This window comes from Hyphomicrobium zavarzinii ATCC 27496, assembly GCF_000383415.1.
GTDB classification, from domain to species: Bacteria; Pseudomonadota; Alphaproteobacteria; order Rhizobiales; family Hyphomicrobiaceae; genus Hyphomicrobium_C; species Hyphomicrobium_C zavarzinii.
Genome location: NZ_KB911262.1, coordinates 1 through 113,701, shown reverse-complemented (window position 1 = coordinate 113,701; position 113,701 = coordinate 1). Strand labels below are relative to the sequence as shown.

The 113,701-nt window shown below is 60.8% G+C and carries 115 protein-coding genes and 4 pseudogenes (1 of these 119 cut by a window edge); 74 read left to right on the top strand and 45 right to left on the bottom strand.

Annotated features, from left to right (window positions below; translation table 11 throughout):
• The 3 genes from F812_RS0119200 to metB all read right to left on the bottom strand — a co-directional run.
• Positions 1–545: the 5' portion of a glutaminase gene (locus F812_RS0119200; RefSeq protein WP_020087604.1), read on the bottom strand. The gene continues 412 nt to the left of window position 1, outside the view; the window shows 545 of its 957 coding nt (coding positions 1–545); it begins with the start codon at positions 543–545; its stop codon lies off the left edge, out of view.
• Between the two features lie 25 nt (positions 546–570).
• Positions 571–990, bottom strand: coding sequence for a nucleoside diphosphate kinase regulator (rnk, locus tag F812_RS0119195; protein ID WP_020087603.1), 420 nt, complete (start codon positions 988–990; stop codon positions 571–573).
• Positions 991–1,663: 673 nt separating this feature from the next.
• Complete coding sequence (gene metB, locus F812_RS0119185; protein ID WP_026868274.1) at positions 1,664–2,851, bottom strand: cystathionine gamma-synthase; 1,188 nt, start codon at positions 2,849–2,851, stop codon at positions 1,664–1,666.
• A gap of 114 nt (positions 2,852–2,965) precedes the next feature.
• On the opposite strand from metB, the gene F812_RS0119180 reads away from it, so the two are divergent.
• Together F812_RS0119180 and F812_RS0119175 are read left to right on the top strand one after the other, a co-directional pair.
• A complete protein-coding gene (locus F812_RS0119180) occupies positions 2,966–3,421 on the top strand; it encodes a MarR family winged helix-turn-helix transcriptional regulator (protein ID WP_020087600.1) in 456 nt (151 codons plus the stop codon).
• A 70-nt stretch (positions 3,422–3,491) separates the two neighbouring features.
• A complete protein-coding gene (locus F812_RS0119175; protein ID WP_020087599.1) occupies positions 3,492–4,412 on the top strand; it encodes a ketopantoate reductase family protein in 921 nt (306 codons plus the stop codon).
• A gap of 61 nt (positions 4,413–4,473) precedes the next feature.
• Here F812_RS0119175 and F812_RS0119170 read toward each other — a convergent pair whose 3' ends face one another.
• Positions 4,474–4,929, bottom strand: a complete 456-nt coding sequence (locus F812_RS0119170) for an SRPBCC family protein (RefSeq protein WP_020087598.1) — start codon at positions 4,927–4,929, stop codon at positions 4,474–4,476.
• A gap of 318 nt (positions 4,930–5,247) precedes the next feature.
• Positions 5,248–5,589 (bottom strand): carboxymuconolactone decarboxylase family protein, encoded by a 342-nt coding sequence (locus F812_RS0119165; RefSeq protein WP_020087597.1) that lies wholly within the window; start codon positions 5,587–5,589, stop codon positions 5,248–5,250.
• A gap of 354 nt (positions 5,590–5,943) precedes the next feature.
• Here F812_RS0119165 and F812_RS0119160 point away from each other — a divergent pair, with 354 nt between their 5' ends.
• Positions 5,944–6,975, top strand: a complete 1,032-nt coding sequence (locus F812_RS0119160) for a flagellar motor switch protein FliG (protein ID WP_156827551.1) — start codon at positions 5,944–5,946, stop codon at positions 6,973–6,975.
• A gap of 35 nt (positions 6,976–7,010) precedes the next feature.
• On the opposite strand, the gene F812_RS25750 is transcribed toward F812_RS0119160, so the two are convergent.
• Positions 7,011–8,123 carry a GGDEF domain-containing protein gene (locus F812_RS25750; RefSeq protein ID WP_020087595.1) on the bottom strand — a complete coding sequence of 371 codons (1,113 nt, stop codon included), beginning with the start codon at positions 8,121–8,123 and terminating at the stop codon, positions 7,011–7,013.
• A gap of 197 nt (positions 8,124–8,320) precedes the next feature.
• Here F812_RS25750 and F812_RS0119150 point away from each other — a divergent pair, with 197 nt between their 5' ends.
• Together F812_RS0119150 and F812_RS0119145 are read left to right on the top strand one after the other, a co-directional pair.
• On the top strand, positions 8,321–9,634 hold the full coding sequence (locus tag F812_RS0119150) for a sensor histidine kinase (protein ID WP_020087594.1): 1,314 nt from the start codon (positions 8,321–8,323) through the stop codon (positions 9,632–9,634).
• On the top strand, positions 9,624–10,313 hold the full coding sequence (locus F812_RS0119145; protein WP_020087593.1) for a response regulator transcription factor: 690 nt from the start codon (positions 9,624–9,626) through the stop codon (positions 10,311–10,313). Before F812_RS0119150 ends, F812_RS0119145 begins: the two co-directional genes overlap by 11 nt.
• Before the next feature lie 81 nt (positions 10,314–10,394).
• Here F812_RS0119145 and F812_RS27315 read toward each other — a convergent pair.
• From F812_RS27315 to F812_RS0119125, 5 genes and pseudogenes are all read right to left on the bottom strand, one after another.
• A pseudogene (locus F812_RS27315) lies at positions 10,395–11,939 on the bottom strand (autotransporter family protein); the annotation flags it as partial.
• 288 nt (positions 11,940–12,227) lie between these two features.
• Positions 12,228–13,289: pseudogene (locus F812_RS27310) on the bottom strand (hypothetical protein); the annotation flags it as partial.
• Between the two features lie 421 nt (positions 13,290–13,710).
• Complete coding sequence (locus F812_RS26680; protein ID WP_020087591.1) at positions 13,711–13,851, bottom strand: hypothetical protein; 141 nt, start codon at positions 13,849–13,851, stop codon at positions 13,711–13,713.
• Between the two features lie 157 nt (positions 13,852–14,008).
• Positions 14,009–15,631 carry a trimethylamine N-oxide permease gene (locus F812_RS0119130; RefSeq protein WP_020087590.1) on the bottom strand — a complete coding sequence of 541 codons (1,623 nt, stop codon included), beginning with the start codon at positions 15,629–15,631 and terminating at the stop codon, positions 14,009–14,011.
• Between the two features lie 121 nt (positions 15,632–15,752).
• Positions 15,753–16,826 carry a LysR family transcriptional regulator gene (locus F812_RS0119125; protein WP_020087589.1) on the bottom strand — a complete coding sequence of 358 codons (1,074 nt, stop codon included), beginning with the start codon at positions 16,824–16,826 and terminating at the stop codon, positions 15,753–15,755.
• A 343-nt stretch (positions 16,827–17,169) separates the two neighbouring features.
• Between F812_RS0119125 and F812_RS24715 the strand changes: the two genes are divergently transcribed.
• Together F812_RS24715 and F812_RS0119115 are read left to right on the top strand one after the other, a co-directional pair.
• Positions 17,170–18,297 carry an agmatinase family protein gene (locus F812_RS24715; protein WP_020087588.1) on the top strand — a complete coding sequence of 376 codons (1,128 nt, stop codon included), beginning with the start codon at positions 17,170–17,172 and terminating at the stop codon, positions 18,295–18,297.
• An 8-nt stretch (positions 18,298–18,305) separates the two neighbouring features.
• A complete protein-coding gene (locus F812_RS0119115) occupies positions 18,306–18,905 on the top strand; it encodes a HupE/UreJ family protein (protein WP_026868271.1) in 600 nt (199 codons plus the stop codon).
• Positions 18,906–19,372: 467 nt separating this feature from the next.
• On the opposite strand, the gene F812_RS27225 is transcribed toward F812_RS0119115, so the two are convergent.
• Positions 19,373–19,579 carry a helix-turn-helix domain-containing protein gene (locus tag F812_RS27225; RefSeq protein WP_020087586.1) on the bottom strand — a complete coding sequence of 69 codons (207 nt, stop codon included), beginning with the start codon at positions 19,577–19,579 and terminating at the stop codon, positions 19,373–19,375.
• Between the two features lie 312 nt (positions 19,580–19,891).
• On the opposite strand from F812_RS27225, the gene F812_RS26675 reads away from it, so the two are divergent.
• From F812_RS26675 to F812_RS0119010, 14 genes are all read left to right on the top strand, one after another.
• Positions 19,892–20,398, top strand: coding sequence for a hypothetical protein (locus tag F812_RS26675; RefSeq protein ID WP_156827550.1), 507 nt, complete (start codon positions 19,892–19,894; stop codon positions 20,396–20,398).
• Positions 20,399–20,666: 268 nt separating this feature from the next.
• On the top strand, positions 20,667–21,101 hold the full coding sequence (locus F812_RS0119090; protein ID WP_156827549.1) for a hypothetical protein: 435 nt from the start codon (positions 20,667–20,669) through the stop codon (positions 21,099–21,101).
• Positions 21,102–21,152: 51 nt separating this feature from the next.
• Entirely contained in the window at positions 21,153–21,869 is a 717-nt protein-coding gene (locus tag F812_RS0119085; protein WP_020087581.1) for a fimbrial biogenesis chaperone, read from the top strand.
• A gap of 33 nt (positions 21,870–21,902) precedes the next feature.
• Positions 21,903–24,443 (top strand): hypothetical protein, encoded by a 2,541-nt coding sequence (locus tag F812_RS25745; RefSeq protein WP_156827548.1) that lies wholly within the window; start codon positions 21,903–21,905, stop codon positions 24,441–24,443.
• Positions 24,440–25,336 (top strand): hypothetical protein, encoded by an 897-nt coding sequence (locus F812_RS0119060; protein WP_156827547.1) that lies wholly within the window; start codon positions 24,440–24,442, stop codon positions 25,334–25,336. The genes F812_RS25745 and F812_RS0119060 overlap by 4 nt, the downstream gene beginning before the upstream one ends.
• A 105-nt stretch (positions 25,337–25,441) precedes the next feature.
• A complete protein-coding gene (locus F812_RS0119055) occupies positions 25,442–25,855 on the top strand; it encodes a DUF6878 family protein (RefSeq protein ID WP_020087578.1) in 414 nt (137 codons plus the stop codon).
• A 237-nt stretch (positions 25,856–26,092) separates the two neighbouring features.
• Positions 26,093–26,299 (top strand): helix-turn-helix domain-containing protein, encoded by a 207-nt coding sequence (locus F812_RS27180; protein ID WP_020665392.1) that lies wholly within the window; start codon positions 26,093–26,095, stop codon positions 26,297–26,299.
• A 114-nt stretch (positions 26,300–26,413) separates the two neighbouring features.
• The gene (locus tag F812_RS26670) at positions 26,414–26,593 is read left to right on the top strand and encodes a hypothetical protein (protein ID WP_156827546.1); all 180 of its coding nucleotides are present in this window, start codon (positions 26,414–26,416) and stop codon (positions 26,591–26,593) included.
• A 20-nt stretch (positions 26,594–26,613) separates the two neighbouring features.
• On the top strand, positions 26,614–27,021 hold the full coding sequence (locus tag F812_RS0119035) for a hypothetical protein (protein WP_020087574.1): 408 nt from the start codon (positions 26,614–26,616) through the stop codon (positions 27,019–27,021).
• Positions 27,022–27,043: 22 nt separating this feature from the next.
• Complete coding sequence (locus F812_RS0119030; protein WP_020087573.1) at positions 27,044–27,247, top strand: hypothetical protein; 204 nt, start codon at positions 27,044–27,046, stop codon at positions 27,245–27,247.
• An 80-nt stretch (positions 27,248–27,327) separates the two neighbouring features.
• Positions 27,328–27,933, top strand: coding sequence for a hypothetical protein (locus F812_RS0119025; RefSeq protein WP_156827545.1), 606 nt, complete (start codon positions 27,328–27,330; stop codon positions 27,931–27,933).
• Positions 27,930–28,202 carry a hypothetical protein gene (locus F812_RS0119020; protein WP_156827544.1) on the top strand — a complete coding sequence of 91 codons (273 nt, stop codon included), beginning with the start codon at positions 27,930–27,932 and terminating at the stop codon, positions 28,200–28,202. Before F812_RS0119025 ends, F812_RS0119020 begins: the two co-directional genes overlap by 4 nt.
• Positions 28,203–28,451: 249 nt before the next feature.
• On the top strand, positions 28,452–28,649 hold the full coding sequence (locus F812_RS0119015; RefSeq protein WP_020087570.1) for a hypothetical protein: 198 nt from the start codon (positions 28,452–28,454) through the stop codon (positions 28,647–28,649).
• A gap of 74 nt (positions 28,650–28,723) precedes the next feature.
• A complete protein-coding gene (locus tag F812_RS0119010; protein ID WP_020087569.1) occupies positions 28,724–29,122 on the top strand; it encodes a hypothetical protein in 399 nt (132 codons plus the stop codon).
• A 73-nt stretch (positions 29,123–29,195) separates the two neighbouring features.
• Here F812_RS0119010 and F812_RS0119005 read toward each other — a convergent pair whose 3' ends face one another.
• The gene (locus F812_RS0119005) at positions 29,196–30,095 is read right to left on the bottom strand and encodes a hypothetical protein (protein ID WP_020087568.1); all 900 of its coding nucleotides are present in this window, start codon (positions 30,093–30,095) and stop codon (positions 29,196–29,198) included.
• Positions 30,096–30,292: 197 nt separating this feature from the next.
• Between F812_RS0119005 and F812_RS0119000 the strand changes: the two genes are divergently transcribed.
• From F812_RS0119000 to F812_RS0118965, 8 genes are all read left to right on the top strand, one after another.
• Positions 30,293–30,610 carry a hypothetical protein gene (locus F812_RS0119000; RefSeq protein ID WP_020087567.1) on the top strand — a complete coding sequence of 106 codons (318 nt, stop codon included), beginning with the start codon at positions 30,293–30,295 and terminating at the stop codon, positions 30,608–30,610.
• 489 nt (positions 30,611–31,099) lie between these two features.
• Positions 31,100–31,561: a MobC family plasmid mobilization relaxosome protein gene (locus F812_RS0118995; protein ID WP_198011239.1), complete on the top strand. Its 462-nt coding sequence runs from the start codon at positions 31,100–31,102 to the stop codon at positions 31,559–31,561.
• Positions 31,558–33,366, top strand: coding sequence for a relaxase/mobilization nuclease domain-containing protein (locus F812_RS0118990; protein ID WP_020087565.1), 1,809 nt, complete (start codon positions 31,558–31,560; stop codon positions 33,364–33,366). Before F812_RS0118995 ends, F812_RS0118990 begins: the two co-directional genes overlap by 4 nt.
• Positions 33,367–33,510: 144 nt before the next feature.
• On the top strand, positions 33,511–34,485 hold the full coding sequence (locus F812_RS0118985) for a hypothetical protein (protein WP_020087564.1): 975 nt from the start codon (positions 33,511–33,513) through the stop codon (positions 34,483–34,485).
• A gap of 13 nt (positions 34,486–34,498) precedes the next feature.
• Positions 34,499–35,452, top strand: a complete 954-nt coding sequence (locus tag F812_RS0118980) for a hypothetical protein (RefSeq protein WP_156827543.1) — start codon at positions 34,499–34,501, stop codon at positions 35,450–35,452.
• Between the two features lies 1 nt (position 35,453).
• The gene (locus tag F812_RS0118975; protein ID WP_020087562.1) at positions 35,454–36,302 is read left to right on the top strand and encodes a vWA domain-containing protein; all 849 of its coding nucleotides are present in this window, start codon (positions 35,454–35,456) and stop codon (positions 36,300–36,302) included.
• Positions 36,302–37,153, top strand: a complete 852-nt coding sequence (locus tag F812_RS24695; protein WP_083929262.1) for a protein phosphatase 2C domain-containing protein — start codon at positions 36,302–36,304, stop codon at positions 37,151–37,153. Before F812_RS0118975 ends, F812_RS24695 begins: the two co-directional genes overlap by 1 nt.
• Positions 37,083–39,209: a type IV secretory system conjugative DNA transfer family protein gene (locus tag F812_RS0118965; RefSeq protein ID WP_020087560.1), complete on the top strand. Its 2,127-nt coding sequence runs from the start codon at positions 37,083–37,085 to the stop codon at positions 39,207–39,209. Before F812_RS24695 ends, F812_RS0118965 begins: the two co-directional genes overlap by 71 nt.
• Here F812_RS0118965 and F812_RS26190 read toward each other — a convergent pair.
• The 3 genes from F812_RS26190 to F812_RS26665 are packed head-to-tail and all read right to left on the bottom strand — an operon-like array spanning position 39,142 to position 40,224.
• Positions 39,142–39,504, bottom strand: coding sequence for a hypothetical protein (locus F812_RS26190; protein ID WP_083929261.1), 363 nt, complete (start codon positions 39,502–39,504; stop codon positions 39,142–39,144). The two genes, F812_RS0118965 and F812_RS26190, sit on opposite strands and share 68 nt — an antisense overlap.
• Positions 39,501–39,770, bottom strand: a complete 270-nt coding sequence (locus F812_RS0118960) for a primase-like DNA-binding domain-containing protein (protein ID WP_020087559.1) — start codon at positions 39,768–39,770, stop codon at positions 39,501–39,503. The genes F812_RS26190 and F812_RS0118960 overlap by 4 nt, the downstream gene beginning before the upstream one ends.
• Entirely contained in the window at positions 39,760–40,224 is a 465-nt protein-coding gene (locus F812_RS26665) for a hypothetical protein (RefSeq protein ID WP_156827542.1), read from the bottom strand. The genes F812_RS0118960 and F812_RS26665 overlap by 11 nt, the downstream gene beginning before the upstream one ends.
• A 673-nt stretch (positions 40,225–40,897) precedes the next feature.
• Between F812_RS26665 and F812_RS0118950 the strand changes: the two genes are divergently transcribed.
• The 3 genes from F812_RS0118950 (at position 40,898) to F812_RS0118940 (ending at position 42,540) form a co-directional block, all read left to right on the top strand.
• Positions 40,898–41,542, top strand: a complete 645-nt coding sequence (locus F812_RS0118950; protein ID WP_020087557.1) for a hypothetical protein — start codon at positions 40,898–40,900, stop codon at positions 41,540–41,542.
• 63 nt (positions 41,543–41,605) lie between these two features.
• Entirely contained in the window at positions 41,606–42,172 is a 567-nt protein-coding gene (locus tag F812_RS0118945) for a hypothetical protein (RefSeq protein WP_020087556.1), read from the top strand.
• Between the two features lie 2 nt (positions 42,173–42,174).
• Entirely contained in the window at positions 42,175–42,540 is a 366-nt protein-coding gene (locus tag F812_RS0118940; RefSeq protein WP_156827541.1) for a hypothetical protein, read from the top strand.
• A gap of 160 nt (positions 42,541–42,700) precedes the next feature.
• Here F812_RS0118940 and F812_RS0118935 read toward each other — a convergent pair whose 3' ends face one another.
• The gene (locus F812_RS0118935; RefSeq protein WP_020087554.1) at positions 42,701–43,054 is read right to left on the bottom strand and encodes a hypothetical protein; all 354 of its coding nucleotides are present in this window, start codon (positions 43,052–43,054) and stop codon (positions 42,701–42,703) included.
• Between the two features lie 247 nt (positions 43,055–43,301).
• Here F812_RS0118935 and F812_RS0118930 point away from each other — a divergent pair, with 247 nt between their 5' ends.
• On the top strand, positions 43,302–45,092 hold the full coding sequence (locus F812_RS0118930) for a DUF262 domain-containing protein (protein WP_083929260.1): 1,791 nt from the start codon (positions 43,302–43,304) through the stop codon (positions 45,090–45,092).
• A gap of 300 nt (positions 45,093–45,392) precedes the next feature.
• On the opposite strand, the gene F812_RS0118925 is transcribed toward F812_RS0118930, so the two are convergent.
• A complete protein-coding gene (locus tag F812_RS0118925; RefSeq protein WP_020087552.1) occupies positions 45,393–46,205 on the bottom strand; it encodes a sulfite exporter TauE/SafE family protein in 813 nt (270 codons plus the stop codon).
• Between the two features lie 17 nt (positions 46,206–46,222).
• On the opposite strand from F812_RS0118925, the gene F812_RS0118920 reads away from it, so the two are divergent.
• The 5 genes from F812_RS0118920 (at position 46,223) to F812_RS0118900 (ending at position 48,838) form a co-directional block, all read left to right on the top strand.
• Complete coding sequence (locus tag F812_RS0118920; RefSeq protein ID WP_245257713.1) at positions 46,223–46,609, top strand: winged helix-turn-helix domain-containing protein; 387 nt, start codon at positions 46,223–46,225, stop codon at positions 46,607–46,609.
• Positions 46,610–47,006: 397 nt separating this feature from the next.
• A complete protein-coding gene (locus F812_RS0118915) occupies positions 47,007–47,519 on the top strand; it encodes a DUF7007 domain-containing protein (protein ID WP_156827540.1) in 513 nt (170 codons plus the stop codon).
• Between the two features lie 79 nt (positions 47,520–47,598).
• Positions 47,599–48,054: a hypothetical protein gene (locus F812_RS25740; RefSeq protein WP_020087549.1), complete on the top strand. Its 456-nt coding sequence runs from the start codon at positions 47,599–47,601 to the stop codon at positions 48,052–48,054.
• Positions 48,051–48,431 carry a hypothetical protein gene (locus F812_RS0118905; protein WP_020087548.1) on the top strand — a complete coding sequence of 127 codons (381 nt, stop codon included), beginning with the start codon at positions 48,051–48,053 and terminating at the stop codon, positions 48,429–48,431. The genes F812_RS25740 and F812_RS0118905 overlap by 4 nt, the downstream gene beginning before the upstream one ends.
• Before the next feature lie 20 nt (positions 48,432–48,451).
• Entirely contained in the window at positions 48,452–48,838 is a 387-nt protein-coding gene (locus F812_RS0118900) for a hypothetical protein (protein ID WP_020087547.1), read from the top strand.
• A gap of 41 nt (positions 48,839–48,879) precedes the next feature.
• On the opposite strand, the gene F812_RS0118895 is transcribed toward F812_RS0118900, so the two are convergent.
• Entirely contained in the window at positions 48,880–49,068 is a 189-nt protein-coding gene (locus F812_RS0118895) for a hypothetical protein (RefSeq protein WP_156827539.1), read from the bottom strand.
• A 199-nt stretch (positions 49,069–49,267) separates the two neighbouring features.
• Here F812_RS0118895 and F812_RS0118890 point away from each other — a divergent pair, with 199 nt between their 5' ends.
• The 13 genes and pseudogenes from F812_RS0118890 (at position 49,268) to F812_RS0118830 (ending at position 63,943) form a co-directional block, all read left to right on the top strand.
• Positions 49,268–53,596, top strand: a complete 4,329-nt coding sequence (locus F812_RS0118890; protein ID WP_020087545.1) for a strawberry notch-like NTP hydrolase domain-containing protein — start codon at positions 49,268–49,270, stop codon at positions 53,594–53,596.
• Between the two features lie 11 nt (positions 53,597–53,607).
• Complete coding sequence (locus F812_RS24685) at positions 53,608–54,636, top strand: DUF7146 domain-containing protein (protein WP_020087544.1); 1,029 nt, start codon at positions 53,608–53,610, stop codon at positions 54,634–54,636.
• A 19-nt stretch (positions 54,637–54,655) separates the two neighbouring features.
• Positions 54,656–55,366, top strand: coding sequence for a hypothetical protein (locus F812_RS0118880; protein ID WP_020087543.1), 711 nt, complete (start codon positions 54,656–54,658; stop codon positions 55,364–55,366).
• A 280-nt stretch (positions 55,367–55,646) separates the two neighbouring features.
• A pseudogene (locus F812_RS27305) lies at positions 55,647–56,108 on the top strand (DUF6790 family protein).
• A 148-nt stretch (positions 56,109–56,256) separates the two neighbouring features.
• Positions 56,257–57,270: a tyrosine-type recombinase/integrase gene (locus F812_RS0118870; protein ID WP_020087541.1), complete on the top strand. Its 1,014-nt coding sequence runs from the start codon at positions 56,257–56,259 to the stop codon at positions 57,268–57,270.
• 409 nt (positions 57,271–57,679) lie between these two features.
• Positions 57,680–58,990 (top strand): hypothetical protein, encoded by a 1,311-nt coding sequence (locus tag F812_RS0118860; RefSeq protein ID WP_020087539.1) that lies wholly within the window; start codon positions 57,680–57,682, stop codon positions 58,988–58,990.
• Positions 58,991–59,060: 70 nt separating this feature from the next.
• Positions 59,061–59,615 (top strand): hypothetical protein, encoded by a 555-nt coding sequence (locus F812_RS26660; RefSeq protein WP_156827538.1) that lies wholly within the window; start codon positions 59,061–59,063, stop codon positions 59,613–59,615.
• Between the two features lie 182 nt (positions 59,616–59,797).
• On the top strand, positions 59,798–60,106 hold the full coding sequence (locus tag F812_RS26185; RefSeq protein WP_198011238.1) for an HNH endonuclease: 309 nt from the start codon (positions 59,798–59,800) through the stop codon (positions 60,104–60,106).
• Between the two features lie 131 nt (positions 60,107–60,237).
• A complete protein-coding gene (locus tag F812_RS0118850) occupies positions 60,238–60,783 on the top strand; it encodes a helix-turn-helix transcriptional regulator (RefSeq protein WP_020087538.1) in 546 nt (181 codons plus the stop codon).
• Between the two features lie 250 nt (positions 60,784–61,033).
• Positions 61,034–61,429 (top strand): helix-turn-helix transcriptional regulator, encoded by a 396-nt coding sequence (locus F812_RS26850; RefSeq protein WP_198011237.1) that lies wholly within the window; start codon positions 61,034–61,036, stop codon positions 61,427–61,429.
• Entirely contained in the window at positions 61,426–62,184 is a 759-nt protein-coding gene (locus F812_RS0118840; RefSeq protein WP_020087536.1) for a putative nucleotide-diphospho-sugar transferase, read from the top strand. Before F812_RS26850 ends, F812_RS0118840 begins: the two co-directional genes overlap by 4 nt.
• A gap of 104 nt (positions 62,185–62,288) precedes the next feature.
• On the top strand, positions 62,289–63,029 hold the full coding sequence (locus F812_RS0118835) for a glycosyltransferase family 25 protein (protein WP_020087535.1): 741 nt from the start codon (positions 62,289–62,291) through the stop codon (positions 63,027–63,029).
• Positions 63,030–63,205: 176 nt separating this feature from the next.
• Positions 63,206–63,943 (top strand): hypothetical protein, encoded by a 738-nt coding sequence (locus F812_RS0118830; RefSeq protein WP_020087534.1) that lies wholly within the window; start codon positions 63,206–63,208, stop codon positions 63,941–63,943.
• 1,094 nt (positions 63,944–65,037) lie between these two features.
• Here F812_RS0118830 and F812_RS0118815 read toward each other — a convergent pair.
• Positions 65,038–66,240 carry an ATP-binding protein gene (locus F812_RS0118815; protein ID WP_020087531.1) on the bottom strand — a complete coding sequence of 401 codons (1,203 nt, stop codon included), beginning with the start codon at positions 66,238–66,240 and terminating at the stop codon, positions 65,038–65,040.
• Positions 66,241–66,780: 540 nt separating this feature from the next.
• On the opposite strand from F812_RS0118815, the gene F812_RS0118810 reads away from it, so the two are divergent.
• From F812_RS0118810 to F812_RS26180, 3 genes and pseudogenes are all read left to right on the top strand, one after another.
• Positions 66,781–67,500, top strand: coding sequence for a hypothetical protein (locus F812_RS0118810; protein WP_156827535.1), 720 nt, complete (start codon positions 66,781–66,783; stop codon positions 67,498–67,500).
• A 213-nt stretch (positions 67,501–67,713) separates the two neighbouring features.
• The gene (locus F812_RS0118805) at positions 67,714–68,043 is read left to right on the top strand and encodes a hypothetical protein (RefSeq protein WP_020087529.1); all 330 of its coding nucleotides are present in this window, start codon (positions 67,714–67,716) and stop codon (positions 68,041–68,043) included.
• Positions 68,044–68,114: 71 nt separating this feature from the next.
• Positions 68,115–68,549 (top strand): annotated as a pseudogene (locus F812_RS26180) (PIN domain-containing protein); the annotation flags it as partial.
• 752 nt (positions 68,550–69,301) lie between these two features.
• On the opposite strand, the gene F812_RS26655 reads toward F812_RS26180, so the two are convergent.
• Positions 69,302–69,790 (bottom strand): hypothetical protein, encoded by a 489-nt coding sequence (locus F812_RS26655; RefSeq protein WP_156827533.1) that lies wholly within the window; start codon positions 69,788–69,790, stop codon positions 69,302–69,304.
• 84 nt (positions 69,791–69,874) lie between these two features.
• Between F812_RS26655 and F812_RS0118790 the strand changes: the two genes are divergently transcribed.
• The 4 genes from F812_RS0118790 to F812_RS0118775 all read left to right on the top strand — a co-directional run bounded on the left by F812_RS0118790 (position 69,875) and on the right by F812_RS0118775 (position 72,489).
• Entirely contained in the window at positions 69,875–70,546 is a 672-nt protein-coding gene (locus F812_RS0118790; RefSeq protein WP_020087525.1) for a hypothetical protein, read from the top strand.
• A gap of 31 nt (positions 70,547–70,577) precedes the next feature.
• The gene (locus tag F812_RS0118785) at positions 70,578–71,006 is read left to right on the top strand and encodes a 3'-5' exonuclease family protein (RefSeq protein ID WP_020087524.1); all 429 of its coding nucleotides are present in this window, start codon (positions 70,578–70,580) and stop codon (positions 71,004–71,006) included.
• Between the two features lie 152 nt (positions 71,007–71,158).
• A complete protein-coding gene (locus tag F812_RS0118780; RefSeq protein WP_020087523.1) occupies positions 71,159–71,638 on the top strand; it encodes a ComF family protein in 480 nt (159 codons plus the stop codon).
• Positions 71,635–72,489, top strand: a complete 855-nt coding sequence (locus tag F812_RS0118775) for an addiction module antidote protein (protein WP_020087522.1) — start codon at positions 71,635–71,637, stop codon at positions 72,487–72,489. The genes F812_RS0118780 and F812_RS0118775 overlap by 4 nt, the downstream gene beginning before the upstream one ends.
• A 58-nt stretch (positions 72,490–72,547) precedes the next feature.
• On the opposite strand, the gene F812_RS0118770 is transcribed toward F812_RS0118775, so the two are convergent.
• Positions 72,548–72,958: a DnaA N-terminal domain-containing protein gene (locus tag F812_RS0118770; RefSeq protein WP_156827532.1), complete on the bottom strand. Its 411-nt coding sequence runs from the start codon at positions 72,956–72,958 to the stop codon at positions 72,548–72,550.
• Between the two features lie 686 nt (positions 72,959–73,644).
• On the opposite strand from F812_RS0118770, the gene F812_RS0118760 reads away from it, so the two are divergent.
• Positions 73,645–74,943, top strand: a complete 1,299-nt coding sequence (locus F812_RS0118760; protein ID WP_020087519.1) for a type IV secretory system conjugative DNA transfer family protein — start codon at positions 73,645–73,647, stop codon at positions 74,941–74,943.
• Positions 74,944–75,011: 68 nt separating this feature from the next.
• Here F812_RS0118760 and F812_RS24665 read toward each other — a convergent pair whose 3' ends face one another.
• Both F812_RS24665 and F812_RS26175 read right to left on the bottom strand, forming a co-directional pair.
• Positions 75,012–75,380, bottom strand: coding sequence for an H-NS histone family protein (locus F812_RS24665; RefSeq protein WP_020087518.1), 369 nt, complete (start codon positions 75,378–75,380; stop codon positions 75,012–75,014).
• Positions 75,381–75,569: 189 nt separating this feature from the next.
• On the bottom strand, positions 75,570–76,262 hold the full coding sequence (locus F812_RS26175; RefSeq protein WP_083929258.1) for an SOS response-associated peptidase: 693 nt from the start codon (positions 76,260–76,262) through the stop codon (positions 75,570–75,572).
• 419 nt (positions 76,263–76,681) lie between these two features.
• Here F812_RS26175 and F812_RS27175 point away from each other — a divergent pair, with 419 nt between their 5' ends.
• Positions 76,682–77,185: an NnrS family protein gene (locus F812_RS27175; RefSeq protein WP_051113881.1), complete on the top strand. Its 504-nt coding sequence runs from the start codon at positions 76,682–76,684 to the stop codon at positions 77,183–77,185.
• Complete coding sequence (locus tag F812_RS27170; RefSeq protein ID WP_280647624.1) at positions 77,182–77,883, top strand: NnrS family protein; 702 nt, start codon at positions 77,182–77,184, stop codon at positions 77,881–77,883. Before F812_RS27175 ends, F812_RS27170 begins: the two co-directional genes overlap by 4 nt.
• Positions 77,884–77,901: 18 nt before the next feature.
• On the opposite strand, the gene F812_RS0118740 is transcribed toward F812_RS27170, so the two are convergent.
• From F812_RS0118740 to F812_RS26650, 3 genes are all read right to left on the bottom strand, one after another.
• Complete coding sequence (locus F812_RS0118740; protein ID WP_020087516.1) at positions 77,902–78,600, bottom strand: anaerobic ribonucleoside-triphosphate reductase activating protein; 699 nt, start codon at positions 78,598–78,600, stop codon at positions 77,902–77,904.
• 1 nt (position 78,601) lies between these two features.
• Positions 78,602–80,611 carry a ribonucleoside triphosphate reductase gene (locus F812_RS0118735; protein WP_020087515.1) on the bottom strand — a complete coding sequence of 670 codons (2,010 nt, stop codon included), beginning with the start codon at positions 80,609–80,611 and terminating at the stop codon, positions 78,602–78,604.
• Positions 80,612–81,052: 441 nt separating this feature from the next.
• Positions 81,053–81,475 (bottom strand): hypothetical protein, encoded by a 423-nt coding sequence (locus F812_RS26650; protein WP_156827530.1) that lies wholly within the window; start codon positions 81,473–81,475, stop codon positions 81,053–81,055.
• A gap of 165 nt (positions 81,476–81,640) precedes the next feature.
• On the opposite strand from F812_RS26650, the gene F812_RS0118730 reads away from it, so the two are divergent.
• Positions 81,641–82,492, top strand: coding sequence for a hypothetical protein (locus F812_RS0118730; protein ID WP_020087514.1), 852 nt, complete (start codon positions 81,641–81,643; stop codon positions 82,490–82,492).
• A gap of 116 nt (positions 82,493–82,608) precedes the next feature.
• Here the strand turns inward: F812_RS0118730 and F812_RS0118725 are convergent, their stop codons facing one another.
• Genes F812_RS0118725 through F812_RS27160 form a run of 9 tightly spaced genes read right to left on the bottom strand, consistent with a single transcriptional unit; the run spans position 82,609 to position 94,379 of the window.
• Positions 82,609–83,094 carry a hypothetical protein gene (locus tag F812_RS0118725; protein WP_020087513.1) on the bottom strand — a complete coding sequence of 162 codons (486 nt, stop codon included), beginning with the start codon at positions 83,092–83,094 and terminating at the stop codon, positions 82,609–82,611.
• 27 nt (positions 83,095–83,121) lie between these two features.
• Positions 83,122–84,144 carry a methyl-accepting chemotaxis protein gene (locus F812_RS0118720; RefSeq protein WP_210162342.1) on the bottom strand — a complete coding sequence of 341 codons (1,023 nt, stop codon included), beginning with the start codon at positions 84,142–84,144 and terminating at the stop codon, positions 83,122–83,124.
• Between the two features lie 40 nt (positions 84,145–84,184).
• Positions 84,185–84,733 (bottom strand): PAS domain-containing protein, encoded by a 549-nt coding sequence (locus tag F812_RS0118715; RefSeq protein ID WP_020087511.1) that lies wholly within the window; start codon positions 84,731–84,733, stop codon positions 84,185–84,187.
• Positions 84,733–85,455, bottom strand: coding sequence for a respiratory nitrate reductase subunit gamma (gene narI, locus F812_RS0118710; RefSeq protein ID WP_020087510.1), 723 nt, complete (start codon positions 85,453–85,455; stop codon positions 84,733–84,735). The genes F812_RS0118715 and narI overlap by 1 nt, the downstream gene beginning before the upstream one ends.
• Positions 85,448–86,110, bottom strand: coding sequence for a nitrate reductase molybdenum cofactor assembly chaperone (gene narJ / locus F812_RS24650; RefSeq protein ID WP_020087509.1), 663 nt, complete (start codon positions 86,108–86,110; stop codon positions 85,448–85,450). Before narJ ends, narI begins: the two co-directional genes overlap by 8 nt.
• The gene (gene narH, locus F812_RS0118700) at positions 86,110–87,717 is read right to left on the bottom strand and encodes a nitrate reductase subunit beta (protein WP_020087508.1); all 1,608 of its coding nucleotides are present in this window, start codon (positions 87,715–87,717) and stop codon (positions 86,110–86,112) included. The genes narJ and narH overlap by 1 nt, the downstream gene beginning before the upstream one ends.
• Complete coding sequence (locus F812_RS0118695; protein WP_020087507.1) at positions 87,714–91,448, bottom strand: nitrate reductase subunit alpha; 3,735 nt, start codon at positions 91,446–91,448, stop codon at positions 87,714–87,716. The genes narH and F812_RS0118695 overlap by 4 nt, the downstream gene beginning before the upstream one ends.
• Positions 91,449–91,458: 10 nt before the next feature.
• Complete coding sequence (locus tag F812_RS27165; RefSeq protein WP_020087506.1) at positions 91,459–93,072, bottom strand: MFS transporter; 1,614 nt, start codon at positions 93,070–93,072, stop codon at positions 91,459–91,461.
• Positions 93,072–94,379: an MFS transporter gene (locus tag F812_RS27160; protein ID WP_083929257.1), complete on the bottom strand. Its 1,308-nt coding sequence runs from the start codon at positions 94,377–94,379 to the stop codon at positions 93,072–93,074. The genes F812_RS27165 and F812_RS27160 overlap by 1 nt, the downstream gene beginning before the upstream one ends.
• A gap of 34 nt (positions 94,380–94,413) precedes the next feature.
• Between F812_RS27160 and F812_RS0118680 the strand changes: the two genes are divergently transcribed.
• Positions 94,414–95,229, top strand: coding sequence for a HesA/MoeB/ThiF family protein (locus F812_RS0118680; RefSeq protein ID WP_198011236.1), 816 nt, complete (start codon positions 94,414–94,416; stop codon positions 95,227–95,229).
• Position 95,230: 1 nt separating this feature from the next.
• Here F812_RS0118680 and F812_RS0118675 read toward each other — a convergent pair whose 3' ends face one another.
• From F812_RS0118675 to F812_RS24635, 6 genes are read right to left on the bottom strand one after another with little or no spacing between them, the layout of a single operon-like run.
• On the bottom strand, positions 95,231–95,518 hold the full coding sequence (locus F812_RS0118675; protein WP_020087503.1) for a hypothetical protein: 288 nt from the start codon (positions 95,516–95,518) through the stop codon (positions 95,231–95,233).
• Complete coding sequence (mobA, locus tag F812_RS0118670; RefSeq protein WP_020087502.1) at positions 95,515–96,093, bottom strand: molybdenum cofactor guanylyltransferase; 579 nt, start codon at positions 96,091–96,093, stop codon at positions 95,515–95,517. Before mobA ends, F812_RS0118675 begins: the two co-directional genes overlap by 4 nt.
• Positions 96,090–96,563, bottom strand: coding sequence for a molybdenum cofactor biosynthesis protein MoaE (locus F812_RS24640; RefSeq protein WP_020087501.1), 474 nt, complete (start codon positions 96,561–96,563; stop codon positions 96,090–96,092). The genes mobA and F812_RS24640 overlap by 4 nt, the downstream gene beginning before the upstream one ends.
• 2 nt (positions 96,564–96,565) lie before the next feature.
• Positions 96,566–96,805, bottom strand: a complete 240-nt coding sequence (locus F812_RS0118660; protein WP_020087500.1) for a MoaD/ThiS family protein — start codon at positions 96,803–96,805, stop codon at positions 96,566–96,568.
• Positions 96,793–98,019, bottom strand: coding sequence for a molybdopterin molybdotransferase MoeA (locus F812_RS0118655; protein WP_040498886.1), 1,227 nt, complete (start codon positions 98,017–98,019; stop codon positions 96,793–96,795). Before F812_RS0118655 ends, F812_RS0118660 begins: the two co-directional genes overlap by 13 nt.
• A 2-nt stretch (positions 98,020–98,021) precedes the next feature.
• Positions 98,022–98,570: a MogA/MoaB family molybdenum cofactor biosynthesis protein gene (locus tag F812_RS24635; protein ID WP_198011235.1), complete on the bottom strand. Its 549-nt coding sequence runs from the start codon at positions 98,568–98,570 to the stop codon at positions 98,022–98,024.
• Between F812_RS24635 and hemN the strand changes: the two genes are divergently transcribed.
• Positions 98,540–100,048 carry an oxygen-independent coproporphyrinogen III oxidase gene (gene hemN / locus F812_RS0118645; protein ID WP_198011234.1) on the top strand — a complete coding sequence of 503 codons (1,509 nt, stop codon included), beginning with the start codon at positions 98,540–98,542 and terminating at the stop codon, positions 100,046–100,048. The genes F812_RS24635 and hemN overlap by 31 nt on opposite strands.
• Here hemN and F812_RS24630 read toward each other — a convergent pair.
• The gene (locus F812_RS24630; RefSeq protein ID WP_020087495.1) at positions 100,043–100,810 is read right to left on the bottom strand and encodes a Crp/Fnr family transcriptional regulator; all 768 of its coding nucleotides are present in this window, start codon (positions 100,808–100,810) and stop codon (positions 100,043–100,045) included. The genes hemN and F812_RS24630 overlap by 6 nt on opposite strands.
• Positions 100,811–100,986: 176 nt before the next feature.
• The gene (locus F812_RS0118635) at positions 100,987–101,667 is read right to left on the bottom strand and encodes a hypothetical protein (protein ID WP_020087494.1); all 681 of its coding nucleotides are present in this window, start codon (positions 101,665–101,667) and stop codon (positions 100,987–100,989) included.
• A 293-nt stretch (positions 101,668–101,960) separates the two neighbouring features.
• On the opposite strand from F812_RS0118635, the gene F812_RS24625 reads away from it, so the two are divergent.
• The 7 genes from F812_RS24625 to F812_RS0118600 all read left to right on the top strand — a co-directional run bounded on the left by F812_RS24625 (position 101,961) and on the right by F812_RS0118600 (position 109,677).
• On the top strand, positions 101,961–102,734 hold the full coding sequence (locus F812_RS24625; RefSeq protein ID WP_020087493.1) for an ArdC family protein: 774 nt from the start codon (positions 101,961–101,963) through the stop codon (positions 102,732–102,734).
• A gap of 167 nt (positions 102,735–102,901) precedes the next feature.
• Positions 102,902–104,335, top strand: coding sequence for a tyrosine-type recombinase/integrase (locus F812_RS0118625; protein WP_020083913.1), 1,434 nt, complete (start codon positions 102,902–102,904; stop codon positions 104,333–104,335).
• Entirely contained in the window at positions 104,332–106,134 is a 1,803-nt protein-coding gene (locus F812_RS0118620; RefSeq protein ID WP_020083912.1) for a hypothetical protein, read from the top strand. Before F812_RS0118625 ends, F812_RS0118620 begins: the two co-directional genes overlap by 4 nt.
• On the top strand, positions 106,131–108,290 hold the full coding sequence (locus tag F812_RS0118615; RefSeq protein ID WP_020083911.1) for a hypothetical protein: 2,160 nt from the start codon (positions 106,131–106,133) through the stop codon (positions 108,288–108,290). Before F812_RS0118620 ends, F812_RS0118615 begins: the two co-directional genes overlap by 4 nt.
• 112 nt (positions 108,291–108,402) lie before the next feature.
• Positions 108,403–108,963, top strand: a complete 561-nt coding sequence (locus tag F812_RS0118610; RefSeq protein ID WP_020083910.1) for a Spy/CpxP family protein refolding chaperone — start codon at positions 108,403–108,405, stop codon at positions 108,961–108,963.
• Positions 108,964–109,094: 131 nt separating this feature from the next.
• Entirely contained in the window at positions 109,095–109,286 is a 192-nt protein-coding gene (locus tag F812_RS26845) for an SHOCT domain-containing protein (protein ID WP_198011110.1), read from the top strand.
• Positions 109,287–109,290: 4 nt separating this feature from the next.
• Positions 109,291–109,677, top strand: a complete 387-nt coding sequence (locus tag F812_RS0118600) for a DUF302 domain-containing protein (RefSeq protein WP_020083908.1) — start codon at positions 109,291–109,293, stop codon at positions 109,675–109,677.
• Positions 109,678–109,688: 11 nt separating this feature from the next.
• On the opposite strand, the gene F812_RS0118595 is transcribed toward F812_RS0118600, so the two are convergent.
• The gene (locus F812_RS0118595) at positions 109,689–110,099 is read right to left on the bottom strand and encodes a MerR family transcriptional regulator (protein WP_020083907.1); all 411 of its coding nucleotides are present in this window, start codon (positions 110,097–110,099) and stop codon (positions 109,689–109,691) included.
• A gap of 83 nt (positions 110,100–110,182) precedes the next feature.
• Here F812_RS0118595 and F812_RS24620 point away from each other — a divergent pair, with 83 nt between their 5' ends.
• From F812_RS24620 to F812_RS0118580, 3 genes are read left to right on the top strand one after another with little or no spacing between them, the layout of a single operon-like run.
• Positions 110,183–112,615, top strand: a complete 2,433-nt coding sequence (locus F812_RS24620) for a heavy metal translocating P-type ATPase (protein WP_083929010.1) — start codon at positions 110,183–110,185, stop codon at positions 112,613–112,615.
• Positions 112,612–113,130, top strand: coding sequence for a signal peptidase II (gene lspA, locus F812_RS0118585; RefSeq protein WP_020083905.1), 519 nt, complete (start codon positions 112,612–112,614; stop codon positions 113,128–113,130). The genes F812_RS24620 and lspA overlap by 4 nt, the downstream gene beginning before the upstream one ends.
• A gap of 44 nt (positions 113,131–113,174) precedes the next feature.
• On the top strand, positions 113,175–113,624 hold the full coding sequence (locus F812_RS0118580; protein ID WP_040497730.1) for a DUF411 domain-containing protein: 450 nt from the start codon (positions 113,175–113,177) through the stop codon (positions 113,622–113,624).
• Positions 113,625–113,701 lie beyond the last annotated feature (77 nt).

Sequence of the window (113,701 nt, the reverse complement as noted above, 5' to 3'; positions counted from 1 at the left end):
AAGCTCGCCAGCGCCGCATTGCGAAAGCCGTGCGCCTTCTCGGACTCCGCCACGCTCGGATCGATGGCGATCGTCTCGTCGTCGGCCAGCGAGCGCACGAAACGCACCATCTCGCCGATCGCCTCCTTCGGCTGATGTCCGGCGAGAAGCACATCGGTTACGACAATGGCGCCCGCGTTGATGAACGGATTTCGGGGAAGTCCGCGCTCATGCTCGAGTTGCACAATCGAGTTGAACGCGGTGCCGGAGGGCTCGCGGCCGACGCGCTTCCAAAGCGCATCGCCCACCTTGCCGAGGGCGAGCGTCAGCGCGAAGACCTTCGAAATGCTCTGAACCGAGAACGGCTCGTCCGCATCTCCCGCGCTGAGAACCCGCCCGTCCACCGTCGCCACCGCGATGCCGAACTTCGAAGGATCGACTTTGGCAAGCTCCGGAATGTAGTCGGCAAGGCTCCCCTGCCCAACCAGCGGCGCGAGGTCGGCACGCACAGCCTGGATGCATTGAAGAATCGCATCGCTTTCTGAGCTGGCTGCCGACGCGCACATTGAGCTTATCTGTCTCGACCGCCGGTCAACCCGCAGGCAGCGGCGCCGTGACGGCGATCACCCGCAGCTTGTGGGGCCGTCCATCCACGCCCCGCAGCATGATGGCCTGGCCGGGAGACAGTCCGATGAGCGCCGTGCCGATGGGCGTCAGCACGGAAATCTTGCCCTCGTCGATGTTGGCCTCTCCGGGGAACACGAGCTCGCCCTCGCGCCGCTCGCCCCCGTCGATCTCGAACGCCACGCGTGCGTTCATGCGCACCACCGTGTCCGGCACGGCCGCATCCGGCACAACCTCGGCCCGTTCCATCTCGGCGAGAAGCACGCGCGCGACATATTGCGAGCGGCCGGTCAGCATGGCAGACGTCGCGAGCGTGGTCAGCCGGTGCTCCTCACGTTCGCCGACGACGATCCTGGGCAGCGCATCAGTAGGCGGATGATAGACCATGTGAAAACCTCTGGTATCTGCGTCTCGCCCCGGTCGCTTCGGCCTGGAAGCGGGTTCAGGAGCGGATCAATGGGCTGGAGCAGAATCCACCTGACGCGCAAACTCTCATGCGCGAACGCGCGGACAGCGCTCCGAGTTTCTGATGAGACCTGCGCCCGGCAAGGACGCGGCCGTTAAGGTGCAGGAAGTTTTAAGGGTCTGTACGCCCCCGGCTCGGGGACTCAACAAGGCACGCCAAGCCGGGGCTAGAAGCCCGCGACTTCGGTTCCCTCACGGGGGAGCTTCAGGTGAAAGGCGGCCGGTGTAATCATGCCTAAAGAATGGGCAGAGCCGCTCGTTCTGTCAATGGGCGGAACGAACGGACGAGCGCCAACGAGGCACGACGCCCGCCCCAAACGCGAACAATGTTCAAAAGAACTGCCAGTCCAAAGAGACACGTGTGCCCGCCCCCAACCGAAGGCACTCTAATCAGCGGCCTCGTATATCGTATGACAGCTCACCACAGACGGGCGACCCCGAAGTGGACCGCAAGGAAGCCTGCTACCAGGATCACGTGGACGATGGCCGCATGAATCGGATCAATCCGAGGAGCGTCGGGTTTGCGATCGGTGTTCGTTTTCAACATATCCTGCTCCAGTTTCGTTTTACTGCCACGAAGGACACCGGCCGGGCCTTAGCGCACAGCGCGTCGCGACAAAGGCGCGGGGCGGGCCGCCGTAAGAGCAAACTCCAGATCCTCGATCAGATCGCGCGGCGCCTCGAGCCCGACCGACAGACGCAAAAGGCCGTCTGTAATTCCGGCCGCACGGCGCGCGTTGGCATCCATGCCCGCATGGGTCATCGTCGCGGGATGCGCGACCAGGCTCTCCACGCCGCCGAGCGACTCTGCCAGCGTGAACACCCGCACCGACTCCACGAAACGGCGGACGGCTTCCACCCCGCCCGACAGCTCGAAGCTCAGCATCGCGCCGAACCCGGACTGCTGCTGCTTCGCGAGCGCATGTCCCTCATGTGAGGGCAACCCCGGATAATGCACGCGCGCAACCGTCGGGCAGCTCTCCAGGTACTTGGCAATCTCGAGCGCCGTCGCCTGCTGCTCCTTGACGCGCGGGAACAGCGTCCGCACGCCACGAAGCGTCAGGTAGGAATCGAATGCCGAGCCCGTGACACCGACGACATTGGCCCACGCGGCCAGTGTCTCGGCGTCCGTCTTGTCCGCACAAACGACGGCGCCGCCCACCACGTCCGAATGGCCGTTGAGATACTTGGTTGTCGAATGAATGACGTAGTGCGCGCCGAGAAGAAGGGGCCTCTGCAGGGCAGGAGACAGGAAGGTGTTGTCCACGGCCACCTTCGCCCCAACTTCTCGGGCGCGTCGTGTGATGGCTCGAATGTCCACCACACGCATCAGGGGATTGCTGGGCGTCTCGATCAGCACCATCGTAGGAGAAGCGGAAAACGCCTCATCGAGCTGCTTGGCATCGCCCTGATCCACGAACATCACATCGAAATGCTTGAGGTCGCGCCGCGCCGAAAGGAGCCGGTGCGTGCCCCCATAGCAATCGTGCGGTGCGATCAGCAGGTCGTACGACTTGAGCTGGCTGAATGTGAGATCGACCGCCGCCATGCCCGAAGACACCACCACGGCCCCTTGCCCGCCCTCCAGCTCCGCCAGGGTTTCGGCAAGCAGGGATCGCGTCGGATTGGAGGTTCGCGAATAATCGTGCGCGCGGGCCCGCTCGAAGCCCGCAAAACTGTAGGTGGTGGAGAGGTGAATGGGCGGCGTTACCGCGCCAAACGCGGTATCCGCCGCGATGCCCTTCCTCGCGGCCACTGTTCTTGGATCGTTTCGTTTGGTCATACCAGCCCGCCCCGGAGCGTGACACCGCAAGAGGAAACCGCCATACCGTCCCGCACCGGACGTTGCACGTGACGCCGATTTTATATCGTGTTACGATATAATCAAGAGAGACCCATGACGAAAGCCACTCCTCCTCGCAAGTTTCCCAAGAAGAGTTACGAGGCCCTCGCCGACTTCCGGTACGCGCTGAGATGCTTCCTGGCCTTCAGCGAGCAAGCGGCGGGCGAAGCCGGCTTGACACCCCAGCAGTATCAGGCGCTGCTGGCCATCAAAGGCGCGGGCGACCGCAAGGCTCTCGGCATCGGCGACATCGCCGAGCGGCTCCTGATCCGCCATCACACCGCCGTCGAGCTGGTGAACCGGCTCGAGAAAAACGGCTTTGTGACCAGGACCAAGGACAAGGAGGATGCCCGGCGCGTCACCGTCGCGCTGTCCCTAAAGGCCGAGCACACCATGGATGGCCTTGCGGCGGCGCATCTCCAGGAGTTGAAAGGGATACGGCCTGTTCTGGAGCAGCTTCTCGACCAGTTCGATCCTCCGAAGCCGGATTCGAAAAAAGGCCGCTTATGACTGGGAGGCGCAAAAGGCGTCGCGCGGCAGCGCTTCGCCGCGATAAGGCCCCTGAAACAAGGATAGAGTTATGCGTGTCCTGATCCTCGGCGCCGGCGCAGTGGGCGGCTACATCGGGGCGAGACTGAAAACGGCGGGAGCCGACGTCGCCTTTATCGCGCGCCCCGAGCGGCTCGCGAGCCTCACCGCGAGCGGACTGGTCATCAAGAGCCCGCTTGGCGACTTCGCAGCTCCGGTGAGGGCCGCAGCCGGTCCGCCGGCCGGCTTCGCCGCGAACGTGGCCATCATCGCCTGCAAAGCCCCGGCACTCGCGGGCGCCATCGAGACCATCGGACCCGGCATCGGACCGGACACGCGCGTTCTACCGTTTTTCAACGGCGTCGCGCATCTCGAGACCCTGCACCGCAGCTTCCCTCACACCCCCATGCTTGGAGGCATCGCCCACGGCGCGCTCACGTTGCGATCCGATGGCGTCATCGAGCACCTGACGCCCTTCTTCTCGGCGATCGTCGGGCCCACCTCGAAAGCGCCCGATCCCGTCGCCGGGGAGATCGTCGCGCTGCTGAGCGCAGGCGGCACAGACGCGCGCCTGAGCCCCGACATCCACCAGGAGATGTGGAACAAGTTCGTGTTCCTCGCCACGCTCGCCGGAATGACGTGTCTGATGCGCGCGAGTATCGGCACGATCGTATCGACCAACGACGGGCGGGATCTGATCTTGCAGCTCCTGACGGAGAACCTCTCGGTCGCCCGCGCAGAGCGCTATGCTCCTGACGAGACCGCGATGGCTTCTTACAGGCAGTCTCTGACGGAGCCCGGATCGACCTTCACCTCCTCGATGCTGCGCGACGTGCTGAGCGGACGCCGCACGGAGGCGGATCACATACTCGGAGACATGCTGCGCCGCGCACGACGGTACGGCTTGGAAACGCCGGTACTGAAAACCGCCTACGCGCATCTCCAATGCCACGAGGCAACCATAGCGCGCTAGCGCTCGACAGCCCCGCTACAATGGCCTCCCACGAGACGAAAGCCCCAATCGCGAACGAGCCCTATTCCGGGATATCCGGCTCGACGAGCTTCGCAAGCTGCATGAGCGATTGCTGCCAGCCGAGATAGCAGGCTTCCGGCGGAATGACGCTGGGAATGCCCGACTGCTCGATGTTGATGTCGGTCCCGACCGAAACGGCTTTCAGCCTCACGGTCACAGACATGAGGCCAGGGAGGTTCGGATCGTCGAAGCGGTCGGTGTAGCGGATGAGATCATGGGGCACGAGTTCGAGATACTCCCCGCCGAACGAATGGCTCTTGTCCGTCGTGAAGTTTTTGAAAGACATCTGGAACGTGCCGCCCACCTTCGCATCCATATGATGCACGTTGCAGGTGAAGCCGTAGGGAGGCAGCCACTTGGCCATCGCGTCGGCATCGAGGAAAGCCCGGTAGACCTTTTCGGGCTTGGCCGCCAGAACGCGGTGCAGGCGAACGGTAGTCTCCGGCTTGCTGGACATGAGTGTCTCCCTGGATCTTGTCGACGAGCGGGCAGCCCGGCATGAAGTCGGCTCCCTGTGATCAAGACGTTCGACACACCCGGTACCCGACACGCGATCGAGATGCCTATCTCTCATCTTCGGCGGCAATGCGAAACCGCGCATCCAGCCCGGCAACCAACGGGCAGAAGAGAGCAACTGCAATAAATATCAATAAATTATGCCCCCCGGACGGGAGCAACTTTCGGCTGAGCGGCATACAGTGCCGCTCAGCCATCTCCTGCAATGAGCGAAAAGCCAAAAAATTGAAGTCGAGACCTTCGCTTTCCGTCCGCGCCTTTAGGCTACGGAATCGACAGCGTCGAGGGCACGGGCGGAATAGACGAGCGCGGCACCTGCGTTCATCGCGATAGCGACGCCGAGCGCCTCGGCGATCTCCTCTTTCGTCGCGCCGCTTTCGACGGCCTTCTGCGAATGCACCGAGATGCATCCATCGCATCTTGTGGTGACCGCGACGGCAAGAGAAATCAGCTGCCGTGTTTTTTCATCGAGATGACCGGTTTTCGCACCAGCGCCGCTTGCCATGAGATAGCCGCCCACCGAATCCGGCGACAACTTCCCGAGCTCTCCGATACGTCCCAACAGGGTTTGGCGGAACCCTTTCCAATCCATCAGCGACATGAGCCACTCCTTTTTTGCCGAGCTACCGGCCGGTGTCTACCTACTACATGGTAGGCATGTCAAGTACACGCGCTGGCTGTCGTCGCGCGCCTCCGCACGCGACGCCACGACTGGCTTGAACAGGTAAGTACCTTCGGCGCTAAAAGATTTCGGCAGCTGAGCTTTCACCCATCGGGCTTCACACGCGAAAAACCGAAACAAGTGCAGCCGCCGGGGGCAATAAGTCTAGGCCGGTAGGTTGATGAGGCCGACCTGCAAATAGGGATAGGTCAACTTGGTAGTGCGCCGCTAATATTCAACGCGACGTCGATTCGTGGTCTGACGAGATAATCTGCGCAATTCAGGAGCGGACTCTTGCGTCAACCAGACGAGGACCAATCTCTCCAGCAGATGCCGGGAACCTCCAAGGCGGCAGCAATTCTGCTTGCGCTCAACAAGGAGCTGGCGGGACGCGTTCTCAAGTTTTTTGACGAAGAAGAAGTGAAGATCGTCGCGCAGGCCGTGAACGATCTGGGATCTGTGTCACGCCAGACGCTCGACAAGCTGATCGAAGACTTCGCCAGCGACATCAAAAGCGGCGTCGACTTCGGCTCCAACACGAGAAAGATCCAGGCCCTTTTGGAAGGCGTGCTGAGCCCAGAGCAGATCGAGGCTCTTTTGGCACAGACCGGAACAAGGTCCACCAACGCCGTCTGGCAGCAACTCGCCAAAATGCCCGATGCGGCGGTCGGGCAGTATCTGATGAAGGAGCATCCGCAGATCATCGCCCTCGTTCTGTCGCGGGCCGAGCCGCAGACCTCAGCGAACCTGCTCACGCTCCTTCCCAAGCCGCTCGCGAACGACGTCGTCGGGCGCATGTTGAGCTTGAGGCCCGTGCTGGAGCGGCCGATGGTTCTGCTCGAAATCTCGTTTGTGCAGGATGTGCTTCTGAACCGGCGCCGCGATTCCGATCTGTCGCCGCACACGCGTCTCGCCGAGGTCATCAACAAGATGGACCGAAAGCTGATGGACGATTGCCTGGCCGCCATCGGCGCTTACAACGAAAAGGACGCGGATCTGATCAGGCAGCAGCTCTTCACCTTCGATGATCTCGACAGGCTCACCGAGCTGTCGCTGGTGACCGTCTTCGATTCAATTCAGCCGGATGTCATCATCAAGGCTCTGTTCGGCATTCCCAAGCCGTTGCTGTCGAAGATCCTCGAAGCCATTCCCGGCCGCGCGAGACGCGCCATCGAAGCCGAGCTGGAAGGCGGCGCGACCCCGAAACCGAAAGAAGTTCACAAGGCACAGCGCGCCATTGCGGATGTCGCTCTCCAGTTGCTGGAGAGAGGCGCGATCGAAATGCAGAGCGACGACGGCGAGCAGCAACAGGAAGAGCTCATCTAGCGGCGACGCCGTCTTCTCGGCGCGGCGGGCTGAGATCAAGCCGTGCTGTGATCGGAATAATCGGCAACGCGGTCCCGTCCGCGCGCCTTGGCTTCGTAGAGCTTCGCGTCGGCCCTTTGGACAAACATCTCCACGTCGTCTCCCGGACGGTGCTCCACCACTCCGAATGACGCGGTGACCCGACCAACCTTCTCGTGGGTTTTACGGATCGAGAACTGCTTGGCGCCGAACTGGCGTCGAATACGTTCAGCAATCGCGGTCGCCGCCCGCTGGTCCGTACCGGGGAGGATGATGACGAACTCCTCGCCGCCGTACCGCGCGACACTGTCCGTCTCCTGCACGCTCGATGCGATGATGCGTGTAAGCGCCTTGATGATCTCGTCGCCGACGGAATGGCCGAACGTGTCGTTGACGCGCTTGAAGTGGTCGATGTCGCACATGATCAACGACAGCGGCGTCCTGCGCGCATTGCTCTCGCCAACCGCCCTCTCTATCTCTTCGTCGAAGAGCCGGCGGTTGCCCATGCCTGTCAGCGGATCCTTGAGCGTCGCCTCCTCGGCCGCGCGAAGGTTTGCTTCGAGAGACGAGATTTCACGCGCGCAGGCATCGAGCTTGTTCTTGTCGTCCGAGCTGGCACGCCGCATGCGCTGGTTTTCTGCAACGAGAAGGCTGACGATGACGCGAACCTGCTCAGCCTCGGGTAGCCGCCCCAGGCGCACCTGCGCATCGGCGAGAGCCCGCGCGTAAGCCTCCCGGCTTGCGATGTCTCCGCGCATGACGGCGAGCGCATTGGAAAGCTCGCGCCCCAGCGTCTTGCTGACGGACGCAACCCGATCGGCATCGATCCGCGGCTTCCGCGAAACGAGCGGCATGACGAGCCGGCCGAGCATCACCACGCCACTGCCTCCGGCGACGGCGAGCATGGAGAGGGCGAGAATTCCGATCGGATTGTAGCGCGTCTCGGTCACGGCGCCGCCGCGCTCCAACACCGTGCGCAGAGTAAACACGTGCGCAAGATCGGAGCTCCAGAACACAGAGAGTGCCGCCAGAGAGACGCCGCCGATCAGGGCGGCAGCGAGCGCGATCCCATGTCGGGCCGGCAACGAATGAAGGAACGAAATCATGGGAGCATAAAAGGCAAGGCGCATGTACGAATATCGTCCGCCCCTACCTGATTCCGGCTCTGGCCTCACGAGAATAGTCGAATAAATACAATAGGAGGCAAAACTTATCGAAGTATAACCGGAAACATGCCGCCAATTTATACTTTGTCTGATGGATTCTGACTAAAACTGACGCCAAAGCATCTTGTCACCACGGACGAAGCGCTTAAGCATCCACGCGCATGCTTGATGCCAAAACCATCTTCCTGGTCTCGGTCCTTTCGGACGCCCTGTTCTGTCTGTGCGGCCTGCTGCTTTGGCGCACGCAGCGGCAGGTGCCGGGCATGTTTCCACTGGCGATGGCCTTTGCAGCGAGAGGGAGCGGCCTGCTCCTGTTGGTTGCTACACCGGCGCTCACTCCATTCATTGGCATCTGGTTCGGAAATTTGTTCGCCGCGCTCAGCGTCGTCCTCATTCTCGAGGGGTTTGCGCGCTTCCTCAGCCAGCCTGCGCCGCGCCGCATTCAAGCGTTCGCGTTAGCCGTTGTCGGCATCGGCTGGCCCATCATGCTCTGGCTGCGGCCGGAGGATGTCACGCTGCGCATGTCGGTTTTGGCCGTTATGGGAGCCATATGCTACGCCCGCTGCGCGCTAATGTTCCTGCACGATCGCGGCCTGCCACCCTCCTTGCGTCGCGTGGTCGTCGCGTGGTGGTTTATCCTTGCGGGCACCTGCGCGATCTGCTCGGGCGTGGTCTGGCTCGTCTCTCCCAAAGGCCTTTTCGATCCCAACCCGTTCGTGGGCGTCTATTTGCTTCTCCACCTCCTGTCGTTCCTCGTCAAAGGGGTGCTGACCGCCATTCTGGTGGGCGTGCGTCTGCGCACGGAGCTGCTGGCACGCATCGAGGACGAGCGCGCCCAGCTTCTGATGCTGAGCCATGAGCTGCGCACGCCGCTTGCGATTGTCTCGCGCTCGAGCGAGCTCCTCGAAGAAGGAAAGGCGACCGCGAGCCCGGCCGATGCACGGCGCGTGACGCAGATCCGCTCTGCGGCAGCGCGAATGAGCGTGCTCGTCGGAGAGTTTCTCGCCCACGCCCGGCAGGACGCGATGGAAGAGCGGATAGAACGCTTCGACCTCGCTCAGGAGATCAGATCGCTTGCGAACTCACCTCGCCTCGTGCTTGACCTGCCCAAGCACCTCCCTATGACCGGAGACCGGAAGATGATGGGCGTCATCTTCTCCAACATCACCGACAACGCACTGAAGTATTCCCCCCCTCACAGCCTGGTCGACGTTTCGCTGCGAGACCACGAAGGACAAGTCCACATGATCGTAAAGGACCGCGGAGTCGGCCTCGGCTCCGAGGAGGAACGCGTGCGGCTTGGCGAGAAGTTCTTCCGCGCCTCCAACACACACGGAACGGCGGGCATGGGTCTCGGGCTCTACACCGTCCGCAAGCTCGCCGCGCGCCATGGCGGAAACGTCGCGCTGGTGCCGCGCGAAGGCGGTGGAACGATTGTCACGGTCACAGTTCTTGGAACACCCCATGCAGCATGACGGCCATGTCCTGGTGGTCGAGGATGAACCGGCCCTCCGGATCGATCTCGTCGACTATCTTCTCGCGCGGGGCTTCCGGGTGGATCAGGCTGCCACCTGCCGCGACAGCCTTGCCCTGCTTGAGCGCTCGAAGCCGGACCTCATTCTGCTCGATCTCGCATTGCCGGACGGCAGTGGCCTCGCCGTAGCAGCCGCGGCGCGCCAGCGCTACGACCTGGCAGTCGGCATCATCATGCTCACGGCCTTCGGCGACGAAGCTCACCGTCTGGCGGGGCGAGGCGTCGGAGCGGACATCTATCTCGTCAAGGATACGTCGCTCCGCGAGATCGAAGCGTGCTGCCGCAATTTGCTGCGCAGGCTCCAGCCGTCTCCGTCGGCGAATGCTACATCCCCGCCCACGGCCTGGCATCTGGATGACATGCTCTGGCAGCTCCTGACGCCCGACGGCAGCGTCGTGCCGCTGACGGCTACGGAAGTGGCCTTCCTCAAGCCGCTCATGGCGGCCCCCCACATCGCTCAGAAGCGCGCGGATCTGAGCCCGGGCGGCGAGCCCAGAAACCTCGACGCCGTCGTGCTGCGCTTGAGACGCAAGATCGAGGCGGTGAGCAGTCACCCGCCGCCTTTCAAGGCCGTGTATGGCTCCGGATACGTTTTCACCGGAGCCCCGCCTCAGTCTTGAGGTGAGCGCGCCCTGCTCGAGGAAATCTGCCGAAGGCAGCCGCTGACCAATAGACACCGCGCTTATCTGCGCCAACCGCGATCAGAATTGCAGGTTGAGACCAACACTGCCCTTGAGGTCGTAGCTGTTGCCCAAATCACTGAAGGGGCTATTGGCGGAAACCTCACTGTAGAGAGTGAGGTCGGAGGCCCAGTTTACGCTCGCGCCCAGACCGACCTCACCCCAGAGCCGCTCGTCGGCCCGGTCGATTGGCGTTCCCGAGACGACGGCCCGCGTGCCGTCGAGCCATTCATAGTTGAGATTGACGAGCCCGTAGATGTGGCTGCGGCCGTTCTCCCATACGCTCTGATGATCGAGCGAGACACCCCATCGGGTCTTCAGGCTGTCGCCCCGGCCCGTTGACACGCGGGCGCCGGATGGATCGACGAAACGATCAAAGTGGACATTGGAATAGGCGGTTTGAACCTGCGGGGTGATGCTGACCTTCCCCCCGATGTGCATCCGCTTGCCGGCCTCGATGCTGAAAGCCTCGCCGTCGCCGTCATTGTCCTCCGCGAGCATGCCGATGATGTTGGACGCGACGTCGCTGTTGAAATAGCTGATCTGCGCCTGACCATCGACATAGAAGCCCTCGACGCCGTACCAGGTCAGCGTTGCCCCGACGCCGTAGCCCTCTGTCTTTAGCGCGCCGTCACCGAAAATCGAGCGAACCCCGCTGTTCGCCTCGCCGTAGTGGACGGTGACGCCCGCGACCAGCCGCTCGCCCTTGGCGGTGTCTGCCATCACCCAATCCGCGCCCAGCTGTGTCTTCCAGCTGTCGGTGTGCTGATCGGAGCCAGTCGTCGAAACATCGGCGCTGGCGCGCGTGCGTATGCCCTCCGTCCGTCCCCACATTCCCCTCGCTCCTGGATTGGCACGGTCCGCCCAGCTTTGGTTGCCGACACGCTGTTGCAGCGTCGGCAACGCGTTGAGCGACTGCAGATTGGCAGCGTAGGATTCGTAGATCGGCACGCCGGACTGATAGAGCGGCGGCGGAGCAGGATCATCCGTCTCGAACAATGCGGATCGCAGGTACCAGTCTCCGTCCGCGGGATCCGAGACACTTCCCTGATAGAGCCGATAGGCGTATGCGCCGGCAACAACGGCCTGCTCGCCATGAAAGATGTAATCGCCATCCAGTACGAAGCTACCGTTGGACGCGCCGGTCACTTCGACGATCCTGATCCCTTCCACTGTCTGTCCACCGAGGCCACCTCGGTTTATGACATCGACCTGGGTCGTGCCCGAGGTTGCACCGTTGACCAGGAGGCGGCTGGTTTGCGAGCTGTCGTCCCCGAGAACCGTCTCGATTTCGAGGCGGCCTCCGGTGGCGGAATAGTTGCCCTGGACGGTGAGCGTACCCATGGCGTTTCCGTAGCCGGGCGCAACGATTCCGCGATTGGTCGTGGTGCCGACCTGGCCCGTCCCCACGAGCCGTCCGGCTGGTTCCACGTCCATCGTGCCGCCAAGCACGCCGTTCACGGCCAACGTCCCTGCCGACACCGTCGCTGCTCCGACAAAACCGGAGCTATCGCCGCTCAGGGTCAGGTGCCCGAGGCCCAGCTTGTTGAAGCTCGAGCTACCCGAAAAATCGGTGCCGATTTCGATGTCGTAAGTGTTGCTATCAATCCATGCGCCTTCGGCGCCCACTGTTAGCGCTGCAAAGCCATCTAGGAAATTTGCTTCGTTTCGATTTGCGCGCAGGATGCCGCCGTTGAAGTCGAGATCAGCAGTGGCCCCGAGGCCCCGTATCACCGAGCCGGCCTCCAGCACGCCGCGTCCGGTTGCGTCGCCATTGAGATGGAGCGTGCCGTTGCCCGTGGCATCAATAGCGATATGAACATTGGAATCAGCCCTCGCGAAGCCGCCTTTCTCGATGGTCATCGTGCCCGTGCCGCCGCGGCCGACTTCGATGCGGTCTGTCGCCGTCAAGCTCGAGACATCCCCATTGCTGCTCGAAAGAGTGATCGCGCCCGTACCGCCAGCGGCGAAGCCGATATAGACGGATGCAGCGCCACCGCCCGCACCACTCGTGCTCACCGAGGCGCCGTCCTCGACGTTGAGCGTGCCGTCGCCCGAGAACCCCACATAGATGTTGTTGAGAGCATTCCAGGTCGAGGCAGCGCCGTTGACGTCGCGTCCCGTGACGGTGACTGCGCCCTCGCTACCGCCGCTGAAGCCGATGAGGCCTTGCCCACTGCTCACCAACCCGCCGTTCTGAATGGAGAGCGTGTTGTTTGTGCCATCGTAGGCGATAATTAGTTGGTTGGTAACGTTCCAGGTCGAAGCAGTGCCGGCGGCGTCGTGGCCCATGACGACAACAGCGCCCGAACCGGAAATGCTATTGCCAATCGAAGCCAATGCACTGTTCACCAAACCACCGTTCTCGATAGTCAGCGATGCAGAGCCCCCATCTCCCACCAGAAGTTGGCCAGCGTTGTTCCAGATCGAGTTGGGACCTGCCACGTAGACGTAACCGTGGCTGCCAGCCCCACCTCCGATATAGCCGTCGTTGTTGTTGACATGGCCCCCGTCTTCGATACGGAGCACGCCTATGCCATCCTGGCCGGCTACGAGGTCACCAGTGTTGGTCCACGTAGATGCATTGCCGCTGCCGTCCTGGCCGGAAACAGTGACGGTCCCCTCATCCAAGGCGCCGACGCCGATGAACCCCGTGTCGTTGCTGACGGTGCCGCCATCCTGGATGTCGAGAACGCCACCACCAGGATTCGAATTGCCGACTTCAAGGTCGCTGCCAACCACCCAATGCGGTAACGACACGACGCCGCCGGGGGTTACGCCGGCGCCGGTGACGGACTGCGCGCGCGCCGGCCGCGTGTCGGCAGCCGTAAAAGCGAAAGCGACAACCGCCGCCGTCAGTTTCAAGGATCGTCGGTAGCTGACGAGGTTAGTACAGCCCTCTGCCCCAAGTTTCATAAACTGGCGTTCCCTTCAGCAAGCTCACGTCTGTCGGGAAAGAGCGCTCGTCCAACTGGCTCCACTACACGGGTCCGATGCGCGTCCGACAAAGTCTGAGCCCCCCCGACTCGAACCTTCCCTGTCAGGGCAACCCTTGCGGATCATGATTAAATTTCGGTTTGTAAACGTCTCAACATTCTCCCACCGAGCCCTTCAGCACGGCCAGGCTGGAGGCGTCTCGAGCCTCCTTTCCAGTTGAGCAACATCCCCATTTCTGGGGTGATGCTCGCGGAAAGGACGTCTCCAGGCCAACGGTGATGTCCAGGATCCGGAAGGTGCGATCACTGAGTAAAATCGGGTGTAGTCGCGGCCGGGTTGCGATCTGGACACGCAGGTCGGCTACAGGCGACTTTGGTTCGCGGAAATCGCGCCGCGTGATCTAGAAGATGCTGGCCTCGATGCGTGCCTTCAATTTGGACTGCTGCGCTTTCGACAATGGCCCCACCGCACAGGCGCGGACCAGCATCCCGCGCAGAAGGACTTCAGGGATGCACTCCACGATTTGCTTGAGGGAGGGCATTGCAGATCTCCTCTCTTCTGCCTTTGACGCGCCGTGCCGATCCGGCGGGAAAGGGAACACTTCGACCCGAAGGTCGAAGTGTTCAGTGAAATCCGCAGTGCACATTGCTACGGACGGGGAGTGAGTGAGGCGTGTGACCGCCTTCAATGCCGGTTTGTTACTGGTAGGTCGCCAAGAGGTGGCCGACGTAGATCGTCAGCGCGCCTGCGATGAGCGTTACGTAGGGCAGGATACCTGCGCGACGCCGGATGGGCATTCCATTCTCCTCCAAGTCCGCTTGCATCCACGGAGGGAAGCTACCGCGGTCCGTGACGTAGTGGCGGTAGGCGAAGATGGGGATGATGCCGGCTACGATGAGAAGGCTGGTGAGGAGAACGCGCTGTCCCCAGAAGTCCGCACCCCATCCCATGATCAGCAGGTTCAGGAAGCCGCAGATAGCACCCACGGCAATCAGCCACGTCGACGCCCGGTAGGGCCGTTCGGCATCGGGCCTGTCGATCCGGTGAAGCCACCCGGCCTGCAGATTGAGGAAGACGAAGATCATGTAGGTGGTGTTCGCAAGGACGATCAGGAACACATAGTCCGAGATCGACAGCAGCACGGCGTTGACCGCAAGATCGGTCCACATTGCCGCCACCGGAGCACCGTGGCTGTTCACCCGCGAGAGATACTTCGGGAGCCATCCGTCATGGGAGCCTTGGAACAGCGTGCGTGAGGAGCCGGCCATCGCCGTCATCACCACGAGACAGATGGAGAGTGTGAGCGTCGCAATGATGATGTTTCCAAGGACCGGCCCCGCGCCCACCATTTGCGTCATGACCTGGCCAACGCCCGTGCCGTCGTAGATTCCGGGCTCGAGCAGGCCGTTCAGTCCGAGATAGCCCTGAAAGGCCACGGGGACGAGCGTGTAGAACGCGATGCAGAGAAGACCCGAATAGACCAACGCACGTACCGTATCGTAGCCGGGGTTCTTGAACTCGCTGACGTAGCAGACGGCGGTTTCGAACGGATAGGTGGACCAGGCAGCCAGCAGGAGGCACGCCATGAAGGTTGTCATTCCCACCATGTCCCAGGCGCCGTTCGCAGGGTTGCCGGCCGCGTCGCGAATGAGGGGAACGAACGGGGTGAAGTTCTCCGAGTGGAGATCGCCCGTAAACAACGGCACGATTCCGATGAGAAGCAGCGGCAAAAGCACCGCAATCGCGATGATCATCTGAACGCGGGCCGCTTTAAGGATGCCGCGATGCTGAATCGCAAACACCGCGAGCATCAGCGCCAGGCCAAGGAAGAAGGTCGCGTTGAGCCGAACGACGACGCCTTCTTTTATGAAGCTCAAATCAAAGAGGGTGATCTGCCAGGTGCGGATGAGAGCATCAGGAGGAAAGAGCAGGTTGAGGACGTATCCTGCGGCCAGTCCGGACCCGATGGCGAGGACGGGCGACCAAGAAAACCAATTCGCCCACACCGAAATCGGCCCCAGCATCTTTCCATAGGGCACCCAGGCGATCGCACCATAGACGGACGCTCCACCCGACTTTCTCGGAAAAAGACCGGATATCTCCGCGTAGGTAAAGCACTGAACGAAGCCGATGAGCATGGAGATGATCCATACTCCCGCCGAGATGTTGCCCGCAGCCGAGGCGACCGCACCAATCGAAAAAAGAACCAGAACGGGCGTGCCAGAGGCAATCCAGAACGCGTGCGTCCAATTTAGTGTGCGGTGCATCTTGTGCGATTGCACAGGTATGTCACCCGCTGATGCAATGGATGCTTCAGCCATCTCTCCGCTCCTCCCTATTTTCTCTTGCTTGAGCCCCAATCGGTTTGACGCCTCGAAATACGAGACGGCACCTCAGGGTGAAGGAGACCACAAGAGCGGAGATAGAAAACTACCCGGCGAGCTATTTATTGCATTGAACGATTTGATGCAGATGTCGCTCGTCGCTCGCGGGCATTGGCGAGAGAGAGGGGGATGCAGTCTTTGCAGCGGCTTCTTTTGCGCTGCAATCGCGATCGTCGTCCGCAACCGCCGGCTCTGCGAGTCCGGGGCTCGCCGAGCGATTGCGAACTGGCTTCCTCACAAGCTCTTCCATGAAAAGGTCTGTGACCAGTCTTTTCGGTGCGTGGCTGTTCGTTATTGCATAGACGTCGCAACCGACGCGCTCGCGCGTTTTCGAGGTGAGCGGCCAAAGCGCGCCGCTCTTCACGTCTCCGACCGCCATACGGGCAGGCAGAAGACAAATGCCGACACCGAGTATAGCGAGACGCTTTGCTTCTTCTAAATTCGGGGTGGTGGCAGCCACTCTCTTTCCGAGGCCATGGCGCAAACGATAGTAGGTGAGGCTCTCAGGCTCGTCCGCGCCGGTCAGAATGAGCGGCTCCTCGCAAAGCTCGTCCGCGCTATCGACGAAGGTGCCGAAGCGGGGATGACGCTTTCCGCAGTAAACGAGATGAACCTCACGCGTGAGGAACTCGTATTGAAGCTCCGGATATTTCATCTGGATGGGAGCAATCCCCACATCCACCTCGTTTCGCAACACGGCGAGGGAGATCGTTTCCCACGGCGCCACCTCGATCTGCAGCTCCACGAGCGGACACCGTGTGCTGTAGGAAACGAGCAGCCTGTCGAACTTGGCGCTCACAAAATTGCTGATGGTGCGGAGGCGGAGCCTTCCCCGCAGCTCGTGCGACGCGTTCTGTATGCTCTCGGGGATCTGGCTGAACTTTGCGAAAATCTCGCTCACCTGCTCGTGGAGAATTCTCCCCTCGTCAGTAAGCTCGAAACCGGCCGGACCGCGGCGGCACAGCTTCTTGCCGAGACTCTTTTCGAGCCGCTGCAGCGCAAGACTGACGGTGGATTGCTTTCGCCAGAGCACGTTCGCAGCAGACGTGACGCCCTTCGCCTCGACGATGCTGTGAAACACTTTGAGAAGGTTCCAGTCCAAGTCGAGGCAGAATTTCTGGCCTGTCCTCATAGACCCTCCGGGGTATGCGGGCTGCGCGGCTGTGTCGCTCATTCAATTTCTGCATATCCGCTTCGCGCTAGCAAGGCAGGAGCGCAGCAACGGCGACGCAACAATCTATATGCGTCGCAGGAAGCCACGGGTGCGGATCATCGACGGCGCTCATGATGAGCATGAATCTTTCGGGAGTTTTTTGCGTATTTGCGCTGACTATCATGTTGCTCGTCATTCACCAGTAACAAGGCGGATCTCGATGGCGAACAACAACGATAACCATGGCCGCGAACGCAGGGGTCATGTGCATTCACACCAGCCACATGGGGTGAGGCGGGAGGATACCCACGGCGCTCGGACCATGCAGACCTTGTCCCGTCTCTCCCAGAACAAGCAGGACGAGGAGGTCAGGCAGAGCCTGGAGTACGGACTGGAGGCGGCGAGCTCGGTCATCGACCGGAACATCTCGCTCTTCAGCCGTGGCCACCAGCCGGCCTTCGCAGGCATCAATACCTTCATGAAGGCGCCTTACTGCGAGGATGTGCGCAAAATCGGCAATTTCGAAGCGGCGTTCGTCGGCGCGCCCTTCGATTCCGCGACGACCTACCGGCCGGGCACGCGCTTTGGGCCTCAGGCGGTGCGCCGCATCTCGGCACTCTATGACGGCTACTGGTTCGACGGTGGCGTAGACATCTACGAAGAGCTGGATTTGTGCGACGCGGGAGACATTTTTGTCATCCCCGGAAACATCGAGAAGACCTTCGATCAGGTAACAAAGGCCGTCTCCCATATCTACACGTCTGGCGTGTTCCCCATCATTTGTGGTGGTGATCACTCCCTCGGCTTTCCGAACGTTCGCGGGATCGCCCCACACATCGACGGCAACGTCGGCATCATTCACATCGATCGCCACATCGATATCCAGGAAAAGGATATGGATGAGCGTATGCATACGACGCCTTGGTTCTGGACGACGCACGAAGGCGGAACCCATTCTCACCGCGACCACAGCCACATGCACGACGTTGGGTTGCCAAACTGCCATCCCCGCAATCTCGTCCAGATCGGCATCGGAGGCTGGTACGGCAACCGCCCGGGAACGGCCGTCGCCAAACGGAGAGGCACCAGCGTTCTCACGATGCACGACGTGCAGCACCACGGCCCGAAAAAAGCGGCGGAGATCGCCTTGGAAATGGCCTGGGAAGGCTGCAAGGCCGTCTACCTTTCTTTCGATATCGACTCGATCGACCCGGGCTTCGCACCCGGAACCGGCTCACCCGAACCGGGCGGCCTGCTGCCGCGAGAAGCCTTCGAGATGATTCACACGATCGCCAAGGAGGGATTGTGCGGAATGGAGGTCGTGGAGGTATCTCCGCCCTACGACGTCAACGACAACACGGCACAGCTCGCGTGCCGCGTGATCCTCGACGTGCTTGGCACCCTCGTTTCGGAGGGACATCTCGGTCATCGCAACAAGGTCATGAAGTGAGAAAGACAATGCTGCATCGTAGACTCTTTTGGTCAGTGGCTGCCTCGATCTGCGCACTCTCGTCCGCCCTGCCGGCTTCGGCGCATGTGGGACACGGAGATGTCGACGGCTTTACGCACGGCCTAATGCACCCCATCGGGGGGCTCGACCACTTTCTGGCCATGACGGCGGTCGGCATGTTGGCGGCGCTCCTCGGCCGCAGGGCGATCTGGATCGTTCCACTGTCTTTCATGCTCACGATGGTGGTGGGCGCGGCGCTCGCGATCGGACAGGTCGAGCTGCCCTTTGTGGAACTGGCGATAGCCATGTCCGTCGTCGTCCTCGGACTGGCGGTTGCGCTGCAGGTTCCGCTTCCGACGATTGCGGCCGTGGGGCTCGTTGGCTTCTTCGCTCTGTTCCACGGCTATGCCCACGGAGCCGAGATGCCGATGAATGTGTCCGGGGCCAGCTATGCGGCAGGCTTCCTGGCTGCTACGGCCCTGCTTCACCTCGCTGGCATCGCGATCGGCTTTGCTTTCAAGCGCGCGCAGGACATGCGGGACGTGATCCCTCGCATCGCGGGCTGTGCAATTGCGGTTGCCGGTGTTTTTCTCGTAGCGGGAATCTGAGGCCCGCGTTCGGCGCACACTGCGAAAGCCCACGGCAGGGATGCCGTGGGCTTTTTTTTTGCGATCTTGGGCTCCTCGGGTGTGAGACGCCTCTGATGTTGCGAAAACACGCAGAGCTCGGCGCTACGCATGGTTGCTGCGCGGCAGCTCGAAACCAGAATTATTTTATGAAATAGCGCATTGTGGCGCCCCGGGGCCACGTTCGAACTTCAGCCCGAAGGGCTCGGGAGCAAGGCGACCCGGGCCAAGTGGCCCGCCCTCGCGGAGCGCCTACAGGCGCGTGAGCGAAAAAATGGCGGAGACGAGGGGATTCGAACCCCTGTGAGGCGCCAGCCTAACCCATTGACTACGATTAACCTTTTAAAGCTGCCAAAATTGGCGGTGATACAGGCGGTGATACAAAAGGCAACGTCCCGCCTTCCTTCACCGTCCCCTCTTTTAGCAAGATCTCATGGCAAGATTACGCGCTAATTCCCCGCTCTTGCGAGAAGCCACACCAAAACATCCGCGCGACTATATACGACCTTCCCGACCCCCGCCGCCCCTAAGCGCCAGTAAGGCGGTCCGCGCCCCTCAAGACGCATCTTCTCCATAGCTTTCGGTGTGCGCCGGAGCATATCCGCGACCTCTACCACTGAGAGGTACACCTGCTCCTCTTCCTCCCCATTAGACATCAACAGCCGCTAAGGGGACTTGTTGCCATGCCCACGTACCCACTCGATCACTTCATCATACAAGTAAAGAACCTTCGATTTCCCGTTGTCACCCAGCCTGTAATATCTTGGACCGCGGGATTCCAACCTCATTTTCTCCAGCGTCCGCGGCGACATTTTCAGCATCTGCGCCACCTCCACAGAGGTCATGAACAGCGCATTATCTCTCTTGCCTCCGCCACCCGCCCCTTCCGCCGAACGAACTGCCCCTTCCAAAAACCAAAACACACTTGCTACAATACTGCTCAGAAACACTTCATCCCCCGGATCGCCATGAACGCATCCCCAGAACTCGCCACCGCAGACGGTAAGCTTGCCACGGCGCTCAGATCATTCAATACCGCCCACCGCGCGCTGGACACAACCCTTTCGCGCTTGGGCGCGAGGGAAGGGGCCACCGACCGCCTCATCCACCACGCCGACGAGTATGGCGTCGACCATACCCTTATAGTGCTCGGTAAAACCCCTCAGGTATTCGAATTCAAGGATGGGGTACCTGACAAAGAAATGCCCGCGCTGCGTTTGCAGCTGGAAGCGGCATATGAAGCCATGCACGCCGTTGACCTCGCCAACGCCAAGGTCGAAAACCTCATCAGCGCTAGCAATCCCTCGCACAAGAAAGCTATCCTCATCGCCGGCAAGGCCTACACCTTCGATGCCAAAAAGGATGAGTTAAGCGAACGGGGCAGCGGCGCAACCATCAAGGCCGATGCACACCGCGTTCATACCGAGGAAGACAGCGGCCCCGCGCGCAAGCGGGAACAAGATCGCGACCGCTAGAGCATTGCATCACGGCAACAGCAATCGTCCTTCGTTGCGTTGCCGTTCGAACCACGCTTCCCATCGCGGTTAAAACCAGTACTAATATTCACCATCACTGTTCAGGAGGGCGTACCACCACCAAGACACGCGTTTCATCACAACAAAAACGTTCCGTGTCCCTTTGGTGGAGTATTCCATGCGTTCCTCCGTTTCGCGCGCCATTGGTTGCGCTCTCTTTTCCCTTCTTCCGCTTGTTCCCGCGCATGCCGTTGATCAGGACATCTCGTTGTCCGCCACGGTAGCCTCCTCTTGTACACTGTCGGGCAGCGCGGCACCCAGCGCGCTCTCAGCCACCATCCCGGTCACCAACGGGCAGGTCAGCACCACCCCCATCACCATCGACATTCCCATCGCCTGCAACGCAGGCGCTTCCCTCATCATCGGAACGCTCAATGGCGGATTGCGCCGACCGGGGGGATCGTGGCCGCAAACCACGAACCGCATCGACTACGTCGCGCACGTGGCCGGCGCCAGCTACATGCCGTTTTCCATAGACACCGAACCGACACAAGGCCAGGCGTTCTTCGAGAACCCTTTCGCACCCTCAGGCCCGCCCAACGGCAACCTCACCATAACCATCACGCCCAAGCAGCCCGCGTTACCCCTTTATCAGGGCATTTATAGCGACACGCTGCGCGTCACGGTAACCCCGTCCCAATAACCAACCGCCGCCGTCCAAAGGGCGGCGGCCTTCCACATTCCGGAAAACACCATGATCCGCCTCCTCGCCGTCCTCCTGGGCGTGCTTGCGGCAATGCCCGCGCATGCGCTCACCGTCACACCCATAACCGTGGAAATGAACTCCGCAGGGCCGCGCACCCGCGCCGTCATCACCATCACCAATTCGTCAAACGAAGTCACAGCCGTCGAACCCAGCTTCAACAGGGTGACGCTCAACGAGCATGGAAGCACCACGCGCGAGGAGGGGGGAAGCGACAACTTCCTGATCCTTCCCCTGCAAGCCATGCTGCAGCCCGGTGCAACACAGACATTCCGCCTGCAATGGGTCGGGGCACCCGACATCCCCCAGAGCGAAAGCTACTTCGTCACCTTCAACCAACTTCCCATCGAAGGCCTGATGAAGAAAACGGGCCTCACCATCCTCACCGCCTTCAGCGTTGCGGTGAACGTCGCTCCCTTGTCGGCGCGCCCCGTTGTGCAACTCGTCTCCACAAATATCGACGCAAGCGGAAAGCCCGCCATCACCGTGCAAAACCCAACAGCCTCGCATGCGCTGATGAAGGACGCCGCGATAACGGTCCACGCCGATGGCACCGATTACCCGCTATCCCTTGCAGACTTCCAACAGGCCTACGGCAACGGCCTCGTTCAGCCATGGCGCACAAGGCGGTTCGTCCTTCCGGTGGAGCTTCCACGCGGCGTGACATCAGTCACCGCTACCCTCAATTACAAAGCACCGGCGCAATAGCATATGAGGCGCGCGAGGGGCATCACCGTCTGCTTGGCTGCGGCCGCTGTTTCAGCGATGCCTGCGCACGCCGTCGAGCACCCGGAAACCCAGCTCAATGGAACCGGCCGCGCCATCGTCATGCCGGTTCCGCTCCGCTACCATTCCGACGTTCTTGGTGAGGTGACCGTTGTCATCGATGAGCATAATCAAGTGCTGGTCGCCGCCACCGACCTCGCGCCCGTTCTCAAAGACCACGTTCCGGACTCCAGTCTGCTCTCCCTCAGCAGCTTGGAGGTAGGGCCCATCCCGCTCACCCTCTACGCCGAAATGCACGGGTTGGAGATCGGGTTCAACGAACAAGCCGTGGAGCTCACGCTTTCGCTACCCTTAGACCAATCCAAGCCCCGCGCCCTGTCGTTCGGATCCGCCGCGACGATGCCAACGCTGATGGAGCCCGCCACTTTCAGCGCCTTCCTCAACTACGATCTGGCGCTCACGCATGATTGGACCTATGCCCAGGCTTCCGGCTTTTCACTCGACCTTGAAGGGGCCACAAGGTTTGGAAGCGTGGTGCTTGAATCGGAAGCCACACTGGGAGGCTCCCTGAACGGGTTTTTATGCCCCATTGAAGCCCGATGTCAGGCGCAGAGCGAAAACCAATTCACAAGGCGCGGGACGCGCGCCGTATACGATATAGAACAGTGGGATACCCGATCGGTCTTCGGCGACACCACCTACATGGGACTCCCCGGGCAACGTCCCATGGATCTGTTAGGTGTCTCGCTCGAGCACAACCCTGATCTGTTCGGGAAGAAGCGAAGCCAAAGCACCCGCAGCTTCAACGAGCTTCTGGTCGTTAAAAGCAACGCCACCCTTGAACTGGTCGTCAACGGCATACCGATGCAACGCCTGCCGCTCAAACCGGGCAGCTACAGTCTCCAAGACCTGCCCGTCACGCTGGGCTTCAACAATATTGAAGCCATCATCATCTACGACACGGGCGAGCGCGACATCATCCGTTTCGATGCCCTCTCCAACCACCAGCTGCTCGACGAAGGCGACTTCACATGGAGCCTGTCGGGGGGCTTGCCCTCAACATGGATCGACGGCCAGCGCGAATATTTGAATCACTTCCAAGGCGGGCTTTTTGTTCGTCACGGCTTCTCGGACACGTTCACCGGATATTTCGCCTTTCAAACCGACAGCACCGTCCACAATGCCTCCCTCGGGTTCCACCACTTAACCTCCATGGCGACATGGCACCTTGGCGCAACGCTGAGCCAAGGGCCCGAAATGGGATATGCCGCCTCAGTTTCCTTTGAAACACTTCCCGATCTTGATGCTCCAAACAGCTCGTTCCGGGTGGCTGCCGATTATTATTCCGACCAGTACCGCCAGCCCGGTGACGCCCAGCTGCTCATGAACGATATCCTCTATCCCGCCTTCGATTCCTGGTTGAGGCTCTCCGCCATCCAAACCAAGCCTCTGATAGGGGGTGCCTACGCCACCGCCACCGCCCGGTATGATTTCGCAGCCGATGTCGCCAACATCCCCGGAGCCGTCTCAGCGGGTACCGATCGGTGGAGCCTGGATTTGGGAATAAGCCGCCAATTCTTCGACACCACCACGCTTACCGTCACCGCCGGTTACGGAAACGACAGATTGCTTTCTTTCTCGCGCCTTGATGACGAACCCGAGTTCCGCCTTGGGTTGAGCTTGTATGCGCGCCTCGGCGACACGTCCGTCGGCGCCCGCCATTCCTTCGGCAACGACGTGTCTTCCATCACCGCCTCCCACCTATCGCATTCCCCTTCCGATGTCTGGCAAGTTTCCGCCACCGCCGACAACGCCCCCGAGCGCGGGGTCTTCACCTCCGCCGCCGCACAGCATCTCGGCCAGCGCGGTGAAACACGCCTTTCCCACACCCTCAAGCAGCCGCAAGACGGTGACGAACATCACCTCACCCAGCTCAACTATGCGGGAGCCGTCGCCTTCGCCGATGGCAAGCTTGCGCTTGGTGCCCCGGTCAGAAACGGCTTCGCCATCGTCTACCCGCACGACAACATTCCAGACGCCGATGTCATCGTCGGGAATGGAGAAGCGCCGCGCGCAACAGGAACGTCGTGGTTTCCGGCCGTGGTCGCGGATCTCCCCCCCTACACCAACGTCCAATACCCGCTTGATGCCCAGAACATTCCTGATGGCTACGCCCTCGGTGCATCCCATCTATCCGTAAGAGCTCCCTACCGCGCGGGCTATGCGGTGGCGCTCGGTTCCGACATGCCGCTCACCGCCTACGGAACCTTGCTCGACGCGTCCGGTCAACCCATCGCTCTGCAATCCGGAACACTTACCTCACCAGCCTACAACGGACATTCGCTCACCGTGTTCACCAACTCCGCAGGGAAGTTCGCCGTCGAAGGATTGGCCAAGGGTGACTGGACCATCATCATCGCCAACAACACCTACGCCCTTACCATACCCGCAGACGCCTCCGGCTTGTTCAATGCCGAGGTTCTCATTCCGACTGACGCCACACCACAGAGAGAATTAATCGAATGGCCCGCCACGCTCGTCACGGAAGCACAATGATGCGAAGGGCTATCCAAACGCTTGTCGGGTGCGGACTTGCACTTTTCAGCCATCAAGCCGTGGCCTGCGACGGGAGACCCTTCGGTCAGCCCACCCTCACGCTCAACGCCCCCAGCCTCGCACTGTCCTATTCGGGCACCCTTGCACACGATTACATCCCCGCGCGCGTGACGTTCCCGACCGGCTTCAACGGCATCTGCACGCTGGTCATCGAGGTCTCGACGGCGCAGTGGCCGATGGTGTCAACGCTTGAAAACGTTCAGGCCCCACAGCACGCCTTGACCTTTTATCTGCCTCCGCTCTTTGAGTGGAACGGCGGAAGCTACAATCAATGGGTCTACGGCGGATCAGGGCAGGTTGTTGACGTCGCCATCCCGTTCACAATCCCCGCCAACCAGAGCAACAAGCCGGCTGGCCTTTACCGCCGCGATATGAACGTCAAGCTCAAGAATGTCATCAGGGGCGGGTATTACTACGACGGCTACCTCACACTGACCGCAACCGTTGCCTCTTCCTGTACCCTTCCGCCTCCCACCCTCTCCGCGCTGGATTTCACGCCCGCCATCGTCAACGGAACAATACCTGCCGCTTACCTGCGCTCCTTCAGTCTTCCAAACGCCGGCTGCAACGGACCGGCACGCCTCACACTATCGGCACAACCCCTGACCAGACCCGGTGGAGGAACCCCCATCCACTTTTCTGCAAGCGCCGTCCTCGGCAGCACGGCCGTTTCTCTTGATACGCGAGTAGCTGCTTCGTCCTTCGCCACCGCCATCAGCGCCCCTGTGTCTTCATCCGTGCCCGTAACCGTCACCGTTGCGCCCACCATCACGCCACTTCAAGCAGGGGCCTACTCATCAAACCTGCGCGTAAGCCTCGAACCGGCACAATAATACCTTTCCGCATAGGGAAGGGGCCGCAACGAACGGGGTGGCGTGGAAGGCGGGAGAGAAAGGCTCTTGCGCCGCTCCCGCACAATCCCAACGAAGTCACGTTCCATGATTCTCACCACGCCACGCAATCCCGACGACATCAATGTTTTGCGCGTCCGCCAGCTTGAAGCCACCAAACGCCGCGTGCTGGCAGAGCTCCGCGCCCTTGGATTATCGAAGGCCACCGTCCAGTACCGCGCGGACGTGGCGGATTCCGGCGAGGTGCAGGTGAAAGGCTCCAACGGCGAACATGCCAACGGCACCGCCACCGTGCTGGAACATCCCATCGAAGCCGCCTTCTACGACATCGCCACATTGGTGGAACGCTTCGCCCTCGACGTGGTCGCCCACCACCACGGCGGTTTTGAAAGCGATGGCGGCGGATACGGCTACGTCATCCTCCACGCCGACAAGGGGCTTGTCCGCATCGAGCACACCAGCATCGAAACCAACGAAGTTTCCAAAGAAACCGAACTCTAAGCGCTTGTTCCCCAAAGCGAGGGGGTGGTTCCCACCCCGTTGGGCCGTGCCGGCCGGGAGAGAGAGGCTTTCCCAAAAGCGCGCGGCTTCACAAATGAAAGCAAATATTATGAGCTCCGCGCCCCATCACATCCTCCACAACACGCCCGTCCTGCTCGGACGCATGAACCATATGCCTCCCCCACCGATGACAATGCGCAGCAGACGCACGACCTCCTTGAGGAATCCGTCATCACCTTGTTACGCCAGCATTGCCCCACCTACCTCAAGATGGACGGCGTACCCGTCCGCCTGGCACTCGCCCGAGCCTTCGTTCGCTTCATCCTGGAACGAACCCGCGGCAACCAAGCACGCGCCGCCGAGCTAGCAGGCTTCAACCGCAACACCTTGCGCCGCCTCATCCGCTGCTTTCGCATCGACTGGGCATTTTACGCCGCGAAGTGACAGCATACTCCATGAGCAAGACCATCATGCCGCCACAGCGGCCGTACGCGCGCGCGCAGCCGCCGCATCTTCAACCAGCTGTTCTCCCCACGCGAGAACGGCCGCCTCCACGAAGTGGACGAGCTGCCGACCGAGCCCGATGAGCACCATTGGTGGACGGCCGTGGATCTCGCCCCGGACACCAATAGCCTCTACCTGCTTCCGGGGTTCCGGCTCGTGAACAGGTTGGGGTTCGTGGAAACCACACACGCCTGGGGAGGGGACGCCGACCAGCATCCCCTTTACCTCTACTGACACCAACAAAGGCAAACACCATGAATTACACACTTCACGCCCGCAGCAACTATTTCCGGGTTCGTGATCCCAAACGCTTCAAACGCTGGTGCCGATACTTCGGTCTGGAATACTGGACGGGCAAGGAAATCCCCGGCAGCGAAGACGAGGCTTACGCCATCGCCGCCGACAACAGTGACGGATGGCCAAGCACGCACCCGGAGACCGGAGACGAGTTCGACTTCGATGCTGAGCTCGCCAAACACCTGGACCCGCGCGACATCGCCTTGCTCTACCAGATAGGCCATGAAGGCCTGCGCTTCATCTCCGGCCATTCCTCAGCCATCCATGCCGATGGCCGCGCCGTGCATGTGGGACTGCACACCATTCACGATCTCGCGCGCGAAACATTCGGCAACGAGGTGGTCATCACCCAAGCCTGCTACTGACCACTTATGAAAGCGTACTCCGATGGCCTATAAGCCTTCCAAGGCCCAGCGCCTTGTCCTGACCCTCACCCTCAATCTTGAAACCGAAGCCGGCGGCCGCCCATCAACCGGCCAGATGAGCCGCGCAAGCGAGTGTTTGGTGGAAGCCGTGCGCCTGCGCCTGTTCAGTGACGGCTTCCTGCCACCGGATGTGTGCGTTGACACCTCCGGCATCACTGTCGAATAACAACGAAAGCACCACCCATGCCCCGCACGAAACCCCCGTTCCGAACGCAACGGAACGGGAGCCAATGCCTTCACGTCCACGTGGACGACATCTCCACCGTCATCATCAAGCGCGAAGACGAAGGGGTGGTCATCGACGTCTACCCCTTCAAGGAGTTGAACGCCAACCCCGTCACCTCCACCTGGGCCCATAACCACGACCTCAGTCCTGAAGACCAACATCCACCTTCCCCGCCGCTCACCCCTTGGCAACGCACCGCGCTGACCTCTTACGACTTTGGTGAGTTCGCCTATCTCGCCGATGCCAAGGACGCCCGCAGCTTGCACGACGACCTCAGCCATTGCGGCGACAGCCTGCTGCGCTTCATCTTCTCGGAACTGTCCGCCCGCGAAGACTGCACAAGCTATCAGGATGCCCTGCGCCGCATGACCGTTGCGCGCAACCAGCTTAACGACCTTATTGACGATTTGCAGACCATGGCCACGGAGCCTGCCCGCAAGGGTGAAAGCCCGCGCTTCCGCCTCGCGTGGTTCATTGACAGCGACGCCACATCACCAATGGCAGCCGCACAGGAGGCCCTTGCCATTCAGCGCAGACGCAGTTCCACCGCCACCCTCTTCAAGGTGAGGGAAACCGCAACAGGTAAGGTCATCACCATCGACCTTGCCAAGCAACTTCACCAATGAAAGCCGACACCATGCCCGCACCCAACTGCCTGCGCATTACCTTGCATATCCGCAGCCTGGGCCAAATCCCCGAGCACCAAGAAACAAGGAGTGCCGCCGACAAGATCGCCACCTACTTCAATGACGGGATCTGCGATGAGCCACTCGCGCACCAATTGAAGCACTTCGGAAAGAGCGCGGTAACAAAGATGGTCCAAGCGGAACTCACCAGCTGGCTTGAGGATCTGGGCACCGAACCAACCGTCATCGCTGTCACCGAACTTTCCTAAGAGCAACCCAACGAAAGACGCCGCCATCAACCGTCCGCACCACGACGCCCTCAGTTCCGCGCGTGCTTATTCTCAGAAGATGAATTCTAACGCCTACATCACGAGCACCCCGTTCGCTTCGCACTCATTAACCGCATACAATTCCCACAATCGGTGAAGAGAGGAAGAGGGGGCCCAGAAGCCACATAGCAGGTGGACGAAAGGAGACAGAGCCCACCGCGAACGACCACCACAACGAAAGACACCACCATGCCCTTACCCCATACCAAACCAACCTTCCGCGCCCGCTTGCGCGAAGCCTTACGCGAACTGGCCTACGACCTATTGACCCTTCACCACAAATTATTTGATCCGTTCGACCCCAAGTCCATGCCGGATTACGCCAAAGAATTCGCCCCTGACGACGCGAAGCCCACCGGCCAGCACTCCCAAACACCGCGCAACTAATGCCAAACGACAACAGAGCACACACCCCGCCCTTCGGTCGGGCTGGCGTGTGACCGCATGATAAGAAGCCAACCATGAGCAAGCCCCCTAAAGGCAACGTCCCCATCGTCATCTTTGGATGCAATGCCAGCGATGACGCAGTCACCAGTGACCTCCCCTGTGAAATCGACGACAGCCACGAAGCGACAATCTCCACGGAAACCTATGAAGCAATTTTCGCCGCAAAGCAGGCCTTTCAAAACAACCCCCACTGGGACAGCACCGCCATCACCTCCGACATCAAATGCAAGCCCTTGGACGATATGCTGAGTGCCGCCGATATGTGGCGCACCGGTGTTGAGACCTTTCTTGTCTACCGGTTCGGCGGCCTATACCTACGGCTTTTGCACAAAGATAACCGGCAGGCCGAAATGGAATGTGAAGTGGTGCGACCCGATGGAACGGCCCTCATCCCCCTGCCACAGTCTGCGTAGCGTCATCAGCATACCTCAATGACGTCCACCGGCAGCCATCTGTTCACCACCTCAACAAATTGGCAACGACCCGTTACAGCTTGAGCTTTTCCCTAGCAGCTTCGTCCTGAAGCTCAATATCGCAACGACGCTTCTCATCCATCATGGCCGCACGGTTCTGCTCCTTCAGCCTCTCGTCAACCCATGCCATGCTCAACCGACCCTCAAAGACGTAAGCCCGCACTTCCAAACCCTCACGGAGGCGCCAAATACTTGCGCCATCCCCGCGAACATGTGGTTCGCCGAAACGCGCAAACTTCTCCCGCACTTGGGCAAGCGCGTCCACATCGCGCATATGCTTTGACAAATCGATTGACCGAGAAAGCTCGTACACTTGCCCATCGCGCGAAAACATCATCCGCACTTGCTCGCCACTTACCCTCCCACGGAATCCAAGCTCACCTTTTGAAAACGCGCAATATTCCAAAAACTTGCCGTCGAGCTTGTAGCAAGCCGCTTCCTTCCCAAACGCCTTTTCCGCCTCCGCCATCGTCATGCGCGTTGAAAATTCGCCAAGCGTCACGTGCAGTTCATCCTCCCTCAACCGGGGAAGTTCAACGACAATTTCACCGTAGACGTTTCCTTCAGGACCGTAATCCTCCCAAATTTCCCGGCAAAACCCAGACTGGCCCCGTTCCGCCACCAATTTAGCAATTGTCTTCTCGCCGCGCTCGACACCACGGGCTTCATAACGAAACAACACGTCATAGCGCTGGTCGTTTTCAGACCAGTCCGGTGGGGTGGGCACCCTTGTTGTGATCAGCCCAACTTCGGCCAACTGCGGGCAATGCTCTTTGATGCCACCAACCATGGTGCGGTCGAAGAACATGCGTTCCCAATCCTCGAACTTCGCCTGGTCATCCTTGTTCCCCGCAACCGCAGCGCCCGCCCAGCAAACCATCACCAGCAGCGCAACAAACACCTTCATCGCCATCCCCTAGCAATCCTCCGACACCATCTTTTGAAACCGACGACGGTTTCCACGCAACCCGCCTTTTGCAATTAGGTCACACCACATACACGGAGCGTACATCACGTATGCCGGGCTGCCTAAGTTGGCACCATGGTCCCTTGGCACCTTGCCTGCTTGGTGCCTTTGATGCCGGCACCATGATACTGCGAGAGATGTCAATGCCGGATGGTGAGGTGCGCCTCTACTGCACGCGCATCAGCACCATCATCAGCTACTTCGCCGACGACGGCGAAGGCGGCTCCGTGCTCTGGCTCGAGCCCGGAGACATGGCCATCGTGCAAGACGGCACCATGGATGAAGTGCGCGCGTGGATTCTGAGTGACGTGGCCCAGCGCTTGAATTGCCCTCCCGCTGCAGTCGAAACCCTCCCCATCGAAACGCTCTGCTCGCGCCTCAAGTGGACACCCGAAACCCCGCGCCATCCTTGGCAAGTGCAGCAGCGCAACAAATCGCCCGCACGGCGCATATCCCGCTAAGTTACGCCTTACTACTCCACTCCTACAGTAAAACACGCCATAACGCCCTCCCACTTCGTCTAGAGGTCAGTATAGTTTCGATCACCGTCTAAAAAATCGTCGGGGGCCCGGGGGCAGACAGCCCCCGGGGGCTGCTGTTTGTTTAGCCATTTCCTGAGCCCGCCTGCGCACACTCTGTATGCATCCTAACTATACCACATTTTTGCATCATGGTAGGTAAGAGATGTTGGGAGCAAGCAATGCCATAGGGCCCCCAAGAGGGCCCTATGGCGGGTCATTCGGCCTCCGGCCTCAAGACCCAAATTGCTTGTCCCTCAAACGCCGGGAGGGCTTATCGACTGCATGGCATCGGATACCGCTGACACAACGAATGGCGCGCGCGCCGCGCGCGCCAAGCTCAATCGGCGCCCGAAAATCACATTGAACGATGAAGAGACCACTGCACTCCGGGTCGCTGCGAAGGCGCGAGGCGTAAAGCCTGCCGTGTTCATGCGTGACGCCGTTCTCGCCGCCATCAAGGCAAGCGCAGGCAACCCTACGCCGCCGGCGGAAGGACCATCAAAACCAACATTGAAAGCGGAACCGGGTGACGAAGCCGCCACCGTGCGCAAGAAGCTCTTCCTCACCCCGCCAGAAAACACGCTCCTCGAGAAGGAAGCCAAGAACGCGCAGCTGTTGCAGAAGGATTACCTGCGCCTTGCAGTGGTCGCCGCACTCACACAGGCGCCGCCACCGAGAAGGAAGGCCGTTGTTGGGAAAAACGACCTTGCCCACGAAATCTCGATGATCGCCTTCCAGCTGAAGAAGATCGGCAACAACCTGAACCAGATGGCCAAGCAGGCCAACACGGGCCTTGTGCCCATCACCGAACGCGAGATCTACTACTTCCTCAACATGCACCAGCGCGTGCTGACGATGAGCTCGGCCGCCCTCGAGAAGGTGCTGGCATGATCGGAAAGATCCCACGGCCGGGAAGGGGCTTCCGGGGCAGCTTCCAGTATCTCATGCACGGAAAGCGCGATGCCGACCGCGATGTTGACCGCTTGGCCTGGATGGAAACCCGCAACCTTTTCGTCAAAGACATGGACAAGATCCCGTCCATGATGCGCGCCACCGCCGCCCAATCCAAGAAATGCCAGAAGCCCGTCTACCACATGATCATCTCTTGGCGGCCCGATGAAGCCGTGTCCGACGTCACCATGCGTGAAGTGGCCGACCAGGCGCTCTTTGATCTGGGATTGAACGAGCACCAGGCCGTGCTTGCCGCCCACCGCGACACCGACCACCGCCACCTGCACATCCTGGTCAATCGCGTGCACCCGGAAACAGGGAAGGCGTGGCACACCAGCAAGGACTGGGCCCGCTTTGAACGCTCGATCGCGCGCCAAGCCTTGAAGCGCGGTCTCTTGAAGGTGGACGGTCGCCACAACACGCCAGAACTCATGGCGCGTGAGAACAAGCGTGCACGCGACAGCGAATACCAGATGGCGAAGCGCCTGAAGCGCGAGCTTCCAAAAGACCGCTGGTCAGTTGAGGAAATCAAATCCCGCCGTTTGCAGCTCGCCCCCATCTTCGAGCAATCCCGATCTTGGGACCAGCTTTCGCGCCTGTTAAGCGCGGAAGGGCTCTCGCTGACCGCCAAAGGGCAGGGCCTCGTCATCGACGACGGCATGGGTTTCATGAAGCTGTCGGACCTCGGCAAGGAGGTGCGCCTTCACGGCCTAGAAGCCCTTTACCGCGAACGCTTCACTGACTTCTCCCTGCGCCGCGAGAAAGAGCAAGCACAGGAAGAAGCCGCCGCCTCACCCACGCCCGTAGGCCCAGATCCATCATCGCCACAACCGGCGCCAACCGTTGTAAAAACCGTCGGCATACCGGACAAAGACCCCGCGTACGCGCAGCACCACGCCCAAGAAGCGGAGAAGGACCGGTTGCGCGCCGAATGGCGGGCCAAGCGCCAGCAGAACCGCCAAACCACCGGTGACAACGAAGACGACAACGACGGCACGGGCGCAACGCAACCGCCGCGCCGCGAACGCGCGGCCGTGATTGACGCCGATGTGAATGCCCCGGACCGCAGGGAGGCGTGGAAAAAGGCCATGGCAGCCCGCGAGAACCTTGATCTTGCCCGTGACCTTCACCGCAGCGGACTGATTGACAACGACGCCCTTGTGCGCGCCATCGACGGTCATGCCATGGCCCGTGACGACCTTGGAAAGCTGCTACAGAACGAACCCGATAAGATGCTTCTCCGCGAGGAATGGCGCCGGCAAGCTGAAACCCAGCGCGAAGCCGTCCTGTCACGTCATACGCCGCAACCCAAACTAGCTCGGGACAGCGCAAAGCCCGCCGTCAACGCCAGCACACCTATACCCCACCGCCAAAAGCAGGCAGCCCCCCAACCATCGCCGCAGCCGCCGTCACCGCGGCTCGAAGCGTTCCGCAACCTCTCCCATGCCCATGAGCAGCTGGACATCGCCCGCCAGCTGCATGGGCTTGGTATTCTGTCCAAGCAGGAGCTGATCACCGCGCGCAATGACCTCGCGCACGCCCGCGAGGAATTGGCGAAACACCAGACCTTCAGTGAATTCGTCGGAGATGGGGTTCGTGAAGCGTTGTCGTCCAAACGCACAGCACACGCTGCGCCTGCACCGAAGGCGGATAAGAAGCCGCCGCCACCTCCACCGCCACAACCGAAACCTCAGAAACTCAAGAATGAAAAGAAGCACAAGAAGGACCGCGAACGTGACCGGTAACAACCCCACTTGACGAAACACATCAAGGCACGCAACTAATGGGTTGTAACACCGCGCAATAGGAGATGTCCTACCAACCCCGCAAGCACAGCATCCACATCAACGGTCACGAACGCTTCCAGTTTTTAGCGAGTTTGCTGATCCATGCTGCTTGGGCCCGGGGATTGCGCCTGGGGTGCACGCCTGCACCCCCAGAAGGACGACTATTTCAAATTCACGTTGGGTGAGCCCATGGGCACCGTGGGCGGCGCAGGCGCCGTCTACCAGCTCATGCCGCGCTCAACCCCACCGCTTGTCGCCAAGCTCTACAATGACAAGGTGCTGCAGCTCATCAAGAGCGACAGGAAGTACGCCCAGCGCATCATCGCGCTCGCCTTCCACGGCAACGAGCTATCCAAATCACTGCCCTTCGCCACCTGGCCGAGACGATTGATCTTCAGCGAGAAGAACCCAAAGGATGCCCAGCAAGCCCTGCTTGGATTTTCCATGGAGCGCTTGGTCGGAACAACGTCCCTCATCGACCTCATCACCCAGAACAACACACGCCTCAAGGTCACCCCCGACCGAACCGCCTTCCTCTGCATCACGCTGGCAGACCAAGTTGCCCGCATGCACCGCCATCCATGGACCTTCGTCTTTGGCGATCTGTCCCCGAACAACGTGCACATTTCCGCCGATCTCACGCAGGTGCGCTTCATCGACACCGATGGATTCCAGTTCGATTACAACAACGGTCAGTACAGCTTCCGCCTCTCCGGGCTGACCAGCGGCTTCAAGGCGCCCGGGTCGGATGCCGCCTTGCTCAAATCCGGACGCCTCACCACCACGCACGATGACTTCGTACTCGCCATCCTCCTTTTCATGTTGCTGATGGCAGACAAGGGAATGCCCATCCATCCGTTCCAATCCGGCGACACACCGGAGGATGTGCGCATCGACAAGCGCCAATTCCCCTTGTCGGATACTCAGCAATTTCCGCTGCCAAAACCCGTCATCGATGCGTGGAACTCGCTTCCGCAAGACCTGCGCACCACGTTCACCCGCACCTTCACCGGCCCGACCCCGGTCAAGGCCAGCGAATGGGTCAGTGTGCTCTCCAACTACCGGAGGTGTCTTTGACCCGATTAAGCTCATGACACCCTACAGCCATTACGTCGCCCCACCGCCCCTCGTCACGCGCATCCACCCGTTCTCGCAACGCTATGGGCAACTGCAACGCCTCTGGCACACCTCCGCTGCCATTCTACGTCCTCTGGCGCGCGTAGCAGGTGCAATGCTCCGGCTCCTGACCGTCACGTTGCCGTTCCTCATCACGCGCCCCGCCAAATGGCTGTTCCGCACCATCGTTGCCACACTCCGCGCCATTGACCGCATCGCCGATGCGGTCGTCACCATCATCTTCGATATCCTCGTCGCCGCCGCCAAAAAGCTGGTCATGCCGTTGCTGAGCCTCTCGGCCTTGCTGGCCCTCCTGATTTTCATTTCACGCAGCGACGTTCAACCGCATCGCGACGTCCCCGCGCTCGCCGCCATTGCCCCACAAGCAACCGCGCACCCGGCGCAGGCATCCCCCATCAGAAAGACGCCGACAGCGCCCGCCCGCAAACTCGCCGCCTTCCATGCCCCCGACCACGTGTTCAGCACTGAGCGCGCATCCGTGGCAGCGCTCGCCGATGCCCTCAACATCCCTCCAAAAGTGGTCAGCACTGGTGTCACCCGTGCCCTCGCGCTCGCCGCGGACAATGCAAACGCCATGCGCCCCTACGTGGGCCGCTTTCCCCTTCCAAAAAACACCCCCAACCGTTTGCTGACGGCGCTCACCCCGTCCGATATCACCCAGCTTTCCCGCCTGCTCGAGCATTCAACCACCATCGACAAGCGCGAATTCACCCTCACGGCCAATCTGGCGTCCGGCGACCTGTCGCTCACTGCGCGCATCAGAAAGCTCACCAGTTCGGCCGCGCCGGGCGCCTGCTTCCGCTACGCCCTGACCTTCATGCGCCGCACCTTCCAACACACCCTTTCCATGACCGCCTGCCGCCAACGCGGAACGTGGTCGTTCCCCGCAGACCAGAAAGGACAATGACATGTCAGCCATCGCCAAGCAGATGATCACCAACCTCGCGGGCCCGGGCTTTGTCCCCCCCACGCTTTCCGCACGCAAACGCTATCCGTTCGTGTTCATCATCGACATATCAGGCTCAACAGGGATGGAGCCTGACCCCGACATCCACCACATCAACAAGGCCATCAGCATCCTGCTCGATACGCTGCGCAACCCAACCCCCTCCAGCGAACTGCAGAAGCAGGTGGATAGCTTGGACATCTGCATCATCTGCTACTCCGACAGGCCGCGCGAAATCGTCCCATGGTCCATCGTCCAGAACCTTCCCCCCGCCGTGCAAACCCTGACACCGGAATACGCCACGGGAACCGGTGCAGCCATCGAGATGGCCCTGCAGCAGATCAGCAACCGCCTCCACTATTACCAAGACCCAAACAACAACTTCGCATCGGGAATGCCTCACATCATCCACATCACCGATGGGGCGATGACCGACATGAAACCCGGGGATGCCCGCTGGACCCAGATCAAGCAGCGATTGGACAACATCAACGGGGTCACCAACCCCGAAAAGAAAACGGTCACCATGCTGCACTTCGTGTCCCCGAAAGGCTGTGACCGCGAACGCATCAACATCAACGGCCGCATGATGACCGGCCAGCAATTGCTGAGCGAGCTGACAGGGCCCGATACCGTCTTCGAAATGGGCCGCGAGATCGGCTCGTTCGAAGTGCTCATCCGCCTCATCACGGTCGCCATCACCAGCATCACCAAGAACTTCGGTGCAATGAACGGCGTGGACGCCATGCGCTCCGCCATCGACAGCGCCGCAATCTCGCTGCGCACCAGCAACGTCACGCAGATCCCCTGATGCAACACCCCGCGCCGCTCCCCATCCGTCATGACCTTCCGCCCTTGGCTCGCCTCGAAACCAACTGGGTGCCCCCATGGCTCATCGCCCGCGTCGCCCAGCATGGGCCATGGCATTACCAGAACGGTGCCCCCATGGACGACAGCCACATCATCGGCGGCACCTCCGGCGCCTTCTGGATGGCCGCCGCCGACGGAGTCGGCTCACAGCCAAGAAGCCGCCACGGCAGCTCTGCCGCGTGCCTGGCACTCGACGCTTATCTCGGCGCCGCTCTCACAGGCGGCGCCGACTTAACCCGCACCCTCCTGCTTGAAGGCTTCAATGCGGCCCACCTCGCCATCCAAGACCTTGCCGCCCGCGAAGGAAGACCCGCCTACGAATATTCAACCACGCTCGCGGCCGTCATCGTCAAGCGCAACACCATCATCGCAGCCGCCGTGGGTGACAGCGGCATTGCCGTCGGAAGCAACCATGAAAACGAGAAGGGGGACAAAGTTTATGCCCTGACGCCCTTCTGCTCCGCCCCCCAGCCAGAACGCGCCACCTACACCATCGCCGACCCCAACTGGCTCAACTACGTGACGAGCAGCGAGAGCTGCAGCCCCCACATCACAGCCGTCATCATCGCCACCGATGGGGCCAACAGCTTCTTCCTCGACGGCAACCGCTTCAAAGCCGATTGGCCCGAAACCCTCGAAGGCCGCGTCCGCGAGCTGGGCCCGCTGACCTTCGTCAACACCTTCGCCCATTTCATCCAGCACCAACCACCCGAGAACCACGATGACAGGACGCTTCTCGTCGCCTACCGCCCGCCCCATCACCTCGCCCCACCCGCTGCGCAACCCCGGTGACTACACACAATCCTCCTTCGTGCCCGCGCTCGACGCCCTGCTTGGCGACCCTGCCGCCGAGTTAAGCGTGCCCGTCACAGATCTCACCGGCATGGCCGACAGGAAGCAGTTTGCGCGCTTCATCAACGACCACGTCAACAAGGATGCGCCAAGCAAGATCGCCTACGCCGCCGGTGCCGTCATGAATATCCTGACCCTCAACCCCGCCGCCCAAGCCGCCCATACCGCCAAGCACCTCAACGACACGTGGAAGCACACCAGCAAGGTCAAGGAGCTCTACCGCACCGTTGACCAGTTTACGGCGGCAAGACCCGTGCTCTCGCTCACGGATAAGGAACGGGCGTTCCTCAGAAGCAATGCGGACTTCACCGCCCAACACCAGATGACTCCAGACCAGTGGGGGGAGTTTCTCGCAACTCTGATCTGGAACGACGGCAAGTGCCGCCTCGACCCCGCCCCCTCGATCGCCGGCCTTGCCGCAACCCACATCGCCCATGATGTGGTGCGGACCTTTCTCCAGCACTGGATGGACAAGCACGAGGTCTTCCTCGCCTCCACGGCCGCCGACATCGCCAAGCGCGCCCAAAACCTTCCTGCTTCAAAAGGAGGTGTCCCAAACGCCGTTCTCCACCAAGCGCTCGATACCGGCGCCAAATGGATGGACCTCAACGCCCTCCGCTCGAGCCGCTATTATTCCGTGACGGAAAAGCCCGAAGCCCTCCTTCTCGGTTACGAACCTCAAAGCGGGGCGCCCGTGTGTTTTGCAGGCGCAGAAAGCCTCATCACCATCGGAGGGCCGGGGTCGGGGAAGAGCCAATGCCAGGTCATCCCAAATCTCTTGCGCTACAAAGGAAGCGCCATCGTTCTCGACGTGAAAGGGGAGCTGTGGGATGCAACAGCGGGGTACCGCGCGAAAAACTACGGGCCCGTCTACCGCTTCGCCCCCACCGACCGGTCGTTGACGACCAACCGCTACAATCCATTTGACTTCATCTCGCAGGACCCCTCCACCGCCGCCGATCAGGCAACCGTGCTCACCTATCAAGTCGTCGTCGATGACCCCAACCTCAAGGAACCCTATTGGGAGAACCGGGGCCGCGACCTGATGTGGGCGTTCGCCATGATGGTTGCCGTCAAGGCACCTCCCGACAAGCGCACCATGAAAGGGTTGGCCGAGCTGATGAGCGTACCCTTCAGCGAAGACCCAGACAGCGACATCCAGCAGCTTCTCGAGTCCATGATCCGCATGGCAAAGCGCACCGGCATCTTCGATCTCGAGGCCGCAGCTAACGCCATCCGCGCCGGTATCAAGGCGGGGGGAACACGTCTGGAAGGCGTGCTGGACACAGGACGCCGCTACCTTTCCGTATTCACCCGCTCGCCCACCATCGAACAAACCATCAGCACATCGGATTGGCGGCCAGAACATTTCCGAACGCGGCCAGGCACAACGCTTTACATCTGCGTCCCTCCCGCGGAGCTCAAAGCCTATGCCCCCATCATCCGCATCATGCTCATCCAGCACACGCGCATCCTGATGCGGAAACAAGCCGCGCAAGGGGAGTTGCCCATCACCTTCTTCCTCGATGAAATGCCCCAGCTCGGAAATTTCGAAAGCATTTTGGAGTTGCAGGACGTGGGACGCGGCTCAGGATTGCGCTTGTGGATGTTCGCCCAATACATCGCCCAGCTGGAAGCCGCCTTTGGAAACAAATATCAGGGCGTGGTCGATGCCTGCCGCTCACGCAGCTTTCTGCAACCCGACATGCAGCTGGTAAAGCTCATCCAACCGGGGCTAGGGACAACCCGGAACCCCTTCACCGGTGAAACCAAAAAACTGGCCGAGGACCACGACCTCGTCGGACGCCTTTACGACGACAAAGTCATCCTGACCACCCGTGGAGACCACCCGATGGCACTCGACAAGCGCTACGCCTGGCAAACCGATAAAGCGAAGATGTTGCCGCCCCCACACCCACATTCATGCGCTAGCCACGCTCTCGCTCGTGGTCACGCCGGTAAACCCGTTCACCCTGTTGCACCGCGTCGGCCTTGACCGGCTCCCGTATTCCTTTTCCGGCCGAGACCCCCACTGCGCGAGACAGCGCTTGATCAGACGCATACCCCCGCAACTGTTTCAATCCCGGATATTCGTTGGCTACCTCACCGGGAATACGGAGTGCATGCCGTTCCAACAAGGCATCCAATTCCTTCTCCGCCGTGTCCCGCGCGTAATCCTCTTCGGTCCTGCCCCGCATCCGTTCATGGGCCAGCAACAATATGCCAACGGCCTTCTCCCCTTCGCCGCGCTCGATAGCCAGCGCCCGCAGCTTATCCTTGCTCCAGCTCATGCCGTCACCGTGCTTTCCACTCTTACGCCATCATAGTTCACATGCGCCCCCACCTGACGGCGCTTCATGCCAACCGCTTCCGCCACTTTCTCGAACTCATTATGAAATACCGCGAACGCGAGAGGAACCGCATGTCTCTCACGGCACCACGCCAAATAGGCTTCCCAAACGGCAGAGCTTCCAACGCAGCTATATTCATCCGGATGAAGCCGGTCCGCGGCAAATGTCGCCACCTGCCACCCAAGCTCTTCGACCTTATCGCCCATCGCGCTCCCGCTCCCGATAACTTTCGACAATATCCCGCGCAAGACGCTCACGGTCCACCTCAATAAGCCGGTTCAAGGCATCCTGATGTAACAGTGCCTGCTGCACCGAGCCGACAAACCCACTTGGCAATCGCCCTTTGGGAAGCAGCTGAACATCTCGGGCAGTTGACGGCCAGCGCACCACGTTCACCTCGGCGGTAATGACGTAGCACCCCAAACCGTCTAGGCCCGCATCGCCCAAATACCCCTTCGGAATCTCCATCGACAGCATCTTGGTAATCGGCCGGTGAGAAATCGGAACAAGACGAAGGCGTGCGCCATCCGGCTCACATTTTGTCTGCACGATAAGACAAGGACGCCGTTTCAGCCCCCGGTCATGACCAGCAGCCGCTTCCCACGACCACAGATACGAGAACCCGACCACATCTCCAGCTTTTGGACGGAACTCCGGCACGTCTCCCCCACAGCCAGCCACCCGAGAGATCATTAAAGTGTAGAGGAAACAGCACTTCCCGTCACCATGTTTACACACCGTAGACGCGTTTGACCCACGCTCCGCCAAAGAAGAAAGCGAGCCATCCCGCCTTCCTTACATAGGTATCAGGATGTACCCCCCTCCATATATCGAAGCGGCTTGTCCCGGTTACTGGCATCGCCGCAACAAACCTTTTCAGGTTCGCTGTGACAGGCCCACGCGGTACCAGTCGCATCGCATACTTGGCATACCTCCTCCGCTCCCGGCAGGCAGCCAAGGTTGGACGCGGACTCCGTCATTTCCTTGCCGACATCAAACGGGCAACCGTCGCAGTAGCCTTAGCCTACAGTCTGCATGAGTTGTTTCCTTTCACCCATGCCTGACAGCAGAGAGGTTCGCCACGGGGCGGCACACGCCCCGGGGCCTGTTTGACTCCCTTGCGAAGCCCCTCTCTCGCCGTCAATCAGAACGCGGTCTTTCTGCAGACCTGACAGTACCGGCCCATCATTCCAACATCCCCGTCAGCTGCCCTGCGCATAGCCAAGTGGAAGGCCATCACGCGCTTAATCTTCGCGTGCAACAAAACGTGATATCCGCCTAGATACCCCTAGCTACCCGATACCCCGACCACTTGAAAATGCCCATTGTATAGGTGTTTTTCATTGCCCATCGTCTGTCCACCGGCAGCAGCCGGATGTTTTGGTTCTTCCAGACAAAGGACAGCAGCATGGCGAAAACATACGACAAGCCCGACCGCGGCAACTTCCGCGCCTTCAAGAACAACAGCAAGGAAATCGGCGACGACCGCCCCCTGTTTCAAGGCAAGCTGACGCTGCCCAACAGCAAGGATGAGCGCAGCTTCGCGCTGTGGCCCTACGCAAGCGAAAAAGATGGCGCAACCATTCTCTCCGGAAGGGCAGGTGTGTCGGCCAACTCGCAAATTGCGTCCTACACCCAGCCCGCAAAGGAAACAGTGCAGAAGCTCGCCGTGGAGATTCCCTCCAAGAGCGGAGGTGAGCCGTTCAAGCTCGAGCCCGATTCCCTGATCCTCTTCACCAACAAATCCAAGGACGCCGATAACCAGGAACGCCCCGACTACTACGGTTTCTATAATCCCGGTGACGGCAAGCTCCAACGCGTCGCGGCGTGGTCACAGCTCGACCGCTATGGAAACCCCATGCTCACCGGATCCGTCCAGGCCTACGACCAAAACAAGCAGATGGAGCAGGACGCGGAACGGCCCGCGCAATCCGCCCATAACATGGCCAGCGACCGCGAACTGGAACACGCGCGCTAAGGCCCTTCGCTTCTACTCAGCCGGGGGGCCGCTCAAGCGGCTCCCCCTTTTTATGGAGGCGCCATGAACATCCACTTCGACATCAACCAAGACTTTATCGATCTGCACCAACAGCACCGCGAAGGTAAGATTTCTCGGGAAGAGTACGACAACAAGCTTCGCGCCATCCTCATCGCCGCCGACAAGGTGGCGTTGCGTCCACCCCGCCCTTCCAACCTTACCCCCATCATAGAAACCGAACACTCAGGCCCGCTCACCTACGAATGGAATGCCGACGGCAAGCTGACCCTCAGCGTCAACGCCGCAATCGAGGACCAGCCGCGCCTCAATGCATACCCCCGTCACCTCCGCCAAGCAGCCCGCGTCGAACTTGACGCCAACCTCACGGAGAAGGAGGCAGCGAAGTTGCGTGCCGCCCGAACGGCTGGTGATTTCTTCTACCAAGCGGTCATGGACGACCTCTTGTGCTGCCGCGCCGGCGAGATGCTCCAGCGCCAAGGCCCCGACGCGAAACGGGCCGTCAACATCGACGAACGGTTCCACCTCGGAGACAACCCGGACGTCATCCTCAAAGAAGACCTTCCTTCGCTTGTGCACGGCGCCGTGCGCGACGACGAGATGGAGCGATGACCATGGGAGACCAAGACGTCCCCCGCGTGCGCTACGCGGAACGGCATGACGGCTCTTACGACATCACCGTCATCAATGGTGATGCCCCTTCACTCCGCATCGACAGCTACCCCGAGCACATCCGCAAGGAGGTTCAGACCACCTTCCAGTCAACACTCACGCTTTCCGAAATGCGAAAGCTGCGTGCCGCCCAAGACATCGGCGAACCCGCCTACACCGCCGTGTGGGACGACCTTGTCTCCCAACGCGCCGAAGAACGCCTACGCAACCCCTCCGCCTTCACCCCCGGAACTTTGGAGACTGGACGCGATGCCCTCACATCACCACACCGCTCCTACCTTGCCCCGGAAACGGAACGCAACCGATGACATCGACACCTTACGCTTCTCACTTCGGCTCATGCTGGACTTCCATGGGCCCGCCGCCGTCATCAATTATGCAACCGACCACAACATCCGCTGCGAAATCTGTTGCACATGCGGATGGATGCCCCACCATGATGGAGAATGCCTGATGTGCGACCTGCCCCTATGACCGGTCCCGTTCAGGCTTATGCAGGGAAGGGGAACGCTCAACAAGCGCCGCCATGTCTTCCTTGTTCCGCTCTGAAATCCGCTTCACCGCGTGCGTGACCACACCCCTGAAGGCCGCGTCGCCGATCCGTGACGCGGCCTTCTGCATGGCTTCCCATTCCTCCGGTTCCAAGGCATCCAGAAGGGCGTTCAGCTCGGTTTCAGCCCATGCTGCATCAACCCCGTCCTCTTCTGTCCACCCCTGTGCGCGCGCATACAGCAACGCCGCCTCTTCCGCCTTATTGGATGCCCCTTGGCGCAGCAGCGCCTTGGCTTCAAGGACAGCCTTGAACTCACCCTTGCTCCACATGGCCCGCGACCCTTGTTGTTCTTTCGCGACGCACACCCTCATGCACCGGGTGTGCCAAGGCACCCTGCCACCCCAGTGTCCTTAGCGGCAAGAAAACAACAACGCTTCACAACGTGCACTGTGGGCGCTTTACCCCACCAAGGCCGGCGCTATAGTGAAACTTCAACCGCGGAGGACAAAACCACCAACACGCAACCGGACCTTTCATTTACACCCGTCCCGTCAATGCGTATCGCGTGGTTCCCGCATGCTGCCTGTCATTTCGCACACCTCCACAGTGGAGGACCTCTTCTCCTCCCGCATCTTCATCGCCGCCTCCGTCCAGCGCACCTACCAGTGGAATACGTCCGAATGTGAAACCCTGCTCGCCGATCTGGTGCGGGCGTGGAGCGCACAAGCCTCTTCTCCGGAACCAGCGACCGCTGACCTTTCACTCGATGAAGAGATCGACGCCGATCTGGGGCTACTCCCTACACCCAGCATCCAGCCCGCGCTTCCCGATTATTACCTCGGCGCCATCGTCACCCGAACCGCTCCAGACGGCGCCGTCGAAATCTACGATGGCCTGCAGCGCATCACCACGCTGACCATCCTGATCTCCGTCCTGCGCGATACCGTGGACGATGACCTTCTGAGCCAACGCCTCGACAAACTCATCAATCAGGACGGCGACAAACCCCGCCTCTTGCTTCCCGAGCGCCACCCCGCCCTCTGGAAGGAAATCCAGAAACGGGGAGAGGCGGGGAAGGTGCGAAGATCATCGGTCGCCAACGACTTCCAGCACCGCGTGCGCGAAGCCGCCCGTACCTTCCGCTCCGCCGCCAATGCCTGGAGTCCGGCCCAGCAAGCCTCCTTCGTAGAGTTCCTTCTCAATCGCGTGGCCATCGTCATCGTCCACGCCGCGGCCGGACGATTGGCACGCCAGATCTTCGTCACCACCAACCTCAGGGGACTCCCCCTCAACCAGGCCGACCTGTTCAAAGGGCAAATCCTCGACATCGCCCCCGATGAAGCCACCGCCGCCGACATGGAAAACAGCTGGTCCGTTATCCAACACGCGGTGGGCAACGATCTCGTGCCATTTCTGACAACGGTCGATTTCATCACGCGCAGGCAGGAACAATCGGCCGACCACCTGCAGGAGCTGATCGATTACCTCGGAAGCAAAGTAGGGCCGCACAAAATCAACGAATGGCTGAAACGGCTCTCCGTCTTCGCCTCCGCCTGGAAGCATCTTGATAGAAAACTGGAAAGCCCCGGAAGCACCCCTTTGGACGTCAACATCTGGCGGCTGAGCCTGTTCAAATGGCAGCAGTGGAAGCCACTCGCCCTGCTCTGGCACGCAAACTACCTTTTGAAGACCGCCAAAGGCATATCGTCATCGTCTGAAACAGCCCACGCCCGTCATTTTGCGCAGCTGCACCGCCGCTGCATGGCCATCACCCTTGCCAGCCTCAACCAATCCCAGCGCTCAAATCTGTTCGCCCAAGCCATCACCCAAACCATCAAGGGCAACAACTGCCTGTCAGGGGCCTTGCTCATCACGGACGTCCTTCAAGACCGCATCGAGGATAAGCTCTCCAACCCGTTCACCGACGAAGACCGCCGCATCGTTCTCTTCCGCTGGCTGGAGTCACTCTGCTGGGATGTTCCCCCGCTCTACATCAAGGATGGAAGTATCGAACACGTGCTGCCACAGAACCCCCATCCGAACTCTCAGTGGTTCATTGATTTCTCAGACGAAGACAGCCGCCACGACAGTTGCCACAGCATCGGAAATCTCGCCCTCATCGATCCGGAAACCAACACCCGGCTCGCCAATGCCGATTTCATTCACAAGCAGCAGATCTTTCTCGAGGCTTCCGGCCGCTTCCGCTCTTTGCAAGGGTTCGAGCAATCCACCGCCTGGACTGAAGACGACATTCAGAGGCGCACCCAACTGCTGAAACAAGACATAGTGAAGCAGCTGCATCTCACGCCGCGCTCCACACCAAAGCGCAGGGCCCAGAGTGAAGCGGCAACTGCACGCCCAATGTAAGGAAGGGTTCGCGTCACAAGCTACCTCGATGCCGAAAACTTGCTGAGTCTGAAGCCGCAATCGAGCCCGCTTCCGCGCAAGCGGAAGGCGTCCCTGCCGGGACGATGGGTCGATGACCTCGAAACGATCGTAGCGGGCCTCTCTCGCAAGAGAGATGACGCACCGCGCGGGTTACCTGTGAGGCATCTCCTCAAAAGCACCCCTTCCTGAGGCGGTACCCCCGACCTCGTAAAGAACCTTGAGCCCGGCACAGGACACGCTCTTTGACATCATGAATCGTTGAATCGATTTCTCGGTACTTCACCGGTGTTGCCAGACCTTGACTGCCGAAAGGACAAGGATGGCTGCCAGCATCGGCAGTAATAGAGCGCTTGGCACAATGCCAAGCAACAACCCGCCTATGAACGTACCGACCAGTGAACCCGCCGCCATAGTAAGCAGAAATCCTTTGTTCCTGCTAATTACCGAGAAACTCCCGTCCCGGCTGTAGCGTGTGAAGCCCACCAGCATTGTCGGAAGACTGACCGCAAGCGACAGACTGCCTGCCAGCTTGATGTCGGTGCCGAACAGCAGCACCAGCGTCGGGATCAAAAGCTCCCCACCGGCAACGCCGAGCAAAGACGCCACCACGCCGATCGCAAAGCCCGCCGCCACACCTGCGACGGCCAAGGGAATGCCGGAAAGGAACGGGCTGGATGAGGTCGACGCATCATGGCCGAACAGCAGAACCGCGGCGATGACCACCAACAGCCCCGCGATGATCCGGTAGAGCAAGGCCTGCTTCATTTTCACCGCCCAGCTTGCCCCGAACCAAGCACCAAGCAGGCTTCCCGCAAGTAGGTTGACGATGATGGGCCAGTTGGATGCAATCGCCGAGAACGGTACCGTCGCCGCCCGAAACGGCAAGGCAGAGGCCACCACCACTAGACTCATCGCCTTGTTGAGGATCACAGCCTCCAGCGCTGCAAATCGGAACACGCCAATCAGTAACGGCAGCCGGAACTCCGCACCGCCAAGGCCAATCAGGCCGCCAAGAGTACCAATCACCGCCCCGCCGCCGAAAGCCCAGAATGGCCGCTGGGTGTTGACGTTCGTATCAAATTTCTGATCCATCAACGTGGTTCAATCCCATGAGCAAGGGCACCCACATGAAGGCCGACGACAACCTCGACGACGTGCAACTTCGCATCATGATCACGCCCGAGGTGAGGTTCGGGCCGGGAAAGGCCAACCTGCTCGAAGGCATCAAGGATACCGGCTCCATCGCCGCAGCCGGCCGCCGGATCGGCATGAGCTACAAGCGCGCCTGGTATCTCGTCAATGCAATGAACAGCCACTTCAATCTCCCCCTTGTCGAGTCCACCAAGGGCGGAACGGCCGGTGGCGGCGCCTCCTTAACCCCTTTGGGTGAGGAGCTTTTGTCTGTTTACCGCACCATGCAGCGACTGACAGAGAAAGCCGTGCTGCCAGAGCTCCGGCGCCTGCGCCGCAAAGCATCACGCAGAAGCGCGATATAGCAACATGGCTATATCGACCCACAATGGTTGTGTCAACGAATGCGTTGCTGCGTTAGGCGCGTAGTATGACGAAGTATGTGAGGTTTGGCGGCCCCCTCCCGGAGGTCGGGTCACGCCCTATCGCGCGGCGAGCCGCGCGACCGAGCCCGCAAGCGGTCTCGGCCCGTTCGGGTTGCGGTCGTTGCCGCAAGTGAAGTGAAGGAAGTGGGTTGCGCCCTAAACGTGCCCTTGACGCGACCACCCACCATCAAAGAACGATCGTTGGCGCGGCACGCGGCACGGCCACAGACACCAATAGCCCGCGTGAGGGATGAAAGGAGAGAAGAGGGAGGGGCATGAAGGGCGAACCGGCCAGAAGCCGAGAGAGGCCGCCGGTTCCCAACCAAGGAGCCCGCCCATGCAGAAACCACAACAAACCACCCAACCCGCAATCCTCGCGCCGGAAGGCCCCTATGACTATGCGCAGTGCCCTCCGTCGTCGCCGTGGGGACGCGTTCAAGAGACAACCATCCTCATGTGGGCCTACAGTCCCGATGGAACACGTGTCCCGGTGCTTTGGCAGGTCCATACCGCAGGCCATGGCGGTACCCGCGTGCACCGCCAGCTAGCCGCGCGCTTCCTCAACCGGCTTCCGAAGGAATGTCACGCCTACGGCGGCAACAGGCTCTGGTATGAGGAAGATTGCGAAAGCAACGTGCCGCTATTCATCTTCTATAATGGCCTCGACCCCTCGTGCTGGCTTGTCACGGAAGGTCAGCAGTTCCCGCGCGAGCGCTTGATGGAAAGCATCAGGCGCTGGATGCCGGACACGGTTGATGCCGTGTGTGCCATTGCAGCGCGCTTCGATGCCGTCCTCGTCAAAAACGGCCATACGTTGAGAAGCCCGCTTCCCGCGCAACACTCCGTCTAGCCCCCTGAGCCGTTTATCGATGCCACGCTTCGGCGCATTGCGCCGGAGCCGCTTTCGTTCATCCCCATGGAGATACGTCATGACCCAGGAACGTCCCCGCATCGTCTACTGCACATACACCAACCGCATCATCGATTTCGTCCGCGATGGCGCCGGTGAAACCGACATCCAGGCCATCGCCCGCCTCAAGGGGGAATACGGCACCGAGCTAACCACGCTACCCGCCCATGAAGCCCAAGCCCGATACGAAAATAGCTTCAAGACGCCGGTGCAGGAGATTACCGCCGAAGCTTTCGACGATGCCCTGAACGTGCTTCCGCCCGAAGACTGGCGCCGTGGGCGCGGCGCCGAAAGCTTCAAATGCATGGAGAGAATTGCCGGAGCGGTGACCTCAATCTATGTCGCCGTGGCAAACCGCTACTTCACCTTCAACGATCACATCCGCACGCCACATGACCAGTGCTGCGAACGTGTGATGGCATTCATCGCCGCCCATCCGGTTCCCACGACAACCGCGCCGGAGGCAAGCACATGACCATGCAAGCGCGCTTCACTTTCGATGCCCGCGATGAAGAGCTCCGCCAGCAAGGACTAATCTACTGGAACACCACAAATGACCCGCGCGTCGGGGATTACGTCACGCTCGGGGACGGAACCCTCCACCGCATCAGCACCAAATCCGGCACGTCCTTCCAGCTGTCAGATCCACGCTTCGGAGCCAGCTTCCATTGGTGCTGGTGGTACTGCTCCTACTCGGGAGGCCATCAAAGGGCACTCCACGCTCTCTCTTCCTTAGAAGACACCGGCGAAACCCGCGACGGAGACGTCTGGGTCTTTCACCACGACCAGGCTGGAGCCCACCGCGGCGTCACCTGCACCATCCCATGCAGGATCTACCGCCTTACCCATTAACCGAAAAATGGAGACCACTCATGTCAGCTTCCCTTGCAGACCACGCCATCGAAATCCTCCAGAAAACCAACGATGGGGAGGACCTAGACCCCAAGCACCTGAAGATCGTCGAGTACGCCGTCAACGGCCTGCTCAACCAAACAGGCTTGCACCTCTTCTACGACTTGCTCGAAAACGTGCGCGGCGGTTACGTCCGGCCATGGTTCCATGGCGTCGAGCACGTCACGCGCAATCATCAGGGCTACGTGCTGTGGAAGGGCGTCGCCATCGAGCACTACAGCGGGGCCTACGCCCACTCCGACGAAGCCGCCGAGAATATCCGGGAATTGGCGCGACGCTGCGCCATCCTTGAAGGGAAGGGGGTCACTCCCGACACCAACAGCGTCGTCTGGCAATGGAGCGAATAACAGGCAGCACGCTTGCGCCCGTGTGTCCCATGCCGAATACTTCACCCATGTCCATCCACCCCAACCTGCAACTGCTCCTGCACATCATAGACCAATACCCCGGCTCTACCGTCGTCGAGCTCACCGAGCACCTGAAACCCTACGCGCCCGCCCACGACCCGCACACGCAGCAAGCCGTGCGCACAAGATTGCGGGCTTTGCTGGCAGCAGGCTTTGTTCAGCTCGGCCATAAGGGCAAACCCCGCACTTACCTCCGCACGCATCAAAGCTACCGCGTCGTTCCCAGTCACGGGCCTTTCGACCCGGAAACGCCCCGCCGCAGACCTCCAAAACAGGCCCAGAGATAGAGCACGGCCCGCAAAGGGTGCCGGATACTCCAGCACAGAGGGTGCAGGAGAAACGGCGCAATCCTGATCCGGAGGCCTGCCCATGTCGCTTCTTCAAGCGCCCGCAATACCTGTTACAGCACTCATCCCGCCCGAGGACCCTGACCGCCCCGACCGCAGCAAAGCTGCTGGCCTCCTGTCTGCCGGCGAACGGCTGCTGATCCATCTCGCCCGTGGACACGCCCCTTCCGCGCACGACATCCGCGCCGCCATGGAGGAGGCTTTCGGTGCATCCGACAGCACGGGCGCGTGGGTGTGGAAGGACGCCTACGAAGCCTTGGAAATAGCACAACTCTTATTCCTGCGCCGCTTCCTTCCCAGCATGCGCAAATCCGCAAAGGACCCAAAACAGCTGCTCTCCATGCTGCAGAGACTGGGCGACCTCATCCCCACCCACACCAGGCGCAGCGAAGACTCCATCGGCCTGCAGCAGTTCTCAACCCCGCTGGAACTCGCCTTCCTTGTTGCGGAAGCAGCCGCCATCACAGCCGACGACGTGGTGCTGGAACCGTCAGCGGGCACCGGGCAGCTGGCCATCTTCGCGGAAGCCGCCGGCGCTTCGCTTCATCTCAACGAGCTTTCCCCCACCCGCGCCGATATCCTCGCCACCCTGTTCAACACCACGGTCACCAGCTTCAACGCCGAGCAGATCCATGATCGTCTCGGTGATACCGTACAGCCCACCGTCATCATCATGAACCCGCCGTTTTCGGCTTCTCCGAACGTCACCGGCTCCATGCGCGGTGTTGACCTCCGCCACGTCAAGTCAGCACTCAACCGCCTAGCGCCCGGCGGCCGCCTGGTCGCCATGACCAGCGCCGGACTATGGCCACACAACCCGCAATGGAAAGAAGCGTTCGACCAGCTGAGCAAGATCGCCACCCTGCGCTACACCACCGCCGTGAGCGGCAAGATGTTCCAACGCCATGGAACCACCATCCCCACCCGGCTCAGCGTCTTCGACAAGCTTCCGGCCGCAGACGCCGATGCCAAATGCAGCGCCGAGGACGCAATCAGCCCCCAGCGCATTCTCAGCGACATCGCCACTTGGGTACCCGCACGCGCGCCATGCGCCAAGCGCATCACCGTCACCCTCAACACACCCCTCAGCAAGCCACACCCCAAGCCTGCACAACACTCATCCGCAGCATCGTCTGCGCCAGCCCATGTCATCAGAGGCAGCGAGATCACCTACAGCCTCGTTGACGCGCCGGCCACCACCGCGTCCCAGGGCCTTTATCAAAACTACGCGCCGGAGCGCATCAAAGTGGACGGCGCATGCCCGCCGCCAACCGCGCTGGTGCAATCGGCCGCCATGGCTTCGGTCAAACCGCCCGCGCCCGCGTACAGGCCACATCTCCCCCCGGATGTGATCAAGAAAGGCCTGCTCTCCGACGCCCAGCTTGAATGCTTGATCTACGCCGGCGAAGCCCATGCTCGCCTGCTAACCGGCCATTGGACTGTGGATGACACGCTCGACCACGTCTCGGCCGCCACGTCCGACACCGCAAATGCCGTCCAGTTCCGCCGGGGCTTCTTCATCGGCGATGGAACCGGTGTGGGGAAGGGACGCGAAGTCTCGGGCATCATCCTCGACAACTGGATCAAAGGACGCACCAAAGCAGTGTGGGTCTCCAAATCCGACACGCTGCTGGAAGACGCCCAACGCGACTGGAGCGCGCTCGAGCAAGAAAAGCTGCTGATCGTGCCCCAATCCCGCTTCAAGCAAGGAAAACCCATCCCGCTCTCGCAAGGCATCCTGTTCACCACCTACGCCACGCTCAGGTCAACGGAACGGGAAGGAAAGAAATCACGGCTCGCGCAGATCACCGATTGGCTGGGGCACGATTTCGACGGCGTCATCATCTTCGATGAAGCCCACGCCATGGGCAACGCCGCTACCTCCAAGAACGACCGCGGCACCAAGAAGGCGTCGCAGCAAGGCATCTGCGGTTTGCGCCTGCAGCATGCCTTGCCCAATGCCCGCGTCGTGTATGTCTCCGCCACCGGCGCAACCACCATTGAAAACCTTTCCTATGCGCAGCGCTTAGGGCTTTGGGGCAACGACGACCTCCCGTTCCCCACCCGCGCCGATTTCGTCGCAGCCATGCAGCAGGGGGGTATTGCGTCATCCGAAGTTCTTGCCCGCGACTTGAAAGCGCTTGGATTGTATATCGCCCGCTCGCTCAGTTACGAAGGCGTCGAGGTGGATATTCTGGAGCACGCGCTTACGGAGCAGCAGATCGACATCTACAATCACTACGCCCGCGCCTACAAAGTCATACACACCAACCTGCACGAAGCCCTGAAGGCATCCGGCATCTCCGATGAAGCCGGCGCCACGCTTAACAAGAATGCCAAGTCTGCCGCGCTTTCCGCGTTTGAAGGTAACAAGCAGAGATTTTTCAATCACCTCATCACGGCCATGAAGGTGCCGACGCTGCTGAAGGCGTTGCAGAAGGATTTGGATGATGGAAAGGCATGCGTCATCCAGCTGGTCTCGACCTCGGAAGCCTTGATGGAAAGACGCCTCTCGCAACTGTCGCCATCGGAGATGAACACGCTCAACTTCGACGTCACACCGCGTGAGTATGTGCTGGATTATTTGCAGCACAGCTTCCCCACCCAGCTCTTCGAAACCTACAGCGACGAGGAAGGGGAGCTGCAATCCCGCCCCGTCTTCACCGAGGACGGCCAGCCTGTGTTTTGTAAATGGGCTGTTGAACAGCGCGATTTCATGCTCGAACAGCTGCAGCTACTTCCCCCCGTACAAGCCGCCATGGATCAGATCATCCATCACTTCGGAACCGACATGGTGGCCGAGGTCACCGGGCGCTCGCGCCGCATCGTGAAGAAACCGGGCGTGACGGGATTTGAGCTCTGCATTGAGAACCGCAGCGGAAGCGCCAACCTTTCCGAAACCTCCGCCTTCATGGATGACCGGAAACGCATCCTCATCTTCTCCGATGCAGGAGGAACCGGGCGCAGCTACCACGCCGACCTCAATTCTTTGAACCAGCGCCCGCGCGTGCACTACCTCCTCGAAGCCGGATGGAAGGCCGATACCGCCATCCAAGGACTTGGGCGTTCCCACCGCTCCAACCAAAAGCAGCCCCCGCTGTTCCGCCCCGTCGCCACTGACGTGCGCGGCGAAAAACGCTTCCTCTCCACCATCGCCCGCCGCTTGGACAGCTTGGGCGCCATCACACGCGGGCAACGCCAGACCGGCGGGCAGGGGATGTTCCGGCCCTCCGATAACCTGGAAAGCACTTACGCGCGCGACAGCCTGCGCGCCTTCTACAGCCGTCTTCACAAAGGGATTGTTCCCTGCACCACGCTGCAACAGTTCCAAGACGCAACCGGGCTCAAGATTGTGGACCGCGATGGAACGATGCTGGAAGACCTGCCGCCGATTTCACGCTTCCTGAACCGCGTGCTGGCGCTGGAAATCCAGATCCAGAACGACATCTTCGCCTATTTCGAGACCCTGCTGGAAACGCGCATTGAGCGCGCCAAGGCCGCCGGAAGCTTCGATGTGGGGTTGGAAACCATCACCGCAGAAAGCTTGACGGTTGAAACGCGACAGCTCATCGCCAGCAATGCGGCGACAGGCGCCGAAACGCTACTTCTCAAAATCCGCCAGAAGGACCGGACCAAACCACGGACGCTAGACAGCTTGCACGAATACCTGGGCTACCGGGGCGCCGTCCGCCTCGTGAACAGTAAATCCAAGCGCGCCGCCCTGCAGATACCCACCTCATCGCTGATGAACGAGGATGGCACGCTCGAAGACCGGGTACGCCTGTTGCGGCCGATGGAATCCACCGCCGTACCGGTCAATTCCATGCCTGAAAGCAACTGGGAGCCTTGCGACCAGAAAACTTTTGAATGGCTCTGGACCGAAGAGCTGAGTTCCTTGCCCGAGTTCACCGAGAGCACCTTCCATGTCATGACCGGGTTGCTGCTTCCCTACTGGAAGCGCCTGCCGCTCAACAACCCGCGCGTCTACCGCTTCACCACCGATAAGGGGGAAGCCCTTATCGGCCGCCTTATCCCCACGGAAGTGTTGGGCGCCTTCACGCAAGACAAACCCGACCTGACGCCGGAAGAAGCCTGGGACCACGTGCTCAACAACGGCATCCTACGCCTTGAGGATGATCTGCTGGTGAAGCGCATCACGACCATGCACGCGCCCCGCATCGAGCTGTTGGGGTTCACGCAAGGCCAGTACCAACAGCTGAAAGCCATCGGCCTCTTCGCGGAAACCATCGCCTGGAAGCTTCGCCTGTTCATTCCGACTGGCTCTCTTGAAGGACCGCCAATCCTCGCCAAGCTGCTCCGAGCGCACCCCATCCGCTCCACCACGTTCTAAGGAGGCGCGTCATGGATTTCAGAACCCTCTCACGGCGGTTGGCTGATAACGCCGAAGCGGTCTGCGCCCATTACCTCTCCAACGGACGACGGCATGGGCACTATTGGCTGGTGGGGGACGTGTTCAACACGCCCGGCCGCTCTCTCTATGTGCGGTTGTTTCCAACCCATGGCGGCAAACCCGCAGGGAAATGGGCCGATGCCGCCGACCCTGAAAAGCACGGAGATCTTCTGGACCTCATCCGCTGGAACCGGGGGATTTCCTCATCGGCCGAGCTGCGCCGCGAAGCCATGGACTTCCTCTCCCTTCCCATCAAAGCTCCGGCAGCACCACCAGCTCCCCGCAACAGCGCGCTCGCCGCTTCGCGCCTGGTCCATGCCTCGACCCCCATCATAGGAACATTGGGCGAGCAATACCTGCGACGGCGCGGCATCACCGCGTCGCTGGATCTGAAGGCGCTGCGGTTCCACCCCGGCTGTTATTACAAACCCGACCGCGACGCCTTATTGGAAACCCACCCCGCCATCATCGCCGCCGTGACCGACCTTGCGGGCACCATCACCGGTGCCCTGCGCATCTATCTCGATCCTTATGACGTAGATAAAGCCCATCTCGAGTTTCCGCGACTTTCCATGGGTAACGTGCTCGGAAACGGCATCCGGCTTGGAATCGCCCACGACGTCATGGCAGCGGGTGAAGGGCTTGAAACGATGCTCGCGCTGCGATCTCTGATGCCCACCATGCCGATGGTTGCCGCCACGTCCGCTTCCCACCTTGGCGCGCTCGAGTTGCCGTCAACGCTCAAGCGCCTGTACATCGCCGTCGACAACGACCCGGCCGGGATGACGGCGGCAGAATGCTTGTCGTTTCGACATATCGACAACCCCATCGACATCCAGCTGCTCCAACCTGTCTATGACGACTGGAACAGCGACCTGCTCAGGCTCGGACCAGACCTCGTGCTGAGAGAGCTAAGCGCCCTCCTTGTGGAACCCGACCTGGGACACGTGCTCTCGATGCCACGTCGAAACATCTCCTAACCTTGCAGGCACAGCCTATATGATGCATACGGATCATATGCCGTTGCCTGCCAGCCAGTTCCGTAATCCCGAGATCGTCGCCTCACGCGGACATAACTGGGCAGACAAAAGGTCCCACGGGCGTATTCAGATCGCGCTGGACGCCGCCATATCCGATCTCATCCGTGTCATCATGGTGAGCAGCGATCCCCAAACAAGCACCATGCTGGACGCCCAGCTCTATCGGATGACCACGCGCTTCACCGTTGTCACCCGTGCGCTCCATCGCCGAAGCAGAACCTCTGTTGAATGGGAGCTCCACAGATCCACTGTTTCCGCTCTCGAACATATAGCTTACGCCCTCGAAAAGCTCGAGCACTGCGCAAAAGCAACATCCCCTCATGCTGACCAAACACGATCAGCGTACCTTGCCCTCCATGCATACGAAGCGAAGACCATGGCACTCGAAGCCGACGCGCGCAGCGCAAGAAGCTTCATGACCAAGGGCCCTATGTCCGGCCTCGCTCACCTAGCCGGGATCATACGGGATACTCCAAATTCCCCCGATGCAATCTTGCCTCTTGCTCGCCTCGTTCCATTGGCCAGATCCATCCCGCACGATAGCCTTTTGAACCAGGATACTCCCGGCGGACGGGCCTATCTCGACGCATACGCGCGCATCCGAGATATCGCCCGCGCCAACATCGACACCAATCCAAGAGCAACAACACATCATGACGTCTCGCGCTGATACCACACTCCGGCTCCGCCTCGGCTCCCAGCGCGATGGATTGGGCTTTCTCTACGGATTGGATCCTCGATGACGAAGAGGTCGCTCGTGTCCCAGAACACAGCCAAGCCGCAACCGTTCTGACCCAATGCTGATGTCGTCCTTCCCACGTCGGCAGCGTCGGTACCGTCCCCCGTCATGAATTGTAGAAAACGCGATATTTTCTACACATTGTTTCGGAGTTCCGTCCCAAGCTCTTGCCCGTGTTTGGCCCTGTGCCAGAGAAATCGGCGGCCAGCCTTTGAACGACCCGCTCGGCCACTTGGCCGACTTAACGCCTGTAAAACACTCTGCATCAGCCCGCACCGCGGAACGCTATATCTCGTGGCTGTTGCTCTTAGCAGTGGGTTGCGAAATGGTTTGGGCTGGGTTCTTTCACGTCTTTTTTCCCGAGACTGCAGCCTCCTTCATCAACTGAAAGGTCAGCCCATTCCAGTTCGAGATCGGTGTCGCCGATCTCTCCATCGGATTAGTTGCCATCGCCTCCTTCTGGAGAAGCCTTGAGTTCAAGAGCGCAGTCGTCGCCTACGTCGTGCTGTTCTATATCGGCGTCGCTATCGGCCATGTGCATCAGACACAAGTTGCAGGCAACTTCTCGCCGGGCAACTTCGGACTGCTCCTCCTTATGACGGTCGCCAAAGTCCTGCTGCTTACCGGACTTCTGTGGGAGTCGTGGCGCGAGCGTGAGAGGATCGACCGCTAGACGATCTCATTAGGGAACAAGCAACCCATGAGACCCTTTTCAACAACTCGTTTCACAATGACTTAAGCGTTATCTTCAAGACACACAGACACCCGCAAACCACTCCCTCTTCTATCCGGCACACGCGCTCGCGCCGTATACTGTCCTCATGAAGCCAGCCCGCGCTCGGCCCGATACCGACGCCATCATCGACGCATGGCTTTCATCGGCACGCCTTATCATCGACTCCGGCGCCACGATTGCAACCGACACCTTCCTCTTCGGCCGCGGCTTATCTCCGTCATCCCGCAAGACCTACTACCATGTGCTCAAGCGGTTCATGGATTGGGCAGTCGCCAATGAAATCGACAGTCTTGCCGATGTGACCCCGCGCCACGTCGCAAGCCATATTGAAGGGCTGATGCCGCGCACGGCCAAAACCCGGTTGACCAACCCCGGAAAATCCAAGCTGCTCTGCCGTGCCGTCATAGCCACCTATTTCGATGTCCTGCTCGCATCCGACATCGTCGAAGCAAACCCCGCAGCCAGCTATCGGTCACGCGGCCATTCCCGGCAGACAACCCCCACACCGGCCCTCACGCCTGCCGAGTTGCTACGCCTGCTCGATGTCATTCCCCGCGAGACTCCACTCGGAAAACGAAACCGCGCCCTTCTTGGACTGCTGGCGGGCACCAGCTGCCGCATCGCCGCCGCTTTGGGGCTTACGCGCCAAGCGCTCACTTCGGTTCAAGGCGTATGGCGTGTCACTCTTATGGAGAAAGGACAGATCCCCCACACCATTCCTCTCACGCCTGCGGTCTGGAGCCTGATCAATCCGCTGCTAGATTTGGGGCATGACGTAGAAGGCGACTTCATCTTTCCCGCTTGGGACATGCGCCGTAAGCGCCTCATTTCAAAGCCCATGCGTTACATCGAAGCCTACCGCACCATCCAATCCATTGCAGTGTCCGCCGGCATCACCGACAAACTCGTCACTCCCCACAGCTTCCGCGCCACCGCCATCACTGCCCTGCTCGATGCAGGCCACGACATCGTCATCGCCCAGCGCATCGCGGGGCACGCCGACCCCGCCACAACGCGCCGTTACGACCGAAGGGAGAAGACCGTTATGGAGGAGGATGTGGGGCACCTGGAGAAGGCGCTCGAGTTGGACAATGCCTGAAAGCTCATGCCCCCCCACGGTCCCAACCAATTGCGTCAACCTCACCCGCCGACGATACGCAACGCAGCGCCATCAAAGTAATTCATCTCTTTCCAGTGCTTCAGCTGAACCTCCAGACGAAGCAGCCGCTTGTTCCACGGACCACACTCCGGTCCAAGGGAGTTGATGACCTGCCACTCCCCGTTAAAGAAGACCTCCAACCTGATAGGCCCTCCCTCCTTGATCGGAGGAGAGGGCCTGGACATCGCACCATCGGGCATGACATTTCCTCATCAAATGGACTGCACGTAGACACTGGTCTGCACACTCCATCTGCCCGAAGACGCATGCCTCCTCATGGACAGGCCGGGGGCACTTCCGTTCAGGGGTTGTCCTTGACAAACGCATTCCCCTGACTCACCACGCTATTATGCTTCACCCTCCCGACACGCTCGAAACATGGCTGTCCGATCTTCAATCGGCGCTCAACGACAGCGTTACCTACGCCAGAGAACGACACAAACAACCGGACCTATCCCTCAACGCCCTCATCAACCTGGTGTGCGAGGATCGTGAAGACTTCGACAGCCTCACCAGGACGCTCCGCCGCGCCATCAAGGATTCAGCTCCCTCAAATCGCCACGTCATCAGCGAAGAGCTGTTCGATAGCCTGGACAGACACGTCTTCCTCCCCTTCCTCCCGGTTCATCGCCGGAAGCATCTGTTCCAATCCCATCAAACCGCCTTCGTCGAGCAGGTCCTGAAACGGCGCTACGCTCCCCGACGCCATGAACTTGCCCGCGTCGAGACCTTTCTGGAACATGCTCCCGTCTCCGTCACCGACCTTACAACGGCGGAGGGCTTCACGGCCCTGGTGTTCAACACCGTCTACGAACCCGCGCTCCGCGCCGATGCCGACACCGCCACCGCAAACCTCCGCCTTCTCCGCGCTGGCTTCGCCTTCGGGCACGATGCTCTCAGCTCTGGCTGCAAACGCACGAGAGCCTTTCAACGCGCCATCCTCCTGCTCATAGGCGCCTTCTCGCTCTACCGCATGGGGCACGAGGGCGAGACCGCCCTCGTCGCGGAAATGCGCGATGCCTATTCAGACGAACGCAACGACTACCTGCTCCACGGCATCCTCGCTCATCGCTACTTCCACAACCTCTTCAGCGAGGCTTCCAGCCATTCTCTCGATCTCATCCGGCGCGGACGAACCGGCACGTGGGGCAGCCTGTCAGGGAATGGCGTCTACCTGCTCCGCGCCGCTGACCTCGCCTTGGAGGAGGGCTTCCGCCCCGATCAAAAACCAAAAATCCTGCATGGCGCATCCCTCGCGGAACTCTTGAATGACGCCGCTGACGACTTGCAGCGACATGGCCGCCACGCCGAGCTTCACATCTGCCGCGCGACCGCCCTCAAGACGCATATCCTGCAAGGAGACGTGCAAGCGACAATGGAGGGGGTAGCCGCCATTCGTCAGGATCCAGCCTGGGCAACCACGCTCACACCCTACCGCCAAGCTCTCCTACTTGCCCTTGAAGCCCGAGCCAACTTCATTGCCTCAAGAGGGATCGACCGGCCGCTTCTGTTGGCGGCCGGCAGCCTCGTGCGCGAGCTGCGGATGCTGAAAAAGGTCCACCCGCATTTTCGGCTGAACCCCATCGACGAACTGTTCATCCCCGACCTCGAACGCGCGACCCTCGCTGTGTTCGGATCCACCGCCAACATGACGGCCTGAGCCAAGCTCGGAGGGCATCGGACGACGGCGGCCATTTCCCCGTGTCAGTTTCGTTCAACAGCCCCTGCATATGCTTTCACGAACGAAAGCATATGCACTGCCGTACAAATGGCCTTTGCTGGCCGATGGCCAAGACCCAGACGCCCTCGAGGCGAGGCTCGCCTATCATCTTCACCGTTTGCACCTTACCGGCGCACCGCTGCGGGAAGCCCTGAAAGGAAAGGCACTCCTTGCCACTGCCTTGTCTCAAGCACGCGCATCCGTCGATCAGACCTTCATCTCCGAGCTCGCCGCCGCACTAAATATCACGGCCGATGAATTAAGCCGCTCGCCGTCCGATGATGAAGCCCGAGAATGGGCTTTCTACCGAACTAGTGCAAGAAACCCGCAGGAAGTTTGGCGGCGCGCTTCCGAACTATGGACAAACAAGGGGGTTTCCAATACCCGAGCTGCCGCCATCATCGGTATGAAGCAACCCAACGTCGCCCGCGCCCTTAACGGTAAGCCAGCCGACATCTTTGATTGGCAGCATGCCCAGCGCCTATCAGACGCTATCAAAGTCTTTCCTCCAGAGGATTTTCTGCCACCCGAACAGCCCGCCCAAACAGAAAATCCCTCCCGCTAGCGGGGGTATATCACAGATTTCCACGCCTGAAGTTTGACGCATTCCGGCCCACTTCCCGGCCGCATTCACCCCCGAAATCTCACGCACGCGCCCACCGCGCATACACGTAACCAAACAGGCTCAACCGCGAACGCCGCGCAAATCCCTTGCGCGCGAACGCCCACCCATGGATTACCCGCCTCGTGAAAATCGAAACCCTCGTGGCCCGCTTTAGCGGCCGTTGCGTCTATTGCGGAAAGCACGTCAACACCGGAGAGCGCGGCCCGCATCCGGATGCTCCAAGCCGCGACCACTTCATTCCTCTTTCTCGCGGAGGATCACGAGGAGCGAAAAACACAGTCCTCGCCTGCCACAGCTGCAACCAGGCCAAAGGCAACATGGACCCCCGCCTCATCCTCTTCACATGGCTTTGGCTCAGCCCCGACAGCTTCCATGCCGCGCTTGAGCGAATCGACGGCCATTTTTCCGCTCCCAACAGACCACTGCACTGATCTCGCCCCCCGAAAGGACACCCATGCCATCATTCACCGAGGTTTTCGTGTCAAAGCGGCCGTTACCCCTTGTGCATCCCCTCACTCCCCAAAATGATGCGGACAGGGATCATTCAAAAAGCCCACCAAACATGGCCAAAGCCTACAAGCTTCCGGCGCAAGACCGGCTGCCTTATCCCCCCATGCCGCCGCTGATACGTCCTCAGTGGCCCTTCATCGCCCGCATCTACGACATCGCGTCCCAATGGGTGCAGGAAGAATGGCAGGCCATGGAAACGATCAGGCGCGATGCAAACAAGAATAAGCTCAGCGCCGCACACAAGGCGGCCATCGAAGACTGCCGCCTCACACCCGACAATCTCGCCAAGCGCCTCGACAACATCAGCCAGGCCACGCTTCGCAGGGAGCTCAAGAAAATGGGCGCCCCTGCCCCCGGTGAAATCATCCGGCAGGCACGCCTCCACTTCGCAAAACACCTGCTGACACATACCCGTATCCTCATCAGGGACGTCGCCGTGCGCGCAGGCTACGACGACGAGAGACACTTCACGGAGCTGTTCACGCGGGAGTTTGACTGCAAGCCGTCGGACTTCAGGCGCCAGATGCTTCTGGAACTGCCTGTTATGGAGTGTGAAGGGAAGTCGCCTGCGAAAGCCAGACGCAGATCAAAACCCTAGACATCCACAAATTCCATCATAACCCATGGTTCCATCGTCATTACATCGCATGCGCCATCGCCACCCCGTAGAAGCATATGAGATCCATCTTATCCATTCTCTGTGTACGGCCATGGCCCCAACACGCTTCCGATTACCCGCAGACGACAGCACACTCTTTCCCCGCATGCCTCTGCCGGAGCGCAGCGGCAACGCCTTCCTCGACCGCATCAACGATCTCGCCCTCCGCTGGGTTCAGGAGGAGTGGATCGTGATCGACGCCCTTACGCGCGAAGCCCACAAAGGAAGGAACGTGGTTTCGGTTGCCGAAGCCATAACTGAAAGCCGTCTCACGCCGGACAACCTCGCCAAGCGGCTGGACAACATCAGCCCGGCGACCCTCCGGCGTAACCTCAAACATCTCAATGGCACCACGCCCGGCGACCTCATCCGCAGTGCCCGCATCGCCTTCGCCCAACACCTGCTTATCCACACGCGCCTGCTCATCCGCGACATTGCCCTCCGTGCGGGATACAGCAGCGAAAAATCGTTCTCGCGCACCTTCCTTCAGGAAACAGGCCAATCCCCCCGGCAGTTCAGGCAACAGGCGTTGGCTATCTACAAACACGCGGACAGGGCACTTCTCGACGGCGCTCCCAGCAAATGATCATGACCCCCGCCCGCACAGCACCGCTCCGCCCCACCCAAGGCCCTGAAAACGTGGAGCAGGGCTCGCTTGCCGACGAATGCGTCAGCTTCGAAGGGCCAAGCGATGTTATCGCCTGCGCCTTCTACACCGACAATTACCTGCCCCAGGTCCACGCTCTTCGGCATTCCCTCAAATCGCATAAGCTCCGCTTCTTCCTGAAGCGGGTAGCCCGCCAGTCCACCTGGGAGGCCACGACACGCCTCAAGGCCGCGTTCGTCCGCGATTGCCTCGCACGCTTTCCCAACAGCCATATCCTCTACCTCGACGCCGATTCCGTGCTTCGCAAAACTCCGGACTTCCTTGCTACCGTGAAAACGGACGTCGCCTTCTGCGTCTTCAACAAACCCATCCGCGGCAAGCATTGCCTCCAGCTTTCAGGCGGCACCATCTACGTGCGCAATACAGATGGTGGCCGAAGGTTTGCCCATGAGTGGGCGGAGACCGCACAGCACTGCGGTCAGTTTGCAACCGACGAAGACATGATCCACATGGCCTTCGGCCGCCTCGAGGGGCTCACACTCACCGTCCTGCCCATGGCGTTCTACAAGGTCTTCGACAACAAGCGCGCGCAAGAGCCCATCGTCGAGCATTTCCAAGCAAGCCGTAGCCAGTTCAAGATCAGCAAAGCCATCCGCAGGATAAAGCGCGTCAGCGTTGCGGTTGGCGTTGTCGCTCTCCTGACCTTCGCCGGCTTCCTTCTCGCCCGCGCGTGAACCACCACATATTCCATCAAAAACCGCGCCTCCCTCATCACCAGCTTTACTCAGATATACCCCATCCCCCTTTCTGAAACCCGGATATCAAAACGGGGGGATCCATGAGCCAGGAGTTCGACGCAACCGTCATCAACCTCGACCGCGACACCGAAAGACTTGCCCACTTCTCCGCACAGATGGCCGCCGCTGACGTCCGCTTCGAACGCCTTCCCGGCGTGCTGGGCAACAATCCGCCCCCACACCTCAGGCCACAGTTCGCGGCTTCGCAACTGACCCCCGGCGAGATCGGCTGTTACGCGAGTCATCTCCTCGCCATGGAGAAGGTCACGAAACCCACCCTCATCTGCGAGGATGCCATTGTCCTCACCAACCCCCAGGCTTTCATTCCAGCGCTCAATGCCGCGCTTCGCGTGCTCCCGAACGATTGGGATCTCCTGCATCTCATGAAACCAAAGAAGGCGTCGGTGCCCCTCGCGCCCCTCTCCCACGGCGTCAATCTCGTGCTGCACTCCAAGGTGCCGCGCGGGTCATGCGCCTACCTCATCTCCCCTGAGGGCGCGCGCAAGCTGACTAGGCCCACGCCGCGCATTTGGACCAACGACGACGACATCAAGACGTTCTGGCGCTTCAACCTCAACATCTACGGCATCAACCCGGGGCTGGTTGCCCGCTCGAAGCTCAAGTCCACCATCGACATGGTGCACGACCGGGGCGCCAAGTTCCGCCACTTCCGCACCCTCAGCCTCGATCGCTTCACGCAGGGCGTGCCCATGAATATCCGCAGGATGGGATTCCGGCCGTGGCTGGTCTGCCAGTTCAAAAACCTCGTGGGGGCCCGATAATGCTCCCAAGGTGCGAAGCGCCATGATCGGATAAAAAAGGGCGGCTGAAGCCGCCCTTCCCTGGCCCTATGTCTTTCCTCCACTGGTGTCCTTCTCCCATCCGTCAAGATTGCGTCGACATACCCCTTGCCAAACCCACCTCCCGCACCACAATAGGCCGGACGAAAGCGACCGACTTGCGAGACGACATCCTGACAATTTGCGACCTCATCGAGGACGACCTACCGGAACGCCTTATTCCCCGCTACACCAAGACCATCACGCGGGACGCAAAAGCCACGGCCAAAGAATTGGGCGTGATCTCCCGTAACAATCAACCCCCCGCCATCGAAGCCATGCTCTTCTTGCTGGAGGAGCGAAAGACCCGCACTGAAAGTATCATCACCCACATCACCGCATGGTTCGGACAACAGCGCATCCCAAACGAACTGTCGGCAAAGGCAACGACCTGCCTTGACGATGCAGCCCGCTTCCTCATGGTTCTGGATACAGCAAGCGCAGAGCTCAAAAGGCGCCTGCCGACACCCAACGGGCCTCGCCTCAACCTCACCCATTACCGCTCCCTCGACGCCATCCCCGAGTTCCACAACGGGCTCCTCGGCACCCTCAGCAGCCAGCGGCTGCTGTTCTCGGTTCTCGAAGAAGCTAAGACACTTCCCCAAGACCACGACATCGACGAAGCCATGCTGCTTGCCGCCTACGCGTTCGCGCATGCCCGCAACATCCTGGATCAAGCCGACACGATGATCGCTGCCTGGCGAAGCCAATCTCCCAGCCCGAACCAAACCCTGCTCCTCACCGCCGTCATCGCGACATTGGATGAGATCCGCAGGTGCATGCTCGGGCTGCGCAGCGAGCAGCGGAAGCTTTCGCTTATGACGAAAGCTTCCGGCGACGGCATACGGGTGCATTGAAAAGACACCGCTCCGCCAGACCGACAGTCGTTAATAGCCCCCAGACGCGTCACAACGCGCTCACAATGCGTTTCCGCGTGAAGTGAGTTCCCCTGCGGTCAACTTTGGAAAACGCGCCAAACGCCGGTAGACTGCGTCAGGGGGCCTTCCGAACAAGGAGGTCTCAATCCTCGCGGCAAAAGCGATAGGATCGTCCGTTCAGCTTCCGTGGTAAGACACGAATGCCGGGAATTTCATCATCGCCACTTGCAATAGCGGTTTCGCATCCCAGAATGCCCCCGAGCTCCAAGCTCCGCATCGCCCTCCCGGCGCATGCGGAGGGAGGAAGGAACACTTATGTTGTTACAAAGACTCGGGAACGCCACATACCTGGTCTCAATGGCCACATGCATTGGCGTACAAGCCTATACGGGCGGCACGTTTATATATCGCGCTAACATCCGGCCCGACGATCTCTTGGAGATCACGCGTTGGGAGTTCGGCAACTTGCTCGGCAGCTTGATGCTATTGAACGCCTGCTTTGCGTGCGCCATCTTGTGGCCATTCAGAAACATACTTTACGAGTTCATCGTCGAAACGTTCAGCAACGTCAGACGCTAGAACTGGGGCCGCAGCAATGCGGCCTCTTTTTTTAGTACCGTCCCTTGCAATTCCGACTTCCGGTTCCACAATGCCCCCGAGCTTCCAAGCTCCGCATCGCCCTCCCGGCGCATGCGGAGGGAGGAAGGAACACTTATGTTGTTAGATCGGAAAGTACCGGTAGTTTATAAGGTCGTGATCAGCACATACATTGCCGTGCAAATATGGAGTGCAGTCACACTATTAATCTACGCCTTCCAGAAGCCGGATGTTCTTTTGAATATCACGTATTGGGAGTATGCCGAGCCAATCGCCAGTTTAACACTGGTCAACATGACAGTGCTGTGTTTCGTGTTATTGACACACAGGATCCACATTGGCGATCGACATCACGGTACACGTGATGAAAAGCGTTAACCCAGGGGCCGCATCACGCGGCCCCATTGGGCGCTTCATCCACCCGCGCTTATGCACCGCGGGGCAACGGCGACTGACAGGGGAACGGCAAGGTGTGATTAGAGCAAACCGATGGGAAAAACAGTCACGGTCTCGGAAAGCGGATAGGCCTTCGGAGCAAGGCAGATGATTCCACCCGGGCCTTGCTTCAGCCCAAGGGGGCCTGCCACCTGCAGCGTGCGCGCAACGCGCCGATCCGGCCTTGATGTGCTCTTGACCTCGAAGGGGTACACGGTGGCGTTCTGCACGATGAGGATGTCGACTTCCTTCGCATCCTTGTTGCGGTAGTAGGACATGTCCGGGCGCAAACCACGGTTCAGATATCCCTTGGTGATTTCATTGACCGCGTAGGTTTCGAGGAAGGCACCTGCGGCGGCGCCGTTCATCAGCGCTTCCGGAGAGTTCCAGCCCGCAAGCCATGCCGCCAGACCCGTGTCGGTCATGTAGAGCTTGCGCTGCTTCACCATCCTCTTGTCCATGCTGCCGTGGGCGGTGTGCAGCATCTTGACGATGGTGGAGGTTTCAAGAATCGACAGCCAGCGGTCGGCTGTCGACGAGGAAATGGAGGCCGCCTTGGCGAGCTCCGACACGTTCAGAACCTGCCCCGTGCGCGCGGCGACCAGCCTCATGAACATGAGAAACCCGTTTTGGTCGCCTACATTGGCGATGTCACGCAGGTCACGCTGCAGGTAGGTTTGGACATAATCGGAATAGAACCGCTGCGGGTCGAGCGCCTTCTTGGCATGCAGTTCCGGGAACCCTCCCCGCCACATAAGCTTGTAGAGCTCTCCGGCATCCATGACCGGCCGTGAGAAATCGTCTAACCGCTCTATCAGCAGCGGAGCATCCACATCGCCAAGGAGCTCCCGTGACGAAAGCCCGAGCATGGGGAAGATGGCAACGCGGCCGGCGAGGGATTCGTTGACGTTCTTCATCATCTCGAACGCCTGGGAACCGGACAGCCAATACTGGCCCGGTGTCTGATCTTCATCGACCTTCATCTTGAGGATTGGAAACAGCTCCGGCGCGTATTGGATTTCGTCAATGATGAGCGGAGCCTTGTAGACGTCGAGAAACACCTTGGGCTCGGTGGTGGCCAAGGTGCGCAGTTCCGGGTCATCCAGCGTGACATACCGCGCATGGGGCAAGGTTTGCTTCAACAGGGTGGATTTGCCCACCTGGCGCGGGCCTGTCACCATGACGATGCGCGAAAGCGAGTCGATGCGGCTTAAATGGCGGGAAAGGCCTCGGTCAATGAACAATACCGTCTATTTCATTATGTAATCGCAAAATAGCCAATATTCTTTATGCTGACAATCTTCAATTATTATGTTCCTTTGCCTGTTCGCTACGCCCCGTTCGGCGTTCTCTGGAGCCCTACGCCTCGCGGGTCAGCGCAAGCCCCACAGGTCTTCGGATGGCTGCGGGTTAGGAAGCGAGCCGCCGTTATCTGACCCCTATCTCTGGCCGTGGCGCGGCTACTCCTGTCACCCCAAGCGACGCACCCCATGCCCTGGGCAATCCCTTCCGGCGACGACACCCGTTGCAAACTGGGAAACTGCTGCTGAGCAGCAATGGGGGACCGTTCCGAAAGCCCCGGTAGCCTGCCTAGGAACGGCTCACAGCAGCTTTCCGATAGGAGAACGGGTGGACCATCGGAAAACGCGTCAAAAACCGGGAGATTTGCGTCAGAAGCCATTCCGCACAAATCCACGCCACAATCCTCTCGCCAAGACGATATGGCCTTCCGATCCGCTTACGGATAGGATTGCTCAATCACAGCCGCTCGGGGGAATGGTGTCGTGCCCAGCCGTCTATTGAAAATCGTTGCAGGTTTCGTTGTTGCCGCTGCCGCCGGATGGCTCTTCTACCACTTCCGCCTTTGGGAACGCGACTGGAGCGCCATCGACGAAGGATGGGCCTCCCTCATCGGTTCCGCCATGGGGTCGTTCCTCGCCGTGGTGGGCGCGCTGTATGTCAGCAAAGCCGAGGAGCGCCGGAAACGGAAGGAGTTTGAGGAATTCGTCAAGGTCGCCGTGCAGAACCTGGTCGTGCAGGCGTCTTACCTCGAGGCCATGGCAAGGGAGCCGCACAAGATTGCGCCAACGCCGGAGGTACAGGCGGGGATTATCTCGATACAGCTGCGCGACCTCACCGATGCGCTTGCTGTCTTTGATCGGGAAATCGCACAATCTAAAGATGGCGGGTACCAACTTCGCCGCAACATCGTAGGCCTAGACGCGAAGCTGAGCGAAGTGCGCCATGGACTCTCTATCGACACTCATCCAACTCAAGCCATCAATAACTGGCACATCGCCGCTTACCAGGTTCGGCAACATGCATCGGGCTTCTTAGAGTTCTTTAATTGGATCGCCCCGATACCATCCGCCAACCTTATCGGCGAAACCATCCGAGAAACCGTTGCCACATGGCGCAGCTGGAATATCCCTGATAACTCTGTGCTTTCTTCCCGACACGTTGGCAGCGAAGCGAACCATTCCATCCACCACGCCAACGCGTGAACCCGGATTGCGCAGGCCGGTCATGCCTGACAGGTAGCGGAGAAGCGGGTGGCGGAGAATGCCCATCTTGATTGATCATGGGCAGGCGCACAAATCGCCTTCCTGACGGGGGTATTTGATAAGTGTGCGCGATAGGGCGGCAGGTTTCTTTTGCCGGTGAGGGTTCACAGGCCATGCCATCCCTGTCATACTCCACCGAAAGGATTTTTGAGAATGCCCGTCAACCGCCCCGCCTCAACACACAAAAAGCACACCTTTAGGCGGCGCGCCGCCGTTGGCTCTCCCCGTGTGCGATCCGCCGATGTCGCCGCACCCTCACAGCTTCTCGAACTTGCACACGAGGAACGATTTCACGGACCGTTACGCCTGCGGCTCGCCGATGGGCAAATCGTCACCGTGACCGCCGAAAAGCGCATCCGGCAGTCGAGCAAGGCATCCGCCTCCACAACCAGCCTGCGCCAGATCATGCTGGCTTCCCCCCTTGCAGACATCGACCTTGAACGCCCCACCGAATTCAGCCCCGTGCGGGACGTCAATCTGTGAAAGGCTGGCTGGTTGACACCAACGTCGTCTCGGACCTCAGAAAGCCCAAGGCCTAACGTCGCGTCACCAAGTTCATCGAGGCCCAGCCCAACGAAACGCTCTTCATTAGCGAAATTACGTTTGCGGAGATCCGCTTCAGCATTGCCAAAAGCTCCGCCAACACCGCGCTCCAGGCCACCATTCAAACGTGGCTGGAAAACACCCTCCGCCCGTTCTTTGCAGAACGTGTCTTGGGCATCACCGAACACGCCCTGTTCGACTGGAGCATGAAGGTAGAGCAGGGCCGCACCCTTGGATACACCTTCTCACAACCAGACCTCTTCATCGCCGTCCTTGCCGAGCGCCACGATCTGATCGCGGTGAGCAGCGACGTTGACCCTTTCAGGGAAGCAGGCGTTGCCGTGTTCGACCCATGGAATGACCGCTATTTCAAGCCGTCGGGCACGAAACACGATACCACGCGCATGCGTCTTCCAGGCCTATTGCCACGTCTTGCGCGGCTTTAGCGGAACGCGAGGCAACGCAACGCGCCTCGCGCGATAATGACAAACAAACCGTCGCCGCTTGGAAAAGCTGGAACATCCCGTTGCAAGGTCCTCTCTTCCAGGCGACCTCCTCAATAATATTCTCAGCCAATCGCTTCCACGACGCCCACGCGTGAAGCCGGATTGCGCAGGTCGGTCATGCCTGACAGGTGGTGAAGGAACCGGGGACGCAGGAAGCTCATCTTGCTTGATCATGGGCAGGCGCACAAATCGTGTTCATGACGGGGGTATTTGATAAGTGTGCGCGATACGTCGGCAGGTTTCCAAGCCATCCGAACCGTGCAGGACGATTTCGTGCTAGAACAAGCCTGCCGCAAGGCATGGCGCGCTGTACTACCAACAGAAGAAAGCGACCGCCATGATCATCTACGGCGCGTTGACGTTCTGGCTTGGAAAGCTGCGAGTTCTGCTCGTTGTGATCCGCCAGAAATAAAACAAGGGCCAATCCGATGATCGCGGAAGGGCCCTTTTTTGTACCACCAACGCCACCTTTATAGGGGGCATGCTGAATAATGTCAACGTGCCGTGCTGATCGCCGGCACGCTGAACCGCTGGTTCCGTAGCTTCAGTTTCGTGCTGATCTTCCGCCAGGAATAAGCATGAGCCCAATCCGCAACGACCGGAGAGGGCCCATTCATCTCTTAAACAACCATGCAGGTTCTAGCATCCCGCAATCTGCCTTGCCTTTGCATCCACCAGAACCCGCACCCCAGCTATCGCCCCCACGCCTCCACCACGTACACCATAAACCCTCGTTGCACTTTACGCGGACACCCCTTGAAGAGGGCCATCCATTCGTTGCGCGACAACGCCCCCAACCGTCCTGCCAGCTTGTTCAAGCGCGCTTCCGTCACACGACGCGTTTCCCCGGTTTGCCCCACCATCACGCGGTAAAACTCCAACGCCTCCTTCCACCGCGCCGGAACACGCGTTTTCGACACCACACCCCATATCCTCCACTCCTTCCGCGCGCGCTGCAGCACAGCGCTGCATCGGTTCCCTTCATCAAAAAGGGAACCGGGAGTGATAACCGCTTCAACGAAACGGCGCAGCCGCTTTGGGCTCTCGCCTTGGACATACGGACTGCCTCCCGGCCCATGTGTTGGAACGGCAAGCAGCATGTTTTTATCGACCGTTGCTCCGGTCGCGTTGAAGCGGGTTATCAGCCCTGCCGCGTGAAAGGTACCGCGGCGACGGTACACTAGAACCAACCTCCACAGCGTGTCTCTCCCGCTGCCTTTACAAAAGGCATTGGCGGGCGCCGCTTCCGCGCCTCCCAGACATCCATGATTGCCGTTTCCACGCGCACACCGGTTGTCGTCTCAGCCAACAATAGCCTACGCTTCCGCATGAACCTTCAACCGTCGTTCCCACGCCGCCCATCAAACAGGATACCCTTCTACAAACAGCCGGGCATTCTCCAGGAAGGCTTTTCCATCCTTGCGCAATGCGTTGAGAGTATCGACAAGATGAGAGGAATCATACGCTTCGCGGAAATCGAAATGCGCTATTCCAACGACCAAGAATTCGGGAAAGCCATAGCAGGGTTTTCGGAACACACCGGCGTTCCCCTCAAGGTCAAGCGCCCCAAGGGAAAGCTCTCAAACCTCCTCTACACCCACCGCGCGGTAAGAGACATCCTCGCCGCAGTCGACGGCATGCCAAAAGAGAAGGCGGAGAAGCGCCTCACCACCTTGCGCAACAAATGCGCGCAGATATCCCAAACCCTCATGGTCTTGGAATCCACCCGCCGCCCGGAGCTCGGTGCCACTATCCACACGCGGCGTTTCCACTCCAACCTCATCATCTTTAGAAAAGCGCCACGCGTCGTCATCGTGCTTGCCGTCCTCGACATCAACGAGGATTACTCTGCGATGCTTCCAGAGGATCGGCGACACCTGGCACAGGTCGCCGTATCATGGCTGAGTAGCGGAATTGACGACCCAGACGGCCCTTAGTTCCTCCGTCCAACCGTGGGAAACACACTTCATGACGTTATTCCTCGACACCGAGTTCAACGGTTTTGGCGGTCCCCTTATCAGCATCGGCCTTGTCTCCGATTCCGGGCGCAGAGAGGACGAATTCTATGGTGTGCGCGCCTTGCCGGCCGACCCCACGCCTTGGGTTGCCGAAAACGGCCTGCCGGTCCTGGGCGCTAAGTCAATATCCGACGCCGTGCTTCAAGCGAAACTGCTTGATTACCTCCACCGGCACCGGTCCGAAACAATCGTGGCCGACTGGCACGAGGATCTCATCCACCTGCTCCGCCTGCTCGAAACCTCGCCCGGCAATGCCTACCGTCCCGACCTCACCATGCGCCTCATCAGGCCCACCGAACCCATCGTCTCCACCATTCCGCACAACGCGCTCCACGATTCAAAAGCACTGAGACGCTGGTACCTCTCCCACGCCGCTTGAGGCCCTATTGCCCACCTGTAACCCGTAGGTTACAATATGATATAGGATTAGAGATCGACCCCACGGAAATCACCGGCCTTTGGCGCAAGGGCTACGCGCTGCACCTGCATACGCTCAGCAGCACGCCTACCGGTTACGGTCAGACTGGGCGGATGCAGTTCGACACCAAGCGACCGGATATCGCGGAACACCTCTACAGACTGAAGAACTGGGGCTCCGCCCAAGACGCTATACCCATCATCCCGACGGCCGCGGAGTTCCTTCAGCAAAACCTATCTGCTTTCGATATCCTCGTTCCCGTCCCGCCTTCCAAGACCCGAAGCCTCCAGCCGGTGCTTTATCTTGCAGAAGGAATTGCCAAGACACTGTCCAAGCCCTACTGCCCCTGCGTAACCACCACGCGCCAGACAGCGCAACTCAAGGACATTTCCGATCCCGAGCAGCGCAAAGCGCACATGGAAGGGTTGTACGCCGTGGATGCCGCACAAACCGCCGGAAAACGCATTCTTCTCTTCGACGACCTCTTCCGTTCCGGCACCACCCTCAACGCCATAACCGAGCTGCTGCTGACCACTGGAAAAGCCGCAGACGTCGTCGTGCTCACCATCACAAGAACAAGGGTCAACCAATGAACACCATCTTCATCGGAGGCTCACGCGAGGTCGCACGCCTTCCGCAAGAGGTGCAAGCCCGCCTCGACGAAATCATCAAGAAGAACCACCACGTCATCGTTGGCGACGCCAACGGCGCCGACAAAGCCGTGCAGAAGTACCTCGCCGACCGTGAATTCCAGAACGTCACGCTGTTCTGCTCGGGGGACACTCCCCGAAACAACGTCGGCCATTGGAAAGTCCAGTCCGTGACCGTCAACAGCAAGACCAAGGATTACCAGTTCTTCGCGGCGAAAGACCGTGAGATGGCCCGACGCGCTGATTTCGGACTGATGATCTGGGACGGGAAAAGCCCGGGCACCCTACTCAACCTCGTGAGATTGCTACAGGGCAGCAAAATCGCCGTGCTCATTAACGTTCCCCAAAAGCAAACCCACAACATCAAGACCGCCGACCAGTTGCGGGAGTTCTACCGCGCCTGCACAAACTCCATCCGCAGCGACTTGGAGAGACGCGCCACCGGGCAGGAAATGCGCTTCCTGGAAGGGCTCCCCTCGCAACCAGATTTTCTCGAAGCCCCCGCCGCAAAAGAAGGAAAGAGCACAGGCGCCCTGCCCGAATCCGCCATCCAAGATCTCAACGCCGCCCTCGCATCCGGCGACATCGTGCGCATCACCGATTTGCTTGGCGCGCTCGCACGCAACAGAGGCATGAGCCAAATCGCCCGTGACACAAACCTCGCGCGCGAAAGCCTCTACCGATCGCTTGATGCTGGCGGCAATCCTGAATTCGCGACCGTGCTCAAAGTTCTCACTTCTCTTGGTATCGACCTCGAAGTTCGGAAAACCTCGACCCCCGATAGAGACCGCTAAGTTGCGGTTAGACGGCCAGTTTGTCCACAGTTGCGCCATTCACAACGCACAAGCGCCCTCAAAGACGCCCCAAGCCCTTGGGCGACGATGCAGAGGGCTCACGGAGCTCGATCACAACCCTCTCAATGGACGCATCAGCCCGCTGCGCCGCACGCACAAGAGACGTCATGTAGTGCGCCTCAATCCATGTCTTCAGGAATTTCACCGGCACAGAAACCGTCAGAACCCCACCTTGCAACCGTTCCACTTCGACGGATGGGAACCAGCTGTCGTATTTGTCAGGACCGACCTCTCCCACAAGCCCCCTCCTCAACAGCTCCAGACGCGCCCAATTGAACGGCTTCAGGACCGGTGCCGAAGCAGACGCCGGCGCAACCGGCATGCCCATGACCGTCTTGCTTCCAATGACAGCCACGCCACCTAAACCCGTCATTATCGAGAACAACCCCCGCCGAGATACATCGCTCACGCCATCCTCCACTCTGGATTCCCAAACACACCGTGCGTCGCACACATCATCTTCTGTTCTAGAGTATTTATAAAAATGGCCGCCGTAGGATGACCGGCGGCCCTCGCAGAGGTGGTTAGCAAACGTCCAGTCACCCGGACCAATCACGTATCGAACTCCACGTTAGCGGTCCTGACATGGCAAAATAATAGGCCGCATATCCAGGAAAGGGACGCGGCCTTACAGGAGTCGATCACCCGGGCTGCTTACCCCCGGGCTTACAAATTTATATGTAGAGCTACGCGCGCTCCTGACAGGTCAATCCCCACCCCTCCTCGAGCGCCCGAACAGCCGCTTCGGTTTCTGGGTCGAACCGTTGCAGGATATGAACATTCGCAGCCTCGCGCTCAAACGCATCCCGCTCATCCTGAGCGCGTTGCCATGCAAGATAATCCGCAAGTGACCAGGGTGAGCCCAGAGCTGTCGTGTCGTCCACTGAAGCCTTGAGAGCCCCCATCCGGTGCCTTTCGTTGGTCTCTTCTCCTACACCCGTTCGTGATGGCGTCCAACGATACAAACCAAATCCCGCAAGGCACCTGTCGCCGTTCTGCAACATTTTATCGGGTTATCGAAGTTGGCACCTTAGTTTTGACCTAAACCCAGCATCAGGGTTTTGAATACGTAGCTCGTAAACTCGGATAAACCCCATGAAACCCTCGGTGCAATCCTCCAATACCCTTTTCAACGGTCTCTTGCTTGGCTGGGAGAGAACCCCGGACGGCAATAGCACCCCCATCTGGGACAGATCCCGCGAAGGGCACCTTCTCACCATCGCGCCCACCGGTAGCGGCAAGGGCGTCTCCTGCGCAATCCCGGCGCTTCTCTCCTGGCAAGGTCCAGCCATCGTCGTCGATCCGCGCGGCGAAAACTACGCGGTCACGGCGAAGCGTCGCCGGGCCATGGGCCATATCGTTTACCGCCTCGATCCGTTCTGCATCGCCGGAAACGATATGGGGGATTCGCTCAACCCCATGGATCTCATCGATCCGGAAGCCGACGACTTCGAGGACAACGCCGCGGTGGTCGCCCAGCTCTGCATGCAGCGCCTTACCGATGAACGGGCCCCCTACTGGGACGAACGCGCGTCTTCGCTCATCACCAGGGTCATCTGTGAGCTCTTCAGACACCTTCCCTCGCGCCGCCCGACCCTTCGGGACGTGCAGGACACCATCAAGGGATTGCCGGTCTACGATTTACCCCTCAAGCCCGGCATCCCCCCCGAAGATCAGTTGAGCCCGGTCGCCGCAATCCTTCACGCCATCCTCGCATCCGGCGAATTCGCGTCCGACCGCACGCGCGCGTGCATCTTCTCAACGGCAAACGCCCACCTGTCGTTCATGAAATCTCCCGCCGTCCATCTTTCCCTGACGGACAGCACCATTCTTCTCGACGACATCACGGCCGGGGCGATGCACACCATCTACCTCGTGATCCCGCCCGACAAGTTGGTCACGCACAGCAGGCTTCTGCGCCTTTGGCTCGGGGTCATGCTGACTGCGATCTCAAGACGGAGACGCGCCCCTGCGCAACCCACGCTGTTCCTGATCGATGAAGCAGCCCAGCTTGGGGAAATGACGGAGTTGCGTGCCGCGCTGACCCTGATGCGCGCCTATGGAGTCAGGGTGTGGACCTTCTGGCAGTGCCTGTCCCAGCTGCAGTCCATCTACTCAAAGGATTGGCACTCCATCATCAACAACAGCTCGGTCCAGCAGTTTTTTGGCGTGAAAGCCCCCCACGCGCGGAAGCTGCTCCACGACTTCGTGGGGAACGCCCTACCCAAGGACGGCCTCCAAGAGAGCGACCAATTGCTCTTCACCGGCAACGAACTCGACGTCACACGGCGCGCCAGCTACCTCAACGACCCGATCTTCAAGGGGTTGGCCTCGCCACATCCGTTCCACACTGTGCAACACGCCCTCTCGAGCCCAATGCTGCCCGCCCTGTAGCCAACCTCATAAACGAAAGCGGCGCCGTATCAGCGGCGCCGCTACGTCGAAACAACGCGTGAACGCCTCTACCGGGCGCCCTTCTTATCAATCAGCAGGTCATCAAGCTTCGTCCCGCGCTTCTTCAGATACTCCCGAACCCAGACGGGTTGCATGCCACGCCCGGCCCAGGTGTTTTCACTGACCGGATCCTTATACTTGGGCGCAATCGACACGCCTTTCTTGGAAGAGGGCTTCGACACCCTTCCACCCTTCACAGAACCGCCTGCACCCCGCAGCGAGGCAAGCTCTTTCTCGAGCGCCGAAATACGCTCCGACTTCGAAAACTCCACAAGCTGAGAAAAGTCCTGCAGCACCGACTGCTGGACTTCAAACGTCAAACCCGAAAACCAGTCTTTTACCCCCCGCCGGTCCATGCCACGCGCCGCCTTCGCCATCGGTAATCCTCTGTTCAATAATTCATAGGCTTAATCGATATATACGCAGCTTCGCTTACCTTTTCCAGCAACTTCCCGGCGATATCTGGCTGTCTTTTCCGTAAACCCACCCCCTTAACCACGTCAAAGACCATTTTTCAAAGAATACTCCCACAATGCGGAAGCCGTTTACGTTGCAGAAGCGCCTTTTTAATCTTCCGCCACTTCCAAAAGGTCTTGGCGTGACGACCCACGCTGCACAATCCTGATGCCCTCCGCCGGATACGGATTGGCCAGCGCATGCGCCTCATCCTCCGTTCCCCGCAACCACGTTTCAAACTGCTCTTCCTTGTCGAGCAAAACCGGCATGCGTTCGTGCGCCACCGCCGTCTCCAGCGTGTTCGGACCACAGGTCATGAACGCAAAGACGTTCTCCGTGATATCGTCCCCGTCCTTTTTCACAGGCCCGCTATAGGATCTCCAGATCCCCGCAAAGGCTCCCAGCGGCCTTTCTTCCGTCTCGGAACGCAGTGAGTGCCAGACCCAGTCCGCCGGCCGCTTCCCCAACGGCTCGCAATAGCTGCTGAACGGAACCAAGCATCGCCTCTCACGAAACGAGGGTACCCAAAACGGATTTGTGCGGATGGTGTCGTCACGGCAATTCCCGGTTCTTTCCGGAGCCCTTCCATGAGGCCTCCGCACAAAACCCCAGGTCATTTCTAAAAGCTCAGGCTCGCCGCCGTCGCCCAATCGGATAACCGGCGCCGCATGGCCCGGAAAGATGGAGAACTTGGGCTCAAACCAGGATGTCCGGTTCTCTTTCAGTCCAAACTTCATCATCACCGCAAGACGCGTGCGGGATTGCGCATAGAGGTTACAGATATCACCCTCCCCTTGGTTCACCGAGCAAGTAAGAGATCATCGACAGCGTGGTGCCTCCACCGCAAGGTTTCAAGTCAGATCGAAACATCTAAGCCTGATGAAGGAGATGTCTGCCGCACGGTCTCCTTTGCACCACCTGCATGATTATCAGCGATGCTACCGTTCGCGACACCTTCCCCTTAGCCATGAGCAAAGCTCTTCTCGCAATCAAGTAAAGGCATGCCGGTAAGGAGAAGGGGGGCGCGCTGTTGCACGGGATTTCGGTCAAGGATGGAGCTCGGCGCGGCAGGCGTTCAAAGCGGCCGTGCCGTCCGCCTGCGGAAGTCAGGGTGGAACAGGTGCCACCACCGTTCCCGCACACCCTGCACCGTTTCCTTATAAACCGGCAGTAAATTGACCTGGCTCAACCCACCCTCCAATCCGTCACCTCACACTAAGGCATGAGTTCCTTCCCACCCTCCGCACGGCCCTTCCCCCTTTTCTCCATCGGTTTCCGCCCGTTCTTCCTTGCCGCGGGACTGTATGCCGCCTGGAGCGCCATCGCGTGGATCTGTTTTTACGTCCGTGGCGCCGAGCCTCCGCACATCTGGGATGACATGGCCGCGTGGCACGGGCACGAAATGCTGTTTGGTTTTGTTGCCTCCGTTGTTGCCGGTTTCCTGCTGACCGCCGTGCCCAACTGGACCAAGGCCCGGCCCATCCGCGCGTGGCCGCTTGCTGTCATGGTTGCGGTGTGGTCCGCAGGCAGACTTGCCATGCACGGCTATTTTCCCGGCTCTGCCACCGTAGCCGCCGCCATCGACGTCCTCTTCCTTCCGATGCTGGGCCTCAGCCTGCTGCCCGCCGTCATCCGCGGCCACAGCACCCGCAATGTCGTTTTCTTCATCCTCATCGCCCTCCTCACAGCGATGAACACCATCATCCATGCGGGCATGGCAGGATAGACCTTCCGCTAACCCCCCAGCAGGCCCTTACGGCGTCCATTTTCATCGTCATCCAGATGATCGCCGTGTTTGCAGGGCGCATCATTCCGCTGTTTACGCGCAATGCGTTGAAGGTGGCGGGGATCGGTTTTGTTGCCCGTAGCTGGCCCGCGCTTGACGTTCTTTCCCTCGGGGCCGTTGCCATGCTTGTGCTGTTTGCCCTTGCCGGACAGGCCGATACGCAGCTTGCCGGTGCGGTTGCCCTTGCCGCCGGGGTTCTCAATATCATCCGCATGGCTCCTTGGAATGGGCACCAAGCTTTGTGCATGCCCATCGTTCTGGTGCTGCACGCGGGTTATGCGTGGATTGCCCTTGGTCTGGCCGTCTACGGTTATGCCCTGCTGCTGAACCCTTCCCTTCAGTGGCCCGCGCTGCATGTGCTCACCATCGGCGGAATCGGCACCATGACGCTCGCCATGATGAGCCGCGTGGCCCTTGGCCACACCGGCCGCACCATCCTCGCCTCCAAACCCATGGTGGCGGCGTACGCGCTTTTGCAGGTTACCGTGCTTGTGCGCATCGCGGGGGGATTGGGTTGGATTGATTATACCGTTTCGGTCGCCGGGGCCGGGTGGTCGTGGTCGGCCGCGTTCGCCATCTTCTCCGTAATCCACCTTCCCATCCTGACCCGCCCGAGAGCCGATGGCCTCCACGACTAGGGCCTCTTTCCTGTCCCATCAGAAATTGCGGAACTCCACCCTGACCTTCTGCCCCACGGGGAGCGCCGCCACCTGTAGAACCGCATCCTGGCGGGTCATATCGCCAAGCGTCGGGCCGTGCCGGTAGTTCTGCACATGATAGCTTCCACGGTAGCCGCAGGCCTCGAGGTCGGCGTGCATCTGCGCCACGTCGGCGACGTCCAGAAGGTCGGTGTGTACCGTGGTGCGCACCTCGAACGGCACGTTGCCCGCCACCATCATGCGCAGGCTTTTTTGGAAATTATCCCACAGGCTTTCGCGCATGCGGGTCACCTTGCGGAACTTGTTGCGCGGGGCCTTGTAATCCATCGCCACCATGTCGAGCAGGTTTTCGTCCAGCAGCGCCTTCAGCACCTTCGGCCGGGTGCCGTTGGTATCCAGCTTGAGACGGTAGCCCAGCGCCTTCACGCTACGCGCGAAGCGGACAATATGCGGGTGCAGCGTCGCCTCTCCCCCCGAGAACACCACGCCGCCGAGCTTATTTCGGCGGCCCTCCAGAAAGGCCAGCACCTCTTGCCATGGTTTTTCTCCCACCGAACGGACCATCTCGGGGTTATGGCAATACGCGCAGCGCAGGTTGCACCCCGCAAACCACACGATGCAGGCCAGTTCGCCGGGAAAGTCCAGCTGGGTGAACGGGGTGATGTCGTACACCCCGATGTCGTCCCGCGCCGCCATGTCAGGCCACGTTCAGGTGCAAACCACCCTGCATCGCCTTGTCTTCCGTGAAGTGGCGGCGTTGGCGGTGCTCGCCCTTTTTGCCCAGGTTGAAGCTGGATACCGGGCGGTAGTAGCCCATCACCCGCGTCCACACTTCCGTACCTTGCCCGCAGTGGGGGCAGGCATGATGTTCGCCCGCCAGATACCCGTGGTCCTGGCACACGCTGAACACCGGCGTAATGGTGATATACGGGAGGCGGTAGTTCTCGAGCACCGTGCGCACCAGCTTGCGGCAGGTGGCGCCGTCGCGCAGGCGTTCGCTCATGTACAGGTGCAGCACCGTGCCTCCCGTGTACTTGCCCTGCAGGTCGTCCTGCAGGTCCAGCGCCTCGAACGGGTCATCGGTATGGCCTACGGGAATCTGCGACGAGTTGGTGTAATAGATGTTCACCCCCTGCCCGGCCTGGATGATGTCCGGGTAGCGTTTCACATCCTCTTTGGCGAAGCGGTAGGTGGTGCCTTCGGCGGGCGTGGCCTCCAGATTGTAGAGGTTGCCGGTTTCCTCCTGATAGCCCCGCAAACGCGCGCGCATGTGCTCCAGCACGTCGGAGGCCATCTTCGAGCCTTCCGATGTGGTGATGTCGAAGCGCCCCTGCGACGCATTGAGCAGCATCTCATTCATGCCGTTCACGCCGATGGTGGAGAAGTGGTTCATGAACCCGCGCAGGTAGCGTTTGGTGTAAGGGAACAGCCCGCGATCGTACTGCTGCTGGATGAAGCGCCGCTTGGCCTCGAGGCTGTCGCGCGCAACATCCATCAGCCGGTCCACCTCTTTCAGCAGCCCCGCCTGATTACCGGCAAAGCGTTTGCCAAGCCGCGCCATGTTGAGCGTCACCACGCCGATGCTGCCGGTCATCTCGGCGCTTCCGAACAGGCCGTTGCCGCGTTTGAGAAGCTCGCGCAGGTCAAGCTGCAGGCGGCAGCACATGCTGCGCACCGCGCCGGGTTGGTAGGCGTCCGGGTTGACGACGCGGTTGCCCTGCTCATCCAACCGGTACTGGCTGCCCACGAAGTTCTGGAAATAGCTGCTGCCTACCTTCGCCGTATTATCGAAGATGGCGGCCGCGACCTTGCTCTCCCAATCGAAGCTTTCCGTGATGTTCACCGTGGGGATGGGGAACGTGAACGGTTGGCCGTGGCTGTCGCCCTCGGTCATCACCTCGTAATAGGCAAGGTTGATGAGCTCCATCTCGGGCGTAAAGTGGCTGTAGAGCATATCGGATAGTCTAGAGATGGTGAAATCGCGCTCTTTCGCCTTTTGCAGCAGCTCCGCGTCCTCCGTTTCGGCGAACAGGTGTTTGTCGCGGTAGGTGGGCCATTGCTTGGCAAGGTCGTCGGGCACCGTGATGTCCAGTGTGATGTTGGTGAACGGGCTTTGCCCCCAGCGCGACGGAACATTGAGATTGTAGACGAACTGGCGGATGGCTTTTTTAACCTCGCGGAAACTCAAGCGATCAAAGAACACGTAAGGCGCAAGGTAAGTGTCGAACGAGCTGAAGGCCTGTGCGCCTGCCCACTCCGATTGTAAAATGCCGAGGAAGTTGGCCATCTGCCCCAGCGCCTCGCGCAGGTGCCGTGGCGGCCGGCTGCCCACGCGGCCGTGCCCGCAGTTGAACCCCTCGTTCAGCACCTGGCGCAGGCTCCACCCGGCGCAATATCCCGTCAGGCAGTCCAGATCGTGGATGTGGAGGTCGGCATTGCGGTGCGCTTCGCCCGCATCCGCGCTGTAGACCTGATCGAGCCAATAGTTGGCGATCACCTTGCCCGCCAGGTTGCTGACCAGCCCCGCATTGCTGTAGCCCACGTTGGCGTTGGCATTTACGCGCCAGTCGCTTTGGCTTAGGTATTCATCCACCGCGCTTTGGCACACCACATGGCGCGGCGCCTGAACGATTTGCCTTTCCGCCACCGCAGCCCCGGCATGCTCTTGTTTGTGTTGAAAACCGGACAGCGGAATTACCTTCGCCATGGGCTGCACTCCTTACTACATTTTGTTTGTTGGTTCGGAGTTAGAACACTACATGTGGTGTTTGGACGAGTTGACACACCTCAAGAATGGATTTGTCGTAAAGCGATTGCGGGAATTGGAGTGGAAGCGGCATTATCGTGGCAGGCACTCAGCTGCAAATCGCTTCTCTCGAAATCGAATATGCACCTCGCAAAGCTGCTTGCCTGCGAGACGACATAGATAAGACGACATGGATTTGTGCCCACGGCGACGTTTGTAAGTGTGCGTAGCTTACGAAAAGCTGGGGTGGCTGCAGAGAACAAGACAGCCAATACGGGTTGACTTAGAAACAACATCCCCATGAGCCGGCAAGGTCGAAATCGTCGACGCCACGATCACTGTCGTTTTTCTCCGGCAGAGCACCAACTGCTGGAAGGGGAATTACCAAGGATTGAGTATCAATTAAATCTCAGGTCCAGCAGCTAGGGCGCGCTGATGCTCTAAACGTTCGCAAATAATGTCAATGAGATCGCTTACAACGCTATTTGCAACATAGGATGCAGGTCTACTGTGGCCCATTGACCAACGCCAAAGGGTTGAAGGATTAATCTCAAGCTGCTTCACAAAAAAAGGCCCACATTCAGGAATGCGCCGACATATGTCGATGAGTTCCGGAAACTTGTCTGGCTCCTTGCTCGTTCTTCTCGTGACAGCTGGACGAGGATCGTCGCACCAAGTCTTCAAAGCAGTAATAATTGACTTATCCCAGCCAGAAACTTCCGAAATCCCGGTTAGAGCTGTCGACAAAAACGCAGTTCCCTGATCCAACACGGTATGTTCCGGGTCCCTGGCATATTCGGTGGGACGCGGAGGGTCTTTGCTCATTGGTGCCTCTCGTAAGTTGTTATCCCACTCTCACCCTGACCGAACGTTACCCCCGACCATTGCATGATGCAACGCGACCGTTACTGATTGGTTGCATTGCTCGGACCCCATTGATTCTGCGCAACAATTTGCGCCCTGACGGGGTGGAAGGAAAGCAGGACCGACATGATGTACTTCGCCAATATTTGCCGATCGCAGCCGTACATCTTGGACGATTCGAGCTCATCCGATATATTATTCTCACTGTCAGAAGATGTAAAGAAGGTGCAACGCCTTTATAACTTCTACAAGAAATATAAATCCCCCATGATGGCCGATGTATCAGAGGTGGATATATTTAAAATGATTAGATACGGCAGAATGTATACTTGCGAAATCACAAGAAAAGATTCCTCCGTCGAAATCATCGCCGCAGCTGGGGTCAAGGACTATCTGGTCCCCGTGTGCGACCAAAGCGGCGCAATCGATGTCAAGTTTGTCCTTGAAGCGGGCGCCATGCTCAGCCCTCCCACGGGCTTCTCCCTCCAACGGAAGCTGCACGCGGTGCGTTTGTTTGATTCGCTCGCAAACGAGTCGCCGGACCTCTACCTGTCCGCAACGTTTGGCAGCAACAGAATCTCGGCTGACAACATGCTCCGTGACGGGGTGTTCGAGGAGTGGCTTCCACCCTTTAGGGGTTTAACTGAATTGCGCCAACGGGAGCGCATTCGGAATGGCATCAAGGATTTGCAAATCAGGTGGTTTAGACCCACCCACGCTGGCTTGCGAGATTTGGCAAAGGAAGTCTGCGCGCTGAAAGAGGGATATATCGTGGATCGAACGCCGATGCGGGATGGATCCACTTGCGGAAGGTTCAAGGCGGGGTACGAGTTTGACAAACCCATATTTGATGCAGTGGAATTCCGCTTAGCCGACGGCAGCTTGGGCGCCGCAGCAATGTTGGCCAAACGCTTCCTCGATCATGACGTTCCTGACGACATGATTGACGAGTTCTTTGAGACCCCAATCTTTAAATGAGTGCGCAGGGGGCCGTGTTTCTCAGCATCAAACTCTTTGAACACTGATACCCGCAGTGCCGGCGCCATCCGGGCTTCTCGCTCCAGATTTCAAGCGGTGCTGACCATATCCCCCCTCTACCGGTGGCGGCTTGCTCCCCAGCTGCCTGTGACCCCATGCGGTATCGACGGGTCCACGATGTCAGGGCGCGATTTCTCATGATCGAAATTGCCAAAAGCCGTGTCGATCACCTTCCGCAGCGGCGTTCCCCAAGGGACCCAATCCACTGCAAGCCTTCTCACGAAACCTTCGGCCTTATCCGGCCACTGGTTTTGCGCGAGGATAGAGGACTGGCTTTTCAAATACGGTATCAACAGTGACGGCGCGTAGGCGTAAACCGCCCAAGGTTCGGTTGAGCCTTCCTCCTTACCCAATGTAAGAACCATATTTCCACGGCGCTCGATCGCGCCTTGCAATACGCCGATGCCATCGGCGTCGAGATGGCACATAACCCTCAAATCCCGCAGCGTCTTGTATCCGACCATCTTGACGCCTCGGCCCTCGATGCATTCGCCGACATCCAGAAGGTCATCGAGCCTCCGGGTTCCATTGTTGTAAATCACCTATCAGTATCTTCCATTGGTCGTTCGTCACTGAAGCTGTTTAAGCTCCCGCATGAAGGCACTCATGCGCGCCCGCAATTCAGTGAGCTGGTTCTTGGAGCATTGGCCCAATTCCTCAGCCGCGCTCATCACCTGCTGGGATGCGTCGTGGATGCGGCCCATATGTGAGCCAATCACGCCAATCCGGTCCGCGAGTCCGACTGCTCCTTCCTTTCCTTCGGCAATCAGAACCTCTGAAATCTGTTGGGTCGCTCCATGCAAGACCGACACCTTATCGGAAATGCTCTCCGTGGATTTCGAGGTCTTCTCGGCCAGCTGCTTGATCTCGTTCGCCACCACCGCAAAACCTCGCCCGACGTTTCCGGCGCGTGCCGATTCAATCCCGGCATTCAGCGCAAGCAGATTGGTCTGAGACGCAATGGAACGGATCAAGCTAACAACATCACCAATCGTCTGGCTGCTTCCCGCCGCCGATTTGATGCAGTCACGCACGCCATCCGCAGATGCGGCTATGCCCTGCGCTTCCCTCTTGGTCTCATTGGCATGGGAGACCATTTCATGGGCCGTCTGCTGCAATAAATTGATGGCCGCTTCCATCTCATGGCTTACCTCGGCCAATTTCTTCTCAAGCTCTTCCGCAATGACCGTGAAGCTTTCCACACGTTTGGCCACCTCATCGGTCGCCTTGTTGATGATAAAGGCGCCGCGGCCGATATCGCCCTGCATGCCGTTGGCGAGAATGCGCCGGAAATACTTGCTCTCGCTCACGCAAGTCATGCTTGCGGACGCTTCCCGGACAAAGGCATCGACATGATCGGTATGGTCGTTGACCGCTTTCGCCAGCTCCATCAGCTCCGGATGGCCCAATGGCCGTGTCAATCGAACCTCGAAGTCACCCAAACACAGGCGCCGACAATCTGCGGCAATCCTACGAAACATCGCCATATGGCGTTCCGTCGACCATGCCAGGCCCACAATGCCCGATGCCGTCAGAGCCACTCCCAAAAGGACGGTGCCGGTACCCACGTCCGGCCAAACAATGTAGGACACGACAAGGGCCTGCCCTGAAAGGCAGACCGCTTCCCCTATCCTATTTGCAGAGTGAAAAGACAAACTCATCATAGGTCGTTTCTTTTTGTTGGAGGATGGTCTTGAGGAGCGATATCCCCGCTTCCGCCTTGTCCTTCGGATTGGAATACTTCGCTTCCGCATTGCGCATCGATGCGTAGAGCGGCTCGATGACGTTTTTGCGTATGTTGTCGTCCACGGCCCTCCGGTTGGAGTGGTAGCCCGTGATCTTCCCGGATGCATTGAAGGATGGCGTCACATGCGCCAGCACCCAGTAATGGTCTCCGTTCGCCGACCGGTTCACGACGAAAGCAAAGATCTCGCGCCCCGCCTCGAGCGTCTCCCACAGCAATCGGAACACACCGTGCGGCATGTGCGGATGCCGGATAAGGCAATGCGGGGCACCGAGGATCTGATCTTCGGGATACCCCGCCAAGCGGATGAACACGTCGTTGGCGTAGGTGATATGCCCCTTGAGGTCTGTCTTGGTGACGATGAGCTCGTTCTGTCCGAACGGCCGTGCAACACCCGTCAGCTGCGCCATCGTCTCGCGGAAATGAACCCGTGCCATCAGCGCCGCCCTCCCCTTACGATCTGCCAGCGCCTGAACACGTACCCCACCGGCATGGTCACCACGTGGATGAGCCGCGTGAAGGGGGTCAGCATGATGAGCGTGAGCCCCAGCACGATGTGCACCTTGAAAATAAGGGCCTCCGGTTGCACATAGTGCGCCGCGCCCGGCTGCAGGAAGGCAATGCTTTGCGCCCAGTTGGCCAGTGCCAGCATGCTGGAGCCGTCCGGGTGCTGCGCAGAAACCGGGATCGTCCCCAACCCCAGCAGCAGTTGGATCAAAAGCATCACCAACAGCGCGATGTCGGCAAAGCTTGATGTGCGTCGTACGGCCGGATGCGTCGTCCGCCGCAACAGCAGAATGACCAAGCCAACAAGGCACAGGATGCCGAAGAACCCGCCCGCCACCATGGCGATGAGTTGTTTCACCGCCGCCGTGAGACCAACCGCGGAATAGAGCCAATGCGGCGTCAGCAGGCCCACAAAGTGGCCGGCCAGAATGGAAAGGATGCCGACGTGGAAAAGGTTGATGCCGATAAGGAAGGTTCGGTCATACCCGAGGAACTGGCTGGACTTGCTGCGAACCGTGTAGGGCTCCCGGTCGAGCCTCAAGAGACACCCCAAAACGCACACCACGATCGCGACATAGGGATAGAGCTGAAACAGCACCCAATGCAGCACATCGGGGTTTTGCAGGGGTACCGCAATATGGACGTCAGCCACGCATCTTTGCTTTCCTTGTGTTGTCCGTCGTCGCAAGAGTGCTGCCGCACGCCCGCGAGGGAAACGCCTCAGGCTCTTCCCAGCTTTTCTCCAGATCCGGCGCCTCGTCCGGGTTGATGCGGGAAGCCTCTTCGACGCGTGTCTCTTCCGGGTGGGGCTCGCAAAGGCCGGTTAAAGCGCGCATAACCGCGCCGTAAGGGCTTTGCCGCTGTTCCAGCCGTTGGGAGAGCAGCAGCAGGATATGCCCGACCTCTCCCAGCAGGCGCCGCGCCTCCTTCTCGGGTTGCGCGCCCAGGAACTCCACGAAGGCCGGGAGATAATCCGGTGTTTCCCCGTTGGCGACCAGCATGCCGCTGGAGGCATAGAGATCGGACAGTTCGGCCAAGGCCTGCCCGCGGTCGCGGCTTTCGCCGTAGACGTGCTCGAACAGGTGCAACGACAGGCCCGGCTGCCTGTCGAACAGCGACACGTAGTCTTCCTGCAAATCCAACAGGGGGACGTCGCGCACCGTTTTGAACAGAGGCTCGAGCGTCGTGAGCGTTTCCGCCCTCACAAACTCTTCGGCAAGCAATACGTTGCGCAGTTCGGGCATCACTTCGACAAGCTCGTTGGTGGGGTAAGACAACAACAATCCAAGGGCATGGAGCGTGCGCATCACACATCCCCTCCCATGATTTCCACCCGCGTCCGGCGGCCGGCGAACAAATCGCTCAGCACCTTGTCGCGGCGGGGAGCCTCGTAGACATCGCCGTGCTGGTTGGTATCGCCCACCGCGCAGCCGTTGCCGAAGCTGAAGCCGCAGGCGCCCTTCTCATCGTAGGCCGCGAGAACCTCTTCCTTGTGGCTGGTGGGAATGACGAAACGGTCTTCGTAGTTGGCGATGGCCAAGAGCTGGTACATCCGCTCCGCCATCTCCGCATCCAATCCCACGGTTTCCAGCACATGCGCGGCATACTCGCCGTCTACGGTCTGTTTCCGCTTGAAGTGCCGCATGGCCAGCATGCGCTTCAGCGCCAGTTCAACCGGCGCCTCGTCGCCCGCCGTCAGCAGGTTGGCCAAATACTTCATGGGAATGCGCAGCGCTTTCACATCCGGCAGCAGGCCATCGGTGGGGATGAGCCCGTTGGTGGCCGCCGCCTGAATGGGCGACAGCGGCGGCACATACCAGACCATCGGCATGGTGCGGTATTCGGGGTGCAGCGGCAATGCCAGCTTCCATTCCACGGCGAGCTTGTAGACGGGCGAGTTCTTCGCCGCCTCCACCCAGCCGTCGGGGATGCCATCGCGCCGCGCCGCTTCGATGACGTCGGGGTCGTTCGGATCGAGGAACACGTCGAGCTGCGCCTGATAGAGATCCTTCTCATGCTCGGTGGCGGCGGCTTCCGCGATGCGGTCGGCGTCGTACAGGATTACGCCCAAATAGCGGATGCGCCCGACGCAGGTTTCCGAGCAGACCGTGGGCAGGCCCGCCTCGATGCGCGGGTAGCAGAACGTGCACTTCTCCGCTTTTCCGGTGTGCCAGTTGTAATACATCTTCTTGTAGGGGCAGCCCGAAACGCACATGCGCCAGCCGCGGCACTTGTCCTGATCGACAAGGACGATGCCGTCTTCCTCGCGCTTGTAGACCGAGCCGGACGGGCACACCGCCACGCAGGCGGGGTTAAGGCAGTGCTCGCACAGCCTCGGAAGGTACATCATGAACGTCTGCTCGAACTGGCCGAGGATTTCCTTCTCGGCCACATCACGCAGGTTCTGGTCGTTCTTGCGCCGCTCGTACGGGGTCGCCAGAATCTCTTCCCAGTTGGGGCCCTTCTCGATCTTCTCGATGCGTTCGCCGCTCACCAGCGAGCGCGGGCGCGCCGTGGGCGAGGCCTCGCTTGGCCCCGCCGTGTGGAGGTGGTTGTAATCGAACGTGAAGGGCTCGTAGTAATCCTTCATCTGCGGGAGGTGCGGGTTGCCGAATATTTTGGCCAGCACACCCAATTTTCCGCCCAGCTTGGGAACCAGCTTGCCGCCCGATGTGCGCACCCAGCCGCCGCGCCACTTCTCCTGATTCTCCCAATCGTCCGGGTAGCCGAGGCCGGGTTTCGTCTCCACGTTGTTGAACCACGCGTATTCCATACCGGGACGGCTGGTCCACACGTTCTTGCACGTCACCGAGCAGGTGTGACAGCCGATGCACTTGTCCAGATTCAGCACCATGCCCACCTGCGCGCGCACCTTGCCGATGGGCCGTTTTGTCGTTTGCGGCGCGTTCATCATGCCACCCTCCTGTTGCTCTCGGGCGAATGGCCGTGGGTGTCGGGGCCTTCCAGCCAGTCCACCTTGTCCAGGCGCCGCACCACCACGAACTCATCGCGGTTGCAGCCCACCGTGCCGTAATAGTTGAACCCGTAGGAAAGCTGCGCACATCCGCCCACCATGTGCGTGGGTTTCAGCACCACGCGCGTCACGGAGTTATGGATCCCGCCCCTGAGACCTGTGGTGGGGCTGCCGGGGGTGTTCACGATTTTCTCTTGCGCGTGGTACATCATGGTCATGCCCTCAGGGACGCGCTGGCTGACCACCGCGCGCGCCACCAGCGACCCGTTGACGTTCAGCGCCTCGATCCAGTCGTTATCCGCGATACCGGCTTTGGCGGCATCCACCTCGGACAGCCAGACGATCGGGCCGCCGCGCGACAGCGTCAGCATCAGCAGGTTGTCGGAATAGGTGCTGTGGATGCCCCACTTCTGGTGCGGGGTGAGGAAGTTGAGCACCAGCGCGGGGTTGCCTCCCTCAACCTTCTCCAACACCGGCTTCACCGCCTGCAAATCCACCGGGGGTTTGTAGCAGACAAGCCCCTCCCCGAAGTCGCGCAGCCATGCATGGTCTTGATAGAGTTGCTGGCGGCCGGTGAGCGTGCGCCACGGGATGAACTCGTGCACGTTGGTATAGCCCGCGTTGTACGTGACGTTCTCATCCTCGATGCCGCTCCAGATGGGCGACGAGATGATCTTGCGCGGCTGGGCCTGCAAATCGCGGAAACGGTGCTTCTCGTGGTGGCGGCCTTCGGCAAGGTGCGTGTGATGGCGGCCGGTGGCTTTTTCCAGCGAGGCCCACGCCTTCACCGCGACTTCCCCATTGGTTTCGGGAGCAAGCTGCAAAATGGCCTCGCAGAACTCCACATCGCTCTTCATGCTGGGCTGGCCGTTGGCCGCTTTCCCATTGAGGGCGCGCAGCTGGTCCATCTCCAGCGTGGTGTTCCAGCTCATTCCCTTGCCGCCGTTGCCCACCTTCTCCAGCAAGGGGCCGATGGTGGTGAAGCGTTCGTACAGTTTGCGGTAATCGCGCGTCACCACCGCCACGTTGGCCATGGTGCGGCCCGGCACAGGGGCGGTTTTTCCGTCCAGCCACTCGGACACCCCATACGGCTGCGCAAGCTCGCCGGGGGTATCGTGCAGGATGGGCGTGAGCACCACGTCCTTCTCTTCGCCCAAATGTCCGTCGCACAGGCGCGAGACGTTTTCCGCGAAGCCCTTGAAGATCGCGTAATCGGTGCGGCTTTCCCACACCGGGTCTATCGCCGCGCTGAGCGGGTGGATGAACGGGTGCATGTCGGAGGTGTTGAGGTCGTGCTTCTCGTACCAGCTTGCCGTTGGCAGCACGATATCGGAGTATACGCAGGTGGTGGACATGCGGAAATCGAGCGCCACCAGCAGGTCGAGTTTCCCTTCCGGGGCCTTCTCGTGCCATGCGGCCAGTTTGTTGCGGCGTTTGCCCTCGGCTCCCATGTCTTCGCCCAGCACGCCGTGGCGGGTGCCCAGCAGATGCTTCAGGAAGTATTCATGCCCCTTGCCGCTTGAGCCGAGCAGGTTGGAGCGCCACACGAACAGGTTGCGCGGCCAGTTGCGTTCCGCGTCCGGGTCCATGCACGAAAGCTCCACGTCGCCTTCTGAAAGGCTTTTCGCCAGCCATTTGGCCACGTCGGTTTCCCCCGCCGGCATCGCCTTCAGCAAGGACAGCGAATTGGTGGCCAGTTGCGGTGCGGAGGGCAGCCAGCCCATGCTTTCCGCACGGATGTTGCAATCGATGAAGCTTCCGCCCCATTGCTTCGGATCGGCCAGCGGCGAGAGCATGTCTTTCAAATCCAGTTTCTCGTAGCGCCACTGGTCGGTGTGGGCATACCAGAAGCTGGTGCTGTTCACCTGGCGCGCGGGGCGGTACCAATCCGCCCCGAAGGCCAGCGGCGCCCACCCGGTTTGCGGGCGGAGTTTCTCTTGCCCCACATAGTGCGCCCAACCGCCACCGGGCTGGCCGACACAGCCGCACATCACCAACAAATTGATGATGGCGCGGTAGTTCATGTCCATGTGGTACCAATGGTTCATCGCCGCGCCGATGATGATGGTGCTGCGTCCGTTGGTTTTGGCTGAATTGTCCGCAAAGGCGCGCGCGACGCGCGTGACCAGATCTGGCTCTACGCCGGTGATGGCTTGCTGCCAAGCGGGCGTGTAGGGCTGGTTATCGTCAAAATTCTCGGCCGCCGAAGCATCGCCAAGGCCGCGGTCCACCCCGTAGTGCGCCAGCATCAGGTCGTGCACCGTTGCCACCAGCGCATGGCCTTTCTTCAGTTTCAGTTTTTTGGCCGGAACCTTCCGCAGGAGGATTTCCGCGTGGTCAGTCCCGTTGAAGTGCTCGTGCGCGCGGCTGCCGAAATACGGGAACGCCACCGTCGCCACTTCATCCCTCTTGTCGAGAAGGGTGAGGCGCAGCACCGGCGCCTTGCCCTTTTGCGGCTTCAGGTGCCATTGGCCCTCTTCTCCCCAACGGAACCCGATGCTGCCCTTGGGCACCACGAGCTCTTTACCACTCTCCGAGAAAGCAAGCGTCTTCCAATCCGGGTTGTTGGTTTCGCCCGCGTTGCCGGGTAAATCGGCCGCGCGCAAAAACCGCCCTGCCGTCAGCTTGCCGTTCCGCTCCTCGAGCATCACCAGCAGGGGCATGTCGGTGTAGTCGCGCGCATAGTTTTGGAAGTACGGCTCCTGCTTATCAACATAGCGCTCTTTCAGAATGACATGGCCCATGGCCATCGCGAGCGCGGCATCCGTCCCCTGCTTGGGGGCCATCCATACGTCGGCCAGCTTGCTGGCTTCCGAGAAATCCGGACACACCGCAATGGTGGTGGTGCCCTTGTAACGGGCTTCGGTCAGGAAGTGCGCATCTGGCGTGCGGGTTTGCGGCACGTTGCTGCCCCACATCATCAGCAGCCCGGCGTTGAACCAGTCGGCGCTTTCCGGCACGTCGGTCTGCTCGCCCCAGGTTTGCGGGCTGCTGGGCGGAAGATCGCAATACCAGTCGTAGAAACTCATGCACACGCCGCCCAGCAGCGACAGGTAGCGCGCGCCCGCCGCGTAGCTGACCATGCTCATCGCCGGAATGGGCGAGAACCCCACCACGCGGTCGGGGCCCCATTTCTTCGCCGTGTAGATGTTCGCCGCCGCGATGAGCTCGTTCACGCCCTCCCACGTCGCGCGGATGAAACCGCCATGGCCGCGTGCAAGCTGGTAGGCGCGGCGTTCCTGTGGCTTGGCCTGCAAATCCGCCCATGCCAGCACGGGGTCAGGTTGCATCTCGCGGATGGCCAGCCAGCGCTCCCACAGGGCGCGGCGCACCAGCGGGTATTTCAGGCGGTTGGCGCTGTAGATGTACCAGCTGTAGCTTGCGCCCCGCGCGCAACCGCGAGGCTCGTGATTGGGAAGGTCTGCCCGCGTGCGGGGGTAATCGGTCTGCTGGGTTTCCCACGTGACAAGCCCGTTCTTTACGTAGATTTTCCAGCTGCAGCTGCCCGTGCAGTTCACCCCGTGGGTGCTGCGCACGATCTTGTCGTGCTGCCACCGCTGACGGTAGGCCTGCTCCCACTTGCGCGATTCCTCGGTGAGGGCGCCGTGGCCGTCGGCGAAGGGTTGCGGTTTTTTGTGGAAGTGGCTCAGTTTGTCGAAGAGGTAGCTCATACTGTTGTCCCTACGCGTTGAAATGTCTCGCGCCGGGGCGCAGGTAAACCCAGCCGTTCAGGGCCAGACAAACGAGATAGAAGACAGCAAAGCCGTACATGGCGTGGGCGGGTTCGCCGCGCTTGATCTCTTCGCCAAGAATTTGCGGAATGAGGAACGCGCCGTAGGCCGCCACCGCCGACGTCCATCCCAGCACCGGTCCCGCACGTTCGCGGTTGAACACGACACCGATGGTGCGGAAGGTTGAGCCGTTGCCGAGGCCTGAAGCAAAGAACAGCACAATGAAAATGGATAGCGTAACCGGGAAGTATACTTCCGGCGTTGCGGACCCGTAAGCCAGGGAGAGATAGTACCCGCCCGCAACGGCCCCCGCCACCATCGCCACCGAGCACAGTTGGGTAACCGCGGCGCCGCCCCACCGGTCGGCCAGCCAGCCTCCCAACGGCCGGGCAACGGCACCGACGAAGGGGCCGATCCACGCGTACACGAACGCCGACGGCCCCTGCCCGTTGACCGTGGTGTGCGTCAACACCCCACCCGCATCGGGCACGTGCGAGAACCCGAAGATGATGGTGATGGCCAACGGCAGCACCGCTGAAAACCCGATAAAGCTTCCGAACGTCATGGTGTAGATAAGGGTCATCACCCAGGTGTGGCCGTTGCGGAAGATCCCGTACTGGTGACGCAGGCCCTCTTGTGCATGTCTCGGCAAGACAAAGCGCATCGCAAGCACCGTGGCCGCCGCCACGGCGGGCACGACAATCCACTTCGAGATGGTCACGCTTGCGCCGCCGCCGCTTTCGGGAAGCATGAGCCACAGCCCGACCGCGCTCATGACCACGCCGACCCCCAACAGCTTCACGATGATGACGCCGGCTTCGGACAAGGGCGGAACACGCGGCGTCACGCTTGAAACGCCCAGGTTGTTCATCCCCCAGCGCACCGCGAACAGCAGCGGAACTATCGCCGCGACCCACATCCAGCCCGCGTTCTGCGGGTGGGCGAGCGTTCCCGCCGCGATCTGCCCCACCGGGGTTCCGCTGGACTTTTGCAGCACCATGCCCGCGCCCCCGAACACCGCGGCGGTCATCGCGAGGGGCGTCACGAATTGCATCACCGTGATGCCGAGGTTGCCAAGCCCTCCGTTGAGGCCCAAGGCCAGACCCTGCATCCGTTTGGGGAAAAAGGCGCTGATGTTGCTCATGCTGCTTGCGAAGTTTCCTCCGCCAAGCCCCGAAAGAAGCGCCAGACCCTGGAACACCCACAGCGGGGTATCGGTGTTTTGCAGCGCAAGCGCAGCGCCGACGGCCGGAAACAGAAGCAGCAAGGTTGTGAGCAGGACCGTATGGCCGCCCCCGCACAAACGGATGAGGAAGGTTGCGGGGATGCGCAGCGTCGCCCCCGAAAGCCCCGCAATGGCCGTGAGCGTGAACAGCTCTTGGCTGGAGAACGGGAAGCCGAGGTGCAGCATTTGCACCGACAGGATGCTCCACATCATCCACACGCCGAACCCGCAGAGCAGCGCCGGAATGGAAATCATGAGATTGCGCCAGGCAACCCGCTTCCCTGTTTCGGACCAAAACCGCGCGTCATCCGGTTCCCAGCGGGTGAGAGAACGTGCCATCAGCGGTTCCCTTCCTTTTGAGAACCGAAATCCTGCGGAAGCCTTAGGCCGGGATGCGCCTCCTTCTCCATGCTGCGGATGGCGAGGTGCATCCACACCAGCGACACCGCTACCAAACCGAACAGCAGCATGAAGCAGGCGCTCCATACGCCCACCACGTCATTCATGAAGCCGAAGCAGATGGGCAGAACCCAGCCGCCAAGGCCGCCCACCAGCCCGACCATGCCGCTGACCGCGCCGACACGGTCGGGGTAGTAGGACACGATGTGCTTGTAGACCGCCGCCTTGCCGAAGCTCATGAAGAACCCCAGCACGAACGCGATGGCCGTGAAGCTCCACACGCTCCAGCTGAAGCTGAAGGCGAGAGGCCCCTCGATACCGTGCACGACGTAATCGGTTGGCGGATAGGAAAGCAGGAAGCAGCAAAAAAGGCTGACCCAGAAGGTGGCGTACATCACCGCGCGCGCGCCGTAGCGGTCGGAAAGCCAGCCGCCCCAAGCGCGGAACACGCTTGCCGACAGCGAATAGCTTGCCGCCAGAAGCCCCGCCATCTTGATATCCACGCCATAGGCGCCCGTGAGATAGCGCGGCAGCCACAAGGCCAGCGCCACGAACGCGCCGAAAACGAAGAAGTAATAGAGCGAGAAGCGCCACACCCGCGCATCCCTCAGCGGCTCGAGCTGCTGCAGGAAACCATCGGCCTTGCGGCCTTCCTTGCAGCGCGCGGCAAGAGACGGTTCATCCTTGGTGCCGAACCAGAAAACGGCAGCCATCACCACCAAGGCCCAGGCCCACACCTGCGCCACGATGGGCCAGCCGAAGGCGATCATCACGTAGGGCGCCACGAATTTGGTGACCGCGGCCCCCACATTGCCCATCCCGAGCACGCCCATGGCCATGCCCTTGCGCTCGGGGGGAAACCAGTGCGCAACATAGGTGATGCCCACCACGAACGACCCGCCGGATAGGCCCAGCCCAAGTGCCGCCAGCATGATCTGCGTATACGTTTGCGCCCCGCTGAGGAGGAAGGTGGACAAGGCCGCCGCGAGCATCACCCACGTAAACATCACCCGTCCGCCGAACTGGTCGGTCCAGATGCCCAGCGCCAGGCGCACCAGCGAACCGGTGAGGATGGGCGTTCCGAGCAGGAGCCCCAGTTGCGTATCGGAAAGGCCCAGCTCTCGCTGGATGCGCACACCAATGATGGAGAAAATCGTCCAGACCGCAAAGCAAGCCGTGAACGCGAGTGTACTCAGTGTCAAAGCGGAGGCGCAGTCGACAGGTGAGGTTCTTATTTCATTACTCATGGTGGGGAAAATGACCCATCGCCATGAGCCTCACTTGAGTCACATCAAGAATAGATGGAAATCATTCCTTATGCTGACGGTGTGTAACTTTTGCAACCGGACCAGCATGACAATGTCTTCGCTAATGCCTCACACCTCTGCCGAAACCACGCGGGAAAGCCGCCACGCCCTTCTTTCTGGAGTCGGAAACAAAGGCATTTCGGAAATGAAAGCTGCCCGCATCGTCCTCATCGGATGCGGTGGTGTTGGTCAAGCCGTCGCCGCCATGCTGGGAGCCTCGGGCATCGGTGCGCTTACCCTTGTCGATGCCGACAAGATATCCGCCACCAACCTGGGGCGCCTGCCCCTGATGCAACCGTCGGACATCGGTCGTTCCAAAGCCGACGCCCTGAAGGAAGCCCTTCTGCGCAACAACCCCAACCTGACGGTGGATTGCATGACCCGCGCCATCACGTCATCGTTGCTGCCTTCGCCTATTGCAAATACCGACCTCATCATCGACGCCACCGACAACTGGCCGACCCGCAAACTGCTTGCGCAGCATTGCCGTGCTGCGCGGCTTCCACTGGTCAGCGGGGGCGCGCTGGCCGCTGAAGGGTGGGTGGGCACCTTCCTTCCGCACTCACCCCCGCTGGAGTCTTGGCTGGGACAGCCCCGGCAAACCGCCGACAGTTGCGAGCATGTGGGTGTGCTTGCACCGCTGGTCGCCGCCATCGGCAGCCTTATGGCCATGGAAGCTTTGAAGGTGCTTTGGCAGCGCTCTTCTCCGGCGCAATGGGCCACCCTTTCCGGGCGCATCCTCTATTTCGACGGCCGTTACGGCGATGTCAGGGTTCAATCCCTCGGTTAGACTATTCTTTCCTGATGCCGTGGCGTTCCGCCTCCAGCACGACAGGAGGCTCCACCTGAATGACGATACCATTTTCCGGTTCGGCCTCGAAATCGCGCCAATCCCGCTCCGAGAGGCGCACTTCCCCACTTGCCGGCCACCCCACCAACGACGACGCGCTCCCCCTTCCCCGCACCACCGAAAACGCAAACCCCCATGCCTGGAAGCGCACAAAGCCCGCGCGAAGCTCGGCGAACTCTTGCGCCGTAAGACGCACGCGCACCCCTTCCATTGATATGCGGAGTTTCATGACGGGCGCCCTGAACTTCTTTCCTGCCGCACGATGGCCTCCCATTCGGCGGGGGTGTTGGCATTCCCAAGGGCGGCGGTATTTTCTGGAGGCAGCCAAACCGCGCCCGGCACCATCCGCCACAGTTCTTGCAGCGAGGGGCTCGGATGCTGGGCATGATGCGCCAGCACCGCGCTCGATGCGGCATCCACCCGCATGGCAAGCGGCAGGGGATGTCCTGCGTAAGCCAAAAGCGGCGCCGCATGGCTGGCCATGTGCCGGATCAGCGCGGCATCGAGAAACGGCATATCGACCGGCACCACCACCATGCGGCCGGGCGCAACACAGAACAGCCCCGACAGTTTGGCGACGACCGTGGACAGCGCCGCCACCGGCCCCCGGAACGGGCGCGCATCCGGAATGCAATGGTGGCCATTTACGTGAGGACCCGACACGACGACGGCATCGCACCCCGATGATTTGAGCAAGCCCACCTGACGGTCCAGCATGGGAACACCGTGCCACCGGAGCTGCGCCTTGTTGGTGCCCATGCGGCTTGAGCGGCCGCCCGCCAGAACGACCCCCAGCAGGCTCATGCGATGCTGCCGCCCCTACCCCGCGCCTCCGGCAGGGGGGTTCCTTCCAGCCACGCGCGTTCCCCATCCGCGTAGACTTCGCATTTCCACACCGGGGCGCGGCGTTTGACTTCCTCGATCAGATAGCGGCTTGCCTCATAGGCTTCATTGCGCCGTGCTGCCCCCACCGCAATCAGAACGCCCACCTCTCCGACGTTGACCCGGCCGTAACCGTGATGCACCGACACCAGCCGCAGGTTCCAGCGGTCCAACGCTTCCGTGGCGATGCTCATCAGCACCCGCCGCGCTAAATCCGGCGCGCAATCATACTCCAGCGCCACCACAGGGCGCCCAAGGTTGAGGTTGCGGACAACACCCGCGAACGTCAGCACCGCACCGGCATCGCCTTCAAGCGCAAGCTCGGAAACCAACCGCTTATCAAGCGGCCCTTGATGCACGTTCACATCCAGCCGGGCGGACGCCGAACCCATAGTCAGCCTCCGCACACCGGCGGCAGAACCGCCACCTCGCTATTCAGGGGAAGCTCATCGTCCGGCCTCAGCACCCGTTCCGCCGTCGCAAGCGCGATGGCCTGGCCGTTGAGAGGTATTTTCTCCAGCAGCATGTCTTGGGCTTGGCGCACGGTGCAAGGTGACGGAACCTCAAGCGAAAGCGTCCTCCCGCCATGGGCACCGCGGGCCATGCCATAGAGGGTGAAGATCACGGACGGCATGGAGCAAGGTTCCAGTGGGTATCAACAAAGGGCGAAACCTCGACGAGGCTCCCGGCCTCATGCCGCCCCGTCACATGAATCCAAGCATTGCAGTCCGCCAGGTTAGAAACGCGGTGGGATTCGTTTCCGGAAAGGGGGCGCACGACCAGCCGCCCTTCCGCCGAAACCCGAACGACAGCCCGCAGGAACGTGCGGAAGCCTGTCCGTCCACCGCACTCATCCTCAAGCTTCGCTTTGTGGGTTTCCATTCCCTTCAGCGGTTGAAGGCAGCGCAACAGGGGTGCCACCACGGCCTGTAGGCCCAACACCTGCGACACCGGATTACCAGGAAGCCCCACCAGCACCGCGCCATTTGGAAAACGGACCACCAGCAACGGTTTTGAAGGTTTTATGGCCAGCCTGTGCAGCAGAACCTCTCCGCCCAGCGAGGCCGCGACAGCGGGCACGAAATCCGCGACACCCTTGCTGACGCCTCCCGTCGTCACGATAAGACGCTGCCCCTCCGCGAGCGTGTCCTCGAGCGCCTTGCGCAATCCTCCCTGCGTATCGTGCACTTCCGACCACGCCACGCGGCCACCGCCAAGCTTGCGCAACCAATGCAGAAGGCAGGCTCGCGTGCTTTCATACACGCTGAAACCGGGCTTGCGCGCCACACCATTGCAAAGTTCGTCGCCGGTCTGGATGAGCGCCACCGGGATGCGGCCGCAAATCGAAACCGTTCCGACCCCGCCCGCGCGCAGCATCAAAAGATGGTGGGGCGCAATCGTGGTTCCGGCTTTCAGCAGCACATCCCCAAAAGCAAAGTCTTCGGCGGCCGCGCGGATGTTCTGCCCTTCCGTCAGCTTGTCCTTCCAATAAAGACGCCCCTCCTCCACACGCGCGTCTTCCACCGGAATGACGGCACCGGCTTCCACGGGAACCGGTGCCCCCGTCATCACCGCGCAGGTTTTCCCCGCCGCAAGCCCCGGCGCTTCCATGCCGGCCAGTACGGTTGTGCCGATAACAAGCCCGGTTTCTCCCTTATCGAGGCAGCACACCGGAACCGCCCACCCATCCATGGCCGACATCCGGAATGGAGGGTTGGATACCTTGGCACGGATATCCTCGGCCAGCCTGCCCCCGATAACGCTGGGCCCGACCACCTCCTTTGTCGCAGGTACGTCAACGCGAAGCCCTTCCAGCCGCTTTGAGGCGTCCTCCCAACTCGTCAGCATCCTCATGACCCTTTCAGCATCGTGGCAAGTGCATGCGGCAGCATCGGCGCAATGGCCTCAAAACATTCCGCAACGGCCTTGGGGTTCCCAGGCATAGCAACGATCAGTGTTTCTCCATGGACAACAGCAACGCTGCGGCTCAAATAGCTGGTGGGCGTATAGGCCGTGCCTTTGGCACGCATCACCTCGCCAAACCCCGGCACGGTTTTTCCACCAAGCTCGAGCAACGTTTCCGGGGTGATATCCTTGGGGCCAAGGCCGGTGCCGCCGCTGGTCACCACCAGTTGCGCCCCCTCCCTCACAAGTTCGTCGATCGCCCGAAGCAACGCTTTTGCATCATCCGGCACCACTTGAACCGGAAGGACCTTCACCGCACCGAGCTCGGCAAGACTCGCTTCAATTTGAGGCCCTGCCTTATCGGGATACTCTCCACGGCTGGCGCGGTCGGACAACACGATTCCACCGCATACGAAATCGACAAGCGATTCATCATTGTGTCTCAGGCGCTCGGCTACGCGGCGTGAAGGCTGTAATTGATGGGCTGTCATCATTCTCCATTCATGGCCCATTTCAAAATGGCCACGAAAACCCTGACACGCCCAAATCGAAGCCAATTGATGTGCATCAACCCGGATATCTTTTAATACCCTCATGCTTCGTTATGAATACATTTCCAACGTCCAGCGAATTCCTCGCCGAAAAATACGACCGGCCCGTTCCGCGCTACACAAGTTATCCGACCGCGGTGCAGTTCAGCGACCAGATCACCTACCAAACCATCAACGCGTGGCTGACCGGGTTGGACCATAAGGCTGCAGTTTCCGTCTATCTCCACCTCCCGTTCTGCCCATCCCTGTGCTGGTACTGCGGTTGCAATATGAGGGTTACGCACAGCGAGACACTCATGCAGGACTATCTTGCGGCCCTTCAACGCGAGATCGCGATCGCCGCGAGCCGCCTTCAACACCGACTTGATATTTCCACCATCCACCTCGGAGGGGGAACGCCAACCTACTACCGGCCGGACGACCTCAAGCGTCTGTTCTCCGCAATTGGGACGCATTTCGACATTCTTCCCGGAGCCGAGGTTTCCGTTGAAATCGACCCCCGCCGCTTTGACGCGCCCCTGGCGCGGGCGCTTGGCGACATCGGCATCACCCGTGCAAGCCTTGGCGTCCAGGATACAAACCCAGCGGTGCAGCAGGCAATCGGCAGGATACAGCCCCTCGAGCAAACCGCCGCCGCCTTCAGTTTGCTTCGCGACGCCGGGATAAAGGCCATCAATGCCGACCTCATCTACGGGCTTCCGCTCCAGACTACGGAGAGCATCCAACAGACCGCGCGCGATGTGGCATCCCTCGGAGCATCCCGCATCGCCCTTTACGGATACGCCCACGTTCCGTGGATGAAACCCCACCAGAGGCTGCTTGAGAAAAACCCAATCCCCGGCGCCGTCGAGCGCCTTCGCCTGTTCAACGCCGCCGCGCGTGTCTTCCACTCCGGGGGATACCAAGCCGTTGGGATTGACCACTTCGCGCACAAACGCGATGCCCTTGCCAAGGCCGCAGCAAAGGGCACTATGAACCGTAATTTCATGGGCTACACCACCGACAGCAGCCCAACCATCCTCGGGTTCGGCGTTTCCTCCATAAGTTCATACCCCGTCGGGTATTCGCAAAACACCACTTCCATCAAAGATTACCTGCATCAAATGAAAGACGAGCGCCTTCCAGTATGGAAAGGCTACAGGCTAACCCGCAAAGATATCTGCGCCGCACGCATCATCACCTCCATCATGTGCAGGCTTGAGGTCGATGTGGCGGGGATTGCGCAGGAACACGGTTTCCCTCCTACAGCCCTTGTTGCCAACGCCCAGAACCTTATGCAGATGCGAACAGATGGGCTTATCGAGGGCGATATCAACGGAACGATCCGGGTTACTTCCCTCGGAAGACCCTTCACCAGGATTCTGGCCTCGTGCTTTGACGCCTACATGAAGCCGTCAACGCAACGGCATTCGCGCTTATAGCCCGAACATGCGGCATTGGATTTTATCGCGATCCCTGCATTTGTGGGAATTGAGCGGATCGCAAGCGAAGCAGAGGGTATCCCGCGCCTCAAGCCGCACCTGCCTGCCCTGAACATGGATGCCCCGTGCCGAAAGCAATTTCAGGCAACGCGAGAACGTTTCCGGCGTTAGCCCAAGGTGGTTGGCGACCTCGGCCTTCTCGTAAGGCAGCGTGATCTCCACCTTCGGCCCTCCACTCTCAAGCATGACCCGGAGCAGGAAGTGCGCGACACGCTCGACCGCAGGATGCATCGTGACCAGTTCGAGCTGGTACATGAGCTCATTTGTCCGTTCGGACAGAACGCCAAGCATATTCATTGCAAAGCGCGGAAAGCTTCCGATGCAATGCGTCAACGAGCTCGAAGGGATGGCAAACAACACCGCATCGCTTTCCGTCTCCGCACAGACTGGCGACGGCCTTCCATAGAATACAACATTCTCCAGCAGGCTTTCCGACGGCCCCAGCAAGCGGGTGATGATTTCGTCCCCGTCTTCCGTGCAACGGAACACCTTCACCCTTCCCTCAAGGATGATGAAGATCCCAACAGGGCTATCTCCCTGATTGATGATCCGCACGTTGCGCTCAAATTTCCTGATGATCCCAACTCGCGCCACCCGCTCCGCGGTCTCCGGATCAAGCTCGCCGAAAAGACGGCTCCGCAACAACGGAGCCACACGTTTGGTATCACCAAGTATCCCATTCAAAGCCGGGGCAATATTCATTCACATCAAGTCTAACCCATCGCTCACAAGTGAAAAATAGCGCAAATTTCACACAGCTCATGAAAGGTCAGCAGCCAACAAGAGGAATATCAAAACAGTTTACGGGCATCAAAAAGGCAATAATGCAACAACACCCCAACCCAACGTAAGGCACGGCGGGGATTTCCCCGCTCTCCTTATGCAGTCCAATCCCGTTCCTGATCCCGCGTTTGCAACCTCACCAACACCGCATCGATCGCTTCACAGAAGGAGGCGCTCGATTGACAGTTTGCTGTCACCACGTGCCCCGTCGGGATCTCCCGTGCCTTCCGCACCAGCGCATCAAGCTCAGGAAGATCCTCAAGCTCAACCAGGACATCAGGTCTCGTCACCATTGCCCCAATCTTCGACAGCCCACCGAACGGACCAACCGTAAACCGCTCAATCATCCCGTGACCGCGCACGGTCGCCGCGAACCCCACGCCAACACCCAGCATCGTGCCGGCAAGCACATTGCTCCCCTTTTCGGCTTTCGATAGCAGCCATGCAGCAGCGCCATCCTCAAAGGCATCCGCCATCTTTTCAAGCCCGTGGACAACAGCCGCGTCCTCCATCCGGCGCGGAACGTGCCCACCCCTCCTGAAGAGAGCACGCTCAACAACCGCCAAGCGTTGCTCGATGCGGGCTTGCTGCCGCCGCAGCACCTCTCCAGCAGCAGGAGCAAGCACTCCCTGCCGTCGGGCAAGCAGGCCCATCAATGTCTGAAAAAGTCCGTTGGCGATCGCCTCGTCGTGCTCCGAGTTCCCCCAATCCAAACCAGTCGTCGCATACCGCTCCGGGTGATCACGCTGCAAAACAGCTCGCTTATCGAAGCTCACTCACATTTCTTTCCTTATACTGATTATTGTATACGCGAGCGCTGCTTTCTCCGCAAGAGCACACACACACCATCCCTCTCATCTGGTCCGGCTGCTTCACACACACAGAGCTTCTCTTCTTTCACGCGCTGCGCGGCTCGAAAGCCTGCGCCTAAGCCGAGCCGCCCTCCCGTCAAGGACGTTGCCTCGCGGCGTTGCCGCGCCCTGCGGGTGACGGGCCCCGGCCGGCCCGGCTTCAGGACGGCGCACGAGCCGCGCAGCGGATGCGGCTCGTTCAAGAAAGGAAGCATCCCATGACCAGGAAACCACCCATCGACATCTACCAACAGGTGACGGACGCCATCGTCGCGGCCATCGAATCCAATCCAGGCGAATACCGCATGCCGTGGCAGCGCTCCGGGATCGGGCTCACCCTCCCCGTCAACGCACTCACCAACAACGCCTACAACGGCATCAATGTCATCGTTTTGTGGTGTACCGCGGCCGAGCGCGGCTACGTGGGCCCGTCACGCTGGGCGACCTTCCGGCAATGGCTTGAACTCAAGAAACCCGTGCTGACTGGCGAAAAAGGGACCCCCATCTGCTTTTACAAGCAGTACGATGTCGAGCCTTCGGCCGATAACCCCGACGACGACGGAAAGCGCCTCGTCGCCAAGCACACCCACGTCTTCCACGAAAGCCAGACGCAGGGGTATCTCCCGCCTCCTGAAGCCCCCGCCATGCCTCCCCTTGAGCGGCATGGTTTAATGCGCGCGCTCCTGGAGGCTACAGGTGCTGATGTGCGCGTCGGCGGTGAGGCGGCATTCTATGTCCCCTCCGCCGACTTCATCCAACTCCCGGATGAAAAGCACTTCACACAAGACGATGCGGGCGAAAGGACGTTCCAGTTTGAGTCCACCGCAGCACACGAGCTGACCCACTGGTCCGGCAACCCCAAGCGCCTGGCCCGCGATCTCAGCGGCCGCTTCGGAACGTCAGGCTACGCCTTCGAGGAGTTGGTCGCGTTATCTGGACAGTCTGGCTGTGAATTATCTGGACAGTCCGGCGCGACTCGCAGCGAACTCTGATACGGGCGTTGAGGCCACGATTTCGCTGTCCATCGACCTCAGCGTTGGCCGTGGTTCTCCGCCGCTGAGGCCGGAGCTGGGACGCGTAGCGGACCAGCGGAGGGCTCAGCGGCGGAGCGCATCTTTTCAATGTCCAAGTGCGTGCGTCGAGAGCGGGGGCTCGTCTCATGATCACGCTGTTGGAGGCAAGTGCGCGGTCGGCCGCGGAGAACGGCAATGTCACCGCCTGGAGCCGGACGGCAGGGGCGCCGGCCATCCTGCGCGATGGCGCGCCCTACGATCCCCATCTCGATCGCTTCCTCGCGGACCTGCCACTCAATGGCGTGCGCTCGCAGCACAGCCTGCGCAGCTACGCCTACGATCTCCTCGTCTGGGTGCGTTTCCTCGACGAGGCACGCGGCAAGACCGTGTGGCTAGCGACGCGCGAGGATGTGGGCGCCTACCATCGTGCCCGGCGGCACGACGAGGCCGCGAACCGCATCTCCGCCGCAAGCTGGAACCGCGCAGTGGCGGCGCTCGACAAGCTCTATCGATGGGCGGTCGAGGAGGGTCTCATAGCCCAAAGTCCGTTCAACTATCGCGACGTGTGGCGCCGGATGCCATCCGGCCGTGGCCGCACGATGACCGTAACGCGCAACCAAGCCTACGAGCGCGCCGCCAAGCATTCCGACGTCAAGTTCATCACCATCGAGGATTACCGGCACTTCCGCGATGTCGGCTTGCTCGGGCTCACCCCCGAGGGCAGCGATCGGCCCGGCGCCCGCGACCGCAACGGCAGCCGCAATGCCCTCTTCGCCGATCTCCTGATCTCAACTGGGCTCCGGCTCGAGGAGGCCTCATCCCTGCTCGCCGTGGAGATCGAGGAGGCGATCCGCGCCAGCGTGGGCCGCGACAAGCAGGTCGCCTTCCGATTGCCTGCTTCACTGACGAAGGGCGACAAGGGCCGCACCATCCGCATCCCGGCCTCGCTGCTCGCCCGCCTGCGTAGCTACCTGGAGGTCGAGCGCGCCGTCGCCGTCGAGAAGTTCAAGATGCGCGGCGGCATCATGCGCATGTCGGCGGCCCTGACGTGCGGTGTCAACGCCGGCAGGATCGAGGTCGCCACGGCGAGCGGCGAGCGGAGGCCGATGCGGCTCGACACCGTGACACCGGACGAGCGCCGCCGGCTCGTCATTCGAGGCAACGACGACACGCCGATCGAGCCCGCCGCCCTGTGGCTCAGCGAGGTAGGCCTGCCCGTCGCTCCCAACACGTGGGAGGTCACCTTCACCCGCGCTTCCCGCCGCTGCCAGGCCGCCGGCCTCGCCTTCGACGTCAGCCCGCATCAGCTGCGGCACAGCTTCGCCGTGCACATGCTGGCGTTGCTGATCCGGCAGCGGTTCGGCGATGCGCACAAGGATCAGGATCTATCCGGCGCGGCCTATCGCCGGCTGCTCGGCGATCCCCTGCAGCAAGTTCAGCGCCTGCTCGGGCACGCGAGCGTCGCCACGACCTATATCTACCTCGATCATTTGGCCGGTTGCCAGGACACGGTCGACGCCGCCGTCGAGGATTTGCTGTCCGGCATCGAGACGCCGCAAACGGTCAAGGCGGCGGCATGAGCGGCAAGGGCAAGGCGCGGCCGCGCAAGGGGCAGCGGGTCTCATTCAAGCGTGCCGATGGCCAGTCATCGGCACGGAGATCCGATGCCGTCACCGGCTTGCGCTTCACCGTCGACACTGCACATGGCGGCACGGCCCTGATCGAACTCGTCGTGCTGCGACCGCGTCGTTTGGCGCTCGCCTTCGGATCGGCGCTGCGGGAGCTCGCGCCGACCATGGTGCGCTCGACCGTGCTGCAGCACCTCAATGGCCTGAAGCGCTTCTTCGTGTTCCTCAACGAGACCGCGCCCACGATCGACGGCCCCGAGCATCTGCGAGCTGAGCACATCGACGGATTCGAGAGCTGGCTCGAGGCTCAGGGTGTGACGACCATTCACCGTCACACCATTATCGCCAAGGCCATCATCGCGCTGCGCACCATCGATGCGGGCCGGCCAGGCCTGCTCGACGAGAAGCTGCGGCAGCGGCTCGGCTACACGAGCGCGCGATCGCTCGGCAGGTCGACGCCACGGGATGCCTACAGCGGCTACGTCGCCAAGCAGCTGCGTGATGCGGCGCGAGCCGATATCCAGGCCATCACGCGCCGGCTCAAGTCGCCAGCCCCGATCGAGCATGCCGACGCCACGTTGCGCGGTCACCTCGAGGCCGCCGCCGAGGTGATCGAGGCCGAGGGCACGATCGGCCATACGCATCCGGTCCTGCTCTCGTTCTACCGGCGGTTTCACCTGCTCGGTCTCGAGAACGGCACGCCGATCCGCGATCTGCACGCCCGCCGCCATCTGCTCGCCGAGGACGTGATCCCGTTCTTCGTCCTGCTCAGCCTGGAGACGGGGCTCGAGCCCGAGTGCGTTAAGGCTCTGCGCCTCGACTGCCTGCGCAATCCGGCGTCCGGCACGGTCGAGATCGATTATGTGAAGCGCCGCGCACGGGGATCGGAGTGGAAGCGGCTGCGCGTCCGCGACGGCGCGTCGTCCACGCCGGGCGGCATCATCCGGACTCTAATCGAGCTGACGACGGCCGCCCGCAAGCACAAGCCGAGCGACAGCCTATGGCTCTACTTCCACACTGGACGCCTCGCCGATCGCTTTCTGCACCCGCAGGAGATGATCGATATCTGGGTCGCGCGCCACAATCTCGTCGATGATGCTGGCCAACCGCTGCCTCTGCTGCTCTCCCGCCTGCGCAAGACGCACAAGGCGCTCTGGTACGCCAAGTCCCAGGGCGATATGGCCCGCTTCGCCGTCGGCCACACGCCGGAGGTCGCCGCCCGCCACTACGCCGATCTGCCATCGCTGCGCCACCTGCACGAGCAGGCCGTCGTCGACGGCCTCAACGATGCGCTCAGCTCTGCGCTGCAGCCTCGCATCGTCACGCCCGAGGAGGAGGCGGTCGCTCGCAAGGCCCCTTCAACGCTGCAGCTTCCCGTGCCGGCCGCCCAGGTTCGGTCCATGTTGAGCGGCAAGCAGGATGTCTGGCTGGCGAGCTGCAGCGGCTTTCACAACAGCCCGTTCGCGGCCGACGGCGAGCCGTGCGCCGAGCCGTTCTGGGGCTGCCTCGAATGCCGTAATGCCGTCATCACCGCGCGCAAGCTGCCCTCCATCATCGCGTTCCTCGACTTCATCGTCGTGCGCCGCACCGAGATGGCCGAGGCCGACTGGTGGGCCAAGTTCGGCCGCCCCTGGTCGCGCGTCACACAGCAAGTTTTGCCGGCGTTCTCGGAGGCCGTCGTTGCCGATGCGCGCGAGAAGGCCAAGGCGCTCGAGCATCAGCCCTATCTGCCGCTGGAGACGCGCGCATGAGCAAGGCAACGGCCCTGAAGCTCGTCCCGGCCGCCACCCCGCATCAGCTTGCTGGCAAGCCGGTGCTGGAGAGCGCAGCCCTGCGCCGCGGCCACAAGCGATCGGCCTTGTCCCGCTTCGAGGACAGCACCTGGGATTTGTCGCCAGCCGTGTTTCGCGAGAACGCACGGGTCTGCCACGTCACCGCGCATTTCGACGGCATCGAGGACGCGAGCGTCGCGCGCACGCTGCGGGAGTTTCTCTATGCTCGGCTCAACTTCGATATTCCCGGGCACCGCGGCCGCCTGCCGCCCGGCAGCATCCGCCAGCTGTTCAACCGGGCGCGCCGGTTCCTAGAGTTTGTGGCCGAGAAGAAGGGCAACTGCAATCTCGCCCGTGTCGATCAAGCCACGCTCGACGCCTACCGCAATCACCTGACGGCAGATCCGCAGCGCCGCCCCATTCAGGTCGCGCATCTGCTCGAGGTCGTCGTCGATCTCCACCATTTTCGGGATCACATGCCGTCCGGCGGACTCGTACTGCTGCCGTGGAAGGGACGCTCGGCGCATGTCGTCGCCGGCTCGAAGCAGACCGCGGGCGAGAACAAGACGCCGCGCCTGCCCGAGGCGGTGATCGCTCCCCTGCTGCAATGGTCGCTCAAGTACATCACCGTCTTCTCGGCCGATATCCTAGCCGCACGCGCCGAGCTCGAGGCGCTGGAGGAACGTCACAGAACACTAGTCACCGAGGATAGGCGCTTCTCGCCGTCCACCCGCAAGCAACGCCGCCGGCAGCGGCTCATCACCTATCTCGATCAGCTGCGCGCCAACGGCCGTGGCGTGCCGATCTGGACCACATCGCACAATGGTGCCGTCCGCCAGGATCCGATCACGGGCACCTCGACGCCGCCGGTGAATGCTCTCCTCATCCATCTGCATATCGGTCTCGACGCCCAGGCCGAGCCGGCCCAGCACGTGCTGCTCCGCAAGACGACCAAGGCACTCGTACTCGATGCGATCGATGCACTCGGCACCGAGGTTGGCGGGATGGACACGGCCATCTCGATCGACCCGGACACCGGCAAGCCTTGGCGGCTGCGCTTCGACGCCAAATCTCTGCTCCTCGAGGAGCGCATGCTGCAGGCAGCCTGCTATATCGTCTGCGCCTACTTGACCGGCATGCGCGACTGCGAGGTGCAGGCGATGCGTTCGGGTTGTCTCGATGTCGAGCGTAGCGAGGACGGCCTTATCGAGCGGTATCGGATCAAGAGCACCGTCTACAAGCGGCGCGAGGTGCGCGGCCAGGCGGAGAAGTGGATCACCGTCGAGCCCGTCGCCAAGGCCATCACGGTGCTCGAGCGCCTGACCGAGCACATCCGGCACCGCCGGGGTGGCGACACGCTGTGGAGGGTGCTCAGTGACCACGGCAGCAAGGATCACATCTCGGCCGAGATCGTGCGCCAGCTCAACACCTTTCGCGACCACCTGAACGCTCAGTTCGGCACGCCCGAGGCGCCGATCATCCCGCCCGGCCCGGACGGCAAGCCGTGGCGCATCACGACGCGCCAGTTCCGGCGCACGGTCGCCTGGCACATCGCGAACCGGCCGTTCGGCACGGTCGCCGGCATGATCCAGTACAAGCACAGCGGCATCGCTGCCTACGAGGGTTACGCGGGCTCGAGCCGATCGGGCTTTCGCAACGAGGTCGAGCGCGAGCGCGTCCTCGGCCAGCTCGACGACGTGCTCTCCTACTTCGAGCACCACCGTGCCGGCGAGGTGCTGATGGGACCGGCTGCAGCCCGCATCTCGAATGAGCTGAGCCAAGCCGCCGACAAGCTCGAGCCGCTCCCCGGCCACATCGCTGATCCCGCGCGCGTCCGCGCCATGCTCGCGCACGTGGCCAAGACGCTGTTCGTCGGCGTGTTGAGCGACTGCTTCTTCGACCCGGCGACCGCCCTCTGTCTCAACGGCAAGACCGACCACAGCCGGCCGGCCATGGCCCAGTGCCGCCCCGACCGCTGCCCCAACTCCTGCATCACCGACCGCCACCGCCCGCTGTGGGCCAAGGCCATCACCGACGGCGAGGAACTGCTCAAGACAAGGCGGCTATCGCCGCTGCAGCGCGAGGCGATCGATGCAGACATCACAAAATATCGCAAAGCCATCCGAGTGTTCTGAGGGCCGCGACCTCACCGCGCGCAAGGAGGTCTGAACTTGACTCCCGTCAATGCGTTCATCAAGCTATAGAAGCTATAGATTTTTGCATGCTACCATTGTCTGGAGGTTGACCATGCGCAACACACGTAAATCGCTCCTTGCGAGCATCCTTGTTTCCGCCACGCTCCTTGCCGGGGCCATCAGTGTACAGGCTCAGCAAATGCAGCATGGGCCGGGCATGATGGGTCCAGGAATGATGGGTCCGGGCATGCCCATGGGCGGCGGCATGATGGGGTGCCCCATGATGGGCGGCCAAGGCATGACGATGGGCCAGATGCCCATGGGCGGCATGGGTCCCGGCATGATGATGACGGGCCCGGCGATCGAGGGCCGTCTCGCCTATCTCAAGGCTGAGCTCGGCATCACCGAGGCGCAGACGGCGGCCTGGAACGGCTACGTCACGGCAGTCAAGGCGCGCCAGTCGGCCATGCAGGGCACACACCAGGGGATGATGCAGGCGTGGCAATCGGGCACCGCCGTTGCTCGCCTCGACGCTCATACCAAGGCTATGGAGAGCATGGTTGAGGCCCTCAAAGCCCTGAGACCGGCGACCGATGCGCTCTATGCCGTGCTGACACCGGATCAAAAGACGAAGGCAGATCAGCTGCTCGGCATGGGCTGCTGCATGATGTGAGGACCACGATGCTCCGCAGCTTCACCCTGGCTTTGGCCCTTGTCCCGGTACTCGCAGTGCCGGGCTGGGCGCAGACCAATCCTCAAGGCTGGCCAATGCATGAATGGATGTGGTGGTGGGGGCCATGGCACATGCTAATGCCCCTGCTGTTTCTCGGCCTCATCGTGGCCGGGGTCATCTTCCTCGTTCGCAAGCTTTGGCCGGATGAGCCGCGGCACTTTGGCGGCAGCCGCGCCCTCGACCTGCTCGACGAGCGCTATGCCAAGGGCGAGATTGATCGCGAGGAGTACCAGCGGCGCAGGCAAGACATTCTCGGCAGGTGACGTCATGACCTTCTATATTGCCAAGACCATCCGGGCGCCGTTCGACGCCGCCATCGACAAGGTGACGGCAGCGCTCAAGGAGGAGGGGTTCGGCGTGCTGACCGACATCGATGTAAGCGCCGCGCTCAAGAAGAAGATCGGCGTGGACTGGCGCCCCTATCGTATCCTTGGCGCCTGTAATCCGCCGCTCGCGCACCGCGCCCTGCAGGCCGAGGACAAGATCGGCACCATGCTGCCCTGCAATGTCATAGTGCAGGACGTGGGCAACGGCCAAGTCGAGGTCGCCGCCATTGATCCGGCCGCATCGATGGAGCGGGTTGGCAAACCGGAGTTGACTGAGCTCGCGCACACGGTTCGAACCAAGTTGCAGGCAGTCCTCGCCAGGCTCTGACGCCGTCTCAATCACCGGCGAGGATCGCTCAGTGCCTCCATGATCCGGCAGTCCTTCATCTGGCCGCCATGGCACGAGGTGACCAAATCCTTGAGTGCCCGCTCGAGGGCACGCAGCCGCGCGAGCCGCTCCCTGACGACTTCCAAGTTCGCTTCCGCGATTTCAATCACCTCGCCGCAAAGCCGGTCCGGCTTCGAAGCGAGATCGAGAAGCGTGACGATGGTTTCGATCGTGAAGCCGAGATCGCGGGCATTGCGGATGAACGCCAGCCGGCGCACGTGGTCGGCAGCATAGCGTCTCTGGTTGCCCTCGGTGCGCGACGGCCGCGGCATCAGGCCGATCTGCTCGTAGTAGCGGATGGTTTGCACATTGGTGCCCGTCCGCTCGGCAAGGCCGCCGATGCTCAGTTCTTGACCAGTCATCAATAACGATCCCCTTGAACCTATAGTAGCTATAGGTTGTAACATGGCCTTGAATGACAAGCCAAGATCCTCCGGAGCAAACCATGCCAGCAGTCCAAGAGCATCGCTTCCAAGTAAGCGGAATGGACTGTCCGTCCTGCGCAGCCAAGGTCGAGACCGCCGTCGGCCGTTTCGAGGATGTCTCGGACGTCACCGTCAACTTCGCGACGCAGGTTCTGACGTTCCGCGCTTCGGCTGACGGGACGCGTCCGGACGCCATCGGGGACGCCGTCCGCAAGCTCGGCTATGGGGTCGAGCCGATAGCGCCTCGGCCGATATCTCGCGTCGACGAGAAGTTCCGTGTGGACGGCATGGACTGTCCTTCCTGCGCGGCCAAGATCGAGACGGCTGTGCGGCAGCTGCCGGGCACATCTGACATCGCCGTCAACTTCGCGACACAGATCTTGAGTGTTCGCCTCGATGCGGCCACGACACCCCCGGATACGGTCATCCAGGCGGTGACGAAGCTCGGCTATCGCACCCAACACATCGAGTCCCTCGACGGTCGTGAGCAGGCCGAATCGCGTGCGGGAGCAGCGCCGGCAGCTGACGAGGATCAGCAGACATGGTGGAGCACACCGAAGGCTCGGCTCATGGGATTGCTCCTTGCGTCGGCGGCGGTTGGCCTCGTTGCGTGGCTGAGCGGAGTTGCAAGCGAGCAGCTTGCATTCCTGCCGACGGCGCTCATCGGCCTCGCTTATTTCGGCCGCCGCGCCGTCGCCAGCGCACGTGCGGGCACGCCGTTCAGCATCGAGATGCTGGTCTCGCTCGCTACCGCGGGCGCGGTCGTCATGGGCGCGAGTTCTGAAGCCGCCCTGGTCAACGTTCTGTTCCTTCTGGGCGAGCTGCTGGAAGGCCTTGCCGCCCGCCGCGCGCGCGATGGCATCCGGGCGCTCGGCAAACTGATCCCGCGCACCGCATTGCTGGTCGAGGGCGATGTGACGCGGGCTGTCGAGATCGACTCGCTGAGCATTGGTCAGGTCGTGCTTGTGCGTCCCGGCGACCGAGTACCTGTCGACGGCACCATCATCGACGGCTCGTCCGATCTCGACGAGGCGGCTGTGACGGGTGAATCGATCCCGGTTCCGAAGACGCCCGGCAGCAGTGTCGTCGCCGGGAGCGTCAATACAACGGGCGCTCTCAAGGTTCAGGTCACCCGGCGGGTCGAGGACAATACGATCAACCGCATCATCCACATGGTCGAGGAGGCACAGGCGACCAAGGCCCCGACAGCCCGACTGATTGATCGCTTCAGTAGGTATTACACGCCCATCGCCATCCTGATCGCAGCGCTGACCATGGTCCTGCCACCGATGGCATTTGGCGCGGACTGGAGCACATGGTTCTATCGCGGCTTGGGTCTTCTGCTGGTCGCCTGCCCGTGCGCGCTCGTGCTCTCGACACCGGCCGCCATCGCGTCGGCGCTTGCAGCCGGTGCACGCTCCGGTCTGCTGATCAAGGGCGGCGCGGCACTGGAAGCCATCGGCAGCGCTCGCACGGTCGCCTTCGATAAGACCGGCACGCTTACGGTTGGTAAGCCGGTCGTCACGGATATCGTGCCCATCGACGGCACGGCCGATGCGCTCTTAAGCCTCGCTGCAGCCGTGGAGCAGGGCTCGAGCCATCCCATCGCTCGCGCGATCACCGAGCGCGCCACAAGTGCCGGGATTGCGGTGCCCACTGCGACCGATCAGCGAGCGATCGCCGGGAAGGCTGTTGAAGGCGTGGTTGCAGGCGCGCGCATCGAAATACTGTCGCCGCGCCATGCGGCCGGCCTGGACTACGTGCCCGACACGCACCCAACCATCTCCGCGCTCGAGGAGAGCGGCAAGACCGTCGTGATTGTCGCCAAGGACAAAGCGCCGATTGGTTTCATAGCCGTGCGGGACGAGCCGCGCCCGGACGCTGCTGCGGCCATCACTCGGGTCCACCAGCTTGGCGTCACACCCATCATGCTTTCTGGTGACAATCGGAGAACGGCAGGCGCGGTCGGCAAAGCGATGGGCCTCGAGGTACGCGCCGAGTTGCTCCCCGACGGCAAGCTGCAGGAGATCGCGCGCCTCAAGAGCCAAGGCACCGTAGTGATGGTTGGTGACGGCATCAATGACGCACCGGCATTGGCCGCAGCTGACGTCGGAATCGCCATGGGTGGTGGCACCGACGTGGCGCTCGAGACGGCTGATGCGGCGCTGCTGCATGAGCATGTCGGCGGTGTAGCTGACATGATCGAGCTGTCGCAACGCACCCGCCGCAACATCGCTCAGAACGTCGTCATCGCTCTAGGGCTTAAGGCAATCTTTCTCGTGACGACGATCACTGGCGCGACGGGTCTGTGGCTCGCCATCATGGCGGATACGGGCGCGACCATCCTTGTCACGCTCAATGCCCTACGGTTGCTGCGCCTCACAGGCCGCGAGCAGGATCGCACCACCCGAGACCGCCGCAAGAACCTCCGCCCGGTGGAGGCCAGCGCATGAAGAGCTCGACAAAGCTCCTGCAGTCATCGCCGGTCGCCTTCGGACTAGTCGTTATGACAGTCGCGATGTTGGATCTGTGGTCGAAGTCAGCGATGATCGCTTGGCTTACGCCAGCCCGGCGCACCGTTGAGGTGACACCCTTCTTCAACCTGCGCCTCGGCTACAACCCTGGCATCAGCTTTGGCCTCTTTCCCGCAGAGAGCGACCTTTCGCGGATGCTGCTGATCGGATTCGCGCTGCTGGTGACCCTTCTCGTCGTGTGGCTCGGATTGCGATCGCGGGTCTGGATCGAGCGTCTTGGCTTTGCACTGATTGCTGGCGGCGCCGTCGGCAATATCGTCGACCGTGGCAGTGACGGCCTTGTTACCGATTTTCTCGATTTCCATGCCTTCGGCTGGCACTGGCCGACGTTCAATCTGGCCGATGTGGCGATCACGGGCGGCGTGCTTGTACTTCTTGCTGCCAGTTTCATCGGCGATCGTTTCGCCCAACCCAGTCAGGATCAAACGCGATGATAAGAGCGACAACAGCGGTCCGCCGGACGAGCGCTCACGTTACCATGACTAAAGGAAGGCGCATCGCACAGTTGCTGTCGTTTCTCGTGATCCTACTTCCGGCAGCGGCAAGGGCAGCTTCGGTCGAGATGATGACCACATCGGGCTGCTCATGCTGTCATGCCTGGGCTCGGCATCTGCACGCTGCTGGTTTCGAGGTGACGGTTAAAGACCTGGCAATGGGCCAACTGATGCGTGCCAAGCTGGATGCCGGGGTACCCGCCACGTTGGCCGCCTGCCACACGGCGCGCATCGGCGGCTATGTCGTCGAGGGCCATGTGCCCGCGCGTGAAATCCAGAAGCTGCTAACAGAGCGCCCCGACGCGATCGGGCTCGTCGTCCCCGGTATGCCGATAGGATCACCCGGGATGGAGTCCGGCGATCGTCGCGAGGCCTATGAGGTGCTGCTGCTCAAGCGGGGTGGCAAGACGGAGGTATTTGCACGCTACGAATAGCTTTGCGTAGTCGTTTTGCGACAGGACCACTTTTCACTATTCACCGTCTGACGCGATTTCAGACTGTCAGGATAAGT

Bases quoted from the DNA above. Each gene is read 5' to 3' on its own strand.
- narH (WP_020087508.1), bottom strand. From the start codon at position 87,717: ATGATGAACGCGCCGCAAACGACAAAACGGCCCATCGGCAAGGTGCGC.
- F812_RS0118735 (WP_020087515.1), bottom strand. From the start codon at position 80,611: ATGGCGAAGGTAATTCCGCTGTCCGGTTTTCAACACAAACAAGAGCAT.
- F812_RS0119060 (WP_156827547.1), top strand. From the start codon at position 24,440: ATGATGCGAAGGGCTATCCAAACGCTTGTCGGGTGCGGACTTGCACTT.
- F812_RS0118695 (WP_020087507.1), bottom strand. From the start codon at position 91,448: ATGAGCTACCTCTTCGACAAACTGAGCCACTTCCACAAAAAACCGCAA.
- F812_RS0119130 (WP_020087590.1), bottom strand. From the start codon at position 15,631: ATGGCTGAAGCATCCATTGCATCAGCGGGTGACATACCTGTGCAATCG.
- F812_RS24640 (WP_020087501.1), bottom strand. From the start codon at position 96,563: ATGGGTTCGGCGTCCGCCCGGCTGGATGTGAACGTGCATCAAGGGCCG.
- F812_RS0118940 (WP_156827541.1), top strand. From the start codon at position 42,175: ATGGGAGACCAAGACGTCCCCCGCGTGCGCTACGCGGAACGGCATGAC.
- F812_RS0119030 (WP_020087573.1), top strand. From the start codon at position 27,044: ATGGCCTATAAGCCTTCCAAGGCCCAGCGCCTTGTCCTGACCCTCACC.
- F812_RS0118985 (WP_020087564.1), top strand. From the start codon at position 33,511: ATGCTGCTTGGGCCCGGGGATTGCGCCTGGGGTGCACGCCTGCACCCC.
- F812_RS0118920 (WP_245257713.1), top strand. From the start codon at position 46,223: ATGAGCAAGGGCACCCACATGAAGGCCGACGACAACCTCGACGACGTG.
- F812_RS0118900 (WP_020087547.1), top strand. From the start codon at position 48,452: ATGTCAGCTTCCCTTGCAGACCACGCCATCGAAATCCTCCAGAAAACC.
- F812_RS25750 (WP_020087595.1), bottom strand. From the start codon at position 8,123: ATGCGCCTTGCCTTTTATGCTCCCATGATTTCGTTCCTTCATTCGTTG.
- F812_RS0118840 (WP_020087536.1), top strand. From the start codon at position 61,426: ATGATCATGACCCCCGCCCGCACAGCACCGCTCCGCCCCACCCAAGGC.
- F812_RS0118760 (WP_020087519.1), top strand. From the start codon at position 73,645: ATGAAACCCTCGGTGCAATCCTCCAATACCCTTTTCAACGGTCTCTTG.
- F812_RS0119005 (WP_020087568.1), bottom strand. From the start codon at position 30,095: ATGGCGATGAAGGTGTTTGTTGCGCTGCTGGTGATGGTTTGCTGGGCG.
- F812_RS0118715 (WP_020087511.1), bottom strand. From the start codon at position 84,733: ATGGCACGGGTTCATTTCCGCGAGACGATGGCGCAGCTGACGGGTGTT.
- F812_RS26675 (WP_156827550.1), top strand. From the start codon at position 19,892: ATGAACGCATCCCCAGAACTCGCCACCGCAGACGGTAAGCTTGCCACG.
- F812_RS0118870 (WP_020087541.1), top strand. From the start codon at position 56,257: ATGAAGCCAGCCCGCGCTCGGCCCGATACCGACGCCATCATCGACGCA.
- narJ (WP_020087509.1), bottom strand. From the start codon at position 86,110: ATGCGCACGCTCCATGCCCTTGGATTGTTGTTGTCTTACCCCACCAAC.
- F812_RS0118740 (WP_020087516.1), bottom strand. From the start codon at position 78,600: ATGGCGGCGCGGGACGACATCGGGGTGTACGACATCACCCCGTTCACC.
- F812_RS0118610 (WP_020083910.1), top strand. From the start codon at position 108,403: ATGCGCAACACACGTAAATCGCTCCTTGCGAGCATCCTTGTTTCCGCC.
- F812_RS26660 (WP_156827538.1), top strand. From the start codon at position 59,061: ATGCTTTCACGAACGAAAGCATATGCACTGCCGTACAAATGGCCTTTG.
- F812_RS0118880 (WP_020087543.1), top strand. From the start codon at position 54,656: ATGATGCATACGGATCATATGCCGTTGCCTGCCAGCCAGTTCCGTAAT.
- F812_RS0119035 (WP_020087574.1), top strand. From the start codon at position 26,614: ATGAATTACACACTTCACGCCCGCAGCAACTATTTCCGGGTTCGTGAT.
- F812_RS0118935 (WP_020087554.1), bottom strand. From the start codon at position 43,054: ATGTGGAGCAAGGGTGAGTTCAAGGCTGTCCTTGAAGCCAAGGCGCTG.
- F812_RS0118930 (WP_083929260.1), top strand. From the start codon at position 43,302: ATGCTGCCTGTCATTTCGCACACCTCCACAGTGGAGGACCTCTTCTCC.
- F812_RS0118895 (WP_156827539.1), bottom strand. From the start codon at position 49,068: ATGGCCGAGCTGAACAAAGCCTGCTGCCAGCAAAGCCCGCAATCTTGT.
- F812_RS0118905 (WP_020087548.1), top strand. From the start codon at position 48,051: ATGACCATGCAAGCGCGCTTCACTTTCGATGCCCGCGATGAAGAGCTC.
- F812_RS0119175 (WP_020087599.1), top strand. From the start codon at position 3,492: ATGCGTGTCCTGATCCTCGGCGCCGGCGCAGTGGGCGGCTACATCGGG.
- F812_RS0119020 (WP_156827544.1), top strand. From the start codon at position 27,930: ATGAAAGCCGACACCATGCCCGCACCCAACTGCCTGCGCATTACCTTG.
- F812_RS24685 (WP_020087544.1), top strand. From the start codon at position 53,608: ATGGATTTCAGAACCCTCTCACGGCGGTTGGCTGATAACGCCGAAGCG.
- rnk (WP_020087603.1), bottom strand. From the start codon at position 990: ATGGTCTATCATCCGCCTACTGATGCGCTGCCCAGGATCGTCGTCGGC.
- F812_RS25740 (WP_020087549.1), top strand. From the start codon at position 47,599: ATGACCCAGGAACGTCCCCGCATCGTCTACTGCACATACACCAACCGC.
- F812_RS0118965 (WP_020087560.1), top strand. From the start codon at position 37,083: ATGACAGGACGCTTCTCGTCGCCTACCGCCCGCCCCATCACCTCGCCC.
- F812_RS27175 (WP_051113881.1), top strand. From the start codon at position 76,682: ATGAGTTCCTTCCCACCCTCCGCACGGCCCTTCCCCCTTTTCTCCATC.
- F812_RS0118780 (WP_020087523.1), top strand. From the start codon at position 71,159: ATGCAGTTCGACACCAAGCGACCGGATATCGCGGAACACCTCTACAGA.
- F812_RS0118785 (WP_020087524.1), top strand. From the start codon at position 70,578: ATGACGTTATTCCTCGACACCGAGTTCAACGGTTTTGGCGGTCCCCTT.
- metB (WP_026868274.1), bottom strand. From the start codon at position 2,851: ATGACCAAACGAAACGATCCAAGAACAGTGGCCGCGAGGAAGGGCATC.
- F812_RS0118945 (WP_020087556.1), top strand. From the start codon at position 41,606: ATGAACATCCACTTCGACATCAACCAAGACTTTATCGATCTGCACCAA.
- F812_RS24695 (WP_083929262.1), top strand. From the start codon at position 36,302: ATGCAACACCCCGCGCCGCTCCCCATCCGTCATGACCTTCCGCCCTTG.
- F812_RS0118660 (WP_020087500.1), bottom strand. From the start codon at position 96,805: ATGCCGTCCGTGATCTTCACCCTCTATGGCATGGCCCGCGGTGCCCAT.
- F812_RS0119010 (WP_020087569.1), top strand. From the start codon at position 28,724: ATGAGCAAGCCCCCTAAAGGCAACGTCCCCATCGTCATCTTTGGATGC.
- F812_RS27225 (WP_020087586.1), bottom strand. From the start codon at position 19,579: ATGTCTAATGGGGAGGAAGAGGAGCAGGTGTACCTCTCAGTGGTAGAG.
- F812_RS26650 (WP_156827530.1), bottom strand. From the start codon at position 81,475: ATGAGCAAAGACCCTCCGCGTCCCACCGAATATGCCAGGGACCCGGAA.
- F812_RS0119180 (WP_020087600.1), top strand. From the start codon at position 2,966: ATGACGAAAGCCACTCCTCCTCGCAAGTTTCCCAAGAAGAGTTACGAG.
- F812_RS26845 (WP_198011110.1), top strand. From the start codon at position 109,095: ATGCTAATGCCCCTGCTGTTTCTCGGCCTCATCGTGGCCGGGGTCATC.
- F812_RS27165 (WP_020087506.1), bottom strand. From the start codon at position 93,072: ATGGCACGTTCTCTCACCCGCTGGGAACCGGATGACGCGCGGTTTTGG.
- F812_RS0118580 (WP_040497730.1), top strand. From the start codon at position 113,175: ATGACTAAAGGAAGGCGCATCGCACAGTTGCTGTCGTTTCTCGTGATC.
- mobA (WP_020087502.1), bottom strand. From the start codon at position 96,093: ATGAGCCTGCTGGGGGTCGTTCTGGCGGGCGGCCGCTCAAGCCGCATG.
- F812_RS0118775 (WP_020087522.1), top strand. From the start codon at position 71,635: ATGAACACCATCTTCATCGGAGGCTCACGCGAGGTCGCACGCCTTCCG.
- F812_RS24665 (WP_020087518.1), bottom strand. From the start codon at position 75,380: ATGGCGAAGGCGGCGCGTGGCATGGACCGGCGGGGGGTAAAAGACTGG.
- F812_RS27160 (WP_083929257.1), bottom strand. From the start codon at position 94,379: ATGAGTAATGAAATAAGAACCTCACCTGTCGACTGCGCCTCCGCTTTG.
- F812_RS0118615 (WP_020083911.1), top strand. From the start codon at position 106,131: ATGAGCAAGGCAACGGCCCTGAAGCTCGTCCCGGCCGCCACCCCGCAT.
- F812_RS0119015 (WP_020087570.1), top strand. From the start codon at position 28,452: ATGCCCTTACCCCATACCAAACCAACCTTCCGCGCCCGCTTGCGCGAA.
- F812_RS0119165 (WP_020087597.1), bottom strand. From the start codon at position 5,589: ATGTCGCTGATGGATTGGAAAGGGTTCCGCCAAACCCTGTTGGGACGT.
- F812_RS24715 (WP_020087588.1), top strand. From the start codon at position 17,170: ATGCAGACCTTGTCCCGTCTCTCCCAGAACAAGCAGGACGAGGAGGTC.
- F812_RS0118620 (WP_020083912.1), top strand. From the start codon at position 104,332: ATGAGCGGCAAGGGCAAGGCGCGGCCGCGCAAGGGGCAGCGGGTCTCA.
- F812_RS26190 (WP_083929261.1), bottom strand. From the start codon at position 39,504: ATGAGCTGGAGCAAGGATAAGCTGCGGGCGCTGGCTATCGAGCGCGGC.
- F812_RS0118835 (WP_020087535.1), top strand. From the start codon at position 62,289: ATGAGCCAGGAGTTCGACGCAACCGTCATCAACCTCGACCGCGACACC.
- F812_RS0119085 (WP_020087581.1), top strand. From the start codon at position 21,153: ATGATCCGCCTCCTCGCCGTCCTCCTGGGCGTGCTTGCGGCAATGCCC.
- F812_RS24630 (WP_020087495.1), bottom strand. From the start codon at position 100,810: ATGAATATTGCCCCGGCTTTGAATGGGATACTTGGTGATACCAAACGT.
- F812_RS0119000 (WP_020087567.1), top strand. From the start codon at position 30,293: ATGCCGGATGGTGAGGTGCGCCTCTACTGCACGCGCATCAGCACCATC.
- F812_RS0119145 (WP_020087593.1), top strand. From the start codon at position 9,624: ATGCAGCATGACGGCCATGTCCTGGTGGTCGAGGATGAACCGGCCCTC.
- F812_RS0118850 (WP_020087538.1), top strand. From the start codon at position 60,238: ATGGCCAAAGCCTACAAGCTTCCGGCGCAAGACCGGCTGCCTTATCCC.
- F812_RS0118860 (WP_020087539.1), top strand. From the start codon at position 57,680: ATGCTTCACCCTCCCGACACGCTCGAAACATGGCTGTCCGATCTTCAA.
- F812_RS0118655 (WP_040498886.1), bottom strand. From the start codon at position 98,019: ATGCTGACGAGTTGGGAGGACGCCTCAAAGCGGCTGGAAGGGCTTCGC.
- F812_RS0118990 (WP_020087565.1), top strand. From the start codon at position 31,558: ATGATCGGAAAGATCCCACGGCCGGGAAGGGGCTTCCGGGGCAGCTTC.
- F812_RS24635 (WP_198011235.1), bottom strand. From the start codon at position 98,570: ATGATGACAGCCCATCAATTACAGCCTTCACGCCGCGTAGCCGAGCGC.
- F812_RS0118600 (WP_020083908.1), top strand. From the start codon at position 109,291: ATGACCTTCTATATTGCCAAGACCATCCGGGCGCCGTTCGACGCCGCC.
- F812_RS0118890 (WP_020087545.1), top strand. From the start codon at position 49,268: ATGTCGCTTCTTCAAGCGCCCGCAATACCTGTTACAGCACTCATCCCG.
- F812_RS0118595 (WP_020083907.1), bottom strand. From the start codon at position 110,099: ATGACTGGTCAAGAACTGAGCATCGGCGGCCTTGCCGAGCGGACGGGC.
- F812_RS0118805 (WP_020087529.1), top strand. From the start codon at position 67,714: ATGCCCGTCAACCGCCCCGCCTCAACACACAAAAAGCACACCTTTAGG.
- F812_RS0118960 (WP_020087559.1), bottom strand. From the start codon at position 39,770: ATGGGCGATAAGGTCGAAGAGCTTGGGTGGCAGGTGGCGACATTTGCC.
- lspA (WP_020083905.1), top strand. From the start codon at position 112,612: ATGAAGAGCTCGACAAAGCTCCTGCAGTCATCGCCGGTCGCCTTCGGA.
- F812_RS0118625 (WP_020083913.1), top strand. From the start codon at position 102,902: ATGATCACGCTGTTGGAGGCAAGTGCGCGGTCGGCCGCGGAGAACGGC.
- F812_RS0118915 (WP_156827540.1), top strand. From the start codon at position 47,007: ATGCAGAAACCACAACAAACCACCCAACCCGCAATCCTCGCGCCGGAA.
- F812_RS0118995 (WP_198011239.1), top strand. From the start codon at position 31,100: ATGCGTGACGCCGTTCTCGCCGCCATCAAGGCAAGCGCAGGCAACCCT.
- F812_RS0118975 (WP_020087562.1), top strand. From the start codon at position 35,454: ATGTCAGCCATCGCCAAGCAGATGATCACCAACCTCGCGGGCCCGGGC.
- F812_RS0119055 (WP_020087578.1), top strand. From the start codon at position 25,442: ATGATTCTCACCACGCCACGCAATCCCGACGACATCAATGTTTTGCGC.
- F812_RS26680 (WP_020087591.1), bottom strand. From the start codon at position 13,851: ATGCCCTCCCTCAAGCAAATCGTGGAGTGCATCCCTGAAGTCCTTCTG.
- F812_RS0119170 (WP_020087598.1), bottom strand. From the start codon at position 4,929: ATGTCCAGCAAGCCGGAGACTACCGTTCGCCTGCACCGCGTTCTGGCG.
- F812_RS24625 (WP_020087493.1), top strand. From the start codon at position 101,961: ATGACCAGGAAACCACCCATCGACATCTACCAACAGGTGACGGACGCC.
- F812_RS0118980 (WP_156827543.1), top strand. From the start codon at position 34,499: ATGACACCCTACAGCCATTACGTCGCCCCACCGCCCCTCGTCACGCGC.
- F812_RS0119115 (WP_026868271.1), top strand. From the start codon at position 18,306: ATGCTGCATCGTAGACTCTTTTGGTCAGTGGCTGCCTCGATCTGCGCA.
- F812_RS0118675 (WP_020087503.1), bottom strand. From the start codon at position 95,518: ATGAAACTCCGCATATCAATGGAAGGGGTGCGCGTGCGTCTTACGGCG.
- F812_RS0118790 (WP_020087525.1), top strand. From the start codon at position 69,875: ATGATTGCCGTTTCCACGCGCACACCGGTTGTCGTCTCAGCCAACAAT.
- F812_RS0118925 (WP_020087552.1), bottom strand. From the start codon at position 46,205: ATGGATCAGAAATTTGATACGAACGTCAACACCCAGCGGCCATTCTGG.
- F812_RS0119150 (WP_020087594.1), top strand. From the start codon at position 8,321: ATGCTTGATGCCAAAACCATCTTCCTGGTCTCGGTCCTTTCGGACGCC.
- F812_RS0119125 (WP_020087589.1), bottom strand. From the start codon at position 16,826: ATGAGGACAGGCCAGAAATTCTGCCTCGACTTGGACTGGAACCTTCTC.
- F812_RS0118730 (WP_020087514.1), top strand. From the start codon at position 81,641: ATGATGTACTTCGCCAATATTTGCCGATCGCAGCCGTACATCTTGGAC.
- F812_RS24620 (WP_083929010.1), top strand. From the start codon at position 110,183: ATGCCAGCAGTCCAAGAGCATCGCTTCCAAGTAAGCGGAATGGACTGT.